Source organism: Xylophilus ampelinus (assembly GCF_003217575.1).
GTDB classification, from domain to species: Bacteria; Pseudomonadota; Gammaproteobacteria; order Burkholderiales; family Burkholderiaceae_C; genus Xylophilus; species Xylophilus ampelinus.
This window is the reverse complement of sequence record NZ_QJTC01000001.1, coordinates 57,472-168,275: the sequence shown is the minus strand read 5'-3', so window position 1 is coordinate 168,275 and position 110,804 is coordinate 57,472. Positions and strand designations below refer to the sequence as shown.

Here is a 110,804-nt window from a genome sequence, read left to right as displayed (position 1 = left end):
AAAGCCCGCACTGCGGCGGGCCATCTCCAGGGGTGATGAAGGAAGCGCGGCCGTCAGAGCGGCCGCTTGTAGCGATAGTCGATAGCCCAGCCACCGACGACGATGGCGCCGTCTATGTCGATGTCATCGACATGGAACTGCACGCCGGTTTCGGCCACTTTCTGCGCGTTGCCCGCAGTCTGCAGCGCCCGTAGCGCGTCGTAGGCGACCAGGTGCAGGTGGTGGTACACCGCATCGGCCTGCGCATCGGCGCCCAGTGCGCGACAGAGCACGCCCAGGGATACGGTGCGCTGGCGCATTTCTGCCACGCCGGCGGCACTTTGCAGGTTGTCGGTCTTTTCCGCCAGGATCAGCACCACGTCGCCCTTGTCCAGGTGCTGTGCCCGGCGCGGGTTGCGCACCAATGGCAGCGTGGACAGAAGCGCGTCGGCACCAATTGCCCCCAGCAACGCAGAGGTGATGGCCCAGCCCGGGCTTTGCGGCAGATCGGCGAGGGTCATGGGCGCACCTGGCTGAGCTGCACCACCAGTTCGCTGCCATCGTTCTGCGCCTCGGGCTCGCCGCGCACCCGGTAGCGCACCGCGCCCAGCAGCAGCTCGTCGCCGTCTACCAGGTCAGGCGAGCCGGCTGGGTAGCGCAGCTCCCGCTGCAGACCGATGGCAAAGCCCTGCACGCCCTCTTTCGACGCCGCGCCGGTGATCCCCACCAGCACATTCCCGGGCGGCGGCAAGCGCAGCACCACGAACGTGTCGGCGTTGTCGGCCGGGTCGAAAAAGACGCTCATGTCCTCGCCGTGCATGGTCAGGGGGCCTTGGGCGGCGTGCCCTTGTCTGCTGCGGCCTGCTGCTCTGCGGCCATGCGCTCGGCTTCGGCCTGATCGGCAGCAGCTTTGTCCGCCGCTGCTTGTTCGGCAGCAGCCTTGTCGGCTGCGGCTTTCTGGGCTGCGACGGCCTTTCGGCCCTCTGCCGCGTCATCCTCTACCGCGCCAGCGGCGAGCAGTGGCGCTGCCTGGCGGGCAGACAGATCCACCAGCTCGCCAGGCAGCACGCGCTTGCCGTCGTGCTTGACGGGCTGGATTGCGACGTACTTGCCCATTTCAGGCCACCGCGCCCTTGAACAGGAAGCCTGCCGATGGGCCGACCAGCACGGGCTGGTAGGCGTCAGACACCGGGTAGTACCAGGTCGAGGTGTTGTTGTCGAAGTAGGATTCTTCGACTTCGGGGCCTTCGTTGAGTTGGTAGGTGTAGCCGTAGCTGGGGGAGCCCATCTCCTGCATGCTGGCCGGCGTGGTGAAAGCCAGCACGGCATCCTTGCCCCACACATCGGCGAACGCGGTGCCGGTGTGGTAAACCGCCTCGCCCTTAACAATGGTCTGGATCTCGAACAACGCCGAGAGTTGGGCCAGGGTGGCCGGCGGGCGGTCGCTGGCGGTGCTCAGGCGGTCGAGCACCTTGGGGTGGGTGCGCAGCGCGGTCAGAGTTTTGGGGCCCAGCGCCAGCACGTTGGCCTCTTCGCCGGTCTGACCGCGGATGACTTCCTTGGCGTCGAGGATGTCGGTGAAGGGGTCGCTCGCAACGTTGCTCCACTGCGAGGTGCCGCTGAGCACTTCTTTGTTGCTGGCGGCGTAGCGGTTGGCGTCCAAGGCGATGGTGGCCGCCATGTTCTCGCGCTCCAGTGCCATCTGGTTCTGTACGCGGCGCACTGCGTTGGCGCCCAGGTCGATGCCCGGCACGGCCGCGGCTTCCTCTTGCAGCTCAGTCGGCACGCCGCCTTCCAGCCGGTGATCGACCAGCGAGAACCGGTCGCTGGCGAAGCCGAACTGCACGCGCTTGGTGTTGGAGCCGGGCGCGCGCGCGGTGACGATCAGCTTGAAGTCGTCGGGGCCGAACGACAGGATGCGACCCGCCCGGGTGCCCACGGGGACTGCCGGGAAAAGCACGTTGGCGACGGACGCCTTCGGGCTGCTGTAGCCGCGCGCGACGGCGGTCAGGATCGGGTCTTGAACCCGGGCCTGGCTGGTGGTTTGTTGAGCCATGAAAGTTGCTCCAAAAATAAGGGATGGGGGAAAGACCTGTTCGCCGACGGCGATCAGCTAGCGGCGGAAACCGCGCCGGTGTTGGGCACCAGCAGGATCTCGATCAGGTCGCCAGCGCCGGCGGCGGCGTCCATCGACCGGCCGACGGGCGCTTTGCCACCCACCGTGAGCGCCACCACGCGGCCGGTGGCGTCCACCTGCAGCGGCGTGTCTGCAGGGATGGCCGCGCCAGCCTCTGCGATGGCAGTGCCCATCACATCGACTGGCACCAGGTCGCCCGCGAATTCGGCGCTGGTGCGGGTGACGCCGAAGGCTGCAGCACCGGCGGCGGGATAGGCGCCCGCCTGGGTAACCAAGCGGTTTGCAGACAGTGCGCCGGCAGCCTTGATCGACAGCGTGAGGATGGAAATGTTTCCGGAAGCCATTGTTTTCTCCTGGAGTTGAGGGATGCTGCTGCCGCTCAGGTGGCGTAGCCGAGGTGCTTGAACGCCGCCACCAGATCGACGCCTTCAGACTTGGCGTAGGCCTGGGCCTCTGCCACCTTCTGGGCCTTGGTCTTGTCGCCAGCGCCTTGCGCGGGTGCGGCGCTGCCCTTGGCGGGCTGCGGCGCATCTTTGGCGTGGGCCTGAGCCGCCGCAACGCGGGTAGCGCCTTCGGCCTTCAGCACGGCCATCGACGCTTCGGGCGCGGTGGTCTTGCCGTCGAAGGCCAGGGCGGCCAGCAGCTTGTCGTGGCCCGGCACGTCAGCGCCGATGGCCATCACGGCCTGGATGCGCTCACGCTCTTGGGTGGCGGCCTTAGCCGAAAACTCAGTTTGAAGCTGGGCGAAGAGTGCGGCGTGTTCCTGCTCGAAAGACGCACGCGTGAGGGAGTCGGACATTGCTGTTCCTTTGATTTCACGGTTGGGAGATTTGTCTTTGGGCGCGACACCGGCACCTTTCGACTGGGGGCCCGCGGGCACAGCAAAAACCGCCTTGCGGCGGCCTGTGTGCTTCGCGGGGTTGGTGGCCAGGTCTTCCACCAATGCGTCGAGGGAGGAAACACCGTCCACCAACCCCGCATTGATGGCCTGCTGGCCGACGAACACCCGGCCATCGGCCATGTGTTCGAGAACTTGCTCCGCGCTGGCGTCGCGGTACTGCGCGACGGCATCGACGAAGACGCTGTAGATGTGATCGATCTGGGCCTGCATGTAGGCCCGGCCTTCTTCCGTCAACGGCTCATTGCCGCTGGCGATGCGCTTGTATTTGCCCGCCGAGATCTCTGTGACCTGCCGGCCGCCGGCACGGGGGTTGAACTCGTGGTTGGCCACGATGCCGATGGAGCCCACCAACACGGTCGGCCCGGTGATGTAGACGGCGTTCGCTGCGGCGCCGATCCAGTAGCCGGCGCTGGCCATGGTGGCGCTGGCCAGCGTGACGACGGGTTTGATGCCCGCGATCTCGCGGATGGTGGCGGCCAGCTCGGGCGTGCCGTGCACGCTGCCGCCGGGGGAGTCGATGGCCAGCACCAGGGCGCGTACGCGCGGATCTGCGCCAGCGCTCTCGATCTGCTGGCGCATCATCTGCATGGACATGCCGCCGCTGATCTCCATGAACAGGTTCATCTTGGGCGCCAGGACGCCGTCGATGCCGAACACGGCGACGCCACCGTCGCGCAGCTTGTACGCCTGCTGCTCATTGGCCAATGGGCGGCCCATGCGCGCCTCGATGGCGGCAATGTCGATCTTTTCGCCGCGCACATGCGTGGTGTAGATGCCCTGGATCTCCAGCAGCTGCTCGGGCGTTATGGCCCACGGGGATTGCAGAAGGGAAAGGAGGCTCATTGCTCTTTGCTTTCAGGAACGCGGGGCAGTTGTGGCGAGCGGCCGCCCACCAGAAATTCGAGAATCGCGATTCGGTTCTCGTGGCGGTTGTCTTGGGAGTACAGGCCGCGCAGCTCGCCGTAAGCCCAGCCGACCAGGCCGAGGGACGCCAGGGCGACGGTGCCGACCAGCTTCCAGGTCCAGCTGTGCACCTTCAGCTCGGCGTTGAGGCGGTCGATGCCCGCGCCATGTTCGTCGCTCATCTGGAACAGGCGGCGCTGCTTTTCGTCGTAGGCGAGCAGTCGCTCTTGCAGCACCGCCACGGTGCCGCTGACCTGGTTCTGCTGGCCGCTGATACCCATGATCAGCCCTTCGACCTTGGCTTGGTTGATTAGCATGGTGTCCACCCGCTCGGCCAGGATCGCCACCTGTTCGGCGGATATGGTCTTGTCGGTCATGCTTGCGCCCCGCTGTCGCCGTTGGCTGGTGCTGTTTCTGTGGGCTGCGCTGCCGCCGCTCCGGCTTTGGGCACGGGCAGCATGTCGGCGGCCTTGAGGCGCCGCTGCTCGGCCTCTTTCTGGTCGAACGTGTCGTTGAAGTCGGTGCCCCACAGTTCCCACTCGGCCCGCTCGCGGGTCATCAGCCGGGCGTCGATGGCGGCGACGTAGGCCGCTACCTCATCCTTGGGGTTGATGGAGCCCATGCTGTCGCCCGGCCAGGCGGCGCGGGTGTAGGCCCAGCGCACCAGCGGGTCGGCAAAGAAGCCGGGCGCCGGCACGCGGCCGATGGCCACCGCCTCGGCGAGCCAGGTCTCGAAAACGGGCTGGCAGAAGCTGAGCGACAGCCAGGTGCGCACGCTGCGGAAGTAGACCCAGGCATCCAGCAGTGCGGCCTTGCTGGCGCTGTAGCTGCTGTTGAACTGCTTGAGCAGCAGCTCATACGGCAGGCCCAGGCCCATGCCCATCTGCTTGATCACCGCCAGGATGAAGGGCTCGAAGTTGGGGTTGGGCCGGCCGGGGTTGACGATGTGCGGTTTCTCGCCCGGGGCAAGGTCCACGATGGCGCCAGGGGCCAGACCAATTTCGTTGCCCAGCGCTCCCTCGCCCTTCTCAGCACCGAAAACTGGCGCGCCGGCGGCATTTGGCGTCTCGATCAACACCGTAAGGTAGGCGGTGACGACCGCAGCCATGATCTCGCCCTCGGTGTAACGGGCAATCTGCTTGAGGCAGTCGATGATGGGTGCCAGGTACGGCACGCCGCGCGGCATTTCGGGGCGCAGCTTGCGATAGTGGTGCAGCATGCGGCGGCGGCCACTACTGCCCACCCGGTCGATCCACTGGCCGGCAAAGCGCGTGCCGCCCTGCCCCGGCAGCCAGCCGCCGGGATGCTGGTCATACAGGAAGTAGCGAGCGGGCGCGCCATGCTGGTCGGTTTCAACACCATCGGCGATGCGCGGGGTGTCGAGCTGCGAGAGCGGGTTGCCCACGCGGTCGGCCTCCAGCACCTGGATGCGCAGGGCATACGGCTGGGTGGGCGTGCGTTCGCCATCGGGCAGCAGCGTGAAGGCATCGCCGCTTTCCAGCACCGCGCGCAGCACCAGCGCTTGCTGCTGGTAGTAGTTGAGGGTCTGGGTGATGTCGGATTCGGTGCTGTCGGCAAACAGGCTGAATTCGCGCTGCACCAGGCCCTTCCACTCCAGCGCCTGCTCGACCGACCAGCCCAGCACTGCGCGGTTGGGCTGCGCGCTGAGCGCCAGGCCGGTGCCCACCACGCGGTCGATGTTGGTGTTGATGGCACCCACGGCAATGGGATTGGTGGCGGCCAGGTCGCGCGACTGGGCGCGCTGCGACGGAAGTTGGCGCAGCGTGTCGGCGCGGGCGCTGCGGGCCAGCGGATTCCACCAGCGGCGCGATGCCGGAGCGCCAAGAGTGCCGGATGCGCCCGGTGCGTTGTCGCCCGACAAGGCCGACAGCGCCGGCATACTGCCCAGCACCTCGATCCGCGCGCGGGCCTTGAGCCTTTCGGCCGCCCAGGCTGGCGCCACCGCACCGATGGCGCGGTCAATCATGTTCTGCTGCATCAGTAGGGCCGGATGTAGTTGATACGGCGCGCCGGCCGGCCCAGCGGGCCCAGCAGCGCGATCTCCGCACGGATGGCGGCAATGGTCTTGGTGACCTCTGCCAGGTCGGCCCGGGTCAGCCGGCGGGCGGTGGCGCCCTGCCCGATCACGTACTCTTGCGCGCGCAGGATCTGCGCCTCTGCGGCCAGGTAGCTGATCAGGCGGGCCTGCAGCTCTTCGCGGGTCATGGTCATGCCGGCTGCCTTTTGAGAACGATTTGGACCGATTCGTAGAACTCGTTCGCAAAGCGCTGGCTGACCGCCTTGGCAGCTACGGCACTGAAATCGAGCCTCTTGCGATACTGTGGAGCGCGGTTCGTGAAAATGAACAGAGGGGCAATGGATCGACCGGTACGCTGCCAGATTCCCTGAGCTCCGCTCCGTCCGGCCTTGCCTACAAAGAGACTGCTTCCAGCTTTGCGGCGGTCCAACTCTTGAACTACCCGGCGCACCGTACGCCCATCGACGTTGCCATTTGCATCGAGCTGGGTGGCGCGGCCAGGCATGACGTACCAGCCGGGCTTCAAGAAACCTGCAATTCGCAGCGCGACCTCAAACCGCTTGAAATTGCGTTGGCCGCCGTCGGTCTCTGGAAGCAGGTAATGCTCTGGCGTCACGCCGGCACCGGCTTGGTTCTTGACCGCTACCGTGGCCTCAAGGTTTTCCTTCGAGGCGCGCACGATGAACATGCTGTTCAACGTATACGCGGTTACCCCCGAGAACGCAGACCGCATCTCACGCTTTATCGCCTCCTGTGCGAGCACAGCGGTGCTGTTCAATGCGCGCGCCGCGGCATAGGGCACTACGCCCTGCGGCACGTCACGGATGAATGCCGCAACTTCCCCCAGACGGGGGCCCGAGCGGGTGATAGTCAGCATGTTTTGGAAGCCCCAATGAAAAACCCCGGCTCCTTTCGGAGGCCGGGGCTGTGCGCTGCAATGCAGCGATTTATGCGGTTTTTCAGGCTGGCGGAGTTTTGAGACCTACCTGAATTAATGCCAATTTTGGGGCAAAGTGTCTCCCCTTGGCGAGACCTATTTTGTCTCCTCTGGAGGTGACAAAAGAGCGGTTGACAAATGCATGTCGTTAGCCGTTATGCGGCGGGCCGCATGAGGCTTCAGCTAGCGCCCGTAGCCATGGTCATCGGGCACGGGCGGAGGCGGCGTTCCGCGTAATCCGAACCTCGTTATATAGGCATCCAGCATCTCCTCAAGGTCGGTCACATCAGCATCCTCCTCGTGATCAGCCGTCACAGCCAAAACCTGGATTCTGTCGATGATGGCCTTGAGAACATTGATCCTGAACTGAGTGGGCGGCATATTGCAGACCGCGGCGAACAGCGCACGCAAATCGTCGATTGAACTGCACAAGCCGATCCAAGGAAATATCTCGCCGGAGTCTTTCTCAACAAGCCCAAGCGCATGTTCTAACCAGTCTGACATTTTCAACCTTTCAAGTTTGTGTGCCTTCAACTCTCAGAGAGAGTGCGGCTCGATAGCGTCGCAGCCCCGTTCTGCGGGTGGCTAGCTGACCCGTAACCTGCGGCCGATGGGGCCGCGGGGCAGGTGCCGATGTTCGCTAGGCGGGCGCTCCGCTAATGCTACTTCGTGGCGAAGCTCTCGCGTCGCAGGGCGTGGCCCGCGCCAGCGTGTTTGGACCAAGCGATGTAGTGGACGTCGGCCTGGGTGTAGCCGTTACGATGCGCGCATTCAACCGATGGAGGAACACCGTGAACATTCGAACCTGGTGGGTGATCTTGTTCCTAGCGCCGTGCCTGACCGCGGGGGCACAAACCATGTACAAATGCGGCAACACCTATAGTCAGAACCCTTGCGACTCCGCAGCGCGCGAATACAAGCTGCCTGGCGCAAAAGCACCACCGGCGACAGCAAGCGCTATAGCCAGTGGTAAGCCACTGTCTCCAGCGGACGAAAGCAAGGTTGAAGCGCTGAAAGCCAGATGCGCCGACGCACTGCGTACCGTGCCAATGTGGAAAGACCGCGACACTATAAAAATGGGTTCGATCAATAGGGGGACAGAGACGAGAAGCGTCGTCTTGTCCAACGGCAGTTTCAGGCAAGTCGTGCCCTACTACACCATGATTAATGCCAAGAACAGCTATGGCGCATACGGCGGGGAAAAAGTTGCAGCGTGCTACTTCGACTTGGACGAAAAATCCCTTGTCGATGTTTATACGGCAAACTGACCAGCGCAACACGTCAACTCTCACCGATGCGGCAGCGCATCCCGCTGCTGCATGTTGTCCGCCTGTATGGCCCGGGCCGCAGCTGCCACCCGCTTGCGAAACTCTTCCAGCACCCGATAGAAGTGGGCGCGCGAGATGCCCAGCGCATCGGCCGCACGCTTGATAGGCTTGACCCGGACCACGTAGTAGGCATCGAACACCATCTTGTCGATGGCGGTAGGCTGGCAGGTATAGGCGATGTGAAAGGCCGACAGCTCTGCACTGCTGATGGCATCGGGGCCACCAGCTTTCATGGGGCGGCTGCTGGCGCCGCTGAGCTGCCCCAGCACAGAGCCCAGCAAGGGCGCGGGGCCGTAGAGGCGGCGGGTGCGGCACCAGCCTACCCAGCGCTCGCACAGCGCATCGAGGTCGCGCTGCTCATCGTCGAGGGCCGGGCCCAGATCATCGTCCAGGGTTCCAGGAGCGGCAGCGGCAAGGCGCAGGGCCTGGGCGTCAAAGTGAGGGTGTTGGGCGATCATTGGATTCCTTTCGACCGCATGCGGCGGTGGGTGGGTGCTGGTGGCGGCAGCGGGGCCGGTGACGCGGGTGGTGGGGGTGGCGGCGCCAAAGGCGCAGGGTGTTGCGGGTTTACGGACGTCTGTAAAGGTGCCGGCGCGGACAACGAGGGCGCGGCCGATCGCGCTGGGCCTAGGCTGTCACCCTGAGCCGCGGCGACCGCTTCGGCGTGCGCCGGTGCTGGCGCCAGCGGCGTGGGTCCAGGCAGCGCGAACAGGTCTGCGGTGCGCGGAATCAGCTTTTCGCGCAGGCGCCGCCAATCCAGGGCCGACCATTTGTGCAGGCCCAGCTGGTACGCGATGGCGAGGTTGTAGACAGACACGTCCCACGCCTCATTGCGGGCACCGTTGGGCTTGACCCATTCGCTGATGGCGCGGCCCTTGGTGTAGCGGGTGCGGCGCTGCTCGACCACCATCTGGTCGCACCACTCGGGCGGCAGCTGGTCATGGTGGTGCATGGCACCCGGGCCGGATTCGAGGTGCATGCGGCCCGCGATGTAGTCCTTGGCCACATCGGTGCCCACCTCCCAGCGCTCTACGCCGCCCGGGGTCTTGGTGCCATTCCAGTCGATATCGACCTTGGAGGGCATGCTGCTGATGATGGGTTTGTTTGGCCGCGTGGCACCCGCCAGCACGGTGCAGTTCATCGCCTTGCGGGCGGCGCCATAGTTGTAGACGTCTTGGGTGTTGGCGCCGCCAGCATCGACGCCGTAGGCGCTGATCATGATGGCGCGACCGCTGGCATGCAGCAGCGGGGTGCGGCGGATCTCATCGAGCCGGTACCAGACGCTGCCAGGCTGCTCTGGCGGCTCTGTGGGGGAGCCCACCAGGGTGATGTAGTCCAGCACCCAACGTTCCATGTCGGGGCCCCAACCCTCAATCTGCAACTCCAGCCGGTTGGGCTGTGTATCGACGGCCATGGTGGCGACCAAGGCAGCATCGGGCAGCACGCGCGGGGCGTAGGACTCTGCCCGGTCGCGCAGCTGCTTGGCGGTGGTAGTGGTTTCGCTGTTGCGGTAGCTCAGGGCCAGGCGGGTGTTGTAGAACGCCTGCATGAGGGTGTGGTCGCCACGCTTGAGGGCTTCTTTGGCCCGTTCGTACTGCCTGGCCAGCGAGAGCCAGCCGACCGCGCCGATGGGCATGTAGAACGCGGACATGGTGACGCTGATGGTCTCGCCATCCCCCCGGGTCTGGGCGTGCCAGTGGGCGGTGCCGCCTTCGGCCTCGTCCAGGAACATGGTGGTTTTGTAGCGTTCCTCGATCTCGCTGCCGCAATCGGGGCAGACAAACCAGGCGCCATCCATAAAACCGGTCTCAGGGTCGCGGCGGTAGCGGAAGTTGTCCAGCTCCAGCGGGTGGTGGTGGCCGCAGTGCGGACACGGCACCAGGTAGATCTCCTGCGTGCCCTGCAGGTACAGCTCATCGATGCGAGAAAAACCCTCGACGGTCGGGCTGCTGACCTCGTAAAACTTGCAATCGCGTTCGTGCTGGGTGGCGCGGGCCTCGGCGATCTCCACGCTGTCACCTTCGTCGAGCGGCGGCAGGCGGTCTACCTCGTCGATGAACAGATATCGGACGGTGATTTCGGCCAAGTTGGCCGCGGCGCCAGCGGTATTGATGTACAGCGTGGCGTCGCCCTTGAAATCCTTCGCCTGGGTGGTGTTGCGTTTGTCACGGCTCTTTTCGGCCGAAACGCACTCGCGCAGCACCTTGACGTTGCGGATGGCCTGGGCGACCCGTGCGCTGAACCGTTTTGCCAGGCCATCGGTCGGCTGCAGTGCCAGGATGTTGGCCGGCGCGCGATGGATGCAGGCACCGATCCAGTTGATCGCGGTCTGCGTTTTGAACATTTGCGACGCCACCTTGGCCACCACGCGCTTACACGGATGGCCCGGGCTGAGAACCTGGGCGATGCGGCGGGCGTAAGGCGTGCGCTCGAAGCGGAACGGGCCCGGGTGCGGCGCCGACTTCGGCAGCACCATGAATTCTTCGGACCATTCATCCACCCGCAGTTCGGGATCAGGCCGAGCTGCGGCTATCGCGGTTTGAATGACAAGGGCGTAGCCATCGAAGACCTTCACTTGCGGTGCCCCCTCTTTACGAACACACTCCCGCTCTTCCGATCGAGGGTACTGCCATGATTACTTCCCGCTTCAAACACACGAGAAGCTCCGGAAAGCGACTTACCTATGACGTCGAAGTTTCGGGATCTGCATGGACTATTTTCTTGAATGGCAAGGAACTCGCCAACTCTGGCAACCGCGTTGATGCCGGTGGGATAGGCGCGGTTACTGGCGACACAGCGGGTAGGGTTTGGGCAATATCCACCATTGAACAGTTGCTCGACATGCCCGAGGAATAGCGGGTAAGGGCGTTTTATTCCGGAGTCCAAGACGAAAAGCAGCGTGGTCATGCGTTCACCCCTGCGCGCTGAAGAACCACGACAACCGCAGCTGCAGCGCAGAGCGGTACGACGCCGTTGCCGATCTGGCGCAGCTGGTGAGCCCGGGATTCGTCCACCACGATGGCCAGCCCATCAGCCAGCATCCGAACGCCGGGTTTAGTCGCAGGCGCCCAAGGACATGCGCCGGCTTCGTCGTCGGCGACAGCTCGCTGCCATGAACCGACACGACTGGCACTGACGAGATCTGCCCAGACGGGATCTGCAGGCCCAGGGGCGAAAAGTGGTGCTCCACGAAGTTCGGCAATTGCTCCCCTCCCGAGTGGTTGCGACTCTCCTGGCTCTCTTGGCTGTTCGGGGTGCGGAAGTCGCGGCTGGCTGGCGTTGGCCAGTGCTGGGCCTGGCCCGTCAGCGTCAGCCGCTCCTCCCCCGCTTGGCCACGGTCCCGCGTGTATTCGTTGCCCTGGCTGTTCGAGACGCTGGGCGTCATCCACTGCGCCGACTGGCTCGGCAGCGGCAGGTCGCCCTTGCTGCCCCGCATATTCGGGCCACCCTTCTCGCCGTCCGATGCTTTCGGCGTTGACCAGTAGGCCGCCTCGGTCTGTAGAGGCAGGCCGCCCGAGCCGGCCGCCGAGCGGCGCGCTCGCACCTGCTCCGGCGGTTCCGTTCCACGGCGTGCCGTGTCCGGCGTACTCCAGAGCTTGGCCGCCAGCGCAATGGTCGGCCGCTCGGCCGCGCCAGCCGACGCTGATCGGTTGATCCGCTCGTGCCCCGTGTCCGGTGTCGGCCACGCGCCAGGCGTAGCAGAACCAGCGGAGCCGCCCGTGGTTGGCGCCCACGTCGGACGCGGAAAGAGGGAGCCACTCCGCATCCCACCCGCGGTCGGCCAGTTCTCCCAAGACTCTGGCGACCGCGCGCTCTTCGAGAGCCCCTTCGGCTTCGTCCACAACGGAGGCGGTGGCAGTAGCGATGCCTGCGACGTTCTCCAGAATGAGTTCGTCCGCACCGCAATCGTCGGCAATGTCGAGGACACGGAAGAACAGGCCTGAGCGTTTGCCGCCCAGGCCGGCGCGGCGGCCGGCAACCGATAGGTCCTGGCACGGGAAACCCGCAACGACGAGATCCACGCATCCGCGCCACGCTGCGCCGTCGAAGGTGAGCATGTCAGACCAGACAGGCGCCTGATCGAGGGCTCCCGCTTCCATAAGCGTGGCAAGTTGCGCGGCAGCAGCGGCTTCCCGCTCCACGTAGCAAACGGTTCGGTGGTGGATGCCGAGAAACTCGAATCCGGCTCGGACGCCTTCGCCGAGCATGCCGACGCCGGCGCAGAGTTCGAGGGCGTTGACGGTAGGTAGAGCCACATAAGGGTTTCCGAGGTTCATTCGCAAAGTCCAAAAGCCGAAGAGCACGTCAGGCCCTCATCGATCGACCCCAGCAGGTCGTACTGCTTGCCGCCGCGCGTGGTCTTGGCCCATTGCACGACCTGCCAGATGCCGCCGCGCTCTCGGGCGGTGTCGTTGTCGCCTGGGCTGGCGAAGAAAGTGGCATTAGCCCGCTTGCTCACCAGCGAGACGACCTCTTCCCATTCGTGCAGCCGCTCGATGTGGGCGTGGTCGCGCAGGCCCCATTGCCGCACTTCTTCCTTGCTGGAGTTGATGCACAGGCACCCGACCCGCGTGCGGCCCTGCAGGTACAGGGGATTGGGGGCAATGCCCTTGGCCGAGTGGGCTTCGAACACGTCTGCGGCCGACCACCGCAGGATGGGCCGGTGTATCGACAGGCCGCCGCCCAGCACTTCATAGCTCTTGACGCAGGCGCCGGTGCCGCCAAACCGCTTGCGGCGCGAGTCGGATTCATCCAGGCGAATGCCTTGCCAGGACATCACTGGCCCGCCGGTGCTGTCGATCATGGCCAGCGCATGCTCCGTGAGCGGCTGGGTCTTCAGGAACTGAGTGCAAAACTGCGCCATCCGGCTCGGGAAGCGGCCCTTGATGATGCAAAGATCGAGGAAGGGGTTGCCCGTAGGCCCCTTGTCGAAAACCGCCAGGGCGCGCGCCACGAAGTGCGCTGGAACGCCCTTCTCGGGCCACTTGTCGCGTACATAGTCCCGCCGCGGCCACCACATGTCGGTGAAATCTCGCCGCAGCCAGACGATCAGCACGCCGGTGGCCTGCTCCAGGTAGCGCACGTAGTCGTAGGTGGCCTCGTGCTCATTGCCGGTATCGGCGAACGCTGCGCGCACGGCGCCGTGGCCATGCAGCTCCAGCGCGGTGAGCAGGGTGGCGGTGATGTCCTTGCCGCCACTTACGGAGACGAGGTGGGTTGTAAGGCGGGTTCCAGGTGCCTCAGGAATCAGCGTGAAATCGTCGCGCTTCATGATCAGGAGCCCTTGAGGGTTGGTAGACGCTCCAGCAGCCGGCCCTCTGCGGCCTCGAATGCCTTGCGCAGTTGGTCGGCCATGACGTGCTCGATGTCGCGGGCGTCGGACATGCCGACGCACTTGGGTGCGGCACGCTGCGGGGTGGCCATCACGGCGTCGCGCAGTGCGCGGAAGGTGTCGTAGGTGGCGCGCTCGACCTGGGCGCGATCCACCAGGCGGCCGGCGTCGCGTTCGTTCTCGCGCTCGGCACGCTCGGCGTCGGCTTTCTCACGGCGGGTGCGGAAGTCCTGGTAGCCGGGTTCTTGCAAGGGCGCGCCGGCTGATGGGGCCGCTGGCGCATCGGGCGCGGCGCTGGCGCCCTGCCCTTCGGCCGGCCCGTTTGACGCGGCAGCGCGGCCACTGTCGGCGCGGGCGCGGCTGTTCTGCGCCCACTGGATATCGGCCACGGTCTGGTCGATCTTTCCATCGATCAGCGAAATGCGGCCCTCGGCCACAGCCTTCGCTACGGCCGACTTCGCCACGCCGCGCCGCCGGGCGTACTCCGACTGGGTGATCAGCTCGACGCGCTTGTTCACTTTTGCGCCCCGCGTTCACCGACTCGTTCACTTTTCGCGCAGCCAGCAACTGGCGCGGCCACGGGGGTCGAATTACCCCCGTGGGTTCGATGGCCGGGAGTACCTATAGGGGGGTGGGGGTGTGGCGCATATGCAACGGTGGCGGCAGACCGGCACACCGCCGCATGCCGACCACGCAAATGACCCCCGGCCGCCTCGCAACCGCCGTCGCCCCGCCTGCCACGCCGCCGTGCAGCAGCCGCGTGCTTGCCCGCTGCATCCTTTGAGCCACCAAGCTCCCCGCATGCATCACCCATATCCATTTCCTTTTTCCTTTTCTTGAAGACAACAAGGGAGAGAGAGGGCGCGCGCGTGCGTGTTACGTAACGCGTTACGCCGCAAACCCGCGCCGTTACGTGGGTTACGCCGTTACGCGCCCATGCCACGTATGCATGCGCACACCCACATGCACACGCCCCTGCGCACCACACGCACACATGCGCAGAAAACCGCGAAACAGGCGAAACACAAGTAACGGCGCGGGCTTCAGCCCGAAACGAGTTACGCATCTGGCGTAACAGGCGCAGGGCCTGAGTCCTCGAAGTGGGAGCGGCAGAAGGTGCGCAGTGGCTGCTCGAAATCGGCCACGGCCTCAGCCGCCCAGGCACCCTCTGTCACGCCGTCCCGCGGGCCAGTGCCGCGGGGAAGCCAGCAACGCGTGGCAGTGCGGCCGCTCTTGACGGATTCGTCTTTGAGTTGGACCACCTTGTAGGTCAGCTTGGGTTCTTTGCGCTTGCCATCGGCATCTCGCTCGATGCGCTCGAAAACCCAGCGCTCGGCCATGCGGGTGAACTGCGCCCGGGGAGGGGGGAACCTTTCGCCGGCCTGGTCACACCAGCGGCGGAAGGCCCGATACAGCTGCTCGGCCGAGCACACCCGCATCGGCAGGGGTAGGAAGCCGCCCACCCACTCGGACATGAAGCGCTCGGAAGGACGCAGGCTCAGCTCGATCAGGTCTGCCTTGGCGGCAGTCATCAGCGGCTTGGTGTGCTCGCCAAAGTCGCCGATGTCGTACTGCAGCAGGAAGTGCAGCAGCTTTGCAGATCCACCACATTTCAGGAACGCAGCCACCCGGGCATACAGGTTGCCGTCTTCAGCCGATGGCGTGTACACCACCAGATAGCGCCGGTCCCCTTCCTCCAACACCAGGGGTTGCTGCTCGTTTGAGAGAAATGCCACGTTCGCGTGGTTCCGCTCCCACCGCACGTCCAGGTGCATGGCCCGTATAGGGATCGTTTCTTCGGTGATCACCCACTTCAGCTTGTTTTTGTTGTGGTACAGCTCCTGCCGGGTCACCACCTCATTGCCGATCACCATCAGCTTCGCCGAGAGCCAGCTGTTGTACTTTTCTTCCAACTCGTTCTGGCCGACCATCACGCCGTAATTGCCGTAGATGACCCGCACCGCGTCAAAGAACAGGTTTTTGCCCGTGCCCTGTGGGCCGTGAAAAATCAGCGCAGTCTTCAGCTTGGCGCCTGGCCGCTGCAGGGGATAGGCAAGCCAGCAGAGCACCCAGTGCATCACCTGGTCGATGCTCACCCCCTCGTTTGAGCAGTTGCCACACAGGTGGCGCAGCAGCTCCAGCATCACCTCGACGTCGGCCTGTTCCGTTTCGTCGGGCTCCATGGCAAAGCCGTTGTAGAGGTTGATGCACTTCGTCAGGTCACAGGTCTCGGTGGGATCGAAAACCATGTCTTCCTGCATCACGGTGCGGCGCCGCTCCGATGCCTTCCACATCCGCACCATGTCGGCACCATGAGCGTGAGCCATGTTGCCGATCTTCATCGTCAGGCGCTTGACGCCATCCCACACCTGGTCTGTGCCGTAAATCAGCGCGAAATTCTCCAACAGGTAGTTGAACTTGCCCCAGTCAATAGTCGGCTCCGGCTTGCCCGGTTTGTGCTTGGCATCGGCCTTCTTTTTGGCATCGATTGCCCCCTCTCCCGAGACTTGTGCGCGCGCGCCCTTTTTGGGGGAGGGGGGAGGGGGGAGGGAGACGAGCGAAGACGAAGAAACAGCCAAAGACTGAGAAGACACAGCGCCGCCCTGCCCTCGCACCGCAGACTCGAAAGAGAGCACGTTGTCTGGCGGCGCTGACGCGCCGATGGCACCGATGGCAGTCCCCTCTGCGGGGGACTGCGGTGGCTGATCGACCGGAGCGCCCGGTAGCCCGCTATCCGGCGCGTCAGCCATATCGCCTCGCCATCGCCGTCACCACGCCGGACAGCTGCCGGCGCACCGCGTCCAGGCCCTCCCGCACGTGCAGGTCGTTGAAATCGGTGTCGCCCTTTTCGCGCGTGGCAGCCCGGAAGTGAGGCCAGAGGAAGTCGGCGTTGGCGACCAGCCGGGCGACGGCGCGGGCGGCGGTGCGGCCGGGGTTACTCAGCTCGCGCGTATCGCGGTCCCTGGTCTGCCAGTCGTCATCTGCGCAGATCAGGATGCGGTGCTGCGGGTAGCGGGCGGCCAGCAGAGGCACCACGTGCGCCAGGTTGCCGGCATCAAACGCCACAAACACCGCAAACTTGCCATCGACCGCCATGCGCAGGGACAAGCCCGTGGCGTAGCCCTCGCACACCAGCAGCAGCGTGCCCCACTCATCGTCCACCTCACCCAGGCGGGCCGCGCACCCTGGCTTGTCGAACCCGCGCAGATAGATCTTGGCGCCATCGGGGCGGATGAACTGCAGGCCCCGCAGCGCCTCGTGGCGTGGCAGGTCGTAGCGCAGCAGCGGCACCACCAGCGTGCCCGTGGGCAGGCGCACCACCGTATCGTCTTCATCCGGACGGCGCGCCGGCCAGCGCAGCACCATCGGCTGGTCGACAAACCGGCATGCCTCGGCCTGGACCTGTTTGAGGTCCAGGTAAGGGCTACCGCCCGTAGGCAACGCGCGGCGCCACAGGTCGATGGCCTCTGCCGCGGCATTGGCGATTTCCTCCTGCCGGGCACGGGCCGCAGCCTCGCGCTGCACTGCACGCTCGGCCGCCATGCGCGTTCTCTCGGCCTCAGACAGCGGCTGCCAGTCCACCGCCACCTTGCGGTAATCGCCACCATGCCGGTAGGTGCCGTAGCTGCCCGTCACATAGGCGCCGCCCGCGTCGGGCCGGAACAGGTACAGCCGGTACCAATCCTTGCCCTTGTCGCCGCACGTCACCCGCTTGGGTGTATCGAGTCGCAGCGGCACGTCCTTGTCGCGCAGCACAATCCCAAACTCCTCCATCTGGAGAAGCACTTGCTGGTAGTTGTCCATCAGCTGCCTGCGGGCACGCCGCGCAGGCGCTCCAGCCGGCCCACCATTAGCGATAGCCGGTCCATCGTCACGTCGATCTGCTGGGCCAGCACCATCGACTCTGCCTCGGCGTTGACCGGTACCGGCCGGCTGTAGCCCGCCTCGGCCATGAAGTATTCGGCCAGCCCGTGGAAACCCACCTGCCTCGCCATGCGCATGAGCAGTAGCACCTGCGAAGGACTCAGCCGCTCGGCGCGCTGGCCATTGAGGCAGTCGAGCAGATAGCGCGCGGCGTTGTCGGTTGTCTTGTCGGGCCAGAGCAAAGTGCCCACTTTCTTGGCACCGCCCAATGCCTTCACCGCATCGCGAGCAGCGTCCAGCTCATCTTCATATTGCGTCACGTCAGGCATGCGCATCACCTTGGGGGAAGGGGCGTTCCGAACGGTTCCGAATCATTCGGAACCGTTCGGAATGCCTTTTTTGGGCAAAAAAAAGAGACTGCAGTGCATGAGCACACGCACACAGTCCCCGCAAGAAAAAGCCGCCCGGCACGAACGCCCGGCGGAAGAGTTGCCGGCGAAGAACCCCCGCGAAGACCGGCAACTGCGAAACGGGCGGGCGCCCCAGGCCCCGCAACAATGGCGCTGTCTCACGGCCACCACCGCCACAGGAAAGGGCACCCATGGAAACCGAACGGATCGACCGACTGGAACAAGCTCTGACCACGGCGCTGGAGCGCCTTGCAGCGGTCGAGCAGGCTTTGGGCGTCATGGCCATGGCGCTCATGACCGAACTGCCGCCGACACAGCAGGCCGGCTTTGCGGAAACATTCGCCCGCATGGCGCAATTTGCGCAGCGGGGCGGGGAATTGGCATCGGAAACACTGCTCACCGAAATCCACCGCGCCGCCGTGATGGCTGCAGCACCTGGCGGGTAGCGCACCAGCGCGCCCAGCCCAGGGTCAGTGCCTGCATCTCTGCGCTGGCCGCCGGCAGCGCAGCAATCGCCTCACGTGCTGCAGCGGTAGCCGCACGGCGCGCGATGCGGGCCGAAGGCTTTTCAAGCAAGGGCGACAGCACAGGGCCAGTACCCACCAGCCGCCGCGTGATGCGCCGGGGCAGCGTGGATGCGCCGTGGGTGCAGATAACGCGCATGCCAGGCGCAGAGAACAAGCCGCGGGCATGTGTTGAACGGGTGAGCGCCATCTCAGCCACCCTCCCCGGCCGGAGCCATCATTACCGCAGCCAGCGGCTCGGCCGGTTCGCCATATCCAGCGACCAGCTCAGGCCAGATCTCCTGCCAGTCCTTTGGCCGCAGAACCTGCCGCGTGATCAATCCGCCCATCGCACGCTCAATCCGATAGCACTGATCGGCCGGAATACGGCGTTTGCCGTCACGCCAAAAGCACACCGCCTGGGTGGTGATGCCCAACGAACGGGCCAGCTTGCCAGGGCCGCCGAAGGTCTCCAACGCATCAGAAAAGGAGTTCATGCGTCGAATTCTACAACTGTAGAAAGACGTAGGTCTACAACTGTGTTTGTTCTTTTTTCAACATCTGTATAGCTTGCGGCTATGTCTCTAGGAACACAGATCAAAAAGTACCGTGATCTCCACGGCTGGACACTGGAAAAGCTGTCTGAACGGGCGTTGGTCGATGTCGGCACCATCAGCGCACTAGAAGTTCGGAAAAGCAAACGTTCAGAAAAGGCCTCTGCTATAGCCAAGGCGCTAGGACTCACCGTCGAGCAGCTGCTGGACGAAGAAAGCGACTACTCGTCACTGGCCGCAACGATGGTCGTCTCGGGCGAGGTGAAAGAGAGAGAAGCCGTCTACCGGCTCCACAACTCCCCATGGCCCTTCAAGCACATCTCCAACGACGAATGGGGCACGTTGAATGATCTAGAAAAGGGCATGGTCGAGGGATACGTCCGCCGAATCCTGGACGGTGACGGCTCGACACGAAAAGGGCCGAAGGACCCACAGCCAGAAGGCTACAGCGCTCGTCTTCACTTTCCCAAGCGGTAAGCCAATCGAGCGGCTGTAATTAATTTTCTACAGTTGTTGACACACATAATTCTACGTTTGTAGAATTCCTCCACGCCCACCCCGGGCGATTGGAGGCCCCATGTCATTCCCCACCGGCGATGCCCACGCCGCACAGTCAACGCGCAGCGCCCTAGACGCTCGCCTGCGCAGCCGCATTAAGCGCTTCAACAGCGCCACCCGCCCCACCTACACCGAGCACAACGCCGCCAAGCCCGCTGGCATCCTGGTCATCGATGCCACGCTGTCGGGCAACGGCCAGCCGGTGCGCAATCTCATCTGGGTGGGCATCAACGGCGTGCACGGCCGCTGGCTCAATGAGGGCCAGGCCCACGAGGTGAAGTGGGCGCTCTTACGCACGCTCAGCCTGCGCCAGGCGCGCATGCAGCGCGAACTTGACGGGTTGCGTGCATGAGCCGCGCCACCACATTCACTGCGGCCCAGGTAAACGCACTGGTCGAGCAAGCCCGCCAGGAAGCCGTCAAGGCCGCGGCCGAGATGCATGAGGAACTGCTGGCGCATCTGGAGCGGGTGCCGGCCAATGCGATCGTCCTACCGCTCCATCCCATGACCATGCACCTCGCGTCCGTGGCTTTTGGGGCTATTAATTTGGAGTCTCTGGACGGCAGCCACAGTGTGTGCATGTACCGCTACTACGGCGGAGCGCATGCAGGCTCTTGGTTAGCAGCGGAAAAAATCCAAATCGCAAATAGCCCCATCTGGGAGCGTTCGTGGGGAGCCATGCGCCCGGACGACTTCGGCACGCTATTCGAGGTGCGCCCATGAGTGCGCCAACCATCGTTATCCACGGACCGCAAGGCTCCGGCAAGACCCGCTATACCGAAGAATTTCGCCGGCACTACGGCTGCGCGCGAGTCTTCGAGTCCGACGTCGGCATGCAGCGGGCACGGTGCGGCGACCTGATTCTCACGAACGAGACGCCGCAGCAATCCTTCGGTGTCCAAGGGTTCCGGGTTGTCCATATCGATGACGCACTCCGCGCCATCGGGAGGCGCCGCCCATGAACGCTTACCGCATCACCGTCGCCGGCCTGCAGTACATCGCCATCGCCCCCAGCCAGGCCCAGGCCGCGCTGGACGCCGACCGCCTGCACCCCGGCGCATGGGCGGCCCAGGTCAAGCCGCTGCACCGCACAGGGGGCCGCCATGCGCGTTGACCTTCGCCCGCACCTCGATATCGACGGCCCGCACCTGTGCCGCCGCCGGCACCGCGTCGCCACGGCATGCCTGGGCTACGCGGTGGTCTTCGCCCTGCTGGCGCTGGCCGTGGTGGCCAGCATGGCCCAGCCCCTGCCGTTTTAAGGGGCCGTCATGCAACTGCACATCAAAGGCAAGGTGGCCCACGCCGAATGCCGATTCGGGGCCGGCGGCAAGCCCGTGGTCGTCGTCGAGATAGACGACGTGCCGACCGGCCAGAGCATCCGCGTCAGCCACCACTACCCCGACGCATCGCACGCCAGCGGCCACGCCGCCCGTGCCCTTGCGTCCCGTCTGCGCGGCCAAGTGGCCGAGCTGGACGCCATCAACCCACGTTTCAAGGCCAAGCGCATCGAGTGCGAGGCCGCGTTTATCCATGCCCCGGGCGCCATCACCCCCGGCGCCGACCGAAAGGACTTGTCGTGATCACAACCAATACCGGCCCCGAATTTTTCCTTAACCCTTCTGAGGTGGCACGCGCCGCAGAAATCCTGCAGCAGCAATGCCACGGCGCCTCGAAGGATGCGGGCTGGTGGGTCGATCCGCGCACTGGCCAACCTGTGCACTCCAACCCGATGTGTTTCGCCCAGAAGCTCTGCCTGGTGCACTCCGAACTGAGCGAGGCCATGGAGGGCGACCGCAAGGCGCTGCTCGACGACAAGCTGCCTCACCGCGAAATGCGCGAAGTAGAGCTGGCAGACGCGGTGATCCGCATATTCGATTTGGCCGGTGCCTATAACATAAACCTGGGCGGCGCCATCGCCGAGAAGATGGCCTACAACGCCCAGCGGCCAGACCACAAGCTGGAAGTTCGGCAGGCCACGGGCGGCAAGGTGTACTGACATGGCCACCATCACCCTGACCCTCACCGACACGCCCAACGGCGCGGTGGCCTTGCACAGCAGCTTCACCCCAGCCATCGGCGCAGCGCTGTCCCCCGCCCAGGCCCATGCGCTGGACCTGGTAAGCCGCACCCGCAAGCAGTGGGGCCTGCACATCGATGCGGCCCCCGGCACGATCACGATGGACGATATCCGCGCCCTGATCACACCGGCAGGCGGTGCCAAATGAGGGCCGCTGTCTGGAACCTGTTGGCCAAGATCATCGCCCTGCCGCCCGTGGCAGACCGGCTGATTGCTCGCGCCCAGCGCGCGCCGTACACCCACATCACCTCGGCCGATGGCAAGACCATCTACATGGGCCGCTGGTGGCTTTTTAACCCCTACGGGCGCGATGCAGACGACAACGCCACAGACGCCCGCTGGCGCTGGCTGCCCAGCATCCGCGTGCACCACATCATGCGGCCCGACCAAGACCGGGATCTGCATGACCACCCGTGGAACGCCCGCACGGTAGTACTGCATGGTTGGTACACAGAAGAGCGGCCATGGGGCGATCTGTCTGACCGCCGTGCAATGGCCGTCGATGGCCTGAGCGATGACCCAGATGGCGTGCTGCGCGGCCTATTCCACCGCCGTGCAGGCCACACCGGCCGCCTGCTGTTCGCCCAGTACCACCGCATCAGCCAGGTCTCGCCCGGCGGTGTGTGGACGTTGTTTTTTACATGGCGCCCTCGGGGCGAATGGGGATTTCTGGTCAACGGCAAAAAAGTGCCGTGGAAAACCTACCTGGCCGAGCGGGAGCAATCGCAATGAAAAACGAACGCACCCGCTTCGCCCAGCCCAAGCGCATCTGCGCCGCCAGTACGCCCAACGGCTACCGCGGCCTGGAGACATCGGCACCCGCCCTGCGCCCCGGCGCCAACGATGCCGGCCTGCTGCCCAGCCGCATGTATGACCGCCTGCACTACCGCGACGGCCGCGTGATCGACATCGCCGCCCCATCCACACCAGAGAGGGCCGCATGATGGCCAAGCAAAAACAAGAGCAGCTGGTCGGCCACCGCGTGCGCGTCAACGACGATGCATGCGACCGTGCCGGCGACCCCCACGCCGCCGCCGGCCTGCACGGCATCGTCTCCAGCCACGCACCCGGCAGCACCCACTACACCATCACGGTAGAGCGGCTGGGATCTGTGCAATTGCCGCTGGATGCGTTTACGGTGCTGGCCAGCGGTGACAGTGCTGCGCCCAGCGCAGGCGCCGCAAGCCCGGCCGCCACGCTGCCCCTGGCCCAGTTGGTGCCCAGCCTCACGCAGCCGCGCAAGCGCTTCGATGCCGACGCCCTGCAAGAGTTGGCCGAGACCATCAAGCTCTGGGGCGTGATGCAGCCGATCCTGGTGCGCAAACTGCCTGCCGCCCGGCTGGCCGATACCTTCGAGCAGCGCGGCGACCGCCGCAGGGGCGAGGCATTGCCCACGCATGAGATCGTGGCCGGCGAGCGCCGGTGGCGCGCCAGCCAACTCGCGGGCCTGCACAGCATCCCCGTGCTGGAGCGCGAGCTGACCGACGAGGCCGTGGCCGTCATGCAGCTGGTCGAGAACATCCAGCGCGAAAACCTCGACCCGCTGGACGAAGCCGAGAGCTTCGACCGCCTGATCCACGCGCACGGCTACACCGTGGAAGACATTGCCGCCACCGTCCGCAAAGGCCTTAGCCACGTCTACGAAACCGTGCGCCTGCTGACGCTTACGGGTGACGCCCGCAAGGCGCTGCAGAGCGGCGCGCTCAACCGCAGCAACGGCGTGCTGATCTCCCGCGTGCCGACAGAGCAGCTGCAGCTGGCCGCCTTCCGCGACATCTGCCCCAACGGCGAGCAGATCAGCCACCGCGCGGCCAGAGACCTGGTGCGCCGCAAATACATGCTGGACCTGGCCCAGGCACCATTCGACACCGCTGACGCCGAGTTGCTGCCCAAAGCCGGCGACTGCCTGGCATGCCCTAAACGCACCGGCGCCTCGCCCGAGCTTTTTGGCGACGTGAAGAATGCGGACGTCTGTACCGACACCCGCTGCTTCGGCGAAAAGAAGGCCGCCCACTTCGAGCGCATGCGGTTCAGCGCCGTAGCAGCCGGCCGCAAGGTCATCAGCGGCCACGAGGCCCGCGAGATCATGCCCACCGATGGTGGCACACCGGCCGGCTACATGCTGCTGGACAAGCCCCGCACCATCCCCGGCACCGGCAAACCCGCCGAGCCGTTGCGCCAGCTGCTGGGCCAGGACTTGCCGGCCGACAAGGTGGTGCTGATCGAGACCCCCAGCGGCGCCATGGTCGAAGCCATGCCCCTGCGCGCCGCCAGCGAAGCCATCGAGCAGCGCAACCCCGCCGCTGCACCAAAGCCCAAGAAACCCAGCGCCGCCGAGCAGAAGGCCGCGCTGCAGGCCGAATATGAACAGCGCTGGCGAGAGCGCGCCATCCACGACGTGATCAGCGCGGCCAAAACCATGCCAGACGATCAACCCCTGCCCACCACCCTCTGGCAGAGGTTGATCCGCCAGGAAGCCTGCGAGGGCAACGAAACATTGGTGGCTGCAGCCCTGAGCATGGCGCACCGCTGGACCGATGCCGACCTGGACACGGCCGTTGCCCGCGCCGCTGAGCATCCCAAGCGCGCCTTGCTGGTGCTGGCCGCCATATCCGACATCGAGCCCGGATTTGAGCGCCCGCCCGAGTACGCGCCCCAACTGGATGCCGCCGCACTCGCGCTCGATCTGGACCTGGCCGCCATCAAAGAGCAGATCCGAGCCGACATGAAGCGCGAAGCCGCCGACCGGGCCGAAGCCGCAAAGCCCACGCCCAAGCCCGCGGCAGGCAAGAAACCGCGCGCAGTCAAGCCCAAGGCGACCGGGGCCGAAGCCATGGCTGGTATCGCTGCTGCCATGCAAGCTGCCGAAGCGGGGACGGGGGGCGAAGCATGAAAGCCCTCTCCATCCGCCAACCCTGGGCATGGCTGATCGTCAACGGCCACAAGCCGGTCGAAAACCGTACGTGGGAAACGCTGCGCCGCGGCCCCATCCTCATCCACGCTGGCCAGGCCATGACGCGGGCTGACCACGACGACTGCATCCAGTTCCTGGCCAGCGATCCACGCATCGCCCACGTGATCGGCCTGCTACCCCACCGCGACGCCTACGAACGCGGCGGCATCGTTGGCCGTGCCCAGCTAGTGGGGTGCCAACGCACGCACGAATCACCCTACTTCTTCGGCCCCTTCGGCTTCGTGCTGACCGATGCCCAACCCTTGCCCTTCGCGCCCTACAAGGGGGCCCTGGGGTTCTTCAACGTGCCCGGGGTGCTCCCATGAACGGCCGCCGCAAACCCCGCGTCCCGCGCTGGATCTCGTCCAACCCCATCGAGACCGCCAAGGCCTACGCCGGCCGCCTGACGGCCGCCGAAATGCAGACCGCCATGACACCCGTGCGCGAAGCCTTCCGCGTCCTGCGTGAAGGCGTGGCCAGCGAGATGGATTGGGCCACCCTAGTCACCGCCACCAACGTGGGCGACGCCATCGAGCTGCAGGGTGTGGTGCGCGGCGTGCGCGCCCACATCCAGGCCGGCCAACACGCCCTGGCCGGCATCCAGCAGCGCGCCATGGCCAGCGGCGCCTGGCGCCCCACTGCCCTGTACTTTCAAGAACTCGACGCCATCAGCGCGGCCGTGGACATCCACGAATTCCAGCTGCGCCAGTTGAGCTTCGGCGAATACCGCCGCGCCGTCGCCCGCGCCATTGCCGAGGTGCGCAGCGCCGGCGGCAACGTCATCAAGTCAACCCACCCCGGCCAGCAACAACTGACGTTGATAGGAGCCTGCCCATGACCCGCAAAGCCACAGTTGATGCACAGCCTATGCTCTACCTCAAACCGCTGTACCTGGCGAAAACTGATGCCGCCAGCTTTCTGTCGGTCTCGGAAAGCACACTGGAGATGCTGGTGGCCAAAGGGGATGCACCCAAACCACGGAAGATCAGCAACGGCCGGGCAGGCTGGCTTGTCGAAGAGCTGGAGGCGTGGGGCAAGGCACGGCCCGTATCAGATCTGCTGCCACCGCCCAACAGCGGATACGGCAGACCGAGCAAACAGAACTAGGCACCTACGCCACCTAAGAAAGCGCCCCCGAGGCGCTTTTTTATTGGCTAACAGGCGTAGGTTTTGGCGTAGCTTCTGGCCGATTTGCAAGATTTACCTGTGGAGCAAGTTCTGCCATTGAACTACACCCGCATCGGGCACCGGAGCCGAAATTCTACCCACCCGCGCCAGCCCGGCCTTCGGACAGGCGGCATTGCTGTCGGGCCGCACCGACCGGCATCTACAACGCCGCAGACACCAGCGGTCGCCCCGCAAAGAACGCGGCGAGGTTGTCCTCCACCCGCTGCGCCATCGCGGCGCGGGTTTCCCGGGTGTTGCTGGCCAGATGGGGCAGCAGCACCACGTTATCGAGCGCCGCCAGGGCGGCGGGCACCTGCGGCTCGCGCGCGAAGACGTCCAGTCCGGCGCCGGCGATACGGTTGTGGGCGAGCGCATCGACCAGCGCGGCCTCGTCCACCACGGTGCCGCGCGAGATGTTGACCAGGTAGCCCTGCGGGCCCAGCGCGTCGAGGATTTCGGCGGAGACCAGGCCCTGCGTGTCGGCACCGCCGGCGCTGGCGATCACCAGGAAGTCGGCCCACTCGGCCAATTCCTTCAGCGACGCGGCATAGGGGTAGTCCACGTCGGTCAGCGCGTGGCGGTTGTGGTAGCGCACTTCCATGTCGAAGCCGCTGGCGCGGCGGGCGATCACGCGGCCGATGCGGCCCATGCCGAGGATGCCCAGGCGCTTGCCCGAAACCTTGGTCGCGGTAGGAAACTGTCCCCTCAGCCAATCGCCCCGACGCACGAAGCGGTCGGCCGCGCTGATGCGGCGGGCCACGTCCATCAGAAGCGCGAAAGCGGTGTCGGCCACGCAGTCGTTGAGCACGTCGGGCGTGTAGCCGACCGCGATGCCGCGCGCACGGGCCGCGTCCAGGTCGAGCGTGTCCAGGCCGACGCCGAAGCTGGAGATCACTTGGAGCTGCGGCAGCGCCGCGATGAGGGCGGCATCGGCGCCGAAACGAGCCGAGGTCGCCAGGCCTTCGATACCCGCCCCCTCGGCAGCCAGCACCGCCTCGCGCGAGGGAGAGGGGGGCGGCAGGAGCACGGTGTCGTACTGGGCGACCAGGCGGGCTTCGAGAGCAGGCATCAGCGCACCCTGGACGACGAGGAGTTTGTTTTTCATGACGATCAGGAGGAGCGGGAGAGAGTGGGTAAAGAGGCGGCGGCCGGATGCGCACCGGGCATTCGCGGGCGGTGGAGCATGGCGAAAAGGTCATCGGGCGGTGCGGCCCTGTCAGGCGCTGGCGCGCTCCACGACGGAAAAGCCGATGTCGACGATCTTGGGGCGATCGTCCGGCACGTGCCCGCCGTCGACGATGAAACGCGCTGCCTGCCGACCGATCGCATTGCCGTCGATATCGACCGTGGTGATAGGGGGATAGGTATGCCCGGCGAAGGCCATGTCGCCGAAACCCATCACGCCCAGCCGCCCGGGCACATCGATGCCGCGCACCTGCGCCTCGATGATCGCGCCGTGGGCCAGGGCGTCGGAACTGCAGGCGAGCGCGTCGATCCGCGGATGCGCCTGCAGCAGTCGGGCGAGCGCGTCGCGGCCACCGGCCAGGGTCGTCGGGGCCGGTACGGTGCAGACCGGTGCCTCGGCCACGCCCGCCGCGCGCAGGGTGCGCTGGAAGCTGTCGCACCGCCTGCGGGCGCGTTGGTCGTCGCCGGTGATCAGGGCCATCCGGCGGTGGCCCTTGCCGAGCAGGTAGTGCGCCATGGCCGCACCGACCCGCTCGTGCGAGAAGCCGACCAGCATGTCGATCGGCGTGGGCGTCAGGTCCCAGGTCTCCACCACCGGAATGCCCGAGGCGATCAGCCGCTGGCGGCCTGCGGCCGACCGCACGATGCCTGTCAGCACGATGCCGTCGGGCCTGCGGCCGACCATCGCATCGATCAACGCATCCTCGCGCGAATGGTCGTAGCCGCTCTGGCCCAGCAGCAGCTGGTAGCCCGAGGCCGCCAGGGTCTCGGTGAGCGACTGCACGGTCTCCAGGAATACCGGGCCGGCGATGGTGGGCACCATCGCCGCGACCAGCCGGCTGCGGTTGGAGGCCTGCCCGCTGGCCTGCAGATTGGGCACGTAGCCGGTGCACTCCACCGCCACATGCACCTTCTCGCGAGTGGCAGCGGAGACCAGTTGCGGCATGCTGAGCGCACGGGACACGGTAATCACCGACACACCCGCCAGCCGCGCCACGTCGGCCAGCGTGGTCGCCCCCACACCTTTGCGGGGCTGCCGTATCGTCGTCCGGGCTTTGGTCACTGCAGCGCTCCGAAAGCCCGGATATTAATACCGACTTGAAACACCGACGACTGCCCCGCGATGCACGGCGGCCGCGGCGCATGCCCCCTCTACGGTCGGCCCGGCACACCCGCGGCGCAGCGCGCGGCCAACCGGTCCAGCACCCAACCCGCGGCCACCATGCCGAAGGTGGCGGTGACGCTGACCACCGAGCCGTAGCCGTGGCAGTTGAGCGAGCCGTCGCCGTCGATCGCGCACGACGCGTCCGGCGGGGCTACCGCTTCGCGGCTGAAGACGCAGCGAATGCCGATCGGCTTGCCGTCATGGGGCGCGCCGTGCGCACGGCGCAGGCGGTAGCGCAACCGGGCCAGCAGCGGGTCGTGCGTGGTGGCACTGAGGTCGTCCAGGTCGACCAGGTGCGCCTGCCGCTTGCCGCCGGCCGCGCCCACCGACACGAATGGGAAATGCTTGCCCTGCCGCCGCGCCCAGTCGGCCATCGCCACCTTGGCCTGGACCTGGTCGCAGGCGTCGACGACTGCGTCCACCGCGCACGGCAGCAGGCCCGGCCAGTTGGCGAGCTCCACGAAATCGTCGACGCAGTGCACGATGCAGTCGGGGTTGATCAGCGCGATGCGGTCGCGCATCGCCAGGATCTTGGCCTGGCCCACGGTGGGCGTCAGCGCATGGATCTGGCGGTTGACGTTGGATTCGGAAATATGGTCGAGGTCGATGAGCACCAGTCCGGCCACACCGCTGCGGGCCAGCGCCTCGGCCGTCCAGGAGCCGACACCGCCAATGCCTACGACCGCGACGCGCGAGTGACGAATGCGCTGCGCACCGTCCACACCGTAGAGACGCTCCAGTCCCCCGAAGCGGCGCGCCGCGTCTGCGTCGTCCGGAAGCACCGGAGTCACAGGAGCGCCGCCGAGCGCGACCGATACGGTCATACCGGCGACCCCGCCGTCACTTCAGGCGCGACAGCCGTTCCTTGGCCGCGGCGGAGGCTTCGGACTGCGGATAGGCCTTGATCAGGTCTTCGAGCGTCTTGCGGGCGGCCTTCACGTCCTTCAGCTCGGCCTGACAGTTGGCGATCGCCAGCGCGGCCTCCGGAGCGCGCGCATGGTTCGGCGCCTGCGACAGAAGCGAGCGGAAGTTGACGATGGCCTCGCGGTAATTGCGGTTGGCGTACTGCGCGTTGCCCAGCCAGAACAACGCCTGCACCGTGTAGCCGCTCTTCGGGTAGCGCTTCACGAACGCATCGAACGCGTTCTGCGCGCCGGCGAAGTCGCCTTTCTGGAACACGGCCAGGGCCGCGTCGAAGTCGCGCTTCTCGTTAGGGTCGGCCGCGAACTCGACGCCGTCGAGGTTCACCTTGGCCGGCTCGAACTGCCGCAGACGGTCGTCCACGCCCTGCGCGATGTCCTTCTGCCGCTTCTGCAGTTCGGACACGTCGCGCACCAGCTGCTCGTTCTGGCCGCGCATCGTGGACTGGTCGGCCCGGAGGGTTTCGATCTGGCCCTGCAGCGTCAACAGGCTCCGGCGCAGCTGTGCGTTCTCTTCGTTGGATCGCTTGAGGTCGTCACCCACCCGGCCGATCTGCGCGCGGTTGTTGTCGATCTGCTGGCGAATCTCGAGGATCGCGCGGCGGGCTTCGTCGTCGTCGAACAGGCCCGCATGCGCAAAACCGCCGCTGCAAGCAGCGGCGGTTGCCCAGGCCACGGCCGCCCAGCGGCGGCAGGTCATTGCAGCACCGGTCATTGACGGTAGGAGATCTCGGCGCGGCGGTTCTGCGCGAACGCGGCTTCGTCGTTGCCCGAAACGGCCGGCTTTTCCTTGCCGAAGCTCACCGCCTCGACCTGGGTGTCCGTCACACCCAGCAGGCCGAAGGCGCGGCGCACCGCTTCGGCGCGCTTCTGGCCGAGGGCCAGGTTGTATTCGCGACCACCGCGCTCGTCGGTATGACCTTCGACCGACACGCGGCGCTGCGAGTTGGCGCGCAGGAAACGCGAGTGCGCTTCGATGACCGACTGGAACTCCGGCTTGATCGAGTAGCTGTCGTAGTCGAAGTAGATGATGCGCGCAACGCCCACCGGACCGGCCGCGTCGGCACCCGAGCGGCTCAGGTCCACCGGCGCCACGTTGCTGGCACCACGGTCGCCGTTGGCGCCGGCACCAGCGTTGTTGCCGCCGGTACCGAGATCGGTCACCGGAGTGTCGTCGAGCTTGACGGGCGAGCCGCAACCCGCGACCAGAGCGGTGACGGCGAGAGCCAGGGCGATTTTCTTGAACATGGAGACCTCCGGATGTGTATAGGTTTGTTTACTGCGAAAAACTGTCAGGGTTGCTTCTGGAACGGGCCCCAATCCGGCTCGCGGATGTCGCCGCCCTGCCCGGCCAGGCGGGCCTTGATTTTTCCGTCGAGCGTGGTGGTCATCAGAGCTTCGCGGCCTTGCAGCAACGTGGCGTAGACGATCAGGCGGCCGTTGGGCGCGAAGCTCGGATTCTCATCGGCCGACGAGTCGGTGATGGAGTTCACCGTACCGCTCGCCAGTTCCATGACCTGCAGCTTGAAGGCGCCGCCGATGCGCGAAATGTAGGCCAGATACCGCCCGTCCGGGCTCAGCGTCGGCGAAATGTTGTAGGACCCGGTGAAGGTCACACGCTCGGCGCTGCCCCCTGACGCACCGATGCGGTAGATCTGCGGCGCGCCGCCCCGGTCGCTGACGAAGTAGATCGTGCGGCCGTCGGCGGAGAAGACCGGCTCGGTGTCAATGCCGCTGCTTTGCATCAGCCGCTTCGGCTCGCCGCCGTTGGCGCTGATGGTGTAGAGCTGCGAGCCGCCGTCGCGGCTGAGCGTGACGGCCAGCGAAGCGCCGTCCGGCGACCATGCCGGCGCGCTGTTGGAACCGCGGAAGTTGGCGATAAGCCGGCGGCGGCCGCTGGCCACTTCGTGCACATAGACGACCGGCTTGCGCGACTCGAACGACACGTAGGCCAGCTGTCCTCCATTGGGCGACCACGCAGGCGAGATGATCGGCTCGGGGCTCGACAGCGCGGCCTGCGCGTTCTCGCCGTCGGCATCGGCCACCCACAGGGTGTACTTGGAGCCGGCCTTGGTGACATAGGCGATGCGGGTCGAGAACACGCCCTTCTCGCCGGTCAGCTTCTCGTAGATGTAGTCGGAGATGCGGTGCGCCGCCAAGCGCAGATCGCCCGCCGGCACCACGAAGCTCTGGCCGCCCAAGTCCTGGCCCTTGGCGGTGTCCCACAGCCGGAAGCGTACGTCGAAGCGGCCGTCGGACTGGCGGGAGACGCTGCCGCCGACGACGGCGTCGGTCGCCTTCTGCTTCCACACGCCCAAATCCGGGCGGCTGGTTTCGTCGAGCGTTTCGCCCGCGGCGTCGATGCTGGTGAATTGCCCGCTGCGCTCCAGATCGGCCAGCACGATGGCACCGATCTTCTGAGGCGACTGCGCATCGCCCTTGAACGGCACGACGGCGATGGGGATCTGGCGCAGGCCCACGCCGGTGATCTCGACGCGAAACTGGGCGAAGGCCGGCAGGACGGAGGCGCCTGCCAGCGAGGCCACGAACCCTCTGCGCCTGGCGGAAAAACGAAGGGAGTCAGGCGAAGGTACGGGACTGGGATATTTCATTGGCAGCAAAGGCTTGGTCGGCGCGTCGCAAAGGCGAGGCACACCACGGTGTTGCAGAGGTGCGATGTTACACAGTGGCGGACACCCGCTGTCACAAAAAGTTCAGCCCTCACGGCGATTTCACCACCCGTAGAATCCGCTGCCCATGCCAAGCACCGACGCCGGCCACGCGCACGCGCCCTCTTCTCCCGCCCCACACCCTTCCTCCGCCACGCCGTCGCTGACGACGCGTCTGAGGCGCCTGTCGGCCTACTTCGGCGGCCAGCGCGCGGCATGGAGCCTGGCGATCGTCGCCACCCTGGTGGCAGCCGTCACCGAGCCCCTGATCCCCGCCTTCATGCAACCGCTGCTCGACCGCGGCTTCGTGCAGGGACGGCTGCAGCTGTGGATGGTGCCGGTGGCGATCGTCGGCCTGTTCGCGGTGCGCGGCGCGGCGCAGTTCGTGTCGCAGTACGCCCTGGCCCGAATCGCCAACGAAGGGATGATGCGGCTGCGACATGCGATGTTCCAGCATCTGCTCTCGGCCGAGATGGGTCTTTTCTCGCGGCAGTCGGCCAGCGCGCTGTCGAACACGGTGGTGTACGAGGTGCAGACCGGCGCCACGCTGCTGGTGCAGGCGCTGCTGGGCCTGTCGCGCGACGGTTTCACCCTGGTGGCGCTGCTGGTGTACCTGCTGTACCTGAACTGGCAACTCACGCTGATCGTCGGCGTGCTGATCCCGGGCGTCGCCTGGATCATGAAGACGCTGTCGCGCCGGCTCTACCGCGTCACCAAGAGCGGCCAGCAGGCGACCGACGACCTGGCCTACGTGGTGGAGGAGAACGTACTGGCCCACCGCATGGTGCGGCTGCATGCTGCGCAAGGAGCGCAATCCACCCGCTTCACCGACCTGAGCCGCCGGCTGCGCGGGCTGGCGATCAAGTCGACGATCGCCTCGGCCTCGATGACGCCGCTCACCCAGTTGCTGGCGGCGGCCGCGCTGTCGGCGGTGATCGTCACCGCGCTCTGGCAGGACCGGACGGGTGTCACTTCGGCCGGTGTCAGCGTGGGCGGTTTCGTCGCCTTCATCACCGCGATGCTGATGCTGATCGCGCCGATCCGCCGGCTCGCCGAAGTGGCGGGGCCGATCACCCGGGGCGTGGCGGCGCTGGAGCGCGGCCTGCTGCTGATGGAGGAGGTGCGCACTGAAGACGGCGGCACCTGGCAGCCGGCGCCGGGCGACGCGGCGGCCACGCGCGGCGGCATCGAGCTGCGCGACGTGACGGTCGCCTACCGGGACGACGGCGCACCCGCGCTCGACCGGGTCAGCCTTCGGATCGCGCCGGGCGAGGTGGTCGCCTTCGTCGGGCCATCGGGCTCGGGCAAGACGACGCTGGCCAACCTGTTGCCGCGTTTCGTGTTGCCGACCGCGGGCAGCGTATCCCTGCAGGGCCACGACGTGGCCGACTGGCACCTGCCGGCGCTGCGCGCCCAGTTCGCGATGGTCAGCCAGGACGTCGTGATGCTCAACGACACGGTCGCCGCCAACGTGGCGATGGGCCAGCCGGTCGACCGCCAGCGGCTGCAGGACTGCCTGGAGGCCGCCAACCTGGCCGCGCATGTGGATGCGATGCCGCAGGGCATGGATTCGCAGGTCGGCCACAACGCGGCGCAGCTCTCGGGCGGCCAGCGCCAGCGGCTGGCGATCGCCCGGGCCCTGTATAAGGACGCGCCGATCCTGATCCTGGACGAGGCCACCTCGGCGCTCGACAACGCGTCGGAGCGGCTGGTGCAGGAAGCCCTGCAGCGGGTGATGCAGGGCCGCACCACCCTGGTCGTCGCCCACCGGCTGAGCACCATCGAGAACGCCGACCGGGTCGTGGTGATGCAGCAGGGCAGCATCGCCGAGCAGGGTACCCATGCGCAGCTGCTGGCGCTCGACGGGCTGTATGCCCGGCTGCATACGCCTGCGGCGCAACGGACGGCCGCGGCGGCGCCGGCGCCGGCGCTGGTGGACGGACCCGACACGCCGGCCTGACGGTCGCACAGCCCTGCAACGCCGGCTCCGCCCGGGATCAGCGTCCGGCTTTTGCTGCAAAATCTATAGCTATAGGTCGATATTGCACGCCGACCAGCGGCCTTTTCGGTTCGCAAACGGATTATTCTGGCCGATGGACCACGACCGGCTCCACAGTGCCTTATCGGGACGCCTCGATCGGCCCGGACAGGCGCGCCTCGGTGCCGCAAGGCGGGACGCCTATCACAGCAGCACGATGTCGTACTGCTCCTGCCCCATCGCCGTCTCGGCCTGCAGCGAGATCGGCTTGCCGATGAAATCCGACAGGCTGGCCAGGTGCTGGCTCTCCTCGTCGAGGAACAGCTCCACCACCTTCGGCGACGCCACCACCCGGAATTCGCGCGGATGGAACTGCCGCGCCTCGCGCAGGATCTCCCGCAGGATGTCGTAGGTCACGCTGCGCGCGGTTTTCACGCTGCCCTTGCCCTGGCAGACGGCACAGGGCTCGCAGAGCATGTGGGCCAGCGATTCGCGGGTGCGCTTGCGGGTCATCTCGACCAGACCCAGCGGCGAGAAGCCGCCCGCCGAGGTCTTGACCCGGTCGCGCGCCAGCTGCTTGCCGAACTCGGCCAGCACCGCCTGCTGGTGGTCGGTGCGCACCATGTCGATGAAATCGACGATGACGATGCCGCCCAGGTTGCGCAGCCGCAGCTGCCGCGCGATCGCCTGCGCCGCTTCCAGGTTGGTCTTGAAGATGGTGTCGTCGAAATTGCGGGCGCCGACGAAGCCGCCGGTGTTCACGTCCACCGTGGTCAGCGCCTCGGTCTGGTCGACGATCAGGTAGCCGCCCGACTTGAGGTCGACCCGCCGGCCCAGCGCGCGGGCGATCTCCTCGTCCACCGCGTACAGGTCGAAGATCGGCCGCTCGCCCTTGTAGTGCTGCAGCTTGGGCGTGGCCGCCGGCATGAATTCGCGGCCGAAGGCCAGCAGCCGCGCGTGCTGCTCCTGCGAGTCGATGCGGATGGTCTGCGTCTCCTCGCCCACCAGGTCGCGCAGCACCCGCTGCAGCAGGTCGAGGTCGTTGTGCAGCAGCGATTTCGGCGGCAGCTCCATCGACGCCTTGCGGATCCGCGCCCAGGTCTTGCGCAGGTAGGCGATGTCCTCGGCCAGTTCGGCATCGCTCGATTCCTCGCCGTTGGTGCGCAGGATGAAGCCGCCCTTGCCGGTGCCCGACAGCGCCTGCAGTCGCTTGCGCAGTGCGTCGCGCTGCACCGCCGGGATCTTCTGCGACACGCCGATGTGGTCGTCCTGCGGCAGGAACACCAACAGCCGCCCGGCGACGCTGATCTGGGTGGAGAGGCGCGCGCCCTTGGTGCCGATCGCGTCCTTGATCACCTGCACCAGCAGCGCCTGGCCTTCGAACACCTGCTTCTCGATCGGCACCACCGGCTGCGACTGGCGCGACTGGGTCAGCGATTCGCCTTCCGCCGGCGGATGCCACAGATCGGCCACGTGCAGGAAGGCCGCGCGCTCCAGGCCGATGTCGATGAAGGCCGACTGCATGCCCGGCAGCACCCGCGACACCTTGCCGAGGTAGACGTTACCGACCAGTCCGCGCTCCAGCGGGCGCTCGACGTGCAGCTCCTGCACCGCGCCGTGTTCGATCACGGCCACGCGCGTTTCCTGAGGCGACCAGTTGATCAGAATCTCTTGTTGCATGCATCTCCAGCAGCGGTCTTTCTTGTCAGGGCAGCACGCCCGCGGCACGCAGCAGCGCCGCCGTTTCGTACACCGGGAGGCCCATGATGCCCGAATAGCTGCCCGCGATGCGCGGGATGAACGCGGCGGCGCGGCCCTGCACGCCGTAGGCACCGGCCTTGCCGAACGGCTCGCCCGAGGCGATGTACGCATCGATCTGCGCATCGTCCAGCGGATCGAAACGCACCTGCGACACGCTGACCTCGATCTGGCGCTGCCCGCCGTGCTGCAGCGCGACCGCGGTGAGCACCCGGTGCGTCGAGCCCGACAGCCGCCGCAGGATCGCCGCCGCCTCGGCAGCGTCGGCCGGCTTGCCCAGGATGGCGCGGCCCAGGGCCACGGTGGTGTCGGAGCACAGCACCGGCGCGGGCGGCAGGCCGCGGCGCGCCAGCCGGGCCACGGCGGCATCGAGCTTGGCCAGGGTCACACGGCGCACGTAGGCGGCCGGCACCTCGCCCGGCCGCACTGCTTCGATCGCCTCGGCGTCCTCGGCGATGTCGCCATCGGCGTTCGGCACCAGCAGCCGGTGCGGCACGCCCATCTGCTCGAGCAATAGGGCACGCCGGGGGCTCTGGGAGGCGAGGTAGACGAAAGGGGTTTCGGTCATGACGGGCCAGGAAGAAAACACGCGACCGGCGCATCGGCAAGCCGGCCGGCCGGCTATTCGCGGTGGTACGGATGCGCCGCGTTGACCGACCAGGCGCGGTAGAGCTGTTCGATCAGCAGCACCCGGGCGAGGGCATGCGGCAGGGTCAGGTCGGAGAGGCGAATCGACTCGTGGGCGGCCCGGCGAAAGTCCGGATCGAGCCCGTCGGGGCCGCCGATCACCAGCGCCACGTCGTCACCACCCATCTGCCACTGCCGCAGCCGCGCGGCCAGGGCCACGGTGGTGAGCGCAGTGCCCCGCTCGTCCAGCACCACGGTACGGGTGCCGCGCGGGATGGCGGCCTCGATCCGGGCGCGCTCTGCGGCATAGAGCGTCGCGAGCGACTTGGAGCCGCGCGGTTCGGTCTTGACCGCTTTCAGCTCCACCTTGATCTCGGGCGGAAACCGCTTGGCGTAATCGTCGCAGGCCGTTTGCGCCCAGGCGGGCACGCGCTGGCCCACGGCCACGATGAAGACCTTCACCGCGGGCTACCAAGTCAGATGCGCGACCACTTCTTCGGCGCCGGCTTGCTAGACGTGGCCCGCGAAGGCTTCTTGGCGGCGGCGGTGGGCGACGCGGTCTTGGCGGCGGCGCGGCCGGCCGTCTTGGCGCTGGGGCGCGCGCGCGGCGCGGCCGCGGACTTCGAGGGCGGGCGCACGTTGGGCTTTACCACCAGCACTTGCATCGGCTTCGTGTCCTGGCCGGCCACCGACTTGGAGGGTGCCTTCTTGGCGGCGACCTTTTTGGCCGGCGTCTTCGCGGCAGCGGTCTTGGCGGCTGCCGTCCGGGAGGTGGGCGACTTCGTGGCGACGGCCTTGCCGGCGGTCGTCTTGCCGGCAGTTGTCTTGCCCGCGGCCGCTGGCTTCGTCTTGGCGGCCGGTGCCGCCTTCACCGACGGCTTGCCGGGCTTGCGGGCCGCGACTTCGGGCGCGGCGGCGGCCTTGCGGGTGCGCTTGGGCTTGGCATCGGCTTGTACCGGCTTGGCGGCGCCGAGCTTGATGCGCACCGGCGTCTCGCCCCACAGCTCTTCCAGGTGGTAGTAATGGCGGATCGCCGGCTGCATGATGTGCACCACGGCCGGACCGCAGTCCACGATGATCCATTCACCGTTGTCCTCGCCCTCGACGCGCGGCTTGTCGAAGCCGGCTTCGCGCACCGCGTCACGCACGCTGGCGGCCAGTGCCTTGGTCTGGCGGTTGGAGCTGCCCGAGGCCACGATCACCCGCTCGAACAGGGGCGAGAGGTTCTCGGTGTCGAACACCTGGATATCCTGCGCCTTGACGTCTTCGAGGCCATCGACGATGGCGCGCTGAAGTTTCTGTACGTCCTTTTTGGCGGTGGTTTCCGTTTTGGTGGTGCTCATCGGTTGGTTCGGTAAAGGTGATGTCGGTCAATATAGCCTGCAACGACAGGCGGGACCAGAAGGTCGATCCTGCGGCCCTCGGCTACGCGCTGGCGGATGTCGGTGGCGCTAATGTCCTGTGCGGGCAGTGCGATCTGCCGGATGCGGGCGCCAGGCAGGCGTTCCGCATGAAAAACATCGCTGGCGCTTGTAGAGCTAGGACGTCCAGCTATGGAAATAATAGCAATTCGGACGATTTCCTCCCAGGCGTGCCACGCGCCGAGCCGCGAGGCCTGGTCGGCGCCCATCACCAGGAACAGCGCGGCGCCCGGATGCTCGGCCGCCAATTCGTTGAGCGTGTCGGCCGTGTAGGTGGGGCCGGGCCGGCGCATCTCGCGGTCGTCGACGACCAGCTGCGGCTCGTCCGCGAAGGCCGCGCGCGCCATCGCCAGGCGGTCTTGGGCGGGGCTCAAAATGCGGGACTTGTGCCAGGCGTGGCCGGTCGGGAACACGTGCAGGCAGTCCAGACCGAGCTGCGACACAGCGGCCCGTGCGAGCGCGACGTGCGCCCGGTGCGGCGGGTCGAATGCGCCGCCGAACATGCCGATCCGGCGCCGGGCGGCAATGCTCACACCCAGTCCCGGGCAGGCAGGAAATGCGCGGCGAGCGCTGCTTCGGGCGACCCGGCCTCGGGCCGGTAGTCGTAGCGCCAGGTGGTCAGCGGCGGCATCGACAGCAGGATCGATTCGGTCCGGCCGCCCGACTGCAGGCCGAAGTGGGTACCCCGGTCCCAGACCAGATTGAACTCGACATAGCGGCCACGGCGGTAGAGCTGGAAGTCACGCTCGCGCTCGCCGTACGCAATGTCCTTGCGCCGCGCCACCAGCGGCAGGTAGGCGGGCAGGAAGGCATCACCCACCGCCTGCACCATCGCCTGGCTGCGCTCGGCGCCCAACTCGGCGAAATCGTCGAAAAAGATGCCGCCGATGCCGCGCGCCTCCTGCCGGTGCTTCAGGAAGAAATACCGGTCGCACCATTCCTTGAAGCGCGGGTACTTGTCTTCGCCGAAGGGCGCCAGCGCATCGCGGCAGGTGGCGTGGAAATGCCGCGCGTCGTCCGCGAAGCCGTAGCACGGCGTCAGGTCCATGCCGCCGCCGAACCAGCACACCGGCACGTCGCCGGGATGGCCTGCCGCGATCATCCGCACGTTCATGTGCACCGTCGGCACGTAGGGATTGCGCGGATGGAAGACCAGCGACACGCCCATCGCCTCGAACGGCGCGCCGGCCAGCTGCGGCCGGTGCTCGGTGGCCGAGGGCGGCAGCCGCAGGCCGCGCACGTGGGAGAAGCCGCAGCCGGCCCGCTCGAACACCGCGCCGCCTTCCAGGATGCGGGTGATGCCCTGGCCCTGCAGCGGCTCATCGGCCGCTTTCTGCCACGGATCGGTGACGAAGGCGGCGGTGCCGCCGGCCTCGGCCTCGATCGCCTCCAGTGCCGACACGATGCGCCCTTGCAGGCCCACCAGGTAGGCGCGCATCTGCCCCGCCGGGTCCGTGGCCGCCATCAACCGCGCAGGGCCCTGAAGCCGATGTCGCGGCGGTACTGCGCGCCGTCGAAGTGCACGCCGCGGGCCACGTCGTAGGCACGCTGCTGCGCCTGGCGCACGTTGTCGGCCAGCACGGTCACGCAGAGAACCCGGCCGCCCGAGGTCTTGACCACGCCGTCTTCCAGCACGGTGCCGGCATGGAACACCATCGCATCGTCCTCGTCGTCGGGCAGGCCGTGGATGGCGTCGCCCTTGCGCGGGTCGAGAGGGTAGCCGTGCGCGGCCATCACCACGCCCAGCGCCACGCGGCGGTCCCACTGCAGCTCGACCTGGTCGAGTCGCCCTTCGGCGGCCGCCAGCAGCACATCGGAGAGGTCGCTCTTGAGGCGCATCACGATCGGCTGGGTCTCGGGGTCGCCCATGCGGCAGTTGAATTCGAGCGTCTTGGGCCGGCCCTGGGCATCGATCATCAGGCCGGCGTACAGGAAGCCGGTGTAGGGGATTCCGTCCTTTTCCATGCCGCGGATCGTCGGCAGGATGATTTCGCGCATCGCCCGGGCGTGCACGTCGGCGGTGACCACCGGTGCCGGCGAATAGGCGCCCATGCCGCCGGTGTTGGGACCCTGGTCGCCGTCCTGCAGCCGCTTGTGGTCCTGGCTGGTGGCCAGGGCGGTGACGTTCCTGCCGTCGCACAGCACGATGAAGCTGGCTTCCTCGCCCTGCAGGAATTCCTCGATCACCACCCGGGCGCCGCCTGCGTTGTGCACTACGCCGAACTTGTTGTCGGCCAGCATGAAGTCGATCGCCTCGTGCGCTTCGACCAGGCTCGTCGCCACCACCACGCCCTTGCCGGCGGCCAGGCCGTCGGCCTTCACCACGATCGGCGCGCCCTTGGCGTCCACATAGGCATGGGCCGCGGCGGCGTCTGTGAAGGTGTCGTACTCCGCCGTCGGAATGCCGTGGCGCTGCATGAAGGCCTTGGAGAACGCCTTGGAGCTTTCCAACTGGGCGGCCGCCCGGGTCGGGCCGAAGACCTTCAGGCCGTGGGCCCGGAACTCGTCCACCACGCCGGCCGCCAGCGGTGCCTCGGGGCCGACGACGGTCAGGCCGATCTTCTCGGCCAGCGCCCAGGCGCGCAGGGCCCGCACGTCGGTGATCGCGATGTTCTCCAGCTGCGCATCGCGTACGGTGCCGCCGTTGCCCGGCGCCACGAAGACCATCTGCACCTTGGGCGACCGGGACAGCTTCCACGCCAGGGCGTGTTCGCGGCCGCCGCCGCCGATGACGAGAACCTTCATGCGGCACCTCCGGTCGCACAATTAGAACCGGCTTCACGCGAGGAGGGAAATGGCGCAGGTGCGCCACGGAAAAAGAAAGGGTTCATTCGGAAATCGCGGCGTTGTGGAATACGGCCTGCACATCGTCGATGTCTTCGAGGGCGTCGAGCAGCTTTTGCATCAGGGCGGCGTCTTCGCCGGCCAGGTCGATCGTGTTCTCGCCGCGCATGGTGACCTCCGCCATGTCGGCGGCGAGGCCGGCGGCCTCGAGCGCGTCCTTCACCGCTTCGAACTCGGCGGGCGGCGCCAGCACCTCGATCGCGCCGTCGTCGCCGGTCACCACATCGTCGGCACCGGCCTCCAGCGCGACTTCCATCACCTTGTCCTCGTCGGTGCCGGGCGCGAAGACCAGCTGGCCCACATGCCTGAACTGGAAGGCCACCGAGCCCTCGGCGCCCATGTTGCCGCCGTACTTGCTGAACGCATGGCGCACGTCGGCCACGGTGCGCACTCGGTTGTCGGTCATGGTGTCGACGATGATCGCGGCGCCGCCGATGCCGTAGCCCTCGTAGCGGATTTCCTCGTAGTTCACGCCTTCGAGGTTGCCGGTCGCCTTGTCGATGTTGCGCTTGATGGTATCGGCGGGCATGTTGACCGCCTTGGCCTTGTCGACCGCAAGCCGCAGCCGCGGGTTGATGCCCAGGTCACCGCCACCGGCGCGCGCGGCCACCATGATTTCCCGGATGACGCGTGTCCAGACCTTTCCGCGCTTCTCGTCCTGCCGCCCCTTGCGGTGCTGGATGTTCGCCCATTTACTGTGTCCGGCCATGCTTCGTATCTCTTCTCGTGATGCAGAGGATGGCCCGGGGTCCGGGCCATGCGCGATTTTACCTTTCGGACCGTCGCTGCCGGGCGGGCGGCGGCGGTGGCGACGGGCGCCCGCTGGCTACACTGGCGCGCCCTACCGTCTTTCGAGAGTGTCGATGTCCACTGCCTTCCCGTCCCTGACGATCGCGCGCAATTCCGACGCCACGTTCGACATGCTGCCCGCACTGGCCAACCGGCACGGACTGATCACCGGCGCCACCGGCACCGGCAAAACGGTCACGCTGCAGACGCTGGCCGAGCGGTTCTCATCGATCGGCGTGCCGGTCTTCCTGGCCGACGTGAAGGGCGACCTGGCCGGTATCGCCGAGCCGGGCCGCATCGGCGAGAAGCTGCGCGCGGTGCTGGAAAGCCGGGGGATCGTGCCGCCGGAACCCGCGGCCTGCCCGGTGACCTTCTGGGACGTGTTCGGCCAGAGCGGTCATCCGGTGCGCGCCACCGTGTCCGACCTGGGGCCGTTGCTGCTCGGCCGGATGCTCGACCTGAACGACACCCAGGCGGGCGTGCTGAACCTCGTCTTCCGGATCGCCGACGACCAGGGCCTGCTGCTGCTCGACCTGAAGGATCTGCGAGCGATGCTGCAGCACGTGGCCGACCGGGCTGCCGACTACAAGACCCGCTACGGCAACGTGAGCGCCGCCAGCGTCGGCGCGATCCAGCGCGGCCTGCTGCAGATCGAGAGCCAGGGCGGCGACCGCTTCTTCGGCGAGCCGATGCTCGACATCCAGGACCTGCTGCAGACCAGCGGCGGACGCGGCGTGGTCAACCTGCTGGCGGCCGACAGGCTTATGCAGTCGCCCCGGCTCTACGCCACCTTACTGTTATGGCTGCTGTCGGAGCTTTTCGAGCAGCTGCCCGAGATCGGCGACCCCGACAAGCCGAAGTTGGTCTTCTTCTTCGACGAGGCGCACCTGCTGTTCGACGGCGCGCCCAAGGTGCTGGTCGAGCGGATCGAGCTGGTGGTGCGCCTGGTGCGTTCCAAGGGGGTCGGCGTCTACTTCGTCACCCAGAACCCGCTGGACATTCCCGACAGCGTGCTGGCCCAGCTGGGCAACCGGGTGCAGCATGCCCTGCGCGCGTTCACCCCGCGCGACCAGAAGGCGGTGCGCGCCACCGCCCAGACGATGCGGCAGAAGCCCGGCCTGGACATCGAGGCGGCCATCACCGAACTGCAGGTGGGCGAGGCCTTGGTCAGCTTGCTCGACGCGCAGGGCCGCCCTTCGGTGACCGACCGCGCCTTCGTCCTGCCGCCGGCCAGCCTGCTCCGGCCGATCGCGCCGGAGCGGCGTGCCCAGCTGATGGCGCAGTCCCTGGTCGCCGATGTGTACGAGAAGACCGTCGACCGGGTCTCGGCCTACGAGATGCTGCGCGATCGCACCGCCACCGCGGCGCAGCCGATGCCCGGCACGACCGGCGCGGCCGGCAAGACCGAAGACGGCGGCTCGATGGGCGGCCTGCACGACGTGCTGTTCGGCAGCACCGGGCCGCGCGGCGGCAAGCGCGACGGGCTGGCGCAGTCGATGGTCAGGTCGGCCGTCCGCACCATGGGCACCACCGTCGGCCGCGAGATCATCCGCGGCGTGTTGGGCAGCCTGTTCGGCGGCCGCAAGCGATAAGGCGCCTTTCGCGGCGCCTGGGCACTGCAGCGCGCGGCGGTGTCCGTTGCCGCCGGACGACGCCGTCCTACATTAGCATGCTACCTCTGGTCCTTATCGTGAGCAAAGGGATTCATCCGAATCCTTCCCCACGATAAAAGACAGGATCACCATGGCTTCCTCGCTTCCAGCCGTAACGGTTCGCCGGCGTACGGTGCTGCAGTCGACCGTCTGTGCCAGTGCCGCTGGCGTGTTGGTCGGCACGGCCGACAGTGCCTCCGGCCAAACCGCCGCGGCGCCCGCTCCCGCCCCGGTCACGCCGGATGGTCCGACCCTGCCGGTGCGCCTCACCGTCAACGGCGAGGAGCATGCGCTCCAGCTCGACCCCCGCACTTCTCTGCTCGACACGCTGCGCGAGCACATCCACCTCACCGGCACCAAGAAGGGCTGCGACCACGGCCAATGCGGCGCCTGCACCGTGCTGGTCAACGGCGAGCGGATCAACTCCTGCCTGACCCTGGCCGTGATGCACGACGGCGACAAAGTCACCACCGTCGAAGGCCTGGTCACCGGCCAGCAACTGCATCCGATGCAGCAGGCCTTCATCGACAACGACGGCTTCCAGTGCGGCTACTGCACCCCCGGCCAGATCTGCTCGGCCGTCGGCATGCTCGACGAAGCCCGCCGCGGCATGCCGAGCAACGTGAGCGAGAGCCTCGAAGGCAACGCCGCCCTGTCCGACGCCGAAATCCGCGAGCGCATGAGCGGCAATCTCTGCCGCTGCTCGGCCTATCCGAACAATCGTCGCGGCCATCCGCGTCGTCGCGAAGGGCCAGGCATGAAACAGTTCAGCTACGACCGCGCCGACTCGATCGAGTCCGCCGCGCAGATGCTCGCATCCCGCCCCGATACCAAGCTGATCGCGGGCGGTACCAACCTGCTCGACCTGATGAAGCTGCAGATCGAGACGCCGGCCCACCTGGTCGACGTGAGCCGCCTTCCGCTGGCCGACATCGAGGCGACGGCCGAAGGGGGCGTGCGGATCGGCGCGATGGTGCGCAACTCGACCCTGGCGGCCGACCCGCGCATCCGGCGCGACTACCCGGTCTTGAGCCGGGCGCTGCTCTCGGGCGCCTCGGCCCAGTTGCGCAACAAGGCGACCACCGGCGGCAACCTGCTGCAGCGCACCCGGTGCCCCTACTTCTACGATACCCACCTGCCCTGCAACAAGCGCAAGCCCGGCAGCGGCTGCGCGGCCATCGGCGGCGTGAACCGGATCCACGCGATCCTGGGCGCGAGCGAGGCCTGCATCGCGGTTCATCCCTCGGACATGGCGGTGGCGATGCACGCGCTGGATGCGCAGGTCGAGACCCAGGGCCCCTCCGGCCGCCGCACCATCCCGATCGCCGACTTCCACCGCCTGCCTGGCAACGAGCCGGAGCGCGACAGCAACCTGGGGCCGCAGGACGTCATCACCGCCGTGGTGCTGCCCGCACCGGTGGGCGGACGCCAGATCTACCGCAAGGTGCGCGACCGCGCCTCCTACGCCTTCGCGCTGATTTCGGTCGCCGCCATCGTGCAGCCGCAGGGCAGCAAGACCGGCAGCGTGCTGGCGCTCGGCGGCGTGGCGCACAAGCCCTGGCGACAGCCGGCCGCAGAAGCGGCGATCCGCGACGGTTCAGCCGGCAAATGGACCGCCGCCACCGACGCATTGCTCGCCGGCGCCAAGGGCCAGGGCCACAACGATTTCAAGATTCCGCTCGTACGCCGCACCGTGACCGCCGTGCTCGAGGAAGCGACCCGCGCCTGAGCGCGACCGAAGGAACCCCATGGAAATCAGCCAACACATTCCGCGCAACGCGCTGGACGACAACGCCGCCGGCACCGTCGGCAAATCGATCAGTCGGGTCGACGGCCGGCTCAAGGTCACCGGCCAGGCCACCTATGCGGCCGAGTACCACGAGATCCGGGCGGCCTACGGCTTCATCGTCGGCTCCGCCATCGGAAAGGGCAGCATCGTGTCGATCGACACCGCAGCCGTCAGCAAGATGCCCGGCGTACTGTTGGTACTGACGCACGAAAACGTGGCCCGTCAGGGCAAGGGCAAGCGAACCAAGGCTCAGTTGGTGGGCAGGGACATTCACCACTACGGCCAGCCGGTCGCCCTGGTCGTCGCCCGCGGCTTCGAACAAGCGCGCGACGCCGCCGCGGCCCTGACCGTCAAATACGCCGACGACAGCAAGGCCACGGGCCGTTTCGACCGTGAGTCGATCGTCGACACCGCCAGCAAGCCCAAGGCCTCGGACCCGAGCCAGCCGGTAGATACCGCCGTCGGCAAGTTCGACCCGGCCTTCGACAAGGCCGAGGTCAAGACCGACGTGACCTACACCACGCCCGACCAGTCTCACGCCGCCATGGAGCCCCATGCGACGATCGCCGAGTGGAAGGACGGCGCTTTGACGGTGCACACCTCCAACCAGATGCCGAACTGGGCGGTCGAAGGTCTCTCCGGCGTGCTGAAGACAGGCAAGGACAAGGTCCGCGTGATCACCCCTTACATAGGCGGCGGCTTCGGCGGCAAGCTCGACGTGTGCAACGAAGCGGTGTTGGCCGCACTGGCCGCGCGCAAGCTCGACATGCCGGTGAAGGTGGTGCAGACGCGCCAGCAGGTCTTCTTCAACACCTCGCGCCGCAGCGAGACGGTGCAGCGCCTGCGCCTGGGCGCGCACCGCGACGGCACCCTGGTGGCGATCGGCCACAACACCTGGAGCGACAACCTGCCCGACGAGAGCACCTACGAGCCCGCCGGCCTGGGCACGCGAATGCTGTACGCCGCGCCTAACCGCGAGACGACCCACCGCCTGGCCGCGATGGACAAGGTGGCGGCCGCCTCGATGCGCGCGCCCGGCGAAGCTGTCGGCATGCTGGCGCTCGAGAACGCGATGGACGAACTGGCCGAGCGACTGGGCATGGACCCGGTCGCGCTGCGGATCAAGAACGAGCCGTCGCAGGACCCGGAGAAGAAGGTGCCCTTCTCCAGCCGCAGCCTGGTGGCCTGCCTGGAAGACGGTGCCCGCCGCTTCGGCTGGTCGCGCCGCAGCGCGCAGCCGCGCCGGCAGCAGGAAGGCCGCTGGTGGATCGGCATGGGCGTGGCCGCCGCGGTGCGGGCCAACCCGCTGGTGAAGTCGAAGGCCCGGGTGCAGCTGCAGGAATCGGGCAACGTGCTGGTACAAACCGCCATGACCGACATCGGCACCGGCACCTACACGATCCTGTCGCAGATCGCGGCCGACCTGCTCGGCGTGCCGCTCGACAAGGTCGAGGTCGAGCTGGGCGACACGCTCTACCCGGCCGGTGCCGGATCGGGCGGCTCCTGGGGCGCCGGCAGCTCGGGTAGTTCGGTGTACGACGCCTGCATGAAGATCCGGGCCCAGCTCGCCCAGCGCGCAGGCACGGTGCCCGACAAGGCGACCATCGCCAACGGCGCCCTCACCGACGGCGCGCAGACCGTGTCGGTCGCCGATCTGGCGAAGCGCGGCGCGGTGGAGGCCCTCGGCGAGGTGGCGCCCGGCCAGAACGAAAAGACCCACACCCAGGCCGGTTACGGCGCGCACTTCGTCGAGGTGGGCGTCAACATGGACACCTACGAAGTGCGGGTCCGCCGCATGCTGGGCGTCTTCGCCGCCGGCCGTATCCTGAACGAGAAGACGGCACGCTCCCAGTGCATCGGCGGGATGATCTTCGGCGTCGGCGCCGCGCTGCACGAGGAACTGGTGACGGACAAGCGCTACGGTTCTTTCATCAACCACGACCTGGCGGAATACCACGTGCCGGTGCATGCCGACATCCCCGACATCGAGGTGGTGTTCCTGCCCGAACTCGACGAATGGTCCAACCCGCTGAAGAGCAAGGGCATCGGCGAACTGGGGATCTCCGGCGCCGGCGCCGCGGTGACCAACGCGATCTACAACGCCTGTGGCATCCGGGTGCGGGACTACCCGGTCACGCTGGACAAGCTGCTGGAGCAGGCCGCGTAAAGTACGCACGCCCGCCCTCCCGGGAAGGCCGGCGTTCCGCGAGGGCGCCGGCCTTTTCTGCATCTGCGGCTCCCGTGTCGTCCGGTGCCGCCCCGAGTTCGCAGGCCGTTTCCGAACGAACGGTCCGCTCTGGCATGCAGCTTGCGTCGTCCCGCGCCATACGCCCTCGTCCGGTCCGACGGCCGGCCCGGCAATGCCCTCTCCCGCCGCGCATCCTCCCGGGACAATCCCCATGGCCACCACCAACCTCCATGTCATCTCGCATCCGCTGGTGCAGCACAAGCTGACCTTGATGCGCAAGAAGGACACCGGCACCCCCGGCTTTCGCCGGCTGGTCGGCGAGGTGAGCACGCTGATGGCCTACGAGGTGACCCGCGACATGGCCCTGCAGGACGTCGAGATCGAGACGCCGCTGGAGACGATGCTGGCGCCGATGATCCGCGGCAAGAAGCTGGTGCTCGTCTCGATCCTGCGGGCCGGCACCGGCATCCTCGACGGGATGATGTCGGTGTTGCCCGGTGCCCGCGTCGGCCACATCGGCATGTACCGAGATCCCGGCACGCTGCAGCCCGTCGAGTACTACTTCAAGATGCCCGCCGAAACCGAGGAGCGCGACCTGATCGTGGTCGATCCGATGCTCGCCACCGGCAACTCGGCGATCCTGGCCATCGACCGGTTGAAGAAGCTCAACCCCAAGTCGATCAAGTTCCTCTGCCTGCTCACCTGTCCCGAAGGCGTGGCCGCGCTGCAGGCCGCCCATCCCGACGTGCCGATCTACACCGCGGCGATCGACCGCCAGCTCGACAGCCACGGCTACATTTTGCCGGGACTGGGCGATGCCGGCGACCGTCTTTTTGGAACCAAATAGGGCGGCAGCCGTCGATGGTCCACGGCAGATAGCTATACTTTCGATAGCAAGCGCAGCGTTACGACAGAAGCGCCGCCGACGAGGCCTCGCCCGCCCGTGGTGCGGCCGATGGCGACGGGTCGGGCAAAACGAGCGAGCGGGTCGGAGTCCGAACGCCCGGCGTTACTGAGGCGCACCCCATCCCGCATCGCGCAGGGGAGCCGCGCCCTGCCCCTGGGGCAGCGACGTGCGCGGGCCGCGCGAGCCGATGCCCATCAAATCGAGCTCGAACACGCCGCCTCCCAACGCGCCCAGGTAGCTGGAGTAGCAGACGTCGGATTTCTCGATCTCGGTCCAGGCGCCGGTGCCCCCAGCGTCTTCCAGCATGACCCAGCAGAACACGCCCGGCCGTGGCTCGCTGACGCTCAAGGCGATATGCCGCAATTCGTCCCTCATTTCGAACTCCCATGGTTTCCCGTATTGCTCCGCGCATCTATGGAATAGGCCCGTACAACAGACATCGCGGGGCCAGCAGCCAGCGTCTGCGATCGCCGAGGAACCGGCAGCGGTGAGGACGAACCGCGGTGCCGAGTCCAACGACTAAAAACCTATTCAAACATTCTCCATAGTAATTTAATGCGACGTTCATGTTTATTGTGGTGTTGTCCTACAACATCACTCCGAATGCGCGATCGCGGTCCACCGTGCTCGCGTGTCGTGCGCACCGCCGCTTCCGGCTTTCTTGCCCGATCGCTCGGGCGATCACCTCCGCCGAAACCCGCCGACCCCTCCGCCAGCCGCCCGCCCCTATCCACCTACCGCCGCCCCGCCATGCTCCAACTGCTCGTCACCCACGCCACCCTGCCCGACGGCCGCGCCGACATGTCGATCGCGGTGCGGGACGGCCGCATCGTCGAGGTCGCAACCGGCCTGCAGGCACCCGCGGCCGAGACGCTAGATGCCCAGGGCCAGCTGCTCAGCCCGCCCTTCGTCGATGCGCATTTCCATCTCGACGCGACCCTGAGCTACGGCCTGCCCCGCATCAATGCCAGCGGCACGCTGCTCGAAGGTATCGCGCTGTGGGGCGAGCTGAAGCCGCAGCTGACGCATGCGGCGCTGGTGGAGCGCGCACTGGCCTACTGCGACTGGGCGGTGTCGCGCGGCCTGCTGGCGATCCGCAGCCATGTCGACACCAGCGACCCGCGGCTGGTCACGGTCGAGGCGCTGCTGGAGGTGCAGCAGCGGGTGGCGCCCTACCTGGACCTGCAGCTGGTCGCCTTTCCCCAGGACGGCGTGCTGCGCACCGCCGGCGGGCTGCGCAGCCTGAAGCGCGCGCTCGACATGGGCGTGCGGGTGGTCGGCGGCATTCCGCATTTCGAGCGGACGGCGGCGGCCGGTGCCGAGAGCGTGCGCCTGCTCTGCGAGCTGGCGGCCGAGCGCGGCCTGCCGGTCGACATGCACTGCGACGAGACCGACGACCCGCTGTCGCGCCATATCGAGACGCTGGCCGCCGAGGCGCTGCGGCTCGGCCTTCAGGGCCGGGTGACCGGATCGCACTGCACCTCGATGCATTCGATGGACAACTACTACGTCAGCAAGCTGCTGCCGTTGCTGGCCGGGAGCGGCGTGAACGTGATCGCCAACCCGCTGATCAACATCACCCTGCAGGGCCGGCACGACACCTACCCCAGGCGTCGCGGCATGACGCGGGTGCCCGAGCTTATGGCCCACGGCGTGCCGGTCGCCTTCGGCCAGGACTGCTGCATGGACCCGTGGTACAGCCTGGGCTCGGCCGACATGCTGGAGGTCGCCCACATGGGACTGCACGTCGCGCAGATGACCGGCCAGGCGGCGATGCGCCAGTGCTTCGATGCGGTGACCACCACGCCGGCGCGAATCATGGGGCTGGAGGGCTACGGGCTGGCGCCGGGCTGCCATGCCGACTTCGTGCTGCTGCAGGCCCGCGACCCGGTCGAGGCCCTGCGCCTGCGCGCCACTCGGCTCAAGGTGGTCCGCCGCGGCCGGCTGCTGGCCGAGAACCCGCCCGCGACGGCGGCGCTGCACCTGCCGGGCAGGCCGTCGCAGGTCGACCGGCTGCACCGCCCCGCAATCGCCTGATGCTATTATTTTTATAGCTAAAGGTCGGCGAACGGCGCCGACCGGGGGCGTATTTTGTTCGTCGTTCGGCGTGCGATCGGAAGAAGCCGACCGACACGCGGACGTGTCGCCCGGCCGACACCCCATCGCGCAGCGCCACCCGGACAATGGACGTTTATTCCCGCTGCCGAGAGCATCCGTATGACCACCACCCCACCCGCTGTTGCCCAAGCCGAAAAAGCCATCGGCGCCGTCCTGGAAGCGCTCGAGAACAAGACCGGCGGCGAGGTGAAAGACCTCGCGCTGGAAGACATGGTCGACATCGACCCGCAGACCGGCCAGCCCGCGGTGCAGAAGGCGGTGGAGATCACGCTGGAGCACAAGGTCGCCAAACGCTGGTCGCGCTGAGCGCCAGGGCGCCCCGGCCGCCGCCCGCGTCGTCCTCGCGGCTTACCGCAGGGCCTGCGCCAGATCGGCGCGCAGGTCGGCCTCGTCTTCCAGCCCTACCGACAGCCGCACCAGGCCGTCGGCGATCCCCATGTCGGCCCGCACCGCCGCGCCCGCTTCCCAGAAGATGGTGTTGGCCACCGGGATCACCAGGCTGCGGGTGTCGCCCAGGCCGGTCGCCGTGACCGGCAGCCGCAACCGGTCGATGAAGGGCAGGCAGTCCTCGGGGTTCTGCAGCTCGAACGCCATCAGCCACGAGCCCGCGCCGAAGAGCCGGCGCGCCAGCGCGTTCTGGGGGTGCGAGGCGAGCATCGGGTAGTGCACCCGCGCCACCGCCGGATGCGCCTCCAGGAACCCTGCCAGCGCCAGCGCCGTGGCGCTCACCTGCTTCAGCCGCAGGGTGAGCGTCTCGGCGCCGACCGCGATCGCATGGGCATGCTGCGACGAGAGCGAGGCCCCCATGTCGCGCAGGCCCTTCTTGCGCAGCTGGGTCAGGCCCCATTGCCGGGCGTCGCCCTTACGGTAGGGCGCCGCGACGTTGGGATACGCCGACCAGTCGAACAGCCCGGTATCGACCAGCGCGCCGCCCAGGGCGTTGCCGTGACCGGCGATGGTCTTGGTGAGCGAATGAAGCACCAGCCCGGCGCCGACCACGGCGGGCCTGAACAAGGCCGGCGACAGCACGGTGTTGTCGACCACGTAGAGAATGCCGCGCTCCTTGCAGAGCGCACCGATCGCTTCCAGGTCGGGAATCTGGGTGCCCGGGTTGGCGATGGTCTCGACGAAGACCATCCGTGTCTCGGGCCGCAAGGCCGCGGCGACATGCTCGACCGCGGTGGCATCGACCCGGCTCACCGCCACGCCCAGGCCGGCGATGGTGTCGAGCACGCTGTTGGTGTTGCCGAAGACGAAGCGGCTGGCCACCAGGTGGTCGCCGGCGCGCAGCAGGGTCAGGAACAGCGCCGCGACGGCCGCCATGCCGGTCGCGAAGCTCACCGCGCCGACGCCGCCCTCCAGCCGCGCGAGCTGCGCCTCCAGCGCAGCCGTGGTCGGCGTGCCCTGGCGGGCGTAGTTGTAGGCGCCCTTGAGCGTGCCCTGGAAGACGCCGATCAGATCGTCGACCTTGTCGAAGCCGTACTGGGTGGAGACGTGGATCGGCGGGTGCACGCCGCCGTGGTCGGTGCCGAAGGCCCGGACGGCGTGGACGATGTCGGTGGTGATGCCGCGAGAGGTCATGGTGCTGGGATCGAAGGCGGGTGCCCGGCGGCGGGACGCCGGCCGGTGCGGAATTTGCCGCCAAAGCCTGGCGGCACGGCAGGGATTGGCGACTCAGCCGGCCGGCACGACCGCCTCGGCATAGTCGTACAGGGCGCCGAGGATCGCCTCGCCCCGCGCATCGGCCGTTTCGCCCAGGGCGTCGATGCGGGCGAAGTATGCGTCCACCGAGAGGGCGCCGCCCGCGCCTTCGAGCAGTTTCTCGGTACGGTGCTGCTCCCAGCGCTGTTGTTCGGCCTCCGACAGGGTCTCCACGAAATTCCGCGCGCGGTAGCGAAACAGCAGCTCTTCCAGCCGCGGATCGTCGAAACCGGTGCGGGCGGCGGCCAGGGCCTCGGGCGCCAGGGCGCGCAGTCGGGTCAGCCGGCGCCGGTCGGCATTGCCGACGAAGCCGCCGTACAGGTCCTCGTCCACGTCGCGCGGGCCCTCTTCTCGCGGCCGGCGGTAGACCTCGGCCCAGATGGCCGACAGGTCGGGCAGCGCACGGGCGGCCTCGGCGTGCCGGCCCGCCTGCTCCAGATCGATCTGCCAGCGGGCCGCCATTTCGGGCGAGAGGGTGCGCAGCTTGCCGACCACCATCGGCGACTTGTTCAGGTGCACGCCCTTCAGCGGCAGCCGGACCACGCCCTCGGGCAGGTCCGCGGCGCGGCTGAAGACGCGCTGGCGGATCGCCTCGGCATCCAGGCCGGCCAGCACCGACGGATCGTGCGCCAGGTCCCAGGCCAGGATCTCGTTCTTGTTGGTGGGGTGCTGGGCCAGCGGCCACATCACCGCCAGGCAGCCGCGGTCGGCCGGGAACATGCCCGACACGTGCAGGAAGGGCCGGGCGGCCTGCGCGGTGGACGGCAGGCCCAACTCGGCCGCGACGCGGTCCTTGCGGTGCAGGCCGAAGGCGAAGTCGAACAGCTTGGGCTGCCGGTCGCGCACCAGCCGGGCCAGGGCGATGGTGGCCCGCACGTCGGAGAGCGCGTCGTGCGCCGCGTCGTGCAGCAGGCCGTTGGCGCGCGCCAGGTCTTCGAGCTTGAAGCTGGGGCTGCCGTCCTCCTTCCTGGGCCAGACGATGCCGTCGGGCCGCAGCGCGTAGGTGAGCCGCACCACGTCGAGCAGGTCCCAGCGGCCGCAGTCGTTCTGCCATTCGCGCGCATACGGGTCGGCCAGGTTGCGCCAGAGCATGAAGCGGGTGATCTCGTCGTCGAACCGGATGGTGTTGTAGCCGACGCCTACGGTGCCGGGGGTGGCGAAAGCGGCCTCGATCTGCGCGCAGAAGGCATGCTCGGGCACACCGCGCTCCAGGCAGGTCTGGGGGGTGATGCCGGTGATCAGGCAGGCCTCGGGTTCGGGCAGGAAATCGGGCGCGGGCTGGCAGTAGAGCATCAGCGGATCGCCGATCTCTCGCAGGTCGGCATCGGTGCGGATCGCGGCGAACTGGGCAGGACGGTCGCGGCGCACGTTGGCGCCGAAGGTTTCGTAGTCGTGCCAGAAAAAGGTGTGCATCGGCGGCAAGCGGAAATCTGGAAGCCCGCCAGTATGCCGCCCGCCTGCGGATAAGTCGTTTCAGGACACAGGCACCTACACCGCCTGTCCGCCCGGACGACGACCCCGCCTCTTCAGGACGCAGTGGAACCGGCTCCGCCGGGCCGCCAGCGTCGCCTCCGCGAGGGTGTGGGCGAAGACACGCAGTGCGCAGCCTGGGGGTGGTCTATAACAACGGCGAGAACAGGCGCGCGGTGGCGTCGAACAGCTTCTGCCAGGCGGGCAGCCGGCGGTCGGCCTCCACCCGCATCGACTTGCGCAGGTCGCGCTCGAACTGCGCGCCCAGCGGCACGGTCAGCGTCGGCCCGTAGACGAAGGCGCAGATCTCGTAGTTGAGCCGGAAGCTGCGGTTGTCGAAGTTGGCGGTACCGACCACGCCGCAGTTGTCGTCGAACACCATCGTTTTGGAGTGAAGCATCCGCGCCTCGTACTCCCAGACCTTGGCGCCGGCCTCGATCAGTTCGTCGAAATAGGAGCGCGCCGCGGCGCTGACGATGCGCGAATCGCTGCGCATCGGCACCATCACCCGCACATCGACCCCGCGCAACGCGGCGCTGGTCAGCGCCATCAGCGCGGGCGAGCCGGGCACGAAGTACGGCGTTGTGATCCACACCCGGCGCACCGCGCCGTGGATCGCCGCCAGCACCATCCGGTGGATCGCCTCGTAGGCGCTGTCGGGACCGGAGGCGACGATCTGCACCGCGTGCTCGCCCACCACCGTCGGCCGCAGCAGCCTGTCGAAGTCTTCCGCCGTGCGCCGCTTGCGCTCGCCGGTGGCGTAGACCCAGTCTTCCAGGAAGACCATCTGCAGCCAGCGCACCGCGTTGCCCTCCAGCCGCAGGTGCACGTCGTGGTAGGCGTCGGGGCGGGTGCGCTCGTCTTCCTCGTCGGTGATGTTGAGACCGCCGGTGAAGCCCACCTCGCCGTCGCACACCACGATCTTGCGGTGGGTACGGAAGTTGATCACCGGCCGCAGCCGCCGGCCGATGCGGCTGTCGTGGAACCGGCCCACGCCCGCGCCGGCAGCCTCCAGAGGCGCGAAGAAGCGCCTGCCGAGCCGCTTGGAGCCCAGCGCGTCGACCAACAGCCGCACCTTGACGCCCTGCCGCGCCTTCTCGACCAGCAGGTCGCGCAGCGCGGTACCGATCTTGTCGGGCTCGAAGATGTAGTACTCGAGGTGCACATGGTGGCGCGCCGCCCGGATCGCGTCGAACAAGGCCTTGTACGTCTGGGCGCCGCCCACCAGCAGCCGCACGTCGGACGCGGTCGAGACCGGGATGTCGCAGGTGGCTCGGCCCAGCAGGCCCATCTGCTGCAGGTGCTGCGGTGCGTGGTCGCTCAGGGCGCGCAGGTTGGCGAAATCGCTCTTCGCGTACAGGTTGGCATGGCTGCGGATCCGCTTGACCCGCTGGCGCCGCAGCCGCTGCGGGCCGAAGAAGTAGTACACACCGAAACCCAGCACCGGCAGCCAGGCCATCGACAGGATCCAGCCGAGGGTGGAGAGCGGTGAACGCTTCTGCAACACGATCCAGACCGCCAGGACGGCGATGTAGGCGGTCCAGGCGAAGGACAGCGTGGTCTTGACGGTGTCGGGCACGGCCGGAAGGTCGGGCAGATCGGAGAGCGAAAGCATGAGGCCCCAGGGGAACGCGGTGGCGGATTCTAGGTTTACCGCACGACCGGGCCGCTGCGGCCTCGCCGCTGAGGTAACCCGGTGTTGCGGCGCCCCGCGACGGGAAGGGACAATCGACCGACTCCTTCTGCCGCCGACGAGCCCGCCCATGCCCTTCTCCTCCGTGCCTGCCGTGTCCTCTTCCAGCGTCGCTGCGCCTGCGTTCGACACGGCCCGTTTCGCCGAACCGCCCGCGGCCCACCGTCGCCTCGCCGCCTGCGCATCGCTGGTGGCGGCGCTGGCGCTGGCCGGATGCGCCGGCCCACCGGCGGCGACGCCGGGCATACCGCCGGGCGGGACATCGACCGCACCGGCCGCGCCCGTGGCCGCACCGGCTGCGCCGGCGCCCTCTCCCGCGCCGGCCCCCGCCGCCACGGCCACGGCCACGGTGCACGACGCCGCCCAACAAGCCGCCTTCGCCCGCTGGATCGCCGATTTCTCCGCTTACGCCCGCACCCAGGGCATCCGCGAGGCGACCCTGCGCGACGCCTTCGACGGCGCGCAGTACCGGCCCCGCACCATCGACCTCGACCGGTCGCAGCCCGAGTTCGTCCGCCCGGTGTGGGAGTACCTGGCCAGCGCGGTGTCGGAGCAGCGCGTGGCCAACGGCCGCGCCAGGCTGGCGCAGGTGCGCACCGAGGCCGATGCGGCCCAGGCCCGTTACCGGGTGCCGGCCGCCACGATCGCCGCGATCTGGGGCATGGAGAGCAACTACGGCGCCAACTTCGGCGACTTCCCGACGGTCGATGCGCTGGCCACGCTGGGATTCGAGGGCCGCCGGCAGGACTGGGCGCGCAGCGAGCTGCTGGCCGCGCTGAAGATCATCGACAACGGCGACATAGACAGCCGCCACATGGTCGGCTCCTGGGCCGGCGCGATGGGCCACACCCAGTTCCTGCCGTCGAGCTTCCTGGCCTACGCGGTCGATGCCGACGGCGACGGCCGGCGCGACATCTGGGGCAGCATGGCCGACGTGATGGCCTCCACCGCCAATTACCTGGCCCGCGCCGGCTGGCGCCCGGGCGAGCCCTGGGGCGTGGAGGTGCAGCTGCCGCCCGGCTTCGACTACGCCCGCGCCGACATGGCCGTGCGCCAGGACGCCGCCGCCTGGGCCGCCGCCGGCCTGCGCCGCGCCGACGGCACCGCCCTGCCCGCCCTGACCGATGCGGCGGTGCTGCTGCCGGCCGGCGCGCGCGGCCCGGCCTTCTTGGTCGGCCCCAATTTCCGGGCGATCCTGCGCTACAACAATTCCGACAGCTATGCCCTGGCGGTCGGCATGCTGGCCGACCGGATCGACGGAGGCGGCCCGCTGGCCACGCAGTGGCCGGTGGATCTGCCGCCGCTCGGCCGCAGCGCGCTGCAGCAGATGCAGACAGCGCTCAACGCCAAGGGGTTCCCGGTCGGCACGCCGGACGGGCTGCTCGGGCCGGCGACGCGCGACGGCCTGCGGCACTACCAGCAGAGCGTCGGCCTGCCGGCGGATGGGTATCCGACGCCGGAAGTGCTGCAGCGTTTGCAGGCGCCCTGAGTCAATGGGCGCTGCCCGCTGACGATGTGTCCGCCCGACCGCTATCCGACCCGCCGCCGCGCCAGCAGCGCGCAGATCGCATCCGCCGTCCGGGCCGAGGCGCCGCTGTGCGAGGCCGCGAAGGTGGTCGATGCCGCGGCCGCCTTCCGCTGTGCGGCGGGATCGCCGACCAGCCGTACGGCCACCTCCATCGCCTGCGCCATGTCCGCCACCCGCATCGCCGCACCCGCCGCCGCGGCCTGCTCCGCCGCGTCGGCGAAGTTGAAGGTGTGCGGCCCCATCACCACCGGGCAGCCGCAGGCCGCCGCCTCGATCAGGTTCTGACCGCCCAGGGTCTCGAAGCTGCCGCCGAGCAAGGCGGCATGCGCCATGCCGTAGTACAGCGCCATCTCGCCGACCGAATCGCCTAGCCAGACGTCGGCTTCCGGCGGAGCGCCTTCACCGTCCGGCCACTGGCTGCGGCGGGCGACACGCAGCCCGGCGGCCTGCAGCAACTGCGCGACTTCGTCGAAACGGTTGGGATGCCGCGGTACCAGGAGCCACTGGACATCGGAAGCGCCAGACAACCCCTCTGCTATCATTTCTGTAGCTAGTGGTCGGCATTCTGCGCCGGCTGCGGGCACTTTTCGTTTGAATTCTTCTATCCACATCGCCTCTTCGCCCTCGCGCGAGCTGGCGAACAGCACCACCGGCCGCGCGCCTGCATCGCGCCAGTGCCGGCCGCGCGCCAGCAACGCCGCGTCGGGCGCGGCGTCGAACTTCAGGTTGCCGAAGACGCCCTGCACCGGCGCGCCCAGGCGGCGCAGCCGCGCGGCATCGTCGGCATGCTGGGCCCACACGGCGGTCAACCGCGCATACGCAGGTCGGGCCAGCAGGTGCAGGCGCTCCGACTTGACGAACGAGCCGGTGTTGAGCCGCGCATTGGTCACCACCAGCGGTACGCCCTGCTCCACGCAGCCGGCGACCAGGTTGGGCCAGACCTCCGTCTCCATGAGGATTCCGATGTCGGGCGCAAAGGCCCGCAGGAACCGGCGCACCGCCTGCGGCGTATCCCACGGCTGCCACACCTGCCGGTCGCCCGGCCGCAGCAGCGTGCGGCCCTCGGCCCGGCCGGTGGCGGTGCCGTTCGTCAACAGCAGCCGCATGCCGGGCAAGCGCGCACGCAGAGCCGCCACCAGCACCGCAGCGGCCCGCGTCTCGCCGAGCGACACCGCATGCAGCCACACCGTCGGCCCGGCGACTGCGGCTGCTTCCGCAGGCTGCGCCCAGCCCCCCGGTTCGTAATGCCCGAACCGCTCTTCCACCGCCTCCCCGTAACCTGCCTCCACCCGGGCCCGCCGACGCAGCTTGCGACGCAGCAACGGCTGCGCCACGGTCAGGGCGGCCGAATAGCCCATCAAAGCAAGGCGAGAGAGAAGGCGCATGGACGGAAATGAAAACGGAGCAGCAAAACCACTCCGTTAGAGAAATAAACCGCTACTCAGCGACGCGGCAGGTTAGACGCTCTCCCCTTCAGGGAGACCGCAGAACCGGCTCCGCCGGGCTGCCGGTCTCGCCCCCGGCGGGGGGTGGCGACGACACGCAGTGCGGAGCCTGGGGGACTGCTAAGAGCGGCTAACACAACCCTGCTGGCGTCGTTGCCGCACCTTGTCGTACTACTCGTACTGTCTGCGATGCGGCGCCTAGCCAGAACCGCTTCGCTGGGTTGTGTTAGCCGCTCTAAGTCTTCCCCGGCGAGGGGGGAGGCGCAGACACGAAGTGCGGAGCCTGGGGGTGAGCTCAGTGCGCCGCGGCGCCGATCTTCGCGTCCGGCTTCACCGTCTTCAGCAGCGCCGTCATCGCTTCCTCGATGCGGTGCAGCGCCTCGGGCGTGTGGCCTTCGAAGCGCAGCACCAGCACCGGCGTGGTGTTGGAGGCGCGCACCAGGCCGAAGCCGTCGGGCCAGTCGACCCGCACGCCGTCGATCGTCGAGACCTTGGCCGGCGCGTCGAACTTCGCCGTCTCGACCAGCTTCTGCACCAGGGTGTGCGGCTCGCCCTCGGCACAGGCCACGTTCAGCTCGGGCGTAGAGAAGCTGGTCGGCAGCGCATTGAGCACCGCGCTGGCGTCGGGGCTCTTGCTGACGATCTCCAGCAGGCGGCAGCCGGCGTAGGTGCCGTCGTCGAAGCCGTACCAGCGCTCCTTGAAGAAGATGTGGCCGCTCATCTCGCCGCCCAGGGGCGAATCGGTTTCGCGCATCTTGGCCTTGATCAGCGAGTGGCCGGTCTTGAACATGGTGGCCTTGCCGCCGGCCGCCTCGATCGCGGGCGCCAGGCGCTGGCTGCATTTCACGTCGAAGACGATTTCGCCGCCGGGTACGCGCCTCAGTACGTCCTGCGCGAACAGCATCATCTGGCGGTCGGGAAAGATGTTCTGGCCGTCCTTGGTGACGATGCCCAGGCGGTCGCCGTCGCCGTCGAAGGCCAGGCCCAGCTCGGCGTCGGTCTCCTGCAGCTTGGCGATCACGTCGCGCAGGTTCTCGGGCTTGCTCGGGTCGGGGTGGTGGTTGGGGAAGTTGCCGTCGACCTGGCTGAACAGCTCGATCACCTCGCAGCCGATGGCGCGGAACACGTCGGGCGCCGAGGCGCCGGCGATGCCGTTGCCCGAATCGACCACGATCTTGACCGGCCGGGCGAGCCGGATGTCGCCGGCGATGCGGGCGATGTAGTCGGCGGTGACGTCCACCGTGCGGACGCTGCCGCCATCCTTGCGCGGGGCGCTGTCGTCGTCCATCGTGCGGCGCAGGCCCTGGATTTCCTCGCCGTAGATCGCCTTGCCGGCCAGCACCATCTTGAAGCCGTTGTAGTCCTTCGGGTTGTGGCTGCCGGTGACCTGGATGCCGCTGTTGCAGAGCGTACTGGCCGCGAAATACAGCATCGGCGTGGTGACGGTGCCCACATCGATCACCTCCACGCCCGAAGCCACCAGGCCGTCGATCAAGGCCTTGCCGAGAGCCGGGCCGCTCAGCCGGCCGTCGCGGCCGACGGCGACGGCCCGCTCGCCGAGCGCCAGCGCGGCGGCGCCGAAGGCCCGGCCAAGCGCCTGCGCCACGCCCTCGTCGAGGGCGGCGGGGACGATGCCCCGGATGTCGTATGCCTTGAAGATGGACGGAGCGAATGCCATGGGAAGATCTTTCTGCTGGATGAAAAATGCCCGTCGATTCTAGGCATGCCACCCAGCCGGGCCTGTGGGACAGATGCGCGTGCTGGGCCGTCGGGGGCGCTACGGACAGACCCGAGGAGATGTCCGGAAACGGCGTGTGGCCGGCCGGTCCGTCCGTATCATCGACCGCATGGACCAGCCCGCTTCGCCCCCCGCCCGCCCTGCAGCGCCCGAGGAAGGCGACATGTCGGCCCCCGGCCCCGCCGCCACGCCCGACGGCGACGCCTGCTACCGCGCCCTGGCGGCGCACGATGCCCGCTTCGACGGCCGCTTCTTCACCGGCGTGACCTCTACCGGCATCTACTGCCGGCCGGTGTGCCGGGTGCGCATCCCGCGGCGCGAGAACTGCCGCTTCTTCACCCTGGCGGCCCAGGCCGAGCGCGCGGGCTTCCGCCCCTGCCTGCGATGCCGGCCCGAGCTGGCGCCGGGCACCGCCGGCACCGTCTGGTCGATGCACGACGCCGCTGCGGTACTGGCGCACGAGGCGGCGCGCCGGCTGGACGACCCGGCCCGCTGGCTCGCCGCCACCCGCGACAGCGCCGCCGCCCCGGTGCAGCGGCTGGCCGCGCGGATGGGCGTCAGCGACCGACACCTGCGCCGGGTGTTCGAAGGCGCCTTCGGCGTTTCGCCGCTGCAGTACCTGCAGACCCGCCGGCTGCTGGCCGCCAAGCAATTGCTGGCCGACACCGATCTGCCGGTAGCCGACGTGGCGCTGGCCGCCGGCTTCGCCAGCCTGCGGCGGTTCCAGGCGGCCTTCCTGGCGCACTACGGGCTGGCGCCGGTGGCGGTGCGTCGGGAGCAGGCACCGTCCGCGGACCGGTCCGGCACCGGCGCGCCGACGGCGCAGGCACGGCTGGCGTACCGGCCCCCGTACGCGGTCGCGGGCATGCTGGCGTTCCTGAAGCGCCACCTGGTGGCCGGCGTGGAGGCGATGGTCGACACGCCCGCCGGCCCCGCATTCCAGCGGGCGCTGGCGCCCCGCGGCGGCGCCGGACCGTCCGGCTGGCTGCAGCTGCGGTTCGACGAGGCGCGCAACCAGGTGCTGCTGCAGGTGAGCGACAGTCTTCTGCCGGTGCTGCCCACCGTGATCCGCCAGGTGCGCGCCCTGCTCGACCTGGATGCCGACCCGGCCGCGATCGACGCACTGCTCGGCGGGTACTTCCCCGGCATGGCCGGCTGGCGGGTGCCGGGCAGCTTCGACGGCTTCGAGCTGGCGGTGCGCGCCGTGCTGGGACAGCAGGTGACGGTGGCCGCCGCCTGCACCTTCGCCAACCGGCTGGCCGCCCGTTATGGCGCGCCGCTGGCCACGCCGCACGGCGGGCTGCTGCGGTTGTTCCCCACGCCGGCGGCGCTGGCCGCCGCCGATTCGGACACGCTGGGCGGCCTGGGCATCGTGCGCCAGCGCCAAGGCGCGATCCAGGCGCTGGCCCGGGCGGTGGCCGACGGCTCCCTGGTGCTGGAGCCCGGCTGCCCGCCGGCCCCGGCCATCGCCGCCCTGGTCGCCCTGCCCGGCATCGGCGACTGGACGGCCCACTACGTCGCGATGCGGGCGTTGGCCTGGCCCGACGCGTTTCCGGCCGGCGACGTGGCGCTGCAGGAGGCGATGGGCGTACGCGGACGGCCCCGGCCGGCCAAGGCGGCGGAAGAGGCGTCGCAGGTCTGGCGCCCCTGGCGGAGCTACGCCGTGCTGCGCGCCTGGCACGCGCTGGAGCCGCTGGCAACGCCCCGTCTGTCCGCTATCGAATAGATAGCTACTAACCTTCGCCCGACGCTGGCTACAGCACCAAAACACTAAAAATCCATGATTTACGCACCCGACACCGTCCTGCGCCGCTGGCCATCGCCTCTCGGCGCCATCGACCTCGCCGCCACGCCTCGCGGCCTGACGGGCCTGTGGTTCTTCGACCAGCGCCACCGGCCACCGCAGCTAGGAGTCTGCGCGGCAGAAGGTGTAGAAGCCGAGAAGCGACCCCAGCGAGGACAGTTTTTGCCGGCTTCCTCGCCACATGGCAGGGCTATGGGGCAAGAAGGCGTTGAAAAACGGAACGTTGCGGTCGCTTCGCAGCCGACGATCCTTCTGCCGCGCAGCCTCAGAGGCACGCCCGGCACCTGGCCGCTGCACGGCGGCGCCCACGCGGTGCTCGATCAGGCCGAGGCCGAGCTGGCCGCCTACTTCGCCGGTAGCCGCGCGCGCTTCGGCATCGCGCTGGACCTGCCGGGCGCGACCGATTTCCAGAAGGCGGTCTGGCGCGCGCTGGTCGCGCTGCCGCTCGGCACCACCGTGAGCTACGGCGCGCTGGCGGTGGCCGTCGGCCGGCCGACCGCCGTGCGGGCGGCGGCGGCGGCGGTGGGCCGCAACCCGGTCAGCATCATCGTGCCGTGCCATCGGGTGGTGGGCCGCACCGGGATGCTGACCGGCTATGCCGGCGGGCTGGAGCGCAAGGCGGCGCTGCTGGCGCTGGAGCGCGAGGAGGCCCCGGCCACCCGCGTTCAGCTCACCCTTTCCATCCCCCGCACCGCCTCCCTCTTCGGCACGCAAGCATGATCCCCTCGATTCCCACCCGCGTCCTGCTGGGCACGCCGGTGTCGACCGGCTCGCTGCGCCGGGGCCGAACCGCGGCCTCGGGCTGATGCTGCGCAGGCCTTCGAGGTGCGGGCGCTGCTGCGTGTCGCGCCCATGAAAAAGGCGACCGGGCCACGGGAGCACGGTCGCCTCTGTCTCTCTGGCCCGGCAGGGCCGGCGGGGGCTTATGCGAAGGCGCTGCTCATCACCAGCGTGCCGTTCAGGCCGTTCGGATAGAAGCCACCCTTGGTGACCGCACCCGGGTTCAGATAGACGATGTTGAGCACGTCGTCGTAGCTGCGGCTGTAGGCGATGCCGTTGGAATCGAGCGGCACGATGCCGGCGATCGGGGCGCTGCCGCCGGTGCCGGTCAGGCTGGCTTCGGCGGTCTTCGAGCTGTCGAGCGTGTCGCGGGCACGGGCGATCGCGTCGGCCGAGGTGCGCAGGGCCGGCGTGGTCAGGCCCTTCGAGTACAACACCGTGCGGACCAGGCCGGCGTGGTACGCCTCGGCCGCCAGGATGCCGGCAGCGGCTTCGAGGTAGGTCTTGTTGGTGATCAGCGGAGCGGCACCCTTGTAGGCGGTGACACCGACGTCTTCGAAGATGAAGGCGGCCAGCAGGAAGTTGGCATCGTTGGCGTAGGGATCGAACACCTGGCCCTTGCTGATCAGGCCGGCGGCAACGGCGGCCGTCGAGAACGCACCGTTCGGGTCGGTACCGCTGATGTCGAGCGCCGGCTGGGCGACGGCCGCGCTGCCGAGGGCGCTGCGCAGGAAGGCCACGTGCTGGGCCTCGTCGCGCGCGATCTCGCGGGCATAGGCCGCGACGACCGGGTCGCTGAACGGCACCGCACGTCCACCGCCGACGACCGCACCCTGCACGCCCACGCCGGTCTGCTGCGACGCGGCCAGGCTCGTGCCGAACACCGCGTTCTGGTAGAACTGGGCTTCGAGGTATTCCAGGTTCAACGCGAAGTTGAGGATTTCGACATCGCTCGGTGCGTCGGCCGCGACCGCGCCGCCGGAACCGCCACCGCAAGCGGTCAGGATCGCGCCACCGGCCATGCCAGCTGCGAAGCCGCCGGTCTTGCGGAAGAACTGACGGCGTTCTGCGAGCTTGTCGCTGCGACGCTGCAAAACGTCCATCATTGCGGGTTCTTGAATCATGCTCAACTCCTCGGTACACGTGGTAGGAATCGCTGGCCACAACGGCTATGCGATGAAAGAAACTGCCAGGGCACGTTTTTTAAGTATGCGCCACGGACAGTGCATCTTCGGGAGGCATTACGGCGCCGTCTACCCTCTGGATGCACCTTATGTGTAGGACGCTGCCTCGTCCTGCATGGTTTGCGGAACTTTTTCGGGTTTACCCGAGCATCGAAGCCGCGGCGTTCACGCCGAGGGCCAGCAGCACCACGTTGAAGACGAAGGCCATCAGCCCGTGCACCGTCACCAGCCGGCGCATGGCCGACGAGGTCACCTGCACGTCGGACACCTGCGAGGTCATGCCGATCACCAGCGCCTGGTAGAGGAAATCGAAGTAGTCAGGATCGCCCTCCCCCGGAAAATCCAGCCCGCCGCTGGCCGCCTTCTGCGCCTCGGCCGCTTCCGGGCCACCGTCTTCGCCCTGGTAGTAGCGGTGGGCATACCGAAACGCGAAGAGGGTGTGGATCCAGAGCCAGGAGGTCGCAACCGCCAGCATCGACAGCGCCACATGCGCACCACGCTGCGACTGCGGCAGGTCGCGCGTCTGCTGCAGCAGCACCACGATGGCGACCACGCTGGCGCAGAGCGCCACCACCATCGCGAGGAACAGCACCGCGGCCGATTCGTCCTGCGCTTTGGCGCGGCCGCGGATCCGCGGCGCCTCGAAGTGGCGCGCCAGCAGCCAGGCCAGGCAGAGATCGGTCGCCCCGGCGGCCACCCAGGCCAGCAACAATCGCACCGGCGGCGCCAGCGGCGTGGCGGCGGCGAACACCAACCCGCCGACCGCGGCGGCATAGCCCAGGCGCCGCAGGCCGGTGGTCTCGGTCAGGTGGCGTTTCACGTAGCGGCTCCTTTCGAGCATAGATCGTTTTGTGGCCACGTCGCCGATCAGCGGGCGCAGCGTCAGCGGACCAAGTCCTGGATCGCCTTGAAATCCGGGTGCTCGGCCGAGCCCAGCCATTCGAACAGCACCATCTCGGTCGTCACCAGCTCGGCGCCGCTGCCGGCCAGGCGGTCGAAGGCTGCGTCACGGTTGCGCTCGGTGCGTGACCCGCAGGCGTCGGTCACCACCCAGACCTCGAACTCGTCTTCCAGCAGATCCAGCGCCGTCTGCAGCAAGCAGATGTGCGCTTCGCAGCCGGCTATCACGATGGCGCCGGGCTCGGGCGCCTGGGCCGGCTTCTGCAGGTGCTTGGGCAGGCTGCGGGCGTTGCCGCCCTGCGGCCTGGGCGCCGGCCGCAGCCAGTCGCCCAGGCCTTCCTCGACCGCGCTGAACTGCATCTTGGCCAGGGTGCGGTGGCACAGCGCGCGCAGTGCGGGGTCGTTGGAGCCCAGGCCCGACGGGTTCTGCTCGGTGCCCCAGACCGGCACCTCCAGCAGCTGCGCCGCGCGGGCCAGCCGCAGCGCGTTGGCCAGCACCGCCGGGCCCTCGAAGATCGCGGGCATCAGGCGTTCCTGGTAGTCCACCAGGACGAGTTGGGATTCGGAGGCGTCGAGCAGCATGGCGGGGGTGCGCAGGGGCAGGAAATGGGAGATGGTGCGATTGTCGCAGCCCACCCCGCCCCGCACCGTCGCCGCCGGCTAGGGCTCCAGCCGCAGCAGCCGGCCCTGCGGGCCGTCGGTCAGCACATAGAGCCAGCCGTCCGGGCCCTGGCGCACGTCGCGGATGCGTTCGCGCAGGCTCTCCAGCAAAAACTCCTCGCGCGCCACCTTGCCGCCTTCTATCTGCAGCCGGTGCAGCCGGCCGAACTTCAGCGAGCCGACGAAGAGGCTGCCCTTCCAGGCCGGGCCGTAGCGGTCGCTGGTGAGGAAGGCCATGCCCGACGGCGCGATCGACGGCGCCCAGTAGTGCAGCGGCTGCTCCATGCCCTGCTGCCGGGTGATGCCGCGGCCGATCGGGCCGCCGCCGTAGTTCTCGCCGTAGGTGATCACCGGCCAGCCGTAGTTGCGGCCGGCCACCGGGAGGTTGAGTTCGTCGCCGCCCTGCGGGCCGTGCTCGTGCATCCACAGCCGGCCGTCGGGGCCGAGCGTGGCGCCCTGCGCGTTGCGGTGGCCGTAGCTCCAGATCTCGGGCAGCGCGTCGGCGCGGCCGACGAAGGGGTTGTCGGGCGGTACCGTGCCGTCCTTGGCGATGCGCACGATCTTGCCCAGGTGGCTCTTGAGGTTCTGCGCCTCTTCCTTCTTCGACGAGCGTTCGCCTAGCGCCAGCCACAGCGTACCGTCGGGCTTCTCCACGATGCGGCATCCGAAGTGCAGGCTGCCGGCGATCTTCGGCTGCTGGCGGAACAGCACCTTCACCTCTTCAAGCCGACGCTCGTCGGCCGACAGCACCGCGCGGGCCAGGGCGGTGCCGTTGGTGCCGTTCGCGCCCGCTTCCGAATAGCAGAAGAACAGCGCGCGGTTGGCGGCGAAGCCGCTGTCCAACACCACGTCGAGCAGGCCGCCCTGCCCCGCCGCGGCGACCACCGGCACGCCCTGCAGCGCAGATCGCACCTCGCCCGCCGCCGTGACGACACGCATCTGCCCCGGACGCTCGTTCACCAGAAACTTGCCGTTAGGCAAAAAGGCTACCGCCCAAGGCGACGACAGGCCCTGCGCCACCGGCACGGCCTTCACCGCATAGGCCGCGCCGGCAGGGCCCGCGATACCCGCGATGACCAGTGCCGCGCTGAAAAGAACGCCGACGGCGCGGCGGTGCAGTCTTACAGACATGGCGATCCTTTATTTGGCGTGCTGACCAACGGCAATACGACGGCAGGGGTCACTTGTACAGGAAGACATTGGTACTTCTGCTTAAAAATCAAGCACTTAGAGAATGTAACCGCGCTTGACGCTGGCGGCATGCCCCTTTAACCTCCGCGTCCATGTCCAGACTCCTGTGCGTCTTCCTACTTACCGCCGCGTCGGCCTCCTACGCAGCACCCTCTCAAAAAACGGATGACATGGACGCACTTCTGGCCGATCGCGGGTTGCTGTCGCATGTCGAGCATGTGCGGCAGTCGATCAAGAGCCAGACCTCCGAAGTCGTGATGAGCGCCATGGGCTTCCTGGGCGTGCCGTACCGCCGGGGCGGCAACAGCGCCGAATCGGGCTTCGACTGCAGCGGCTTCATCCGCGCCATCTACGGCCAGACCGTCGGCCTGCTGCTCCCCCGCCGTGCCGACGAGCAGGCAGCCGCCACCGAGAAGATCGACCGCAACGAACTCAAGCCCGGCGACCTGGTGTTCTTCAAGACTATGCGCAGCGCGTTCAGCCATGTCGGCATGTACGTCGGCGAGAACAAATTCATCCATGCCCCCAAGCCCGGCGCCGAAGTGCGGGTCGAGGACATGGACATCCGCTATTGGAAGACCCGCTTCACAGGCGCCCGCCGGGTGGTGCAGGACACCGGAGCCGACTGACCGGCCGGTCGCGAGCCCTTCGCGGCGCGACTACCCCCAAGCAAAACGCCCTGCACTGCAGGGCGTTTTGCTTGGTACGGTCAGGGACCGGACCCCCGGGCCCGTCGCGATGACGCGCCAGGCGTCCGGAAGACACCTGGCGGGCCCCGTCAGCGCTTGCGCGCCGGCGGCACGTCGGTGCAGCTGCCGTGCGCCACCTCGGCCGCCAGGCCGATGGTCTCGCCCAGCGTCGGGTGCGGTTGGATCGTCTTGCCGATGTCCACCGCGTCGGCGCCCATCTCGATGGCCAGGGCGATCTCGCCGATCATGTCGCCCGCATGGGTGCCGACGATGCCGCCGCCGACGATGCGGTGGGTCTCGGCGTCGAACAGCAGCTTGGTGAAGCCCTCGTCGCGGCCGTTGGCGATGGCGCGGCCCGACGCGTTCCACGGGAACAGCCCCTTCTCCACCTTGAGGCCCTGGGCCTTGGCCTGGTCCTCGGTGATGCCGACCCATGCCACCTCGGGGTCGGTGTAGGCCACGCTCGGGATCACCCGGGCGTTGAAGGCGGCGCTGGCCAGCTTCTCGTCGCCCTGCAGTTCGCCGGCGATGACTTCCGCCGCCACATGGCCCTCGTGCACCGCCTTGTGCGCCAGCATCGGCTGGCCGACCAGGTCGCCGATGGCGAAGATGTGCGGCACGTCGGTCCGCATCTGGATGTCGACGTCGATGAAGCCGCGGTCCGTCACCTTCACGCCCGCCTTGTCGGCACCCACCTTGCCGCCGTTGGGCGTGCGTCCGACGGCCTGCAGCACCAGGTCGTAGACCTGCGGCTCCTTGGGGGCGCCCTCGCCTTCGAACGTCACCTCGATGCCCGCCTCGGTGGCCTTGGCACCCACCGTCTTCGTCTTGAGCATGATGTTGTCGAAGCGCGGCGCGTTCATCTTCTGCCAGACCTTCACCAGGTCGCGGTCGGCGCCCTGCATCAGGCCGCCCTGCATCTCGACCACGTCGAGCCGCGCGCCCAGGCTGGAGTACACCGTGCCCATTTCCAGGCCGATGATCCCGCCGCCGACGATCAGCATCCGCTTGGGCACCGACTGCAGCGCCAGCGCGCCGGTGGAATCGACCACCCGCGGATCGTCGGGCAGGAACGGCAGGCGAACCGCCTGCGAGCCCGCCGCGATGATCGCGCGGCGGAACGTCACCGCCTGCGTCTTGCCGGTTTTTTCCTGCCCCGCGCCGCCGGTCTCGGCCACCTCCAGCGCATGGGCGCCGGTGAACGTGGCCAGGCCGCGCAGCACCGTCACCTTGCGCATCTTGGCCATCGCGGCCAGGCCGCCGGTCAGCTTGCCGATGACCTTTTCCTTGTGGGTGCGCAGCTTGCCGATGTCGAGCGACGGCTCGCCGTACGACACGCCCAGGTCGGCGAAGTGCTTCACCTCGTCCATGACGGCCGCCACATGCAGCAGCGCCTTCGACGGAATGCAGCCCACGTTGAGGCAGACGCCGCCGAGGGTGTGGTAGCGCTCGACCATCGCGACCTTCAACCCCAGGTCGGCCGCGCGGAAGGCCGCCGAGTAGCCGCCGGGGCCGCCGCCGATCACGACGAGGTCGTAGTCGGCGTCGGCGATGTCGGACGCTTTTGCTACGCTTTTGGTAGCATCTGGTCGGCCATCCGCGCCGGCTGCAGGCACTTTCGGTTCGGATTTCTCCACTACGGGCGCGGGGGCGGCCGCCGGAGCAGCGGCTGCCGGTGCCGGTGCCGGTGCCGGTGCCGGTGCCGGTGCCGGTCCGGCGGCAGGCGCCGCGGCGCCGGCTTCCGCCTCGATGCTGATCAGCACCGAGCCTTCGGCCACCTTGTCGCCGACCTTGACCTTCACCTCCTGGACCACGCCGCCGTGCGAGGACGGGATCTCCATCGAGGCCTTGTCGGACTCGACGGTGACCAGCGACTGCTCGGGCTCGACCGTGTCGCCGGCCTTCACCAGCACCTCGATCACCGCCACCTCGGCGAAGTCGCCGATATCGGGAACCTTGACGTCGATCCGGCTCATAGCAGCACCCGGCGGAAGTCGGCCAGCACCTGGCCCAGGAACGCGTTGAAGCGTGCAGCGGAAGCGCCGTCGATCACCCGGTGGTCGTAGGAGAGCGACAGCGGCAGCACCAGGCGCGGGACGAACTGCTTGCCGTCCCAGACCGGCTTCGTCTGGCCCTTCGACAGGCCCAGGATCGCCACTTCGGGCGCGTTGATGATGGGGGTGAAGTGGGTGCCGCCGATGCCGCCCAGCGAGCTGATCGAGAAGCAGCCGCCCTGCATGTCGCCGCCGCCCAGCTTGCCTTCGCGGGCCTTCTTGGCCAGCTCGCCCATCTCGGTGCTGATCTGCAGGATGCCCTTCTTGTCGGCATCCTTCAACACCGGCACGACCAGCCCGTTGGGCGTGTCGGCCGCGAAGCCGACGTGGAAGTACTGCTTGTAGACCAGGGTGTCGCCATCCAAGCTGGCGTTGAACTCGGGGAATTTCTTCAGCGCCGCGACGACCGCCTTGATCACGAAGGCCAGCATCGTCACCTTGACGCCCGATCTCTCGTTTTCCTTGTTGGTCGCCACGCGGAAGGCTTCCAGCTCGGTGATGTCGGCCTCGTCGTTGTTGGTGACGTGCGGGATCATCACCCAGTTGCGGTGCAGGTTGGCGCCGCTGAGCTTCTTGATCCGCGACAGCTCCTTGCGCTCGACCGCGCCGAACTTGGCGAAATCGACCTTCGGCCACGGGATCAGGCCCAGCGCGGCGCCGTCGCCGCCACCGGCCGTGGCCGGCTTGGCGCCCGCCGCCTTGGTGGACGCGGCACCCGACATCACCGCCTGGGTGAACTTCTGCACGTCTTCCTGGGTGATGCGGCCCTTGGCGCCGCTGCCCTTGACCTCGTCGAGCGGCACGCCCAGTTCGCGGGCGAACTTGCGGACCGAGGGCGACGCGTGGGGCAGTTTGCCGGTGGGGGCCGACGGCTGGTGCGCGGGCAGCGCGGCCGTCGGGTCGGTGCGCTCGACCGGCTGGCTGGCCAGCGCGGCGGGCGCAGCGGCACTCGCGGCGGGCGCGGGCGCCGGGCCGGCTGCGGGTGCCGGTGCGGCGGCCGCGCTGCCTTGCAGCACCGCGAGCAGGTCGCCGATGTTGACCACGTCGCCGACCTTGACCTTCAGCTCCTTGAGCACGCCGGCGGCCGACGACGGGATCTCCATCGACGCCTTGTCCGATTCGACCGTGACCAGCGACTGGTCGGCCGCGATCGTGTCGCCGGGCTTGACCAGGATCTCGATCACCGAGACGTCCTTGAAGTCGCCGATGTCGGGCACCTTGACCTCGACCGGGCCGGAGGCGGCCGGAGTGGGCGCCGGGGCGCTTGCTACCGATTTAGTAGCATCCGGTCGGCCTTGCGCTTCGGCTGGCGCGGTTTTATCTTCGGATTTCGCCGGTGCGGGGGCTGCGGCCTCGCCGGCGCTTTCGAGCACCAGCACCACCGAGCCCTCCTTGACCTTGTCGCCCATGCCGACCTTCAGCTCCTTGACGATGCCGGCGGCGGACGACGGGATCTCCATCGACGCCTTGTCGGATTCGACTGTGATCAGCGATTGCTCGGCCTTGACCGTGTCGCCCACCTTGACCAGCACCTCGATCACCGCGACCTCGTCGAAGTCGCCGATGTCGGGAACCTTGATTTCTACTTGTGCCATCGTGAATGTCTCCGGCCTTATGCGTAGAGCGGGTTGGTCTTGTCGGCGTCGATGCCGTACTTCCTGATCGCCTCGGCGACCTGCGCCGGCAAGACCCCGCCGTCGTCGGCCAGCGCCTTCAGCGCGGCGACCACGATGTAGTGGCGGTCGATCTCGAAGTGCTTGCGCAGCTCGCTGCGGAAATCGCTGCGGCCGTAGCCGTCGGTGCCCAGCACCCGGTAGGTGCGGCCCTTCGGCACGAACGGACGGATCTGCTCGGCGTAGGCCTTCATGTAGTCGGTCGAGGCGACCACCGGGCCTTCGCTCTTGGCGAGTTGTTGTTCGACGAAGGAGGCGCGCGGCGCATCGGTCGGGTGCAGCAGGTTCCAGCGGTCGGCGTCCTGGCCTTCGCGGGCCAGTTCGTTGAAGCTCGGGCAGCTCCAGACGTCGGCCGAGACGCCCCAGTCGGCGACCAGGATTTCCTGGGCGGCCAGGCTTTCGCGCAGGATGGTGCCGGAGCCGAGCAGCTGCACCTTGGCACCCGCGGCGTGTGTGCTGGGCTTGAGCAGGTACATGCCCTTGACGATCTGCTCTTCGGTGCCCTGCTGCAGGCCGGGCATCGCGTAGTTCTCGTTGAGCAGCGTGATGTAGAAGTAGACGTTCTCCTGCTGCTCCACCATCCGCACCAGACCGTGGTGCAGGATCACCGCGACTTCGTGCGCGAAGGTCGGGTCGTAGCTCACGCAGTTGGGGATCGTGCCGGCCAGGATGTGGCTGTGGCCGTCTTCGTGCTGCAGGCCTTCGCCGTTGAGCGTGGTGCGCCCCGAGGTGCCGCCCAGCAGGAAGCCGCGCGCCTGCATATCGCCGGCCGCCCAGGCCAGGTCGCCGATGCGCTGGAAGCCGAACATCGAGTAGTACACGTAGAACGGCACCATGATGCGGTTGTTGGTGCTGTACGAGGTGGCGGCGGCGATCCAGCTGGCCATGCCGCCGGCCTCGTTGATGCCTTCCTGCAGGATCTGGCCGCCCTTGTCTTCCTTGTAGTAGGAGACCTGGTCGCGGTCCTGCGGGGTGTACTTCTGGCCGTCCTGGCTGTAGATGCCGATCTGGCGGAACAGGCCTTCCATGCCGAAGGTGCGCGCCTCGTCGACCAGGATCGGCACCGCGCGGGGGCCCAGCGCCTTGTCGCGCAGCAGCGTCGTGAGGAAGCGCACGTAGGCCTGGGTGGTGGAGATCTCGCGGCCTTCGGCGGTGGGCTCCAGCACGGCCTTGAAGGTGTCGAGCGGCGGCACCGGGATCTGCTCGTCGGCCTTGACGCGGCGGTGCGGCAGGTAGCCGCCGAGGGCCTTGCGGCGGGCGTGCAGGTACTGCATCTCGGGCGTGTTGTCGGCCGGCTTGTAGAACGGGATGTCGGACAGCTGGTCGTCCGGGATCGGGATGTTGAAGCGGTCGCGGAAGGTCTTGACGTCCTCGTCGATCAGCTTCTTGGCCTGGTGGGCGGTATTCTTGCCCTCGCCCGCCTTGCCCATGCCGAAGCCCTTGACGGTCTTGATCAGCAGGATGGTGGGCTGGCCCTTGTGCTTGACGGCCGCGTCGTAGGCGGCGAACACCTTCTGCGGATCGTGGCCGCCGCGCTGCAGGCGCCAGATGTCCTCGTCGCTCATGTGCGAGACCATCTCGAGCGTCTTCGGGTCGCGGCCGAAGAAGTTCTTGCGGACGAAGGCGCCGTCGTTGGCCTTCATCGCCTGGTAGTCGCCGTCGAGCGTGTCCATCATGATCTTCTTGAGCGCGCCGTCCTTGTCGCGCGCCAGCAGCGGATCCCAGTAGCTGCCCCAGATGAGCTTGATGACGTTCCAGCCCGCGCCGCGGAACTCGCCCTCCAGCTCCTGGATGATCTTGCCGTTGCCGCGCACCGGGCCGTCGAGCCGCTGCAGGTTGCAGTTGACGACGAAGATCAGGTTGTCGAGCTTCTCGCGGGCGGCCACGCCGATCGCGCCGAGGGATTCGACCTCGTCCATCTCGCCGTCACCCAGGAACGCCCAGACCTTGCGGTTGGCGGTGTCGGCGATGCCGCGGGCATGCAGGTACTTGAGGAAGCGCGCCTGGTAGATCGCCATCAGCGGGCCGAGGCCCATCGACACGGTGGGGAACTGCCAGAACTCGGGCATCAGCTTGGGATGCGGATAGCTCGACAGGCCCTTGCCGGCCACTTCCTGGCGGAAATTGAGCAGCTGCTCCTCGGTCAGGCGGCCTTCGAGGAAGGCGCGGGCGTAGATCCCGGGCGAGCTGTGGCCCTGGATGTAGAGCAGGTCGCCGCCATGGCCTTCGCTCTCGGCATGCCAGAAGTGGTTGAAGCCCGCGCCGAACATGGTCGCGAGCGATGCGAAGGAGGAGATGTGGCCGCCCAGGTCGCCGCCGTCGGCCGGGTGCAGGCGGTTGGCCTTGACCACCATCGCCATCGCGTTCCAGCGCATGTAGGCGCGCAGGCGTTCTTCGATGTCGTTGTTGCCGGGGGTGCGGGCTTCCTTGTCGGGCTCAATCGTGTTGACGTAGCCGGTGTTGGCGGAGAACGGCATGTCGATGCTGTTCTGGCGCGCGGTTTCCAGCAGCTGTTCCAGCAGGAAGTGCGCGCGCTCGGGGCCTTCGGACTCGATCACGGCGGCCAGCGCATCGGTCCACTCGCGTGTTTCCTGGCGGTCGGAATCTTGGGGATCGCGCGCGGCGGCGCCGGACTGGTCGTCGGGTAGGGCTGACATGGCTTGTGTCTCCGTTGGGGGGCCGGGGCTCGGTCGAGCCGGTCGAGTTTCGCATACTTCCAGCGCATTTCAAATGGTGTTATGCCGTTTCATATAGCGGTAAATTGCTGCGGCTGCACATGCGCTGTCGAGGCGACACCTACACTCGGGGCATGCCCTACCTCAACGCTTCCCGACTGCCCGTCGGACGGGTGTCCCGCGTCGTCGCCCTGTGGCGCCTGTGGTGGCGCCGGCAGTCGCCGAGCCGTCAGGACCGCTTCGCGATGCTGGCGCCGATGGCCGCGGTGGTGCTGTTCCTGGCCGCGATCGTGTCGGCCTTCTGGTACTTGCGGGCCGAGGAGAGCGACCGCGAGCACGAGGCGGTGCGGCGCGACGTGGAGTACACCCAGCAGCGGGTGCGGCTGCGGCTGCTGGAGCGGCAGGAGCAGCTGATGCGCATCGCGCGCGACATCTCCAACGGCGAGGTGGACCGGCAGGAGTTCACCAGCCGCGCCGAATCCCTCATCAGCCAGTTCCCCGAGATGCAGGCCCTCACCTGGATCGACGAACGCCGCCGGGTGCAGGCGAGCCATGCGGCGCCCAGCCTGTCGGATGCGCAGCTGCGCATCGCCGGCGAGACGCTCCGGCCCGGCGGCGAGACCGAGGGCGTCTTCGGCCTGGCGCGCGACCTGCAGCAGCCGGTGTATTCCCAGCCGGCGGGCGGCGAGACGGTGTCGAGTCTGCTGCAGCTGCAGATTCCGCTGACGGTCCAGGGCCGCTTCGCCGGGGTGGTGCTGGGCGAATATTCGATCGACGGCTTGCTGCGCTACGGCGCGCCGACCGAGGTGCTGGCGCGCTACGCGGTGTCGCTGCGCGACGGCAGCAACCGGCTGCTGGCCGGCGTGGCGTTGCAGCCGCGCGAGGGCGCCAAGCGGCTGGTGCCGTGGTCGTCGCGCGCGGTCAGCTACGAGGTGCCGGTCTCGCCGGTGGGCAACGGGCTGGTGATCAAGGCCGAGGCCTACCGCGCGTCGCTCGGCGTGGTGGGCAACGGCTTCTTCTGGCTGGTGAGCACCCTGAGCGCGATGACCGCCTGGATGCTGATCGCCACCTGGCGCCACACCCGGCGCCGGGTGCAGGCCCAGAAGGCGCTGGTGGCCGAGACCAACTTCCGCCGCGCGATGGAGAACTCGATGCTGATCGGCATGCGGGCGCTCGACATGGACAGCCGCATCACCTACGTCAACGCCGCCTTCTGCCAGATGACGGGCTGGAGCGAGAGCGAGCTGGTCGGCCAGCGCCCGCCCTATTCCTACTGGCCGCCGGAGGACCACCACATCCTGACGGCGCGGCTGCGCGAAGAGCTGAGCGGCCACCACATTCCCGGCGGCTTCCAGGTACGGGTCAAGCGCAAGCGCGGCGGCATCTTCGATGCGCGGCTGTACGTGTCGCCGCTGATCGATCCGCGTGGACAGCAGACCGGCTGGATGACTTCGATGACCGATATCACCGAGCCCAACCGGATCCGCGGCCAGCTCTCGGCCTCGCACGAGCGCTTCACCGTGGTGCTGGAGGCGCTCGACGCGTCGGTGTCGGTGGCGCCGCTCGGCAGCCAGGAGCTGCTCTTCGCCAACAAGCTCTACCGCCAGTGGTTCGGCTCCGAAACCGGCGGCCACCTGCAGCTGGTGGCCCAGGCCGGCACCGTGCCGCGCGACGACCAGGAGCAGACGCTCGACGACGTCGACGGCCTGGCCGGCCTGCCGACCGAGACACTCACCGACGCGCAGACAGAGAACGCCGAGATCTTCGTGCCCGAACTCTCTAAGTGGCTGGAGGTGCGGTCGCGCTACCTCCACTGGACCGACGGCCGCCTGGCGCAGATGGTGATCGCCACCGACATCACCCCGCGCCGCCAGGCCGAGGAACAAGGCGCCCGGCAGGCCGAGCGGGCCCAGTCGATCAGCCGGCTGATCACGATGGGCGAGATGGCGTCGAGCGTGGCGCACGAACTCAACCAGCCGCTGACCGCCATCAACAACTACTGCAGCGGCATGCTCTCGCGGATCCGCGAGGGCAACATTTCCGAAGAGGCGCTGCTCGGCGCACTGGAAAAGACCTCGCGCCAGGCCCAGCGCGCCGGCCAGATCATCCAGCGCATCCGCGCCTTCGTGAAGAAGAGCGAGCCCAACCGCTCGCCCTCCGACGTCTCGGAGATGGTGACCGAGGCGGTGGAGCTGGCCGAGATCGAACTGCGCCGGCGCAACGTGCGGCTGTCGCACTACGTGGCCGCGCGGCTGCCGGCATTGATGGTCGACCCGATCCTGATCGAGCAGGTGCTGGTCAACCTGATGCGCAACGCCGCCGAGTCGATCGACTCGGCCCGGCGGCCGCCGGGCCGCCGCGCGGTGGAGCTGCGGGTGGTGCCCAAGCGGATCGAGAACCAGGACACGATCGAATTCGCGGTGCTCGATTCGGGCCAGGGCCTGGCACCCGAGGTGCTGGAGCGGCTCTACGAAGCCTTCTTCTCCACCAAGGCAGAGGGCATGGGCATCGGCCTCAACCTGTGCCGAAGCATCGTCGAGTCGCACCAGGGAAGGATGCTGGCGGAGAACATTTACAATGGTCCGGACGTTACGGGTTGTCGCTTCTCTTTCTGGATTCCCCTGGCGCAGCCCGCACAAGCCGCCGCGCTTTCGACCGCAACAACACGAAACCTGGGGGCAAATGCATGAGCTTGATTCCTAAACGCGGCACGGTGTATGTCGTGGACGACGACGAGGCCGTGCGCGACTCCCTCCAGTGGCTGCTGGAGGGCAAGGACTACCGGGTCCGCTGCTTCGATTCCGCCGAATCCTTCCTCTCGCGCTACGACCCCCGCGAGGTCGCCTGCCTGATCGTCGACATCCGCATGGGCGGCATGACCGGTCTCGAATTGCAAGACCGCCTGCTTGAGCGCAAATCCCCCCTGCCGATCGTCTTCATCACCGGACACGGCGACGTGCCGATGGCGGTCGACACGATGAAGAAGGGCGCGCTCGACTTCATCCAGAAGCCGTTCAACGAAGCCGAGCTGGTCGGGCTGGTCGAGCGGATGCTCGACCATGCCAAGGGCGTGTTCGCCGATTCGCAACAGGCCGCCAGCCGCGACGCCCTGCTCGGCAAGCTCACCTCGCGCGAAGCCCAGGTGCTGGAGCGCATCGTCGCCGGCCGGCTCAACAAACAGATCGCCGACGACCTGGGCATCAGCATCAAGACGGTGGAGGCGCACCGCGCCAACATCATGGAAAAGCTCAACGCCAACACCGTCGCCGATCTGCTGAAGATCGCCCTGGGCCAGAACGCGCCCAAGACCTGACACCCGTTGTCACCGCCACGAGCGCCCGTCTGGCATGCCCAACGGGCGTTTTCATTTGAAGAGCCCCAGCACCATGACCGCCCAGACCATCGACGGCAACGCCCTCTCCCGCCAACTCCGCGCCGACGTGGCACGCCGCGCAGACGCGCTCAAAGCCCGCGGCACCACGCCGGGCCTGGCCGTGGTGCTGGTGGGCGACAGCCCGGCCAGCCAGGTGTACGTACGCAACAAGGTCAAGGCCTGCGAAGACAACGGCCTGCACTCGGTGCTGGAGAAGTACGACGCCGACCTGTCGGAGGCCGACCTGCTCGCCCGCGTCGACGCGCTGAACGCCGACCCTGCGATCCACGGCATCCTGGTGCAACTGCCGCTGCCCCGCCACATCGACGCGCAGAAGGTGATCGAGGCGATCTCGCCAGAGAAGGACGTCGACGGCTTCCACGTCGCCAGCGCCGGCGCGCTGATGACCGGCACGTCCGGCTTCTGGCCCTGCACGCCCTACGGCTGCATGAAGATGCTCGAATCGATCGGCATGGTCGACATGCCCCCACGCCCCGGCTTGCCGGGGCCGCCCCCCGAGGGGGCTGCGGGCGCTCGCGAGCGGCCCGTCGTTGCCCGCGACCTGCGCGGCAAGCATGCGGTGGTGATCGGCCGCAGCAACATCGTCGGCAAGCCGATGGCGCTGATGCTGCTGGCGCAGAACGCGACCGTCACCGTCTGCCACAGCGCCACGCCCGACTTGGGCGCCTTCACCCGGCAGGCCGACGTGGTGGTGGCCGCCGTGGGCAAGCGCGACGTGCTGACCGCCGACATGGTCAAGCCCGGCGCGGTGGTGATCGACGTGGGAATGAACCGCACCGACGAAGGCAAGCTCTGCGGCGACGTGGACTTCGCGGGCGTGTCGGAGGTCGCCGGCTGGATCACTCCGGTGCCGGGCGGCGTCGGCCCGATGACGATCACCATGCTGCTCGTCAACACGCTGGAAGCGGCCGAGCGGGCGGCCGGCGCGTAGAAGAACAATGCATCACCGGTTGGTATCGCGAAGATAGCCAGCCCCATTCGCATACCGCCCCTTGAACCCTGGCGGTGTGCCGCAAAATCCCGGGGATGAGCAATCCCCTCCTCGACTTCACCGACCTCCCTCTTTTCGACCGCATCCGTCCCACCGACGTCGCGCCCGCGCTGGACCAGCTGCTGGCCGAGGCCGAGAAGGCGCTGGAGACGGTCACCGCGCCGGACTTCCCCGCCGAGTGGAATGCGATCGCCGCCGTTCTCGACGTGGCCACCGAGCGCCTGGGCACCGCCTGGGGCGCGGTGAGCCACCTCAACAGCGTGGCCGACACGCCCGAGCTGCGCGCCGCCTACAACGCCGAGCTGCCCCGCACCACCGAGTTCTGGACCCGCCTTGGCGCCGACGAGCGCCTGTATGCCAAGTACAAGGCGATCGACACCGCCACCCTCGGCACCGATCAGCGCCAGGCGCACCGCAACGCGATGCGCAACTTCGTGCTGTCGGGCGCCGACCTGCAGGGCGCGGCCAAGGAGCGTTTCGCCGAGATCCAGGAACGTCAGGCCGAGGTCAGCCAGAAGTTCAGCGAGAACGCGCTCGACGCGACCGAAGCCTTCGCCTATTACGCGACCGAGGCCGAGCTGGCCGGCGTGCCGCCCGATGTGGTGCAGTCGGCCCGCGCCGCGGCCGAAGCCGAAGGCCGCGAAGGCTACAAGATCACCCTGAAGATGCCGAGCTACCTGCCGGTGATGCAGTTCGCGGACGATGCTGCGCTGCGCCAGCGCGTCTACACCGCCTACTCCACCCGCGCCAGCGACCAGTCGGCTCCGGAATTCCACAAGTTCGACAACGGCCGCCTGATCGGCGAGATCCTCTCGCTGCGCAAAGAAGAATCCACCCTGCTCGGCTACCACAGCTTCGCCGACGTCTCGCTGGTGCCGAAGATGGCCGATTCGTCGGCCCAGGTGGTCGCCTTCCTGCGCGACCTGGCCGCCAAGGCCCGGCCCTACGCCCTGCAGGACGTGGACGACCTGCGCGCCTTCGCCGCAGAGCAGCTGGGCATCGCCGATCCGCAGCCCTGGGACTGGGCCTACATCGGCGAGAAGCTCAAGGAGCAGCGCTATTCCTTCAGCGAGCAGGAGGTCAAGCAGTACCTGCCGGCGCCCGAGGTGCTGGCCGGCCTGTTCAAGATCGTCGAGACGCTGTTCGACGTCTCGATCCGCCGCGACGACGCGCCGGTGTGGCACCCCTCGGTCGAGTTCTACCGGATCGAGCGTGCGGGCGTCGCCGGCGGCGCGCCGACCCTGGTCGGCCAGTTCTACCTCGACCCGTCGGCCCGCGCCGGCAAGCGCGGCGGCGCCTGGATGGACGACGTGCGCGCCCGCTGGCTGCGGCCCGACACCGGCCGGCTGCAGACGCCGGTGGCGCATCTGGTCTGCAACTTCTCCAGCGGCACCGGCGGCAAGCCGCCCCTGCTGACCCACGACGACGTGACCACCCTCTTCCACGAGTTCGGCCACGGTCTGCACCACATGCTGACCCAAGTGAACGAGCGCGACGTCTCGGGCATCAGCGGCGTCGAGTGGGACGCGGTGGAGCTGCCCAGCCAGTTCATGGAGAACTTCTGCTGGGAGTGGGACGTGCTGCGCCACATGACGGCGCACGTCGACACCGGCGCGCCGCTGCCGCGCGAGCTGTTCGACAAGATGCTGCGCGCCAAGAATTTCCAGAGCGGCCTGGCCACCCTGCGCCAGGTCGAGTTCGCGCTGTTCGACATGCTGCTGCACGCCGAACACGATCCTGCGCAGGACGTGATGCCGCTGCTGCAACAGGTGCGCGCCGAGGTGGCGGTGCTGCCCGCACCGACCTTCAGCCGGCCGGTCAACACCTTCAGCCACATCTTCGCCGGCGGTTACGCGGCGGGCTATTACAGCTACAAGTGGGCCGAGGTGCTCTCGGCCGACGCGTACGCCGCCTTCGAGGAAACCGCTACGCCGGACGGCCTGCCCAACCCCGAGACCGGCCGCCGCTACCGCGAGGCTATCCTGGAAGTCGGCGGCAGCCGCCCGGCAATGGAATCGTTCAAGGCCTTCCGGGGCCGCGAGCCGACGATCGACGCGCTGCTGCGCCACCAGGGCATGGCGGCCTGAGCGCTGCGGCAGACACCGCCCCGTATGGCTCCGGCCGAGCGGCGGCGGTTCTTCTTGCCGCACAGGGCCTGCGCCCCGCATCCGTCCGTGCACCGCGCACTTGCGACCGGGCCTGCCGACCTTGACGAACGGGGGCCGACGCGGGGCCCCATCGCCTACCATGCGGTTTTTCGCATAGCCTGCCCAGGAGAATCCATGTTCGCGACGCCCCGTTGCCTTGCCATACTGCTAGCGGCCCTGGCCGCCAGCGCACAGGCGCAAACCCTCTACCGCATCGTCGGGCCCGATGGCCGGGTGACGTACTCCGACCGGCCGCAGGCGGTCGAAGGGGCCCGGTCGGCGGCACCGGTCGCGACCGAGGTCAATCCGGTGCTCACCGCCTCCGCCCTGCCCTACGAGTTGCGCAACGTGGTGCAGAAATACCCGCTGACGCTCTACACCGGCAGCAACTGCGAGCCCTGTATCGCCGCGCGCAGCCTGCTGCAGACCCGGGGCGTGCCGTTCGCCGAACGCACGGTGAGTACACCGGAGGACATCGAGGCGCTCAACCGGCTCAGCGGCGACAGCAACCTGCCGTTCGCCACGCTCGGCGCCCAGCAGATCAGGGGTTTCGCGGAAATGGAATGGACCCGGTACCTCGACGCCGCGGGCTACCCCAAGCAGTCGCAGTTGCCGGCCAACTACAACCCGCCAGTGCCGACCGCGCTGGCCCCGCGCACCGCGCCGGCCCCGACCGGGCAGGCCGCCCCGGCACCGCGCGCGCCGGCACCGCCTCCTGCCCCGGCCGTCGCCGCCCCGGCGCCCAGCCCGTCCAATCCCGCCGGCATCCGGTTCTGAGCGGCTCCGTCGCGGCCCTCGCGGCCACCACGGCGAGCGCCGGTCAGTAGGTCAGCGTCTCGACGCCGCCAGGTGTGCCCAGCAGGCAGACATCGGCCTTCTGGTGCGCGAAGACGCCGACCGTCACCACGCCCGGCCACTGGCTCACCCGGTCCTCGAAGGCGAGCGGCTCTGCGATTTGAAGCCCACGCACGTCGAGGATGTGCTGGCCGTTGTCGGTCACCAGCGGCGCACCGTCCTTCAGCCGAAGCGACGCGGTGCCGCCGAGCGCGGCGAACTGGCGCACCAGCCGCCGCGCCGCCATGGGGATGATCTCGACCGGCAACGGAAACACGCCCAGCACCCGCACCCTCTTAGACGCGTCGGCGATGCAGACGAAACGCTCGGCCAGCGCCGCCACGATCTTCTCGCGGGTCAGCGCGGCGCCGCCGCCCTTGACCATGTGGCCGCGGCCGTCGATCTCGTCGGCACCGTCGATGTACACCGCCAGCGATTCGACCTCTTCCGCGTCCAGCACCGGAATGCCCAGCGCCTTCAGCCGCGCGGTGCTGGCGACCGAGCTGGACACCGCGCCCGGAATCCGGTCGCGCATCGTGGCGAGCGCGTCGATGAAATGGTTGACGGTCGATCCGGTGCCCACGCCCACCACCTGGCCGGGCACGACATAGTCGAGCGCCGCACGGCCGACCAGCGCCTTGAGCCGGTCCTGGGAGACCGAGGGTGAAGAGGAAGAGAAAGCGGCGGGGGTCATGGGCGAAAATCCGGGGGTTGACCCGGAATTATCCAATGCTGCTCCCCTACGCCCTCGCCCGCCCTTTCCTTTTCTGCGCGGATCCCGAATTTGTCCACGATGTCACGATGGACTGGCTCGCCCGCGGCCAGAACACGCCGCTGCAGGCCCTGTGGCAGCAGCCCCGGGTGCAGGACCCGGTGCAGCTCGCCGGCCTGTCGTTCCCCAACCGGGTGGGCCTGGCCGCCGGCCTGGACAAGAACGCACGCTGCATCGACGCGCTGGGCGCGATGGGCTTCGGCTTCGTCGAGGTGGGCACCGTCACCCCGCGCGGCCAGCCGGGCAACCCCAAGCCGCGGATGTTCCGCCTGCCCCGGGCCGACGCGCTGATCAACCGGCTCGGCTTCAACAACCTCGGCCTGGAGGCGTTCCTGGCCAACGTGCAGCGCTCCCGGCTGCGCAGCCCGGCCGGCCGGGGCAGCCTGCTGCTGGGCCTGAACATCGGCAAGAACGCCGACACCCCGATCGAGCGCGCCGCCGACGACTACCTGCTGTGCCTCGACGGCGTGTACCCGCATGCCGATTACGTCGTCGTCAACATCAGCTCGCCCAACACCCAGAACCTGCGCGCGTTGCAGTCCGACGACGCGCTCGACCAGCTGCTGTCCGCGGTGGTGGAGCGCGCCGCGCTGCTCGCCACCCGGCACGGCCGCAAGGTGCCGGTCTTCGTGAAGATCGCGCCCGACCTGGACGAGACCCAGGTGGAGGCGATCGCCCTCACCCTGCAGCGCCACGGCTTGGACGGCGTGGTGGCCACCAACACCACCATCGCCCGCGATGCGGTGGCCCACCTGCCCCACGGCGCCGAGGCGGGTGGCCTGAGCGGCGCCCCGGTGCGCGCGGCCAGCAATCGGGTGATCGCCCAGCTGCGCGCCCGCCTCGGCAGCGGCTTCCCGATCATCGGCGTCGGCGGCATCCTGTCGGCCCAGGACGCGGTCGACAAGATCGCAGCGGGAGCGGACGTGGTGCAGATCTACACCGGCCTGATTTACCGCGGGCCGGCGCTGGTGCGCGAGGCGGCGCAGGCGCTGGCCGCGCAGCCGCGGCGCTCATGAGCTACCCCAGCGCCCGCACCACCTCGTCCCCCAGCCCCAGCGCACTCGTCAGCCCCGGCGATTCGATGCCGAACAGGTGGACCAGCCCCGGCACCCCGTGCTGCGCCGGGCCCTGCACCACGAAATCGGCCGCCGCCGCGCCGGGCGGGGTGATCTTGGGCCGGATGCCGGCGTAGGCCGGCTGCAGCGCGCCGTCCTGCAGGGCGGGCCAGTAGCGGCGGATCTCGGCGTAGAAGGCTTCGCTGCGGCGCGGGTCCACCGCCAGATCGGTGGGCGCATCGACCCATTCCACGTCGGGGCCGAAGCGGGCTTGACCGCCCAGGTCCAGCGTCAGGTGCACGCCCAGGCCGGCGGCCTCGGGCACCGGGTAGACCAGCCGGTCGAACGGGGCGCGGCCCGCCAGCGAGAAGTAGTGGCCCTTGGCGTAGTAGGCCTGCGGCGCGTGGGCGGTGTCGTAGCCCCCCATCGCCTGCGCCAGCGGCGGTGCGGTCAGGCCGGTGGCGTTGACGAAGCTGCGTGCCCGCAGCGTCAGCCCGTCGTTTGCTACCAAATAGATAGCACCATGCCGATATGCAGCGCCGGCCAGGGGCGAATTCAGTGCCACGGTGCCGCCGGCATGCTCCAGGTCGCCCTGCAGGGCGAGCATGTACGCATGGCTGTCGACGATGCCGGTCGAGGGCGAGAGCAGCGCGCCGGCGCATTGCAGCTGCGGCTCCAGCGCCCGGGCCGCGGCGGCATCCAGCAGCACCAGATCGTCGACCCCGTTACGGGCGGCCTGCTGCCGGATGGCTTCCAGCCGCGGCAACTGGGCCGCGCCGGTGGCGACGATCAGCTTGCCGCAGCGGCGGTGGCCGATACCCCGCTCGTCGCAGTAGCGGTAGAGCTGGCGCTTGCCCTGCACGCAGAGCCGCGCCTTCAGGGAGCCCTGCGGGTAGTAGATGCCGGCGTGGACCACCTCGCTGTTGCGGGAGCTGGTGCCGGTGCCGATGGCGTCGGCCGCCTCCAGCACCAGCACCTCGCGGCCCTGCAGCGCCAGGGCCCGCGCCACCGCCAGGCCGACTACGCCGGCGCCGGCGACCACGCAATCGACGTCTTCGACCGCGCTGTCGTCGAACCGGATGGCCGGGGCGCTCATGACCGCTGCTCCGCAGGCAGCGAAAACAGGTCGCCATGGCCCGCGAGCGCAGCACGGTCGTGGAGGAAGAAGGTCGATGGATGCATCCGGGAATTGTGTCGCAGCCCGCCCGGCCCGCTGCCGGGGGGGCGCCCCAGGCAGGCGGAGTCTTCCCGGAGCGGAGCCAGGGCCGGATGGATAATCCGGACGCGGTTTTCGCCAGGCCGGGCCCGGTATGCCGGCTCCCGGTGCTCCTCGCACAGTGGCACCCCTGCGCGTCTCGCGCAGCTGCCCCCGCCGTCCGTTACCCGGTACGGCCCCTCACAGAACACAGGACCTCCCATGCGAACCTTCTCCACCACCCTCGCCCTCGCGCTGTCCCTCGTCGCCGGCGGTGCCGCCGCCCAGGCGCAGATCCAGGTGACCGACCCGTGGGTCCGGGCCACGGTACCGCAGCAGAAATCGACCGGCGCCTTCATGACCATCACCTCGCCCACCGACGCCCGGCTGGTCGAAGCCCGCTCGCCGGTCACCCCCTCGGTCGAAGTGCACGAGATGGCGATGGAGCAGGACGTGATGAAGATGCGCCAGGTCAACAGCGTGGCACTGCCCGCCGGCAAGCCGGTGGCGCTGACGCCCGGCGGCTTCCATATGATGCTGCTCGACCTGAAGCAGCAGGTGAAGGCCGGCGACACGGTGCCGCTGACCCTGGTGGTGGAAGGCGCCGACGGCAAGCGCCAGTCGGTGGAGGTGCAGGCCGCCGTGCGGCCGCTGAACGCGCGTGCCGCACCGGCGGCGGCCGCCGGCCACGGCGACCATGCGCATGGAGCCGACCACAAGCATTGATCGGGACTGCAGGAACGTGGGGCGTGGAGGCGGTTTGCAGACCTGGCCGCCCATGCCGCGGAAACGGGCGAACATCGGGATACCACATGCCGCCGCGACGGCCCATGACCAAAAATTCAAGTCGAATAGCCCAGTAGCCGTTGTTGTATAACGACCTATAGCTATAAGTTTAATAGCGACGGCTTTGGGGTGGCCGACAGCGGCAGTTGCGGCCACCCGATCGCCGATGGCGCGGGCCGGATGCGTGGCAGGTGGGGCGGCTGCTGGAGTCGCTGCCGCCGGGCCGCCCGCTGGGGCCGGGAGCGGGGTCTGCGCCTACGGGGATATCGGGCCATCGGCCTACAGCCGTGTCCTGGACCAAGCGCCCACTGTGGATCGACACCGAACCATGGAGAAACCAATGACTCGACCCACCCCGTCCCCCGACGTCGCTTCCAACTCCCCGTTTCCGACGTCCGTGCAGATGGACCGGATGAAGAAGGACGGCATCGCACCGACGAAGGCTTCGGTTCCTTCCCATGGCAAGGTGGCGGAAACGTCGATCGACAACGGGGTCGAGGAATCGTTTCCCGCGAGCGACCCGGTATCCGTGTCCATCACCAAGGTGGAAAAGGCGGCCGACTGACCGCGATGGGCGGGCCCCGCTGTCCGGTTACCGCTCACCGCCGCCGCCGTGTTGCAACCCCTTCCCCCCATCGAAAGACGAACCCATGCTGGCAATGGACTACCGCGGGCCTTACCGGGTCCGCACCGTGAACAAGGCGGAGCCCGAAATCGAGCATCCGAACGATGCGATCGTGCGCGTAACGAGGGCCTGCATCTGTGGCTCAGACCTGCACCTCTACCATGGGCTCGTACCGGACACCCGGGTCGGCTCGACCTTCGGCCACGAGTTCGTCGGCATCGTCGAGGAAGTCGGGCCGTCGGTGCAGAACCTGAAGAAGGGCGACCGGGTGCTGGTGCCGTTCAACATCTTCTGCGGCACCTGCTTCTTCTGCCGCCGCGAGCTGTTCAGCAATTGCCACAACGTCAATCCCCAGGCCACCGCCGTGGGTGCGATCTTCGGCTACTCGCACACCGCGGGCGGCTACGACGGCGGGCAGGCGGAATTCGTGCGGGTGCCTTTCGCGGACATCGGCCCCACCCTGTTGCCGCCCGACATGGACGAGGACGATGCGGTGCTGCTGACCGACGCCTTTCCCACCGGTTATCAGGCCGCCGAGATGGGCGGCATCCAGGAGGGCGACACGGTCGTTGTCTTCGGCGCGGGGCCGGTCGGTATCTTCGCGGCCAAGTCGGCATGGCTGCTTGGCGCGGGCCGGGTCATCGTGGTCGACCATGTGGAGTACCGGCTGGATTTCTTGCGCGAATTCGCCCAGTGCGAGACGGTCGACTTCAAGTCGGTCCAGGACATGGCGATCCATCTGAAGAAGATGACCGGCGGGCTGGGCCCCGACATCTGCATCGACTGCGTCGGCGCCGAGGCTGCGGGCAATTTCGCGCAGACGCTCACCGGGGTGAAGCTCAAGCTGCAGGGCGGTGCCGCCACCGCACTGCACTGGGCGATCAACTCGGTGCGCAAAGGCGGTACCGTGTCGGTGGTCGGCGTCTACGGGCCCACCTTCAACGCGGTGCCCTTCGGCAACGCGGTCAACAAGGGCCTGACGCTGCGGATGAACCAGGCGGCGGTCAAGCGGCACCTGCCCCGGCTGATCGAGCACATCCAGGCCGGACACATCGAACCGCGCAAGGTCATCACCCACCGTTTCCGGCTTGACGAAGTGGCGGACGCGTACCACATCTTCTCGAGCAAGCTCGACAACTGCATCAAGCCGGTGCTTTTGCCCGCCGGTGCCTGAACCCTCATTCGAAAGCGAAACCTCCATGGACAACCGCGAACGCTTCGCGCACATCAAGGGCTGGGGCGCCGACCTCGACCCGGCCGACCGCCCCGCCTATCCGAAGGAGCGCATGCCGGCACGGCTGCCCGGGCTGCACTGGGACGAGCCCGAGCAGCAGCCCGTCACGGTGAAGATCCTCGGCTCCACCGAGCGCGACGGCAAGCCCACGCCGGTCTTCGGCACCACCGTGCCGCCCGCGGGCCTGAGCGGCGTGATGCGGGGCGTGGCCTTCAGGTACAGCGAAAACGATTTGCGCCACTGGCTGATCCTCCTCGCAGCGGATCGCACGAACGTGGTCGAGGGACTGATCGACGACCTCCTGCACGGCCATGTGCCGAACGTTCTGGGCGAGATGGGGATCAGGGCCGCATGGAAGCACGACCGGGCCGCTGTCGTGCGCAAGGCGGCGGTCGGGGCGGCCGTCCTCGCCGCGCTGGTCGTGCTGGCGACACGGCGCAAGCATCAGCGTTGAACGCAAAAATGCCGCCACGGAGATCGGTTCGCTGCAGCAGCATTTTTTCAGTTCTTCCGCTTCCGCAGGCCGAGCGGCCTATTCGGGCATCTAGCCCAGCGGGTCGACCACGAAGGCCTGCATCGCGGTGCCGTCGGCGCGCGACCGCACGAAGCGATCGGCGACGTCGAGCTCCTCCGCGATCGTCACGTGCATGTCAATGTAGCGGTAGGTGCCCAGCCGGCCGACGAAGGTCACCTTCCGTTCCTCGCGGGCCCGGACCACGTAGCGGGTCAGCAGCGCCTTCTCCTCGGTCAGGCGGATGGGATAGTACGGCGTGTCCTGCGCGTCGCACAGCCGGCTGTACTCCTTGAACACGACCGTCTTCTCGTGCGTCTCCCACGGCGCGAAGTGCTTGTGCTCGGAAATGCGGGTCCACGGCACCGCCACGTCGCCGTAGTTGATCACGGCGTTGCCCTGGTAGTCGCCCTCGTGGTCCTCGCGCACGAAATCCAGGGTGCGGTAGCCGAGCCTGCCGTCGCTGTAGCCGAACCAGGCGTCGATCGGGCCGCTGAAGAAGACATGCTGGTAGTCGTCTAGCGCCGCGCGGTCGAGGCGGGTGCCGAGGAACACCGACACGCCCTCGTGGTCCAGCAGTTTCTCGACGATGGCGGTGTGGCCGTCGCGCGGAATGCCCTGGAAATGGCTGGCGTAGTAGTTGTCGTCGTAGTTGAAGCGCACCGGCAGACGCTTGAGGATGCTGGCCGGCAGCGCGGTGGGCGACACGCCCCACTGCTTGGTGGTGTAACCCTCGAAGAAAGCCTCGTACAGATCGCGGCCCATGAGACGCAACGCCTGTTCCTCGAAATTGGCCGGCGGCGCGTCGTCGCCCTCTCCGATCTCGGCGAAGAAGGCTTCGGCTTCGCGCGGCGAGAACGTGCGGCCGAAGAACTGGTTGATCGTCAGCAGGTTGAGCGGCAGCGAGAACACCCGGCCGCCGGTGATCGTCTTGACCCGGTTCACGAACGGCATGAAATCGCCGAAGCGGCGGATGTAGTCCCACACCCGCTGGTTGCTGGTATGGAAGATGTGCGGACCGTAGGTGTGCACCATCACGCCGGTCTTCTCGTCTCGCGCGGTGTGGCAGTTTCCGGCCACGTGCGGGCGGGTGTCGAACACATCCACCCGGTAGCCGGCCTCGGCCAGCTGGCGGGCCAGCACCGCGCCCGAGAAACCGGCACCGGCGATGGCGATGCGCTGTGCGCCGCCGGCCTTCACGCGACGGCCGCCGGTACGGTGCCCACGGCGCGCGCCGGGACGGACAGCGCCACCGGATCGGTCTCGACCTGGATGATGCGCTCGTCGAAACGCTTCAGCAGCGTCTGCATCGCGCCGGCCGTGCGGTCCCACGAGGTGGCGGACACGGCGTCCACCGCATCTTGTCGGAAACGGGCGACCTCGTCGGGCGAACGGGCCAGGATGGCTTCGCAGGCCGCGACGAAGGTGGCCGCATCGGTGGCGATCGGCACCACCTTGGCGTACTGCAGCGCCACGTCGCGGACCGCGGTGCTCACCACAGGCTTGCCGGCGGCGAGGTATTCGAGCGTCTTGGTAGGGCTGATGAAGCGGGTGGAGGCGTTGAGGGCGAAGGGCATCAGGCAGATGTTCCAGCCCGCCAGGAAGGACGGCAGCTCGTCGTAGCGGCGCTGGCCCATCCAGTGCAGGTTGGGGCGGCGCGGAAGGCTCTCGGGCGCGATCTTGGCGACCGGACCGACCATCACGATCTGCCATTCGGCATGCGCGTCGGCCAGCGCCGCGACCAGGTCGAGGTCGAGGCGCTCGTCGATCACGCCGTAATAGCCCAGGCGCGGCTGCGGCAGCGCCGCCTGATCGACATGGTCGGCCAGGCCGGCCTGGCCGAAGTGGGAATGGTCCACGCTGCTCGGGAAGCAGTGCACGTCCTCGTGGCGGTCGCGCTTGGATTCGTACAGGCTGCGGCCGCCGGTGAATACGAGGTCGACGGTGTCGAACAGGGCGTTCTCCCGTGCGATGAGTTCGGGCGGCGCGAAGTCGAACGCGGCCAGTTCGTCCATGCAGTCGTAGACCAGGCCGCGCGGCTCCAGCCGCTCGGCCAGCGGCAGCGCCATCGGCGTGTAGAACCACACCACGTACTCCTCTACATCGTGTGCCGTCAGCCACGTCTGCAACATGTCGCGCATGGCGGCCATATGCGCATCGTGGAAGCCGGCGCCGTGGCTCGTGACATGCATCCGCAGCACCGTCACGCCGCCGCAGGGGCGGTAGGCCTCGACACGCGCTTCTGCCGCGCCCGGAATCGGCTCTTCCACGAACACCACCGGCCGCGTGGCTGCCAGACGCGACAGCAGATGCTGGGGCCGCTGGTAAACGAAATCCCAACGGAGGTGGGAGAAAACGATGAGGTGCGTCATGTCATGGGTTCTTTTCGAGGAGGTGGTGGGAAAGCAAACCTGGTCGACGACACGCTGCCAGTGCCGCAATCGCTCCGCATAGGGAACGCACAGCTGTCGGCTGAAATCGCCGGTATCCGCGGCGGGTACATCCCACAGACCGCTGTGGTGCCAGTGGTCGGCGGTCTGCCAGTCGGGCCGGTCGATCACCGGGTAGAGGCACAGGCCTGCGATCGGCACGTGGCGCGCACGGCAGGCCAGGACTTCTTCCACCATGTGGTCGAGCCAGGCGTCGCGGCCTTCGCCGACATGACCGGTTTCGGCAATGAAGACGGGGCGTCGGTAGCGGGTCCAAACCGCCTCGGCCAGATCGACGAAGCGGCGGCGGCGGGGGTCGTTCAGGTGCCAGTCGAGCCGGATGTCGGAGCCGTCTTCCCACTGGTTGTTGTGGTAATAGTTGATGCCGAGGACGTCGAGGTAGCGCGCCGCGCCGCCCAGCTCCGGCGCGTGCCGGCCGGCCAGCATGTCCCAGGCCTGGAACTGGTGTTCGTGCGCCGCAGCGGCCGTGGCGCACGCCGCGGGTCCCGCACCGCGCGGCGGCTCAATGTGGACCAGCGGATCGGTGTGGACGAAGCGCGCATCCGGCTGCACCGCACGAATCTCGTCCATCGCCCGAAGAGCGGCCCGGACCAGTACGCACTTGAGCCGATAGCCGTTCTCGGGCTCCGACGGCAGATGCGGGTGGATCAGGCCGGTGCAGCTGGCGGCCCAGGACAGGAACGAAATTTCGTTGACGGGCTGCCACAACGGCACGGTGCCGCCAACCGCATGCACGATCTCCGCCACCTTGCGGCAATGGGTACCGAAGGCATCGACGAAATCGTCGGGGCGCAGGAAAGGGTCGAGATCGGCAGGCCAGCCGTAGTGCATCAACGACCAGATCACCTGCACGCCCTGCGCCGCAGCGGTGCGGGCGTGGTGCTGGATGCGCAGCCATCCGGCCGCGCCCCGCTCCGCCGTCAGCCGCCAGCCGCCAGCCGATACTTTCCCGCACCGTGCGCATGCCGAACTGTGCCAACGCCTGGTAGTCCTGGGCCAGCCTATCCGCATGGCCATTGCGTGCGTTGATGTCGAGCGGGATGCCGAAACCATTGACATGGTCCGCCCCCTCGAATCCTCCCATCCAGAAGCTTTGAAAGAGCGTCGGCGCCAGAGCATCGAGGTCGGAGGAAGATATGTGCACGACACCAGTCTGTTTCTCGCGCGGAGTCGCGCAGGACATTTGTGGCCTATACGAACGTAGGCCAAGGACCCGTGCCAGGCGGTCACCGGTGCGGTCGGGCACGAGCGCGACGCCCCCATCGACAACGCCCTGCTGCACCACGCGGTCGACTACACGCCCTATGCCGGCATGCGGCTCAAAGCCGGGCCGGGCACGACCATTTCACGCGGTGAGGTGGTGTGGGTCGGTCAGGCGTTCCAAGGCCGGGTCGGCCGCGACAGCTTCCTGGAATGCGACGCGCCGACCCTGCTGCCGCGCGAACGCACGGCCGGAGGTCGGGCATGAAACTGCTGATCCTGAACCTCAACATTTCCGACAGCGTGTCGGAGATAAATCTACCCCTGCAAAATTTCGATCCTGCTTGCCGATTTTGGATGAGGATGCATTGCTGGACCTGCTTTTTCGGCGGTGGTGGCGGTGAAGGCGGCGGTGGCACCTTCTACTGGTGCGTCACCAAACTTGCCTTGCAACCGGACATCGCGATAGGCCGCGATGTCGACTGACTGCAAGGCGAACCTGCGACAGGTCCTCCGTCGCGTCCTCCTCCGCATCGAAGGTTCTGACCTTTTCATCGCAGTCGTCGTGCGGGACGACATTCCACCGAACGCTTCTGACTTTTCGAATTGCCTCCATCTTGCTCTCCACGAACGGGCCCTTATCGTCGAGGGAGAGCCGCGTCGCAGAAAACGAGACGGGAAAACGAAAAAACCTCGTAAATCAAAGACTTACGAGGTTTCAAATGTGGTGGGTGATGCAGGGTTTGAACCTGCGACCCCTGCCGTGTGAAGGCAGTGCTCTACCGCTGAGCTAATCACCCTAACGCTGTATACGTCAGCCCACTATTATAGCATAGAACCTTCGGTCGCCTGGCCCAGGCGCGTCCAGATCGTCTTTCCGCCGCTCGGCTTGTCGAGCTGCTTCAGCACGCAGGCATGCGCCTCCAGCTCCTGCTCGCCCGCCAGGATGACCGGCAGAGTGAAGGCCCGCAGGTCCACCAGCACGACCTCGCTCTGCCCTTCTTCCGGCGCCGCATCGTCGATCAGCAGCGCGTCCTGGCCGCGGGTCAGGTTGATGTAGACGTCGGCCAGCAGTTCGGCATCCAGCAGCGCGCCGTGCAGCGTGCGGCTGGCGTTGTCGACGCCGAGGCGGTCGCACAGGGCGTCGAGCGAATTGCGCTTGCCCGGGAACATCTCCTTGGCCATCACCAGGGTGTCGGTCACGCTGCCGACGCCCTGCTTGAACGGCGGACGGCCGACCAGCTCCAGCTCCTTGTTCAGGAAGCCGACGTCGAACGCGGCGTTGTGGATGATGATCTCCGCACCCGCCAGGTACGCCATCAGCTCGTCGACCACCGCCTCGAACTTCGGCTTGTCGCGCAGGAACTCGTTGCTGATGCCGTGCACCCGCAGCGCGTCCTCATGGCTGTCGCGGCCCGGGTTCAGGTAGAAATGCTTGTTGTGGCCGGTGAGTTTGCGGCCCACCAGTTCCACGCAGCCGATCTCGATGATCCGGTCGCCCCCTTCGGCGGACAGGCCGGTGGTTTCCGTGTCCAGCACGATTTGGCGGACATTCGTCGCTGTCGCCATCAGTGGTTTTCCTTAGCGTGGTTGAGGGAGTACTTCGGAATCTCGATGACCAGGTCCTGCTGCGCCAGGATCGCCTGGCACGACAGGCGCGATTGCGGCTCCAGGCCCCAGGCGCGGTCGAGCAGGTCTTCCTCCGCCTCGTCGGGCTCGCCGAGCGACTGCAGGCCGGTGCGCACCACCACGTGGCAGGTGGTACAGGCGCAGCTCATGTCGCAGGCGTGCTCGATGTTGATCTTGTTGTCGAGCAGCGCTTCGCAGACCGAAGTGCCGGCGGGCGCAGTGATCTCGGCGCCTTGCGGACAGTATTCGGGATGGGGAAAGATCTTGATGACCGGCATGGGGCTTGGAATTTTTCGGGAGGTTGTCGAAGACGGGTGGACAGCGATCAGAGCGCGTCGACCTTGCGGCCGGCCAGCGCGCGGCGGATGCCGCGGTTCATCCGCTCGGCGGCGAAGGCTTCGGTCGCGTTGGCGAGCGCCTGCGTCGCGGCGACGATGGCAGCCGCATCGTCCGACTCGCGCGCCGCAGTTTCCAACGCGGAAATCAACGCGTCGATCCGGCCGCGCTCGGCGGCGTCCAGCAGGTCGCCGTCGGCGGCCAGCGCGGTGCGGGTGGCCAGCAGCATGCGGTCGGCATCGACCCGTGCCTCGGCCAGCGCGCGGGCGGCCATGTCTTCGCGGGCAGTGCTGAAGCTCTCCTGCAGCATGCGAGCGATCTCGTTGTCGGAGAGGCCGTACGACGGCTTCACGTCGATTCGCGCCTCGACACCGCTGCCCTGCTCGCGGGCCGACACGCTCAGCAGGCCGTCGGCATCGACGGTGAACGACACCCGGATGCGGGCCGCGCCGGCAGCCATCGGCGGTATGCCGCGCAACTCGAAGCGCGCCAGACTCCGGCAATCGGCGACCAGGTCGCGCTCGCCCTGCACCACGTGCAGCGCCAGGGCCGTCTGGCCGTCCTGGTAGGTGGTGAAGTCCTGCGCCTTGGCGGTCGGGATCGTCTCGTTGCGGGAGATGATGCGCTCGACCAGTCCGCCCATGGTCTCGATGCCGAGCGACAGGGGCACCACGTCGAGCAGCAACAGGTCTTCGGCGCCCGCATGGCCGGCGAGCTGGTTGGCCTGGATGGCGGCGCCGACGGCCACGACCTGGTCAGGATCGAGGTCGGTGAGCGGCTCGCGGCCGAAGTACGCGGCTACCGCGGCGCGGATCTGCGGCATACGGGTGGAGCCGCCGACCATCACCACGCCCTGCACCTCGTCGGGCTGCAACTCGGCATCGCGCAGCGTGCGGCGCACCGCGGCCATGGTGCGGACGGTGAGGGCCTGCGTCGCCCGGTCGAATTCGGCGCGCGTGATGTCGAAAGTGCCGCTAGCCGTTGCCAGTTGCAGGCTACCAGCTATCGATTCCGTAGCAGACAACTGCTCCTTGCAGGTACGGGCGGCCTGGCGCAACGCAGCCCGGTCGGCGGGCGTATCGGCGACCAGGCCGCTCCTGGCGAGCAGCAGGTCGGCCAGCAGCGCGTCGTAGTCGTCGCCGCCCAGGGCCGAATCGCCGCCGGTCGCGATCACCTCGAAGACGCCCGCGGTCAGCCGCAGCACCGAGATGTCGAAGGTGCCGCCACCCAAGTCGTAGATCGCGTAGACACCCTCGCTGCCGTTGTCGAGGCCGTAGGCGATCGCGGCGGCGGTGGGCTCGTTGATCAGGCGCAGCAGTTCGAGGCCGGCGAGGTGCGCCGCATCCTTGGTGGCCTGGCGCTGCGCGTCGTCGAAGTACGCCGGCACGGTGATGACGGCACCGTAGATGTCGTCGTCGAAGGTGTCCTCGGCGCGCTGGCGCAGGCTGGCGAGGATCTCGGCGCTGATCTCGACCGGCGACTTCACGCCCGCCACCGTCCGCACGCCGACCATGCCGCCCTCGCCTTCCGGCGCCACCAGCTGGTAGGCAAGCCTGTCGGGACGGACGATGTCGGCCAGGCCGCGGCCCATCAGCCGCTTGACCGAGACGATGGTGTTCTCCGGATCCTGCGTCTGGCTGTCGCGGGCGGCCTGGCCGATCTGCCGGCCCTGCGCCGAGAGGTAGCGCACGACCGACGGCAGCAGCCGGTTGCCGTCCGCATCGGGCAGGCATTCGGCCACGCCGCTGCGGACCGCGGCGACGAGAGAATGCGTGGTGCCGAGGTCGATGCCCACCGCGATGCGCCGCTGGTGCGGATCGGGGGCCTGGTGCGGTTCGGAGATCTGGAGTAGCGCCATGAAGAAAGAAATATCCTGGAGAGGGCCGCCGCGCGGGGCGGCGGCGAGGTGCGGCAGCCGGCTATTGTCCCAGTTGCTCCCGGCGGGCATCGACATCGTCGGCAAAGCGCGCAATGAACATGAGGGCTCTGACCTGCTTCGCGGCCGCCGCGTGGTCGTGCGCCTCGTCGATCAGCGCGGCGCAGCGTGCCAGCGTCTCCGTGCGCGCGGCCGTCGTCTCGGCCGACAGGGCCTCGATGGCGGCGGCATCGGCCGCCTCGTCGAGGGCTTCGCGCCACTCCATCTGCTGGACCAGGAAGGCGCCGGGCATCGCGGTGTTGTTCTCGGCCTCGATCGGCGCGCCGTTCAGCTCGCAGAGATAGGCCGCGCGCTTGAGCGGATTCTTCAGCCGACGGTAGGCCTCGTTGATCCGCACCGACCACTGCATCGCCGCGCGTCGCGCCGCGCCGCTGTCGGCTGCGAAGCGGTCGGGATGGGCGCTGCGCTGCAGTTCCTTCCAGCGGGCGTCTAGCACCGCCGCGTCCTGGCGGAAGGTGTGCGGTACGCCGAAGAGTTCGAAGTCGGTGGATTGCAGGTTCATTGCATAAAAAAACCGCCGGCACCGAGGTGGAGGCGGTCCTGGGCCGGCGAGCCGAAGAAGGTCAGATGCGGAAGCTTTCGCCGCAGCCGCAACGGTCGCGCTCGTTCGGGTTGTTGAACTTGAAGCCTTCGTTGAGGCCTTCGCGCACGAAGTCGAGCTGGGTGCCGTCGATGTAGGCCAGGCTCTTCGGGTCGATCATGACCTTCACACCGTGGTCCTCGAACAGCACGTCACCTTCTACCGGGTCGTCCACGTACTCGAGCTTGTAGGCCAAGCCCGAGCAGCCGGTGGTTTTGACCCCCAGGCGCACGCCCACGCCCTTACCACGCTTGGCCAGGTACCGACTCACATGCCGCGCGGCGGCTTCGGTCAGGGTGACGGACATGGATCAGGCCACCGCGGCGGCGAACGCCACATGCTTCTTGCGGTAGTCGTCGACCGCCGCCTTGATCGCGTCTTCGGCAAGGATCGAGCAGTGCACCTTCACCGGCGGCAAGGCCAGTTCCTCGGCGATGACGCTGTTCTTGAGCGCTGCCGCCTCGTCGAGCGTCTTGCCCTTGACCCATTCGGTCACCAGCGACGACGACGCGATGGCAGAACCGCAACCGTAGGTCTTGAAACGTGCGTCTTCGATCACGCCGGTGTCGGGATTGACCTTGATCTGCAGCTTCATCACGTCGCCGCAGGCGGGCGCGCCCACCATGCCGGTGCCCACGCTGTCGTCGCCCTTCTCGAAGGAGCCGACGTTGCGGGGATTTTCATAGTGGTCGATCACTTTTTCGGAGTAAGCCATGATGGATACCTTTTTCTATTCGTGGTGTGTGAGTCCCGGGGCGCGTGTCAGTGCGCGGCCCACTGGATGGTGCTGATGTCGATGCCGTCCTGGTACATCTCCCAGAGCGGGCTCAGTTCGCGCAGCTTGGCGACGTTCTGGCGGATGGTGGCGATCGCGTAGTCGATCTCTTCCTCGGTCGTGTAGCGGCCGATGGTCATGCGCAGGCTGCTGTGGGCCAGCTCGTCGCTGCGGCCCAGGGCGCGCAGCACGTAGCTGGGCTCCAGGCTGGCCGAGGTGCAGGCCGAGCCCGACGACACCGCCAGGCCCTTGATGCCCATGATCAGCGATTCGCCTTCGACGAAATTGAAGCTGATGTTGAGGTTCTGCGGCACCCGGCGCTCCATGCTGCCGTTGATGAACACCTGCTCGATGTCCTTCAGCCCGTCCAGCAGGCGCTGCTGCAGCGCCTTCGCCTTGGCGTTCACCTCGGCCATCTCCAGCTTGATGAGGCGGAAGGCCTCGCCCATGCCGACGATCTGGTGGGTCGGCAGCGTGCCCGACCGCATGCCGCGCTCGTGGCCACCGCCATGGATCTGCGCTTCGAGGCGCACCCGCGGCTTGCGGCGCACGAACAGCGCACCGACGCCCTTCGGGCCGTAGGTCTTGTGCGCGGTCATGCTCATCAGGTCGATCGGCAGCTTTTTCATGTCGATCTCGACACGGCCGGTTGCCTGCGCCGCGTCGACGTGGAACAGGATGCCCTTCTCGCGGCACATCGCGCCGATCGCGGGAATGTCCTGGATCACGCCGATCTCGTTGTTGACGAAGAGCACGCTGATGAGGATGGTGTCGGGCCGGATCGCCGCCTTCAGCTTGTCGAGATCGACCAGGCCGTCTTCCTCGACGTCGAGGTAGGTCACGTCGAAGCCCTGGCGCTCCAGCTCGCGCATCGTATCGAGCACGGCCTTGTGCTCGGTCTTGAGCGTGATCAGGTGCTTGCCCTTGGTCTTGTAGAACTGGGCGGCACCCTTAAGGGCCAGGTTGATCGATTCGGTCGCGCCGCTGGTCCACACGATCTCGCGCGGGTCGGCACCGATCAGGTCGGCGACGTAACCACGCGATTTCTCGACGATCTCTTCGGCTTCCCAGCCCCAGGCGTGGCTGCGCGAAGCCGGGTTGCCGAAGTGTTCGCGCAACCAGGGGATCATCGCGTCGACGACGCGCGGGTCTACCGGCGTGGTGGCACCATAATCAAGGTAAATGGGGAAATGCGGGGTCATGTCCATGGCTGGCTCGATCGATTGCTGGCTGTATGGCTGGCAAGAAGCACGCGGCCCGGCTGCGGTGGCAGCCGGGCGCTGCGGATGTCAGGATTTGGCGAAGACGTTGCCGAGGGCGAACACCGAATTCGGCGCGTTGACCCGGATCGGCTTGACCACCGGCGTGCTGGAGATCGCACGGCGCACGACGGGCCGGTCCTCGATCTGTACGCCCTTGGCGATCTGTTCGTCGACCAGCTTTTGCAGCGTGACCGAGTCCAGGAACTCCACCATGCGCTGGTTCAACGAGGCCCACAGCTCGTGGGTCATGCAGCGGCCCGCTTCGCCCAGGCAGTTTTCCTTGCCGCCGCAGTGGGTGGCGTCGATCGGCTCGTCGACCGAGACGATGATGTCGGCCACGGTGATGTCGGCCGCCTTGCGGCCGAGGGTGTAGCCGCCGCCGGGGCCGCGGGTCGATTCGACCAGTTCGTGGCGGCGCAGCTTACCGAACAGTTGTTCCAGGTACGACAGGGAAATTTGCTGGCGCTGGCTGATCGCGGCGAGCGTGACGGGGCCGTTATTCTGGCGCAGGGCCAGATCGATCATGGCGGTCACGGCGAAACGACCCTTGGTAGTGAGACGCATGGCAGCTCCTTGAAAGGCTGTAGCATTTTCAGAACAATCCGGGCATCTTCTGGACGCCTGGACACGGTCTCCACCCGTTTTACTTCAGCACAGAACGCTCTGTACGAAGCCCTTCATCGCGGGCTTTGTTGTTGTTGAGTATTTCCGTCAAGTATAGCACAAGACCCGCACTACCGGTCGGGTACCCCTTCCCTTTTGCCTAGCCACCGGCTACAGGGAAGATCGCGATGTTGTCGCTGCCCGGCGCGCCGAACGCGCGTTCCTTCAGCAACGCCAGCTGGTCGCGCAGCCGCGCGGCCTTCTCGAACTCGAGGTTGCGGGCGTGTTCCAGCATCTGCTTTTCGATGCGCTTGACTTCGCGGGCCACGTCCTTCTCGGACATGTCCTCCACCCGGGCCTTCTGCATGGCGCTCTGGTCGAGCGCAGCCTCGTCGCGGCCCGACTTCTCGCTGTAGACGCCGTCGATCAGGTCGCGCACCTGCTTGACGATGCTGCGCGGCGTGATGCCGTTGGCCTCGTTCCAGGCGATCTGCTTGGCGCGGCGCCGCTCGGTCTCGCCTATGGCCTTCTTCATCGAGTCGGTCATCTTGTCGGCGTAGAGGATCGCGCGGCCGTTGAGGTTGCGTGCCGCCCGGCCGATGGTCTGGATCAGCGAGCGCTCGGCGCGCAGGAAACCTTCCTTGTCGGCATCGAGGATCGCCACCAGCGACACTTCGGGGATGTCCAGGCCTTCGCGCAGCAGGTTGATGCCCACCAGCACGTCGAAGGTGCCCAGCCGCAGGTCGCGCAGGATCTCGACCCGCTCGACCGTGTCGATGTCGCTGTGCAGGTAGCGCACCTTGACGCCGTTGTCGCCCAGGTAGTCGGTCAGCTGCTCGGCCATCCGCTTGGTCAGGGTGGTGATCAGCACCCGCTCGTTCTTCTCGACGCGGATGCGGATCTCCTGCAGCACGTCGTCGACCTGGTGGGTGGCCGGGCGCACCTCGACGACCGGGTCGACCAGCCCGGTCGGCCGCACCACCTGCTCGACCACCTGGCCGGCGTTGTCCTGCTCGTACTGGGCGGGCGTGGCCGAAACGAACACGACCTGGTGCATCCGTGTCTCGAATTCGTCGAACTTGAGCGGCCGGTTGTCGAGGGCCGAGGGCAGCCGGAAGCCGTAGTCCACCAGGGTGCTCTTGCGCGCCCGGTCGCCGTTGTACATGCCGCCCAGCTGGCCGATCATGACGTGGCTCTCGTCCAGGAACATGACCGAGTCCTTCGGCAGGTAGTCGGTCAGCGTGGCGGGCGGCGCGCCCGGCGGCGCGCCGCTCAGGTGGCGCGAGTAGTTCTCGATGCCCTTGCAGTGGCCGATCTCGGCGAGCATTTCCAGGTCGAACCGGGTGCGCTGCTCCAGCCGCTGCGCCTCGACCAGCTTGCCTTCCGACACGAACTGCTTGAGGCGGTCGCTCAGCTCCAGCTTGATCGCCTCGACCGCCGACAGCACCTTCTCGCGCGGCGTGACGTAGTGGCTGGCCGGGTAGACCACGAAGCGCGGCACCTTCTGGCGAATGCGGCCGGTGAGCGGATCGAACAGCTGCAGCGACTCGACCTCGTCGTCGAACAGCTCGATGCGGATCGCCAGCTCGGAATGCTCGGCCGGAAAGACGTCGATCGTATCGCCCCGCACCCGGAAGGTGCCGCGCGAGAAATCCGCCTCGTTGCGGGTGTACTGCATCCGGATCAGCTGGGCGATCGCCTCGCGCTGGCTCTGCTTGCCGCCCACCTTGAGGATGAACCGCATCTGGGTGTAGTCCTCGGGTGCTCCGATGCCGTAGATCGCGCTCACCGAGGCGACGATCACCACGTCGCGCCGCTCCAGCACGCTCTTGGTGGCCGACAGCCGCATCTGCTCGATGTGCTCGTTGATCGCGCTGTCCTTCTCGATGAACAGGTCGCGCTGGGGCACATAGGCCTCGGGCTGGTAGTAGTCGTAGTAGCTGACGAAGTACTCGACCGCGTTCTTCGGGAAGAACTCGCGGAACTCGCTGTAGAGCTGCGCCGCCAGCGTCTTGTTGGGCGCGAAGACGATCGCCGGCCGGCCCAGCCGCGCGATCACGTTGGCCATGGTGAAGGTCTTGCCCGAGCCGGTCACGCCGAGCAGCGTCTGGAAAACTTCACCGTCCTGCACGCCCTCCACCAGCTTTTCGATGGCGGCGGGTTGGTCGCCGGCCGGCGGGTACGGCTGGAACAGCTCGAACGGCGAACCGGGGAAGGTGACGAAGGTGCCCTCGCGTTCGGCGGGGATCTCGGAGATGACTTCGGCTGGTTCGGGCATGGGTGCAGTCGTGGTGGCGCGGCGCAGACGCTGCGCCGACGGTGCATGGGTAGAATTCCAGATGGTCCCGCGGGGCGCCGATTCAAGGGTTGTGGCCCTGTCGGGCCGCCGCCCGGACCGCTTGCGCTACGGCGCGCCTCCCCGTCTCCAGCGTCCCAATTTCCCTGAGGATATTTTCCGATGTCTCTGTTTACCGCCGTCGAAATGGCCCCGCGCGATCCTATTCTGGGCCTGAACGAGCAATTCGCCGCCGACACCAACCCGAACAAGGTCAACCTGGGCGTAGGCGTCTACTACGACGACAACGGCAAGCTGCCCCTGTTGCAATGCGTACAGGCCGCCGAGAAGCGGATGATGGAGGCGCCCAAGGCGCGCGGCTACCTGCCGATCGACGGCATCGCAGCCTACGACGCCGCGGTCAAGGGCCTGGTCTTCGGCGTGGGCAGCGAGCCGGTCACCTCGGGCCGCGTGGCCACGGTGCAGGGCATCGGCGGCACCGGCGGCCTGAAGGTCGGTGCCGATTTCCTCAAGCGGCTGAATCCCGATGCCAAAGTGCTGATCAGCGACCCGAGCTGGGAGAACCACCGCGCGCTGTTCACCAACGCCGGTTTCGTGGTCGATACCTACCCCTACTACGACGCGGCCAAGCGCTGCGTCGATTTCGACGGCATGCTGGCCACGCTCAAGGCCGCTGCCGCCGGCACCGTCGTCGTGCTGCACGCCTGCTGCCACAACCCGACCGGCTACGACATCACCGCCGCACAGTGGGACGAGGTGGTCGCCGCCGTCAAGGCGCAGAACCTGGTCGCCTTCCTCGACATGGCCTACCAGGGCTTCGGACACGGCATCGCCGAGGACGGCGCGGTGATCGGCAAGTTCGTCGACGCGGGCCTGACCTTCTTCGTCTCGACCTCGTTCTCGAAGAGCTTCAGCCTCTACGGCGAGCGCGTGGGCGCCCTGTCGGTGCTGTGCGCCTCGAAGGAGGAAGCCTCCCGCGTGCTGAGCCAACTCAAGATCGTGATCCGTACCAACTACTCCAACCCGCCCACGCACGGCGGCGCGGTGGTGGCCGCGGTGCTCGATTCGCCCGAACTGCGCACCCTGTGGGAGAAGGAGCTGGGCGAGATGCGGGCGCGGATCAAGGCGATGCGCCAAAAGCTGGTAGACGGCCTGAAGGCCGCCGGCGTGCAGCAGGACATGTCCTTCATCACCCAGCAGATCGGCATGTTCAGCTACTCGGGCTTGAGCAAGGACCAGATGGTCCGCCTGCGCAGCGAGTTCGGCGTGTACGGCACCGACACCGGCCGCATGTGCGTGGCCGCGCTCAACGGCAAGAACATCGACTACGTCTGCGCATCGATCGCCCAGGTAATCTGAGCCGCTACTGGTTCGCCGGCACCGTGGCGAAAGCCGCCCTGGGGCGGCTTTATCGTTTGTGGGAATGAATGTGGCCCCAGCCGGCGCGGGACGCCGACATCTAGCTATCAATAATATAGCATCAGGTCTGGGTCTGTCGACGCTTCTGCAGCCGCCGGGATCACGCCGCACGTCGAACCGGTGCCCGGCCGGCGAAACGGCGGCCTACCGAAAGCCCTCGAACACCGCATCGAGCTGCGCCAGGTAGCGCTGCCGATCGGCAGGCGCGGCGAAGCTGCCTTCGAACGCGTTGCGTCCCAGCTGGTAGGCGTGCTGCGCGGTCAGGCCCGTCGCCTCGAACACCTGCAGGAAGTTGTCGGTCATGTAGCCGCCGAAGTAAGCCGGGTCGTCGGAGTTGACGGTGGCGACCAGGCCCGCATCCAGCAGCGCGCCCAGGTTGTGGTCGGCCAGGTCAGGGAAGACGCAGAGCTTCTGGTTCGACAGCGGGCACACCGTCAGCGCGATCCGGTCCTGCGCCAGCCGCCGCATCAGCGCCGGATCGTGGATCGCCTGCACGCCGTGGTCGATGCGCTCGGCCTTCAGCACGTCGAGCGCGCTCCAGATATAGGCCGGCGGCCCCTCTTCGCCCGCGTGGGCGACGATGTGCAGGCCCAGCTCGCGGCAGCGGGCGAAGACCCGGGCGAACTTCTCGGGCGGGTGGCCCAGCTCGCTGCTGTCGAGGCCCACGCCGATGAACCGGTCGCGCAACGGCAGCGCGGCCTCCAGCGTGGCGAAGGCGTCCTCTTCGCTAAGGTGGCGCAGGAAGCACAGGATCAACTCGGCGTCGATGCCGAAGCGGGCCTTGGCGTCGGTGCAGGCGCGGTGCAAGCCCTCGATCACGGTGGCCATCGGCACGCCGCGGGCAGTGTGGGTCTGCGGGTCGAAGAATATCTCGGCGCGCACCACATGGTCGGCCGCGGCGCGGGCGAAATAGGCCATCGCCGTGTCGTGGAAATCCTGCGCCTGCAGCAGCACGCTGGCCCCGGCGTAGTAGATGTCGAGGAAGCTCTGCAGGTCGGTGAAGGCGTAGGCGCTGCGCAGCGCCGCCACGTCGGCATAGGGCAGCGCCACGCCGTTGCGCTCGGCCAGCGCGAAGATCAGCTCAGGCTCCAGCGAGCCCTCGATGTGGATGTGCAGCTCGGCCTTGGGCATGGCACGCAGCAGGTCGGGGATGCGGTCGGCAGGAATAGCGGGAAGGTCGAAGGGTATGGTGCTCATGGAAGAAGACTCCGGGATATTCAGGTGCGTGCGGCGCGCCCGCCGGCCAGCGAGAACAGTGCCGCCCACGCGGCCGGCAGCGGCAGCCAGCCCGCATGCTCGCACAAGTAGCCGCCGGCATGGGCCACCACGCTGGAGCCGAGGCAGTGGGCGCTCGGGTCGGCATGCAGTATCCCGGCAGCGCACTCGGGGGCTCGCGCAAGGGGGCATCGGCCGACCGGTGCCGGTCGGGTGGCGGGCTTGCTCCCCCGACGGGGCGGATGGGCTTACCATCGCCGGCTTCGCCACCGTGCGAAGCGGCCGGACGTTTCCCCAGTGAAGCCCGTGCAGCCGCCGCGCCGGTGTGTACTGGCCGCCCCTGCCCCTGCCCCTGCCCCTGCCCCTGCCCCTGCCCCGTCTTCCGTCTCTTCCGTCTCGCTCCGATTCCCCCGTACCGTTGCAGCGCCATCTCTCCATGTCCCAGCCACACGCCCTCTCCCTGGCCCGCCTGCGCGCCGAATGGTGCCCCAGCCTGCCGCGCGAACTGCTGGCGGGCGCGGTGGCCACCTTCGCGCTGATACCGGAGGTGATCGCGTTCTCGTTCGTCGCGGGCGTAGATCCGGCGGTGGGCCTGTTCGCTTCTTTCGTCATCAGCATCGTGATCGCCTTCACCGGCGGCCGGCCGGCGATGGTGTCGGCGGCGGCCGGGTCGGTGGCGCTGGTCGCGGCGCCGCTGGTGCAGTCGCACGGACTGCCCTACCTATTGGCGGCCGGGTTGCTGGCGGGCGTGGTGCAGGTCGTCTTCGGAATGCTGCGGCTGGGCGTGCTGATGCGTTTCGTCTCCAGCTCGGTGCGCACCGGCTTCGTCAACGCGCTGGCGGTGCTGATCTTCGCGGCGCAGCTGCCGCACCTGCGCGGCACCACGCCCGCCACCTGGGCCTTGCTGGCGCTGGGCCTGGCATTGATCTACGGACTGCCGCGCTTGCGGCTGCGGGCGTTCACCGTCATCCCGTCGCCGCTGGTCTGCATCGTGGTGCTGAGCATCGTCGCGGCCGCGTGGCACCTGCGGGTCGCCACCGTGGCCGACCTGGGCCAACTGCCCGACAGCCTGCCCGCCTTCGGCTGGCCCGGCGTGCCGGTCTCGCTCGACACCCTGCGGCTGATCGCCCTGCCCGCCCTCGCGATCGCGATGGTCGGCTTGCTCGAATCGCTGATGACCGCCCGGGTGGTCGACGAACTGACCGACACCCCAAGCAGCAAGAACCGCGAATGCGCCGGCCTGGGTCTGGCCAACATCGCCGCCAGCCTGTTCGGGGGCATCGCCGGCTGCGGGATGATCGGCCAGACGGTGGGCAACGTGAAGTACGGCGGCCGGGGCCGGCTCTCCACCCTGTTCGCCGGCGTGTTTTTGCTGATCCTGATGGTGGCGTTGAAGCCCTGGGTGTCGCAGGTGCCGGTGGTCGCGCTGGTGGCGATCATGGTGATGGTGTCGGCCGAGACCTTCGACTGGAAATCGGCCGGCACCCTGGTGCGCCATCCGCGCAGCAGCAGCGCCGTGATGCTGGCCACCGTGGCCGTCACCCTGGCCACCCACAACCTGGCCGCCGGCGTGGCGGTGGGCGTGGTGATGAGCGGCGTGCTCTTCACCTTCAAGGTGGCGCGACTGCTGGAGGTGCGGGCGCACGACGAAGACGCCGGTGCCATAGGTGACAGCAGGGGCACCCGCCGCTGGCAGGTGCGCGGCCAGGTCTTCTTCGCCTCCGCCGACGCCTTCGTCGACGCATTCGACATCCTGGGCGCCGAGGGTCGCCCGGTGCGCATCGACGTATCGCAAGCCCATTTCTGGGACGTGACCGCGATCGCCGCGCTCGACAAGGTGGTGCAGCGGCTGGAGCACCACGGCTGCCGCGTGGAGGTGGTGGGGCTGAACCGGGCGAGCGAGGTGTTGATCGATCGGTTGTCGGTGCGCAATTCGTCAGCCTGCACATCGGTTCGTGCATGCGAGGTCGCGAACAGCCCCGACGGCTAATGTCGATTCACGTTTATCCAGAGGAGCATGCAATGCCCATCGATCCGGTCGGCCCGTCCCATTCCGTACACCCCTCGGACGACGATTACAGTTCATCCGAAGATTCGACGCGCCCTCCGAGAACTCAAGACAGGACCGATCGGTTGAACGCGCAAGCGAATGCAATTCTGGCCGACCTTTGCGCCAGGAGAAGAGACAACCCGGAAAGCCACGGCAATTTAACGACTCGCCGCGCTTCGACCTTACTCGGTATTTACGAAAACCGGGCAAATGCCGGACGAATGTCGCAAGTGCAGTACCTCCAGGCCGCAGATTATTTGAGGCGACTGACGTCGCCAGAAACCGAAGGCGAGGACCTGAGCAGTCCGCAGCCGATGCTCAGTCCTCAACAACGGGCTTTTCTTGAAGGCAGATTCCCCCCGAATCTTTTTAGCCGGCACACACGCATGGATGAGAACATCGAATTTATTTCCCTTACCGGCCAGGGATCCATGGTCTACGATCCGTACACGTCACGGCTGAGTCCCTTGCACGATGTAGACCAAGCCTTGCGTCCCCGCTAGACGCCGGATGCAGCGGACCGGCATAAGACCGACCCCAGCACGTGCAGCCTCAGTTCGGCACAGTCCCTTCCACACCCTTCACATAGAACTTCACCCCACCCAGGAACTCGTCGTCCGCCACCTTGTCGGCTGCCAGTTGTTCCTTGCCGGTGTTGTCGACCATCGGGCCTTTCCAGATCGAGAAGCTGCCGTCCTTCAGGCCGGCCTTGATCCGCTCGACCTTGGCCTTGGTTTCGGCGGGCACGTCCTCGGCGATGGAGACCATGTCGATCGCGCCCTCCTTCACGCCCCACCAGCTCTTGCCGGTCGTCCAGGTGCCTTGCAGCGCGTCTTTGGTGGCCTTGACGTAGTAAGGACCCCAGTTGATCACGGCCGAGCCCAGATGGGCCTTGGGACCGTAGGCGGTCATGTCGCTGTCCCAGCCGAAAGCGCGCTTGCCTTTTTCCTGGGCGGTCTTCAGCACGGCGGCCGAATCGGTGTTCTGGAACAGGATGTCGGCACCGCCGTTGATCAGCGAGGTGGCGGCTTCGGTTTCCTTGGGCGGGCTGAACCACTCGTTGACCCAGACCACCTTGGTGCTGATCTTCGGGTTGACCGACTGGGCGCCCAGCGTGAAGCTGTTGATGTTGCGGATCACCTCGGGGATCGGCACCGAGCCGACCACGCCCAGCACGTTGGACCTGGTCATGGCGCCGGCGATCACGCCGGCCATGTAGGCGCCTTCATAAGTGCGGCTGTCGTAGGTGCGGACGTTCTCGGCGGTCTTGTAGCCGGTCGCATGCTCGAACTTCACGTCCTTGAAATCGGGTGCGATCTTCCGGATCGTTTCCATGTAGCCGAAGGTGGTGCCGAAGATCAGCTTGTTGCCCTGGCTTGCCATGTCGCGCAGCACGCGCTCGGCATCGGCCGATTCGGGCACGTTTTCGACAAAACTGGTCACGACCTTGTCGCCGAATTCCTTCTCGATCGCCTTGCGGCCATTGTCGTGCGCGAAAGACCAGCCGCCGTCGCCCACCGGGCCGACGTACGCGAACGCGATCTTCAGAGGGCCGATGGCGGCGGGTGCGGGCGTGCCGGCGGCCACCGGCGCCGGCTCTTCCTTCTTGCCGCAGCCCACCAGGGCGGCGGAAGCCACGGCCGTCAGAGCGGCCACGCGCAGGAGGGATCGTTTGGTCAGGTCGGTCATGGCGTCTCGTCTCTTTCTCAGGTTGCTAAAAAAAGGGATGGGGCGGAAAGCGGGAGGCAGGTGGCGATGCGGCAGGGACCGGGCCACCCCGCATCATGACCCAGGATGGAAGGGTTTCCCCAGCGAGGCCGGCATGTTGATGCGGATCCAGGCCGGGTTGCGCGAAATCAGGGCCAGCACCAAGATGGTCGCCAGGTAGGGCAGCATGCTGAGCAGCTGGCTCGGCACCGCCACGCCGACCGCCTGCAGGTGGAACTGCAGCATCGTCACGCCGCCGAACAGGTAGGCACCCAGCAATACCCGGGCCGGCCGCCAGGTGGCGAAGGTGGTCAGCGCCAGCGCGATCCAGCCGCGGCCGGCGACCATGCCCTCGACCCAAAGCGGCGTGTAGACGGTCGAGATATACGCGCCGGCCAGCCCGCAGAGCGCGCCGCCCGCCACCGCCGCGGCCAGCCGTATGCGCCGCACCGGGTAGCCCAGCGCATGGGCCGATTCCGGCGATTCGCCGACCGAGCGCAGCACCAGCCCGGCGCGCGAGCGGTACAGGAACCAGACCAGCCCGGCGGTCAGCAGCATCGCGCCGTATACCAGCGGATGGTGGCGGAACAAGGCCGGCCCCAACACCGGGATGTCGCCCAGCAGCGGCACCACGAAGCGGGTGCTCTCGGGCAGCCTGGCCTGTACATACGAGATGCCGACGAAGGCCGAGAAGCCGGTGCCGAACAACGACAGCGCCAGCCCGGTCGCGTATTGGTTGGTGTTGAGCCAGATCACCAGCACGCCGAACACCGCAGCCAGCGCCGCGCCCGCCGCCATGCCGGCCACGAAGCCCAGCGCATGGCTGCCGGTGTGCACCGTGGTGGCGAAGCCGGCGATCGCGGCGCAAAGCATCGTTCCCTCGGCCCCCAGGTTGACGATGCCGGCCTTCTCGTTGATCAGCAGGCCCAGCGCGGCCAGCGCCAGCACGGTGCCGGCCGACAGCGTCGCCGCGAAAAGCAGTGCGTAGGATTCCATCTCAGCCCTTCACTTCCGCAGGGGGTTGCGCCAGCGGCCCCGCGGGGTCGGCTTCGCCGGACCGTTCGGGTGCCCCGGAAGGCGGTGGGCGAAGACGCGCGGCGCGCAGCCTGGGGGCGAAAGTGATCCTGTAGGCGATCAAGGTATCGCAGGCCAGGAGCGTGAAGAGCAGCAGGCCCTGGAACACGCCGGTCAAGGATTTCGGCAGGCCCAGGCGCGACTGCGCCAGCTCCCCGCCGATGTAGAACATGCTCATAAGCACGGCAGACAGCACCATGCCGACCGGATGCAGCCGCCCGACGAAGGCGACGATGATCGCGGCGAAGCCGTAGCCCGCCGGGATGTACGGCGTGAGCTGGCCCACCGGCCCGGCCACCTCCAGCGCACCGGCCAGGCCGGCCGCGCCGCCCGAGACCAGCAGCGCGATCCACAGCGCCTTGCGCGAGGAAAACCCCGCATACCGCGCCGCCGCCGGCGCCAGCCCGCCCACCTGCTGGGCGAAGCCGGCCTTGGTGCGGAACAGAAAGATCCACAGCGCCGCCGCCCCGGCCAGCGCGATCGGCAGTCCGATGCCCATGCGCGAGCCCTGCATCAGCCGCGGGATCTGCGTCACCGCGTCGAAGGTCCTGGTCTGCGGGAAGTTGTAGCCGGCCGGGTCCTTCCACGGCCCGTAGACCAGGTAGCCCAGCACCAGCACGCCGACGTAGACCAGCATCAGGCTGACCAGGATCTCGTTGGCATTGAACTTGTCGCGCAGCAGCGCCACCAGCGCCGCCCAAGCCATGCCGCCGGCCACGCCGGCCAGCAGGATCGCGGGCACGATCCAGGGCCCGGTGGTCTTGTCGGCCATCAGCGCCACGCCGCCGGCGGCCACCGCGCCGATCACGAACTGGCCCTCGGCACCGATGTTCCAGACGTTGGACCGAAAGCACACCGCCAGGCCCAGCGCGATCAGCAGCAGCGGTGTGGCCTTGACCATCAGCTCACCCAGCGCATAGATCGACTTGACAGGCTCCCAGAAGAAGACCTGCAGCCCGCGCACCGGGTCCTTGCCCAGGGCGCCGAACAGCAGCACGCCGATCACCACGGTGATGGCCAGCGCCAGCAGCGGCGACGCATGGCTCCAGTGCCTCGAAGGCTGCGGGCGGGGTTCGAGCTTCAGCATGCCGCGGCCTCCTGCGCGGCGACGGCGGCAGGCGCATCCCACAGCCCGCTCATCCAGGCGCCGATCTGCTCCACCGTGGCGTCGGCCCGAGCCATCGGGGGCGAGAGACGCCCCTCGGCCATGACGTGCAGCCGGTCGCTCAGCTCGAACAGCTCGTCCAGCTCTTCGCTGACCACCAGCACCGCGCAGCCGGCGTCGCGCAGCGCCAGGATCGCGCCGCGGATCTGGGCGGCGGCGCCCACGTCCACGCCCCAGGTGGGCTGGGAGACGATGAGCAGCCGGGGCTGGGCGTCGATCTCGCGGCCGACGATGAATTTCTGCAGATTGCCGCCCGAGAGCGACCGCGCCGCCGCATGCGGCCCGCCGGCCTTGACGTTGAAGCGGGCGATGATGTCTCGGGCCTGCTTCTCCAGCGCGCCCAGCTTCAGCCAGCCGCCCGCGCCCACCGCGTCGCGGCGGGTCAGCAGCAGGTTGTGGGCCAGGCCCAGCGTGGGAACCGCGCCGCGGCCCAGCCGCTCCTCCGGCACGAAATGCAGGCCCAGCCCCCGCCGCGCGCCGGGCGACAGCCGGCCCGCCGGCTGGCCGGACACCTCGACCGCGGCCGGCGCGGCGCGGGTGTCTTCGCCCGACAGCGTGTAGAGCAGCTCCCGCTGCCCGTTGCCCGAGACGCCGGCGATGCCGACCACCTCGCCCGCCCGCACCTCCAGCCGCACGTCGTCGAGGTCGGTGCCGAAGGGCGATTCGCGCTCCAGCGTCAGGCCCCGCACCCGCAACACCGCGGCGCCGACGGTCGAGGCACGGTGCTGCAGCGCGGGCGGCTCGGCGCCGATCATCAGCCGCGAGAGCGAGGCTTTGGTTTCTTCCGCCGGATTGCAGACGCCCGTCACCTTGCCGCCGCGCAGCACGGTGCAGGCGGTGCACAACGAGCGGATCTCGTGCAGCTTGTGGCTGATGTAGAGGATGCTGCAGCCCTCGCGGGCCAGCTGCTTGAGCACCACGAAGAGCTTCTCGACCGCCTGCGGCGTCAGCACCGAGGTGGGCTCGTCGAGGATCAGCAGCGTCGGGTCGGTCAGCAGCGCGCGGATGATTTCGACCCGCTGCATCTCGCCGACCGACAGGGTGTGCACCGGGCGGGTGGGGTCGATGTCCAGGCCGTACTCCGACGCCTTGGCCGTGATGCGGCGGGACACCTCGGCCAGCGTGAGGGATTTCTCCAACCCCAGCCAGACGTTCTCGGCCACCGTCAGCGTATCGAAGAGGCTGAAATGCTGGAACACCATCGCGATGCCCAGCGCCCGCGCCTCCTGCGGGTTCTTGACCTGCACCGGACGGCCGTCGAAGAGCACGCCGCCCTCGTCGGGCTTGACCGATCCGTAGATGACCTTCATCAGCGTGGACTTGCCGGCACCGTTCTCGCCCAGCACCGCATGGGTCTCGCCCGGCCGCACGAGCAGCGATACGCCGCTGTTGGCGACGACCGCCGGGTAGCGCTTGGTGATGCCGGTCAGCTGCAGGCGCGGCGGGGAGGCGCTGGGTGTCATGCCGGGATTGTCGCTTTTCGTGTCGCGGGGTGCACCGTCGGGGGAAAATCCGTCCTCGCGGATAAAAAGTGGCCAGGGCCGAATCCAGTCGCCGACCGGAAGCTATTCTTTTCGTAGCATCGTCGTGCCGATTTCGCCCGCCGCACGCCTCTGCCGCGCTGCGGGCGGCGTTCGGGCTGGAGTAATCGACCGCCGCGACATGCGGGCGCCGAATTCCTTCACTCGGCGAACTGCTCATGCAGCGCGACCAGCAAGCTCGCCAAGGTTTAGGCGGAAACGACACCCATCTTCCGGGCCCGCCGCGTCTTGTTTTCACCCGCCGGATGTCTGCGCGCTTCACCAGTCCAGCTCCCCGTCGTCCGTATTGCCGAATTCGCCCATGGCAGTGTGTCTCCGCCCCGACCTGCCCCCCCCGCCTTCGAGGGCTTGCTGGGGACGCTGGTGCCGTTCTCCACCGCGATGTGGGCGATGGACCGCTCTTCCAGCCCCGCCTCCGCCAGCAAGGGCTTCGGCAGCACTACGCCTCTGCCGTTGCCGATCTTCCGAATCGCGATTTCCATGGCCGCTCCAGTTGTATGCTGCGTCAGCCAGCCTCGCCTAACCTCGGCGCTGGCCTCCTTTTTGCTGCTTACCGCACCGCCCCCCGCGATGCACCCCCATGCACACCCAACCCCTGCGCTTCCTACGACGCGGCAAGACCGTGACGTTGGCCCACGTGCCGCCCGACCGCACATTGCTCGACCTGCTGCGCGAGGACCTGCACTGCACCGGCACCAAGGAAGGCTGCGGCGAGGGCGATTGCGGCGCCTGTACCGTGGTCGTCGGCGAGCGCCGCCTCGGCGACGACGGCGCCGCGTCGCTGGAAGTGCGGGCGGTCAACAGCTGCACCAAGCTGGCGCATTCGGTCGACGGCATGGCGCTCTGGACGGTGGAGGACCTGGCCGCGTCCGACGGCACCCTGCACCCGGCGCAGGAGGCGCTGGTGCAGTGCCACGGATCGCAGTGCGGCTTCTGCACCCCCGGCTTCGTGATGAGCCTGTTCGGCATGTACCAGAACCGGGTCTGCCGGGGCCAGACGATCACCCGGGCGGTGGCGCAGGAAGACCTGTCCGGCAACCTCTGCCGCTGCACCGGCTACCGGCCGATCCTGGAGGCGGCCGAGCGGATGGCCATGCTGCCCCCGGTGGCGCTCGACCACGGCGCCGTGCTATCGAAACTAGAGCATATGGTCGGCGTCCCGCGCTGGCCGGAGCCCGATTCGGTC

111 protein-coding genes, 1 tRNA gene and 2 pseudogenes (1 of these 114 running past the window's edge) are annotated in these 110,804 nt (G+C 67.9%); 46 read left to right on the top strand and 68 right to left on the bottom strand.

Going from position 1 to position 110,804, the window contains the following annotated elements:
- Positions 1-53: 53 nt before the first annotated feature.
- The 11 genes from DFQ15_RS00755 to DFQ15_RS00705 form a co-directional block, all read right to left on the bottom strand.
- Positions 54-500: a hypothetical protein gene (locus DFQ15_RS00755; RefSeq protein WP_146228611.1), complete on the bottom strand. Its 447-nt coding sequence runs from the start codon at positions 498-500 to the stop codon at positions 54-56.
- Positions 497-799, bottom strand: a complete 303-nt coding sequence (locus DFQ15_RS00750) for a hypothetical protein (RefSeq protein ID WP_110464125.1) — start codon at positions 797-799, stop codon at positions 497-499. The genes DFQ15_RS00755 and DFQ15_RS00750 overlap by 4 nt, the downstream gene beginning before the upstream one ends.
- A 2-nt stretch (positions 800-801) precedes the next feature.
- Positions 802-1,095 (bottom strand): DUF7210 family protein, encoded by a 294-nt coding sequence (locus DFQ15_RS17495; protein ID WP_199399787.1) that lies wholly within the window; start codon positions 1,093-1,095, stop codon positions 802-804.
- Position 1,096: 1 nt separating this feature from the next.
- Positions 1,097-2,035, bottom strand: a complete 939-nt coding sequence (locus DFQ15_RS00740) for a major capsid protein (RefSeq protein ID WP_110464124.1) — start codon at positions 2,033-2,035, stop codon at positions 1,097-1,099.
- Between the two features lie 53 nt (positions 2,036-2,088).
- Positions 2,089-2,460 (bottom strand): capsid cement protein, encoded by a 372-nt coding sequence (locus DFQ15_RS00735; RefSeq protein WP_110464123.1) that lies wholly within the window; start codon positions 2,458-2,460, stop codon positions 2,089-2,091.
- 35 nt (positions 2,461-2,495) lie between these two features.
- Positions 2,496-3,776: a S49 family peptidase gene (locus DFQ15_RS00730; RefSeq protein ID WP_233504202.1), complete on the bottom strand. Its 1,281-nt coding sequence runs from the start codon at positions 3,774-3,776 to the stop codon at positions 2,496-2,498.
- A gap of 80 nt (positions 3,777-3,856) precedes the next feature.
- The gene (locus DFQ15_RS00725) at positions 3,857-4,297 is read right to left on the bottom strand and encodes a hypothetical protein (protein WP_110464121.1); all 441 of its coding nucleotides are present in this window, start codon (positions 4,295-4,297) and stop codon (positions 3,857-3,859) included.
- Positions 4,294-5,907 carry a phage portal protein gene (locus tag DFQ15_RS00720; RefSeq protein WP_233504201.1) on the bottom strand — a complete coding sequence of 538 codons (1,614 nt, stop codon included), beginning with the start codon at positions 5,905-5,907 and terminating at the stop codon, positions 4,294-4,296. The genes DFQ15_RS00725 and DFQ15_RS00720 overlap by 4 nt, the downstream gene beginning before the upstream one ends.
- 11 nt (positions 5,908-5,918) lie before the next feature.
- Positions 5,919-6,152, bottom strand: a complete 234-nt coding sequence (locus tag DFQ15_RS00715) for a DUF6148 family protein (protein ID WP_110464119.1) — start codon at positions 6,150-6,152, stop codon at positions 5,919-5,921.
- Positions 6,149-6,835, bottom strand: coding sequence for a hypothetical protein (locus DFQ15_RS00710; RefSeq protein ID WP_110464118.1), 687 nt, complete (start codon positions 6,833-6,835; stop codon positions 6,149-6,151). The genes DFQ15_RS00715 and DFQ15_RS00710 overlap by 4 nt, the downstream gene beginning before the upstream one ends.
- Before the next feature lie 243 nt (positions 6,836-7,078).
- On the bottom strand, positions 7,079-7,399 hold the full coding sequence (locus DFQ15_RS00705) for a hypothetical protein (protein ID WP_146228610.1): 321 nt from the start codon (positions 7,397-7,399) through the stop codon (positions 7,079-7,081).
- 287 nt (positions 7,400-7,686) lie between these two features.
- Here DFQ15_RS00705 and DFQ15_RS16890 point away from each other — a divergent pair, with 287 nt between their 5' ends.
- Positions 7,687-8,163, top strand: a complete 477-nt coding sequence (locus DFQ15_RS16890) for a hypothetical protein (RefSeq protein WP_146228609.1) — start codon at positions 7,687-7,689, stop codon at positions 8,161-8,163.
- Positions 8,164-8,183: 20 nt separating this feature from the next.
- On the opposite strand, the gene DFQ15_RS00700 is transcribed toward DFQ15_RS16890, so the two are convergent.
- Together DFQ15_RS00700 and DFQ15_RS00695 are read right to left on the bottom strand one after the other, a co-directional pair.
- On the bottom strand, positions 8,184-8,681 hold the full coding sequence (locus DFQ15_RS00700; RefSeq protein ID WP_110464116.1) for a hypothetical protein: 498 nt from the start codon (positions 8,679-8,681) through the stop codon (positions 8,184-8,186).
- Positions 8,678-10,798 (bottom strand): phage terminase large subunit family protein, encoded by a 2,121-nt coding sequence (locus tag DFQ15_RS00695; RefSeq protein WP_146228608.1) that lies wholly within the window; start codon positions 10,796-10,798, stop codon positions 8,678-8,680. Before DFQ15_RS00695 ends, DFQ15_RS00700 begins: the two co-directional genes overlap by 4 nt.
- 56 nt (positions 10,799-10,854) lie before the next feature.
- Here DFQ15_RS00695 and DFQ15_RS16885 point away from each other — a divergent pair, with 56 nt between their 5' ends.
- Positions 10,855-11,079, top strand: coding sequence for a hypothetical protein (locus DFQ15_RS16885; RefSeq protein ID WP_146228607.1), 225 nt, complete (start codon positions 10,855-10,857; stop codon positions 11,077-11,079).
- 55 nt (positions 11,080-11,134) lie between these two features.
- Here the strand turns inward: DFQ15_RS16885 and DFQ15_RS17640 are convergent, their stop codons facing one another.
- From DFQ15_RS17640 to DFQ15_RS00665, 7 genes and pseudogenes are all read right to left on the bottom strand, one after another.
- Entirely contained in the window at positions 11,135-11,659 is a 525-nt protein-coding gene (locus DFQ15_RS17640) for a hypothetical protein (protein WP_233504221.1), read from the bottom strand.
- A gap of 310 nt (positions 11,660-11,969) precedes the next feature.
- Positions 11,970-12,431, bottom strand: a pseudogene (locus DFQ15_RS17635) (DNA cytosine methyltransferase); the annotation flags it as partial.
- A 65-nt stretch (positions 12,432-12,496) separates the two neighbouring features.
- Positions 12,497-13,495, bottom strand: coding sequence for a phosphoadenosine phosphosulfate reductase domain-containing protein (locus tag DFQ15_RS00685; protein ID WP_110464113.1), 999 nt, complete (start codon positions 13,493-13,495; stop codon positions 12,497-12,499).
- Between the two features lie 2 nt (positions 13,496-13,497).
- Positions 13,498-14,073: a hypothetical protein gene (locus DFQ15_RS00680; RefSeq protein ID WP_110464112.1), complete on the bottom strand. Its 576-nt coding sequence runs from the start codon at positions 14,071-14,073 to the stop codon at positions 13,498-13,500.
- Between the two features lie 540 nt (positions 14,074-14,613).
- Complete coding sequence (locus tag DFQ15_RS00675) at positions 14,614-16,305, bottom strand: primase-helicase family protein (RefSeq protein ID WP_146228606.1); 1,692 nt, start codon at positions 16,303-16,305, stop codon at positions 14,614-14,616.
- Positions 16,298-17,359 (bottom strand): toprim domain-containing protein, encoded by a 1,062-nt coding sequence (locus DFQ15_RS00670; RefSeq protein WP_110464110.1) that lies wholly within the window; start codon positions 17,357-17,359, stop codon positions 16,298-16,300. Before DFQ15_RS00670 ends, DFQ15_RS00675 begins: the two co-directional genes overlap by 8 nt.
- Positions 17,359-17,748, bottom strand: coding sequence for a hypothetical protein (locus DFQ15_RS00665; RefSeq protein ID WP_110464253.1), 390 nt, complete (start codon positions 17,746-17,748; stop codon positions 17,359-17,361). The genes DFQ15_RS00670 and DFQ15_RS00665 overlap by 1 nt, the downstream gene beginning before the upstream one ends.
- Positions 17,749-18,020: 272 nt before the next feature.
- Here DFQ15_RS00665 and DFQ15_RS00660 point away from each other — a divergent pair, with 272 nt between their 5' ends.
- Positions 18,021-18,275, top strand: a complete 255-nt coding sequence (locus DFQ15_RS00660) for a hypothetical protein (protein WP_110464109.1) — start codon at positions 18,021-18,023, stop codon at positions 18,273-18,275.
- Between the two features lie 269 nt (positions 18,276-18,544).
- On the opposite strand, the gene DFQ15_RS00655 is transcribed toward DFQ15_RS00660, so the two are convergent.
- Positions 18,545-18,829: a transcriptional regulator gene (locus DFQ15_RS00655; protein ID WP_110464108.1), complete on the bottom strand. Its 285-nt coding sequence runs from the start codon at positions 18,827-18,829 to the stop codon at positions 18,545-18,547.
- Between the two features lie 81 nt (positions 18,830-18,910).
- On the opposite strand from DFQ15_RS00655, the gene DFQ15_RS00650 reads away from it, so the two are divergent.
- From DFQ15_RS00650 to DFQ15_RS00590, 15 genes are all read left to right on the top strand, one after another.
- Positions 18,911-19,363 carry a helix-turn-helix domain-containing protein gene (locus tag DFQ15_RS00650; RefSeq protein ID WP_110464107.1) on the top strand — a complete coding sequence of 151 codons (453 nt, stop codon included), beginning with the start codon at positions 18,911-18,913 and terminating at the stop codon, positions 19,361-19,363.
- Between the two features lie 100 nt (positions 19,364-19,463).
- Positions 19,464-19,796 (top strand): hypothetical protein, encoded by a 333-nt coding sequence (locus DFQ15_RS00645; protein ID WP_110464106.1) that lies wholly within the window; start codon positions 19,464-19,466, stop codon positions 19,794-19,796.
- Positions 19,793-20,167, top strand: coding sequence for a hypothetical protein (locus DFQ15_RS00640; protein ID WP_110464105.1), 375 nt, complete (start codon positions 19,793-19,795; stop codon positions 20,165-20,167). Before DFQ15_RS00645 ends, DFQ15_RS00640 begins: the two co-directional genes overlap by 4 nt.
- Complete coding sequence (locus DFQ15_RS00635) at positions 20,164-20,406, top strand: hypothetical protein (protein ID WP_110464104.1); 243 nt, start codon at positions 20,164-20,166, stop codon at positions 20,404-20,406. The genes DFQ15_RS00640 and DFQ15_RS00635 overlap by 4 nt, the downstream gene beginning before the upstream one ends.
- Positions 20,403-20,558, top strand: a complete 156-nt coding sequence (locus DFQ15_RS17330; RefSeq protein ID WP_158528981.1) for a hypothetical protein — start codon at positions 20,403-20,405, stop codon at positions 20,556-20,558. Before DFQ15_RS00635 ends, DFQ15_RS17330 begins: the two co-directional genes overlap by 4 nt.
- Complete coding sequence (locus tag DFQ15_RS17325; protein WP_158528980.1) at positions 20,548-20,703, top strand: hypothetical protein; 156 nt, start codon at positions 20,548-20,550, stop codon at positions 20,701-20,703. The genes DFQ15_RS17330 and DFQ15_RS17325 overlap by 11 nt, the downstream gene beginning before the upstream one ends.
- A gap of 9 nt (positions 20,704-20,712) precedes the next feature.
- Positions 20,713-21,024, top strand: a complete 312-nt coding sequence (locus tag DFQ15_RS00630) for a hypothetical protein (RefSeq protein ID WP_110464103.1) — start codon at positions 20,713-20,715, stop codon at positions 21,022-21,024.
- Positions 21,021-21,440: a nucleoside triphosphate pyrophosphohydrolase family protein gene (locus tag DFQ15_RS00625; protein WP_199399786.1), complete on the top strand. Its 420-nt coding sequence runs from the start codon at positions 21,021-21,023 to the stop codon at positions 21,438-21,440. Before DFQ15_RS00630 ends, DFQ15_RS00625 begins: the two co-directional genes overlap by 4 nt.
- 1 nt (position 21,441) lies before the next feature.
- Complete coding sequence (locus DFQ15_RS00620; RefSeq protein ID WP_110464101.1) at positions 21,442-21,669, top strand: hypothetical protein; 228 nt, start codon at positions 21,442-21,444, stop codon at positions 21,667-21,669.
- A gap of 20 nt (positions 21,670-21,689) precedes the next feature.
- Positions 21,690-22,253 carry a hypothetical protein gene (locus DFQ15_RS00615; protein WP_199399785.1) on the top strand — a complete coding sequence of 188 codons (564 nt, stop codon included), beginning with the start codon at positions 21,690-21,692 and terminating at the stop codon, positions 22,251-22,253.
- Positions 22,250-22,465: a hypothetical protein gene (locus DFQ15_RS00610; RefSeq protein ID WP_110464099.1), complete on the top strand. Its 216-nt coding sequence runs from the start codon at positions 22,250-22,252 to the stop codon at positions 22,463-22,465. Before DFQ15_RS00615 ends, DFQ15_RS00610 begins: the two co-directional genes overlap by 4 nt.
- Positions 22,462-24,414: a ParB/RepB/Spo0J family partition protein gene (locus DFQ15_RS00605; RefSeq protein ID WP_110464098.1), complete on the top strand. Its 1,953-nt coding sequence runs from the start codon at positions 22,462-22,464 to the stop codon at positions 24,412-24,414. The genes DFQ15_RS00610 and DFQ15_RS00605 overlap by 4 nt, the downstream gene beginning before the upstream one ends.
- Positions 24,411-24,800, top strand: a complete 390-nt coding sequence (locus DFQ15_RS00600) for an ASCH domain-containing protein (RefSeq protein WP_110464097.1) — start codon at positions 24,411-24,413, stop codon at positions 24,798-24,800. The genes DFQ15_RS00605 and DFQ15_RS00600 overlap by 4 nt, the downstream gene beginning before the upstream one ends.
- Positions 24,797-25,312, top strand: coding sequence for a hypothetical protein (locus DFQ15_RS00595; RefSeq protein ID WP_110464096.1), 516 nt, complete (start codon positions 24,797-24,799; stop codon positions 25,310-25,312). The genes DFQ15_RS00600 and DFQ15_RS00595 overlap by 4 nt, the downstream gene beginning before the upstream one ends.
- Entirely contained in the window at positions 25,309-25,581 is a 273-nt protein-coding gene (locus tag DFQ15_RS00590; protein WP_146228605.1) for a helix-turn-helix transcriptional regulator, read from the top strand. The genes DFQ15_RS00595 and DFQ15_RS00590 overlap by 4 nt, the downstream gene beginning before the upstream one ends.
- A gap of 220 nt (positions 25,582-25,801) precedes the next feature.
- On the opposite strand, the gene DFQ15_RS00585 is transcribed toward DFQ15_RS00590, so the two are convergent.
- The 6 genes from DFQ15_RS00585 to tolB form a co-directional block, all read right to left on the bottom strand.
- A complete protein-coding gene (locus DFQ15_RS00585) occupies positions 25,802-26,746 on the bottom strand; it encodes a 2-hydroxyacid dehydrogenase (protein ID WP_110464094.1) in 945 nt (314 codons plus the stop codon).
- 111 nt (positions 26,747-26,857) lie between these two features.
- On the bottom strand, positions 26,858-27,889 hold the full coding sequence (locus DFQ15_RS00580) for a LacI family DNA-binding transcriptional regulator (RefSeq protein WP_110464093.1): 1,032 nt from the start codon (positions 27,887-27,889) through the stop codon (positions 26,858-26,860).
- A gap of 89 nt (positions 27,890-27,978) precedes the next feature.
- A complete protein-coding gene (locus tag DFQ15_RS00575) occupies positions 27,979-28,815 on the bottom strand; it encodes a tRNA threonylcarbamoyladenosine dehydratase (protein ID WP_110464092.1) in 837 nt (278 codons plus the stop codon).
- Between the two features lie 16 nt (positions 28,816-28,831).
- Positions 28,832-29,626, bottom strand: a complete 795-nt coding sequence (gene ybgF, locus DFQ15_RS00570; RefSeq protein ID WP_233504200.1) for a tol-pal system protein YbgF — start codon at positions 29,624-29,626, stop codon at positions 28,832-28,834.
- Entirely contained in the window at positions 29,623-30,159 is a 537-nt protein-coding gene (pal, locus tag DFQ15_RS00565; protein WP_110464090.1) for a peptidoglycan-associated lipoprotein Pal, read from the bottom strand. Before pal ends, ybgF begins: the two co-directional genes overlap by 4 nt.
- 44 nt (positions 30,160-30,203) lie before the next feature.
- Positions 30,204-31,523, bottom strand: coding sequence for a Tol-Pal system beta propeller repeat protein TolB (tolB, locus tag DFQ15_RS00560; protein WP_110464089.1), 1,320 nt, complete (start codon positions 31,521-31,523; stop codon positions 30,204-30,206).
- A 145-nt stretch (positions 31,524-31,668) separates the two neighbouring features.
- Here tolB and msbA point away from each other — a divergent pair, with 145 nt between their 5' ends.
- On the top strand, positions 31,669-33,540 hold the full coding sequence (msbA, locus tag DFQ15_RS00555) for a lipid A export permease/ATP-binding protein MsbA (protein WP_110464088.1): 1,872 nt from the start codon (positions 31,669-31,671) through the stop codon (positions 33,538-33,540).
- A 222-nt stretch (positions 33,541-33,762) separates the two neighbouring features.
- Here msbA and rng read toward each other — a convergent pair whose 3' ends face one another.
- From rng to DFQ15_RS00515, 8 genes are all read right to left on the bottom strand, one after another.
- On the bottom strand, positions 33,763-35,238 hold the full coding sequence (gene rng / locus DFQ15_RS00550) for a ribonuclease G (RefSeq protein WP_110464087.1): 1,476 nt from the start codon (positions 35,236-35,238) through the stop codon (positions 33,763-33,765).
- Positions 35,239-35,263: 25 nt separating this feature from the next.
- Positions 35,264-35,884, bottom strand: coding sequence for a Maf family protein (locus tag DFQ15_RS00545; protein WP_110464086.1), 621 nt, complete (start codon positions 35,882-35,884; stop codon positions 35,264-35,266).
- Between the two features lie 53 nt (positions 35,885-35,937).
- Complete coding sequence (gene rlmH, locus DFQ15_RS00540; protein ID WP_110464085.1) at positions 35,938-36,405, bottom strand: 23S rRNA (pseudouridine(1915)-N(3))-methyltransferase RlmH; 468 nt, start codon at positions 36,403-36,405, stop codon at positions 35,938-35,940.
- A gap of 14 nt (positions 36,406-36,419) precedes the next feature.
- On the bottom strand, positions 36,420-37,286 hold the full coding sequence (gene rsfS, locus DFQ15_RS00535; RefSeq protein ID WP_110464084.1) for a ribosome silencing factor: 867 nt from the start codon (positions 37,284-37,286) through the stop codon (positions 36,420-36,422).
- Positions 37,283-37,867 (bottom strand): nicotinate-nucleotide adenylyltransferase, encoded by a 585-nt coding sequence (gene nadD / locus DFQ15_RS00530; RefSeq protein WP_110464252.1) that lies wholly within the window; start codon positions 37,865-37,867, stop codon positions 37,283-37,285. The genes rsfS and nadD overlap by 4 nt, the downstream gene beginning before the upstream one ends.
- Positions 37,868-37,893: 26 nt before the next feature.
- Positions 37,894-38,829: an oxygen-dependent coproporphyrinogen oxidase gene (gene hemF, locus DFQ15_RS00525; protein ID WP_110464083.1), complete on the bottom strand. Its 936-nt coding sequence runs from the start codon at positions 38,827-38,829 to the stop codon at positions 37,894-37,896.
- Positions 38,829-40,109 carry a phosphoribosylamine--glycine ligase gene (gene purD, locus DFQ15_RS00520; RefSeq protein WP_110464082.1) on the bottom strand — a complete coding sequence of 427 codons (1,281 nt, stop codon included), beginning with the start codon at positions 40,107-40,109 and terminating at the stop codon, positions 38,829-38,831. The genes hemF and purD overlap by 1 nt, the downstream gene beginning before the upstream one ends.
- Positions 40,110-40,191: 82 nt before the next feature.
- Positions 40,192-40,917, bottom strand: coding sequence for a YebC/PmpR family DNA-binding transcriptional regulator (locus DFQ15_RS00515; protein ID WP_110464081.1), 726 nt, complete (start codon positions 40,915-40,917; stop codon positions 40,192-40,194).
- Between the two features lie 154 nt (positions 40,918-41,071).
- On the opposite strand from DFQ15_RS00515, the gene DFQ15_RS00510 reads away from it, so the two are divergent.
- From DFQ15_RS00510 to upp, 5 genes and pseudogenes are all read left to right on the top strand, one after another.
- Positions 41,072-42,589: a helicase HerA-like domain-containing protein gene (locus tag DFQ15_RS00510; RefSeq protein WP_110464080.1), complete on the top strand. Its 1,518-nt coding sequence runs from the start codon at positions 41,072-41,074 to the stop codon at positions 42,587-42,589.
- 151 nt (positions 42,590-42,740) lie between these two features.
- Positions 42,741-43,358 (top strand): annotated as a pseudogene (locus DFQ15_RS17630) (2Fe-2S iron-sulfur cluster-binding protein); the annotation flags it as partial.
- Between the two features lie 48 nt (positions 43,359-43,406).
- Positions 43,407-44,378, top strand: a complete 972-nt coding sequence (locus DFQ15_RS17625) for an FAD binding domain-containing protein (protein WP_233504216.1) — start codon at positions 43,407-43,409, stop codon at positions 44,376-44,378.
- A 19-nt stretch (positions 44,379-44,397) separates the two neighbouring features.
- Positions 44,398-46,605 (top strand): xanthine dehydrogenase family protein molybdopterin-binding subunit, encoded by a 2,208-nt coding sequence (locus DFQ15_RS00500; protein ID WP_110464078.1) that lies wholly within the window; start codon positions 44,398-44,400, stop codon positions 46,603-46,605.
- 232 nt (positions 46,606-46,837) lie between these two features.
- Positions 46,838-47,473: a uracil phosphoribosyltransferase gene (gene upp / locus DFQ15_RS00495; protein ID WP_110464077.1), complete on the top strand. Its 636-nt coding sequence runs from the start codon at positions 46,838-46,840 to the stop codon at positions 47,471-47,473.
- 162 nt (positions 47,474-47,635) lie between these two features.
- Here upp and DFQ15_RS00490 read toward each other — a convergent pair whose 3' ends face one another.
- Positions 47,636-47,908 (bottom strand): hypothetical protein, encoded by a 273-nt coding sequence (locus DFQ15_RS00490; protein ID WP_110464076.1) that lies wholly within the window; start codon positions 47,906-47,908, stop codon positions 47,636-47,638.
- A gap of 375 nt (positions 47,909-48,283) precedes the next feature.
- On the opposite strand from DFQ15_RS00490, the gene DFQ15_RS00485 reads away from it, so the two are divergent.
- Positions 48,284-49,570 (top strand): amidohydrolase family protein, encoded by a 1,287-nt coding sequence (locus DFQ15_RS00485; RefSeq protein ID WP_110464075.1) that lies wholly within the window; start codon positions 48,284-48,286, stop codon positions 49,568-49,570.
- A gap of 180 nt (positions 49,571-49,750) precedes the next feature.
- Positions 49,751-49,957: a hypothetical protein gene (locus DFQ15_RS00480; protein WP_110464074.1), complete on the top strand. Its 207-nt coding sequence runs from the start codon at positions 49,751-49,753 to the stop codon at positions 49,955-49,957.
- A gap of 42 nt (positions 49,958-49,999) precedes the next feature.
- Here the strand turns inward: DFQ15_RS00480 and DFQ15_RS00475 are convergent, their stop codons facing one another.
- The 3 genes from DFQ15_RS00475 to cls all read right to left on the bottom strand — a co-directional run bounded on the left by DFQ15_RS00475 (position 50,000) and on the right by cls (position 54,437).
- The gene (locus DFQ15_RS00475; protein WP_110464073.1) at positions 50,000-51,232 is read right to left on the bottom strand and encodes a cystathionine gamma-synthase family protein; all 1,233 of its coding nucleotides are present in this window, start codon (positions 51,230-51,232) and stop codon (positions 50,000-50,002) included.
- A 93-nt stretch (positions 51,233-51,325) separates the two neighbouring features.
- The gene (gene sbcB / locus DFQ15_RS00470; RefSeq protein WP_110464072.1) at positions 51,326-52,765 is read right to left on the bottom strand and encodes an exodeoxyribonuclease I; all 1,440 of its coding nucleotides are present in this window, start codon (positions 52,763-52,765) and stop codon (positions 51,326-51,328) included.
- 205 nt (positions 52,766-52,970) lie between these two features.
- Positions 52,971-54,437 (bottom strand): cardiolipin synthase, encoded by a 1,467-nt coding sequence (cls, locus tag DFQ15_RS00465; RefSeq protein ID WP_110464071.1) that lies wholly within the window; start codon positions 54,435-54,437, stop codon positions 52,971-52,973.
- Between the two features lie 148 nt (positions 54,438-54,585).
- On the opposite strand from cls, the gene DFQ15_RS00460 reads away from it, so the two are divergent.
- On the top strand, positions 54,586-56,004 hold the full coding sequence (locus DFQ15_RS00460) for a lytic murein transglycosylase (protein ID WP_110464070.1): 1,419 nt from the start codon (positions 54,586-54,588) through the stop codon (positions 56,002-56,004).
- Positions 56,005-56,045: 41 nt separating this feature from the next.
- On the opposite strand, the gene DFQ15_RS00455 is transcribed toward DFQ15_RS00460, so the two are convergent.
- A complete protein-coding gene (locus DFQ15_RS00455) occupies positions 56,046-57,428 on the bottom strand; it encodes a 3-deoxy-D-manno-octulosonic acid transferase (RefSeq protein WP_110464069.1) in 1,383 nt (460 codons plus the stop codon).
- A gap of 355 nt (positions 57,429-57,783) precedes the next feature.
- The gene (locus DFQ15_RS00450) at positions 57,784-59,166 is read right to left on the bottom strand and encodes a phosphomannomutase/phosphoglucomutase (protein ID WP_110464068.1); all 1,383 of its coding nucleotides are present in this window, start codon (positions 59,164-59,166) and stop codon (positions 57,784-57,786) included.
- A gap of 169 nt (positions 59,167-59,335) precedes the next feature.
- On the opposite strand from DFQ15_RS00450, the gene DFQ15_RS00445 reads away from it, so the two are divergent.
- Positions 59,336-60,952: a DNA-3-methyladenine glycosylase 2 family protein gene (locus DFQ15_RS00445; protein WP_110464251.1), complete on the top strand. Its 1,617-nt coding sequence runs from the start codon at positions 59,336-59,338 to the stop codon at positions 60,950-60,952.
- Positions 60,953-61,006: 54 nt separating this feature from the next.
- Complete coding sequence (locus tag DFQ15_RS00440; protein WP_233504199.1) at positions 61,007-61,750, top strand: methylated-DNA--[protein]-cysteine S-methyltransferase; 744 nt, start codon at positions 61,007-61,009, stop codon at positions 61,748-61,750.
- A gap of 203 nt (positions 61,751-61,953) precedes the next feature.
- On the opposite strand, the gene DFQ15_RS00435 is transcribed toward DFQ15_RS00440, so the two are convergent.
- The 4 genes from DFQ15_RS00435 to DFQ15_RS00420 form a co-directional block, all read right to left on the bottom strand.
- Entirely contained in the window at positions 61,954-62,934 is a 981-nt protein-coding gene (locus DFQ15_RS00435; RefSeq protein ID WP_110464066.1) for a ferritin-like domain-containing protein, read from the bottom strand.
- 199 nt (positions 62,935-63,133) lie between these two features.
- Positions 63,134-63,814, bottom strand: coding sequence for a DUF1345 domain-containing protein (locus DFQ15_RS00430; protein ID WP_110464250.1), 681 nt, complete (start codon positions 63,812-63,814; stop codon positions 63,134-63,136).
- Positions 63,815-63,876: 62 nt separating this feature from the next.
- Positions 63,877-64,476, bottom strand: coding sequence for an isochorismatase family protein (locus tag DFQ15_RS00425; protein ID WP_110464249.1), 600 nt, complete (start codon positions 64,474-64,476; stop codon positions 63,877-63,879).
- Between the two features lie 78 nt (positions 64,477-64,554).
- A complete protein-coding gene (locus DFQ15_RS00420) occupies positions 64,555-65,685 on the bottom strand; it encodes a PQQ-dependent sugar dehydrogenase (RefSeq protein WP_110464065.1) in 1,131 nt (376 codons plus the stop codon).
- A 152-nt stretch (positions 65,686-65,837) separates the two neighbouring features.
- Between DFQ15_RS00420 and DFQ15_RS00415 the strand changes: the two genes are divergently transcribed.
- The gene (locus DFQ15_RS00415) at positions 65,838-66,374 is read left to right on the top strand and encodes a C40 family peptidase (protein ID WP_110464064.1); all 537 of its coding nucleotides are present in this window, start codon (positions 65,838-65,840) and stop codon (positions 66,372-66,374) included.
- A gap of 149 nt (positions 66,375-66,523) precedes the next feature.
- Here DFQ15_RS00415 and lpdA read toward each other — a convergent pair whose 3' ends face one another.
- From lpdA to aceE, 3 genes are read right to left on the bottom strand one after another with little or no spacing between them, the layout of a single operon-like run.
- Complete coding sequence (gene lpdA / locus DFQ15_RS00410; protein ID WP_110464063.1) at positions 66,524-68,410, bottom strand: dihydrolipoyl dehydrogenase; 1,887 nt, start codon at positions 68,408-68,410, stop codon at positions 66,524-66,526.
- Positions 68,407-70,083 carry a dihydrolipoyllysine-residue acetyltransferase gene (gene aceF, locus DFQ15_RS00405; protein WP_110464062.1) on the bottom strand — a complete coding sequence of 559 codons (1,677 nt, stop codon included), beginning with the start codon at positions 70,081-70,083 and terminating at the stop codon, positions 68,407-68,409. Before aceF ends, lpdA begins: the two co-directional genes overlap by 4 nt.
- 17 nt (positions 70,084-70,100) lie before the next feature.
- Positions 70,101-72,818: a pyruvate dehydrogenase (acetyl-transferring), homodimeric type gene (gene aceE / locus DFQ15_RS00400; protein WP_110464061.1), complete on the bottom strand. Its 2,718-nt coding sequence runs from the start codon at positions 72,816-72,818 to the stop codon at positions 70,101-70,103.
- 152 nt (positions 72,819-72,970) lie between these two features.
- On the opposite strand from aceE, the gene DFQ15_RS00395 reads away from it, so the two are divergent.
- The 5 genes from DFQ15_RS00395 to DFQ15_RS00375 all read left to right on the top strand — a co-directional run bounded on the left by DFQ15_RS00395 (position 72,971) and on the right by DFQ15_RS00375 (position 80,145).
- Entirely contained in the window at positions 72,971-75,526 is a 2,556-nt protein-coding gene (locus DFQ15_RS00395) for a PAS domain S-box protein (RefSeq protein WP_110464060.1), read from the top strand.
- A complete protein-coding gene (locus DFQ15_RS00390) occupies positions 75,523-76,149 on the top strand; it encodes a response regulator transcription factor (RefSeq protein WP_110464059.1) in 627 nt (208 codons plus the stop codon). The genes DFQ15_RS00395 and DFQ15_RS00390 overlap by 4 nt, the downstream gene beginning before the upstream one ends.
- A 73-nt stretch (positions 76,150-76,222) precedes the next feature.
- A complete protein-coding gene (locus tag DFQ15_RS00385) occupies positions 76,223-77,161 on the top strand; it encodes a bifunctional methylenetetrahydrofolate dehydrogenase/methenyltetrahydrofolate cyclohydrolase (RefSeq protein WP_110464058.1) in 939 nt (312 codons plus the stop codon).
- 95 nt (positions 77,162-77,256) lie between these two features.
- Positions 77,257-79,308, top strand: coding sequence for a M3 family metallopeptidase (locus DFQ15_RS00380; RefSeq protein ID WP_110464057.1), 2,052 nt, complete (start codon positions 77,257-77,259; stop codon positions 79,306-79,308).
- 195 nt (positions 79,309-79,503) lie between these two features.
- A complete protein-coding gene (locus DFQ15_RS00375) occupies positions 79,504-80,145 on the top strand; it encodes a glutaredoxin family protein (RefSeq protein ID WP_110464056.1) in 642 nt (213 codons plus the stop codon).
- A gap of 43 nt (positions 80,146-80,188) precedes the next feature.
- Here DFQ15_RS00375 and rpiA read toward each other — a convergent pair whose 3' ends face one another.
- Complete coding sequence (rpiA, locus tag DFQ15_RS00370; RefSeq protein WP_110464055.1) at positions 80,189-80,896, bottom strand: ribose-5-phosphate isomerase RpiA; 708 nt, start codon at positions 80,894-80,896, stop codon at positions 80,189-80,191.
- 35 nt (positions 80,897-80,931) lie between these two features.
- Between rpiA and DFQ15_RS00365 the strand changes: the two genes are divergently transcribed.
- Positions 80,932-81,990 carry a quinone-dependent dihydroorotate dehydrogenase gene (locus DFQ15_RS00365; protein ID WP_110464054.1) on the top strand — a complete coding sequence of 353 codons (1,059 nt, stop codon included), beginning with the start codon at positions 80,932-80,934 and terminating at the stop codon, positions 81,988-81,990.
- Position 81,991: 1 nt separating this feature from the next.
- Here DFQ15_RS00365 and DFQ15_RS00360 read toward each other — a convergent pair whose 3' ends face one another.
- The gene (locus DFQ15_RS00360; protein ID WP_110464053.1) at positions 81,992-83,125 is read right to left on the bottom strand and encodes an NAD(P)/FAD-dependent oxidoreductase; all 1,134 of its coding nucleotides are present in this window, start codon (positions 83,123-83,125) and stop codon (positions 81,992-81,994) included.
- A 321-nt stretch (positions 83,126-83,446) separates the two neighbouring features.
- Here DFQ15_RS00360 and DFQ15_RS00355 point away from each other — a divergent pair, with 321 nt between their 5' ends.
- The 4 genes from DFQ15_RS00355 (at position 83,447) to DFQ15_RS00345 (ending at position 86,323) form a co-directional block, all read left to right on the top strand.
- Positions 83,447-83,950 (top strand): copper chaperone PCu(A)C, encoded by a 504-nt coding sequence (locus DFQ15_RS00355; protein ID WP_110464052.1) that lies wholly within the window; start codon positions 83,447-83,449, stop codon positions 83,948-83,950.
- A gap of 400 nt (positions 83,951-84,350) precedes the next feature.
- Entirely contained in the window at positions 84,351-84,575 is a 225-nt protein-coding gene (locus DFQ15_RS16880; RefSeq protein ID WP_146228604.1) for a hypothetical protein, read from the top strand.
- Positions 84,576-84,660: 85 nt separating this feature from the next.
- The gene (locus DFQ15_RS00350) at positions 84,661-85,809 is read left to right on the top strand and encodes a zinc-dependent alcohol dehydrogenase (protein ID WP_110464051.1); all 1,149 of its coding nucleotides are present in this window, start codon (positions 84,661-84,663) and stop codon (positions 85,807-85,809) included.
- A gap of 25 nt (positions 85,810-85,834) precedes the next feature.
- Positions 85,835-86,323, top strand: coding sequence for a hypothetical protein (locus tag DFQ15_RS00345; RefSeq protein WP_110464050.1), 489 nt, complete (start codon positions 85,835-85,837; stop codon positions 86,321-86,323).
- Between the two features lie 90 nt (positions 86,324-86,413).
- On the opposite strand, the gene DFQ15_RS00340 is transcribed toward DFQ15_RS00345, so the two are convergent.
- Both DFQ15_RS00340 and DFQ15_RS00335 read right to left on the bottom strand, forming a co-directional pair.
- The gene (locus DFQ15_RS00340) at positions 86,414-87,580 is read right to left on the bottom strand and encodes a UDP-galactopyranose/dTDP-fucopyranose mutase family protein (RefSeq protein ID WP_110464049.1); all 1,167 of its coding nucleotides are present in this window, start codon (positions 87,578-87,580) and stop codon (positions 86,414-86,416) included.
- A complete protein-coding gene (locus tag DFQ15_RS00335) occupies positions 87,577-89,682 on the bottom strand; it encodes a glycosyltransferase (RefSeq protein WP_158528979.1) in 2,106 nt (701 codons plus the stop codon). The genes DFQ15_RS00340 and DFQ15_RS00335 overlap by 4 nt, the downstream gene beginning before the upstream one ends.
- Positions 89,683-90,142: 460 nt before the next feature.
- Between DFQ15_RS00335 and DFQ15_RS17320 the strand changes: the two genes are divergently transcribed.
- Together DFQ15_RS17320 and DFQ15_RS16875 are read left to right on the top strand one after the other, a co-directional pair.
- Positions 90,143-90,298, top strand: coding sequence for a hypothetical protein (locus tag DFQ15_RS17320; RefSeq protein WP_158528978.1), 156 nt, complete (start codon positions 90,143-90,145; stop codon positions 90,296-90,298).
- The gene (locus tag DFQ15_RS16875; protein ID WP_146228603.1) at positions 90,295-90,516 is read left to right on the top strand and encodes a hypothetical protein; all 222 of its coding nucleotides are present in this window, start codon (positions 90,295-90,297) and stop codon (positions 90,514-90,516) included. Before DFQ15_RS17320 ends, DFQ15_RS16875 begins: the two co-directional genes overlap by 4 nt.
- Before the next feature lie 239 nt (positions 90,517-90,755).
- Here the strand turns inward: DFQ15_RS16875 and DFQ15_RS00330 are convergent.
- The 10 genes from DFQ15_RS00330 to uvrB all read right to left on the bottom strand — a co-directional run bounded on the left by DFQ15_RS00330 (position 90,756) and on the right by uvrB (position 99,429).
- A tRNA-Val gene (locus DFQ15_RS00330) sits at positions 90,756-90,830 on the bottom strand.
- A 25-nt stretch (positions 90,831-90,855) separates the two neighbouring features.
- Positions 90,856-91,599, bottom strand: a complete 744-nt coding sequence (dnaQ, locus tag DFQ15_RS00325) for a DNA polymerase III subunit epsilon (RefSeq protein WP_110464047.1) — start codon at positions 91,597-91,599, stop codon at positions 90,856-90,858.
- A complete protein-coding gene (fdx, locus tag DFQ15_RS00320) occupies positions 91,599-91,937 on the bottom strand; it encodes an ISC system 2Fe-2S type ferredoxin (RefSeq protein ID WP_110464046.1) in 339 nt (112 codons plus the stop codon). Before fdx ends, dnaQ begins: the two co-directional genes overlap by 1 nt.
- 47 nt (positions 91,938-91,984) lie before the next feature.
- A complete protein-coding gene (gene hscA / locus DFQ15_RS00315; protein ID WP_110464248.1) occupies positions 91,985-93,853 on the bottom strand; it encodes a Fe-S protein assembly chaperone HscA in 1,869 nt (622 codons plus the stop codon).
- Between the two features lie 61 nt (positions 93,854-93,914).
- Positions 93,915-94,433: a Fe-S protein assembly co-chaperone HscB gene (hscB, locus tag DFQ15_RS00310; RefSeq protein WP_110464045.1), complete on the bottom strand. Its 519-nt coding sequence runs from the start codon at positions 94,431-94,433 to the stop codon at positions 93,915-93,917.
- A gap of 61 nt (positions 94,434-94,494) precedes the next feature.
- On the bottom strand, positions 94,495-94,818 hold the full coding sequence (gene iscA / locus DFQ15_RS00305) for an iron-sulfur cluster assembly protein IscA (RefSeq protein WP_110464044.1): 324 nt from the start codon (positions 94,816-94,818) through the stop codon (positions 94,495-94,497).
- 3 nt (positions 94,819-94,821) lie between these two features.
- Entirely contained in the window at positions 94,822-95,226 is a 405-nt protein-coding gene (iscU, locus tag DFQ15_RS00300; RefSeq protein WP_110464043.1) for a Fe-S cluster assembly scaffold IscU, read from the bottom strand.
- 47 nt (positions 95,227-95,273) lie between these two features.
- Positions 95,274-96,494 (bottom strand): IscS subfamily cysteine desulfurase, encoded by a 1,221-nt coding sequence (locus tag DFQ15_RS00295; protein WP_110464042.1) that lies wholly within the window; start codon positions 96,492-96,494, stop codon positions 95,274-95,276.
- A gap of 81 nt (positions 96,495-96,575) precedes the next feature.
- Positions 96,576-97,112: a Fe-S cluster assembly transcriptional regulator IscR gene (gene iscR, locus DFQ15_RS00290; RefSeq protein ID WP_055837945.1), complete on the bottom strand. Its 537-nt coding sequence runs from the start codon at positions 97,110-97,112 to the stop codon at positions 96,576-96,578.
- Between the two features lie 199 nt (positions 97,113-97,311).
- Positions 97,312-99,429 carry an excinuclease ABC subunit UvrB gene (gene uvrB, locus DFQ15_RS00285; RefSeq protein WP_110464041.1) on the bottom strand — a complete coding sequence of 706 codons (2,118 nt, stop codon included), beginning with the start codon at positions 99,427-99,429 and terminating at the stop codon, positions 97,312-97,314.
- A gap of 180 nt (positions 99,430-99,609) precedes the next feature.
- On the opposite strand from uvrB, the gene DFQ15_RS00280 reads away from it, so the two are divergent.
- Entirely contained in the window at positions 99,610-100,806 is a 1,197-nt protein-coding gene (locus tag DFQ15_RS00280; protein WP_110464040.1) for an amino acid aminotransferase, read from the top strand.
- 204 nt (positions 100,807-101,010) lie between these two features.
- Here the strand turns inward: DFQ15_RS00280 and DFQ15_RS00275 are convergent, their stop codons facing one another.
- On the bottom strand, positions 101,011-102,063 hold the full coding sequence (locus tag DFQ15_RS00275; RefSeq protein WP_110464039.1) for an adenosine deaminase: 1,053 nt from the start codon (positions 102,061-102,063) through the stop codon (positions 101,011-101,013).
- A gap of 454 nt (positions 102,064-102,517) precedes the next feature.
- Between DFQ15_RS00275 and DFQ15_RS00270 the strand changes: the two genes are divergently transcribed.
- Together DFQ15_RS00270 and DFQ15_RS16870 are read left to right on the top strand one after the other, a co-directional pair.
- Entirely contained in the window at positions 102,518-104,071 is a 1,554-nt protein-coding gene (locus DFQ15_RS00270) for a SulP family inorganic anion transporter (RefSeq protein ID WP_110464038.1), read from the top strand.
- Positions 104,072-104,103: 32 nt separating this feature from the next.
- The gene (locus DFQ15_RS16870) at positions 104,104-104,634 is read left to right on the top strand and encodes a hypothetical protein (protein WP_146228602.1); all 531 of its coding nucleotides are present in this window, start codon (positions 104,104-104,106) and stop codon (positions 104,632-104,634) included.
- 49 nt (positions 104,635-104,683) lie between these two features.
- Here DFQ15_RS16870 and DFQ15_RS00265 read toward each other — a convergent pair whose 3' ends face one another.
- The 5 genes from DFQ15_RS00265 to DFQ15_RS00245 all read right to left on the bottom strand — a co-directional run bounded on the left by DFQ15_RS00265 (position 104,684) and on the right by DFQ15_RS00245 (position 110,100).
- A complete protein-coding gene (locus DFQ15_RS00265; RefSeq protein ID WP_110464037.1) occupies positions 104,684-105,820 on the bottom strand; it encodes a BMP family ABC transporter substrate-binding protein in 1,137 nt (378 codons plus the stop codon).
- Positions 105,821-105,913: 93 nt separating this feature from the next.
- Positions 105,914-106,834 carry an ABC transporter permease gene (locus DFQ15_RS00260; protein WP_110464036.1) on the bottom strand — a complete coding sequence of 307 codons (921 nt, stop codon included), beginning with the start codon at positions 106,832-106,834 and terminating at the stop codon, positions 105,914-105,916.
- A 1-nt stretch (position 106,835) separates the two neighbouring features.
- Complete coding sequence (locus tag DFQ15_RS00255; protein ID WP_110464035.1) at positions 106,836-107,999, bottom strand: ABC transporter permease; 1,164 nt, start codon at positions 107,997-107,999, stop codon at positions 106,836-106,838.
- Positions 107,993-109,540: an ABC transporter ATP-binding protein gene (locus tag DFQ15_RS00250; RefSeq protein WP_110464034.1), complete on the bottom strand. Its 1,548-nt coding sequence runs from the start codon at positions 109,538-109,540 to the stop codon at positions 107,993-107,995. Before DFQ15_RS00250 ends, DFQ15_RS00255 begins: the two co-directional genes overlap by 7 nt.
- A 266-nt stretch (positions 109,541-109,806) precedes the next feature.
- Positions 109,807-110,100 carry an AbrB/MazE/SpoVT family DNA-binding domain-containing protein gene (locus tag DFQ15_RS00245; RefSeq protein ID WP_233504198.1) on the bottom strand — a complete coding sequence of 98 codons (294 nt, stop codon included), beginning with the start codon at positions 110,098-110,100 and terminating at the stop codon, positions 109,807-109,809.
- A gap of 98 nt (positions 110,101-110,198) precedes the next feature.
- Between DFQ15_RS00245 and DFQ15_RS00240 the strand changes: the two genes are divergently transcribed.
- Positions 110,199-110,804, top strand: the beginning of a protein-coding gene (locus tag DFQ15_RS00240; RefSeq protein WP_110464033.1) for a xanthine dehydrogenase small subunit. Its footprint extends 1,038 nt past the window's final position; only the first 606 of its 1,644 coding nucleotides appear in the window; it begins with the start codon at positions 110,199-110,201; the stop codon falls past the right edge of the window.

Bases quoted from the DNA above. Each gene is read 5' to 3' on its own strand.
- aceF (WP_110464062.1), bottom strand. From the start codon at position 70,083: ATGGCACAAGTAGAAATCAAGGTTCCCGACATCGGCGACTTCGACGAG.
- DFQ15_RS00740 (WP_110464124.1), bottom strand. From the start codon at position 2,035: ATGGCTCAACAAACCACCAGCCAGGCCCGGGTTCAAGACCCGATCCTG.
- DFQ15_RS00705 (WP_146228610.1), bottom strand. From the start codon at position 7,399: ATGTCAGACTGGTTAGAACATGCGCTTGGGCTTGTTGAGAAAGACTCC.
- DFQ15_RS00545 (WP_110464086.1), bottom strand. From the start codon at position 35,884: ATGACCGAAACCCCTTTCGTCTACCTCGCCTCCCAGAGCCCCCGGCGT.
- DFQ15_RS00360 (WP_110464053.1), bottom strand. From the start codon at position 83,125: ATGAGCGCCCCGGCCATCCGGTTCGACGACAGCGCGGTCGAAGACGTC.
- DFQ15_RS00590 (WP_146228605.1), top strand. From the start codon at position 25,309: ATGACCCGCAAAGCCACAGTTGATGCACAGCCTATGCTCTACCTCAAA.
- DFQ15_RS00645 (WP_110464106.1), top strand. From the start codon at position 19,464: ATGTCATTCCCCACCGGCGATGCCCACGCCGCACAGTCAACGCGCAGC.
- DFQ15_RS00700 (WP_110464116.1), bottom strand. From the start codon at position 8,681: ATGATCGCCCAACACCCTCACTTTGACGCCCAGGCCCTGCGCCTTGCC.
- DFQ15_RS00295 (WP_110464042.1), bottom strand. From the start codon at position 96,494: ATGGACATGACCCCGCATTTCCCCATTTACCTTGATTATGGTGCCACC.
- uvrB (WP_110464041.1), bottom strand. From the start codon at position 99,429: ATGCCCGAACCAGCCGAAGTCATCTCCGAGATCCCCGCCGAACGCGAG.
- DFQ15_RS00665 (WP_110464253.1), bottom strand. From the start codon at position 17,748: ATGCCTGACGTGACGCAATATGAAGATGAGCTGGACGCTGCTCGCGAT.
- DFQ15_RS00245 (WP_233504198.1), bottom strand. From the start codon at position 110,100: ATGGAAATCGCGATTCGGAAGATCGGCAACGGCAGAGGCGTAGTGCTG.
- DFQ15_RS00630 (WP_110464103.1), top strand. From the start codon at position 20,713: ATGCAACTGCACATCAAAGGCAAGGTGGCCCACGCCGAATGCCGATTC.
- DFQ15_RS17325 (WP_158528980.1), top strand. From the start codon at position 20,548: ATGCGCGTTGACCTTCGCCCGCACCTCGATATCGACGGCCCGCACCTG.
- DFQ15_RS00755 (WP_146228611.1), bottom strand. From the start codon at position 500: ATGACCCTCGCCGATCTGCCGCAAAGCCCGGGCTGGGCCATCACCTCT.
- DFQ15_RS00390 (WP_110464059.1), top strand. From the start codon at position 75,523: ATGAGCTTGATTCCTAAACGCGGCACGGTGTATGTCGTGGACGACGAC.
- DFQ15_RS00255 (WP_110464035.1), bottom strand. From the start codon at position 107,999: ATGCTGAAGCTCGAACCCCGCCCGCAGCCTTCGAGGCACTGGAGCCAT.
- DFQ15_RS00720 (WP_233504201.1), bottom strand. From the start codon at position 5,907: ATGATTGACCGCGCCATCGGTGCGGTGGCGCCAGCCTGGGCGGCCGAA.
- DFQ15_RS00480 (WP_110464074.1), top strand. From the start codon at position 49,751: ATGACCACCACCCCACCCGCTGTTGCCCAAGCCGAAAAAGCCATCGGC.
- DFQ15_RS00735 (WP_110464123.1), bottom strand. From the start codon at position 2,460: ATGGCTTCCGGAAACATTTCCATCCTCACGCTGTCGATCAAGGCTGCC.
- DFQ15_RS00660 (WP_110464109.1), top strand. From the start codon at position 18,021: ATGGAAACCGAACGGATCGACCGACTGGAACAAGCTCTGACCACGGCG.
- DFQ15_RS00635 (WP_110464104.1), top strand. From the start codon at position 20,164: ATGAGTGCGCCAACCATCGTTATCCACGGACCGCAAGGCTCCGGCAAG.
- hscB (WP_110464045.1), bottom strand. From the start codon at position 94,433: ATGAACCTGCAATCCACCGACTTCGAACTCTTCGGCGTACCGCACACC.
- msbA (WP_110464088.1), top strand. From the start codon at position 31,669: ATGCCAAGCACCGACGCCGGCCACGCGCACGCGCCCTCTTCTCCCGCC.
- DFQ15_RS16870 (WP_146228602.1), top strand. From the start codon at position 104,104: ATGCCCATCGATCCGGTCGGCCCGTCCCATTCCGTACACCCCTCGGAC.
- DFQ15_RS00650 (WP_110464107.1), top strand. From the start codon at position 18,911: ATGTCTCTAGGAACACAGATCAAAAAGTACCGTGATCTCCACGGCTGG.
- DFQ15_RS00515 (WP_110464081.1), bottom strand. From the start codon at position 40,917: ATGGCCGGACACAGTAAATGGGCGAACATCCAGCACCGCAAGGGGCGG.
- DFQ15_RS00575 (WP_110464092.1), bottom strand. From the start codon at position 28,815: ATGACCGTATCGGTCGCGCTCGGCGGCGCTCCTGTGACTCCGGTGCTT.
- DFQ15_RS00490 (WP_110464076.1), bottom strand. From the start codon at position 47,908: ATGAGGGACGAATTGCGGCATATCGCCTTGAGCGTCAGCGAGCCACGG.
- DFQ15_RS00510 (WP_110464080.1), top strand. From the start codon at position 41,072: ATGTCCACTGCCTTCCCGTCCCTGACGATCGCGCGCAATTCCGACGCC.
- DFQ15_RS00380 (WP_110464057.1), top strand. From the start codon at position 77,257: ATGAGCAATCCCCTCCTCGACTTCACCGACCTCCCTCTTTTCGACCGC.
- tolB (WP_110464089.1), bottom strand. From the start codon at position 31,523: ATGAAATATCCCAGTCCCGTACCTTCGCCTGACTCCCTTCGTTTTTCC.
- DFQ15_RS00280 (WP_110464040.1), top strand. From the start codon at position 99,610: ATGTCTCTGTTTACCGCCGTCGAAATGGCCCCGCGCGATCCTATTCTG.
- hscA (WP_110464248.1), bottom strand. From the start codon at position 93,853: ATGGCGCTACTCCAGATCTCCGAACCGCACCAGGCCCCCGATCCGCAC.
- DFQ15_RS00485 (WP_110464075.1), top strand. From the start codon at position 48,284: ATGCTCCAACTGCTCGTCACCCACGCCACCCTGCCCGACGGCCGCGCC.
- DFQ15_RS16875 (WP_146228603.1), top strand. From the start codon at position 90,295: ATGAAACTGCTGATCCTGAACCTCAACATTTCCGACAGCGTGTCGGAG.
- DFQ15_RS00265 (WP_110464037.1), bottom strand. From the start codon at position 105,820: ATGACCGACCTGACCAAACGATCCCTCCTGCGCGTGGCCGCTCTGACG.
- DFQ15_RS00385 (WP_110464058.1), top strand. From the start codon at position 76,223: ATGACCGCCCAGACCATCGACGGCAACGCCCTCTCCCGCCAACTCCGC.
- iscU (WP_110464043.1), bottom strand. From the start codon at position 95,226: ATGGCTTACTCCGAAAAAGTGATCGACCACTATGAAAATCCCCGCAAC.
- DFQ15_RS17625 (WP_233504216.1), top strand. From the start codon at position 43,407: ATGAAACAGTTCAGCTACGACCGCGCCGACTCGATCGAGTCCGCCGCG.
- DFQ15_RS00260 (WP_110464036.1), bottom strand. From the start codon at position 106,834: ATGGAATCCTACGCACTGCTTTTCGCGGCGACGCTGTCGGCCGGCACC.
- DFQ15_RS17330 (WP_158528981.1), top strand. From the start codon at position 20,403: ATGAACGCTTACCGCATCACCGTCGCCGGCCTGCAGTACATCGCCATC.
- DFQ15_RS00275 (WP_110464039.1), bottom strand. From the start codon at position 102,063: ATGAGCACCATACCCTTCGACCTTCCCGCTATTCCTGCCGACCGCATC.
- DFQ15_RS00250 (WP_110464034.1), bottom strand. From the start codon at position 109,540: ATGACACCCAGCGCCTCCCCGCCGCGCCTGCAGCTGACCGGCATCACC.
- nadD (WP_110464252.1), bottom strand. From the start codon at position 37,867: ATGTTCGGCGGCGCATTCGACCCGCCGCACCGGGCGCACGTCGCGCTC.
- rpiA (WP_110464055.1), bottom strand. From the start codon at position 80,896: ATGACCCCCGCCGCTTTCTCTTCCTCTTCACCCTCGGTCTCCCAGGAC.
- DFQ15_RS17640 (WP_233504221.1), bottom strand. From the start codon at position 11,659: ATGCGGGGCAGCAAGGGCGACCTGCCGCTGCCGAGCCAGTCGGCGCAG.
- lpdA (WP_110464063.1), bottom strand. From the start codon at position 68,410: ATGAGCCGGATCGACGTCAAGGTTCCCGATATCGGCGACTTCGCCGAG.
- DFQ15_RS00455 (WP_110464069.1), bottom strand. From the start codon at position 57,428: ATGCGCCTTCTCTCTCGCCTTGCTTTGATGGGCTATTCGGCCGCCCTG.
- hemF (WP_110464083.1), bottom strand. From the start codon at position 38,829: ATGGCGGCCACGGACCCGGCGGGGCAGATGCGCGCCTACCTGGTGGGC.
- DFQ15_RS00435 (WP_110464066.1), bottom strand. From the start codon at position 62,934: ATGATTCAAGAACCCGCAATGATGGACGTTTTGCAGCGTCGCAGCGAC.
- dnaQ (WP_110464047.1), bottom strand. From the start codon at position 91,599: ATGGCGACAGCGACGAATGTCCGCCAAATCGTGCTGGACACGGAAACC.
- DFQ15_RS00585 (WP_110464094.1), bottom strand. From the start codon at position 26,746: ATGAAAAACAAACTCCTCGTCGTCCAGGGTGCGCTGATGCCTGCTCTC.
- pal (WP_110464090.1), bottom strand. From the start codon at position 30,159: ATGTTCAAGAAAATCGCCCTGGCTCTCGCCGTCACCGCTCTGGTCGCG.
- DFQ15_RS00415 (WP_110464064.1), top strand. From the start codon at position 65,838: ATGTCCAGACTCCTGTGCGTCTTCCTACTTACCGCCGCGTCGGCCTCC.
- DFQ15_RS00595 (WP_110464096.1), top strand. From the start codon at position 24,797: ATGAACGGCCGCCGCAAACCCCGCGTCCCGCGCTGGATCTCGTCCAAC.
- DFQ15_RS00425 (WP_110464249.1), bottom strand. From the start codon at position 64,476: ATGCTGCTCGACGCCTCCGAATCCCAACTCGTCCTGGTGGACTACCAG.
- upp (WP_110464077.1), top strand. From the start codon at position 46,838: ATGGCCACCACCAACCTCCATGTCATCTCGCATCCGCTGGTGCAGCAC.
- DFQ15_RS00365 (WP_110464054.1), top strand. From the start codon at position 80,932: ATGCTGCTCCCCTACGCCCTCGCCCGCCCTTTCCTTTTCTGCGCGGAT.
- iscA (WP_110464044.1), bottom strand. From the start codon at position 94,818: ATGTCCGTCACCCTGACCGAAGCCGCCGCGCGGCATGTGAGTCGGTAC.
- DFQ15_RS00440 (WP_233504199.1), top strand. From the start codon at position 61,007: ATGATTTACGCACCCGACACCGTCCTGCGCCGCTGGCCATCGCCTCTC.
- rng (WP_110464087.1), bottom strand. From the start codon at position 35,238: ATGCAACAAGAGATTCTGATCAACTGGTCGCCTCAGGAAACGCGCGTG.
- DFQ15_RS00345 (WP_110464050.1), top strand. From the start codon at position 85,835: ATGGACAACCGCGAACGCTTCGCGCACATCAAGGGCTGGGGCGCCGAC.
- DFQ15_RS00685 (WP_110464113.1), bottom strand. From the start codon at position 13,495: ATGAAGCGCGACGATTTCACGCTGATTCCTGAGGCACCTGGAACCCGC.
- DFQ15_RS00715 (WP_110464119.1), bottom strand. From the start codon at position 6,152: ATGACCATGACCCGCGAAGAGCTGCAGGCCCGCCTGATCAGCTACCTG.
- DFQ15_RS00475 (WP_110464073.1), bottom strand. From the start codon at position 51,232: ATGACCTCTCGCGGCATCACCACCGACATCGTCCACGCCGTCCGGGCC.
- purD (WP_110464082.1), bottom strand. From the start codon at position 40,109: ATGAAGGTTCTCGTCATCGGCGGCGGCGGCCGCGAACACGCCCTGGCG.
- DFQ15_RS17495 (WP_199399787.1), bottom strand. From the start codon at position 1,095: ATGGGCAAGTACGTCGCAATCCAGCCCGTCAAGCACGACGGCAAGCGC.
- DFQ15_RS00600 (WP_110464097.1), top strand. From the start codon at position 24,411: ATGAAAGCCCTCTCCATCCGCCAACCCTGGGCATGGCTGATCGTCAAC.
- DFQ15_RS00450 (WP_110464068.1), bottom strand. From the start codon at position 59,166: ATGGCATTCGCTCCGTCCATCTTCAAGGCATACGACATCCGGGGCATC.
- ybgF (WP_233504200.1), bottom strand. From the start codon at position 29,626: ATGACCGGTGCTGCAATGACCTGCCGCCGCTGGGCGGCCGTGGCCTGG.
- DFQ15_RS00375 (WP_110464056.1), top strand. From the start codon at position 79,504: ATGTTCGCGACGCCCCGTTGCCTTGCCATACTGCTAGCGGCCCTGGCC.
- aceE (WP_110464061.1), bottom strand. From the start codon at position 72,818: ATGTCAGCCCTACCCGACGACCAGTCCGGCGCCGCCGCGCGCGATCCC.
- DFQ15_RS00605 (WP_110464098.1), top strand. From the start codon at position 22,462: ATGATGGCCAAGCAAAAACAAGAGCAGCTGGTCGGCCACCGCGTGCGC.
- DFQ15_RS00500 (WP_110464078.1), top strand. From the start codon at position 44,398: ATGGAAATCAGCCAACACATTCCGCGCAACGCGCTGGACGACAACGCC.
- DFQ15_RS16885 (WP_146228607.1), top strand. From the start codon at position 10,855: ATGATTACTTCCCGCTTCAAACACACGAGAAGCTCCGGAAAGCGACTT.
- sbcB (WP_110464072.1), bottom strand. From the start codon at position 52,765: ATGCACACCTTTTTCTGGCACGACTACGAAACCTTCGGCGCCAACGTG.
- DFQ15_RS00395 (WP_110464060.1), top strand. From the start codon at position 72,971: ATGCCCTACCTCAACGCTTCCCGACTGCCCGTCGGACGGGTGTCCCGC.
- DFQ15_RS00620 (WP_110464101.1), top strand. From the start codon at position 21,442: ATGGCCACCATCACCCTGACCCTCACCGACACGCCCAACGGCGCGGTG.
- DFQ15_RS00670 (WP_110464110.1), bottom strand. From the start codon at position 17,359: ATGGACAACTACCAGCAAGTGCTTCTCCAGATGGAGGAGTTTGGGATT.
- DFQ15_RS16880 (WP_146228604.1), top strand. From the start codon at position 84,351: ATGACTCGACCCACCCCGTCCCCCGACGTCGCTTCCAACTCCCCGTTT.
- DFQ15_RS00355 (WP_110464052.1), top strand. From the start codon at position 83,447: ATGCGAACCTTCTCCACCACCCTCGCCCTCGCGCTGTCCCTCGTCGCC.
- DFQ15_RS00350 (WP_110464051.1), top strand. From the start codon at position 84,661: ATGCTGGCAATGGACTACCGCGGGCCTTACCGGGTCCGCACCGTGAAC.
- DFQ15_RS00725 (WP_110464121.1), bottom strand. From the start codon at position 4,297: ATGACCGACAAGACCATATCCGCCGAACAGGTGGCGATCCTGGCCGAG.
- fdx (WP_110464046.1), bottom strand. From the start codon at position 91,937: ATGCCGGTCATCAAGATCTTTCCCCATCCCGAATACTGTCCGCAAGGC.
- DFQ15_RS00445 (WP_110464251.1), top strand. From the start codon at position 59,336: ATGGACCAGCCCGCTTCGCCCCCCGCCCGCCCTGCAGCGCCCGAGGAA.
- DFQ15_RS00655 (WP_110464108.1), bottom strand. From the start codon at position 18,829: ATGAACTCCTTTTCTGATGCGTTGGAGACCTTCGGCGGCCCTGGCAAG.
- DFQ15_RS00675 (WP_146228606.1), bottom strand. From the start codon at position 16,305: ATGGCTGACGCGCCGGATAGCGGGCTACCGGGCGCTCCGGTCGATCAG.
- iscR (WP_055837945.1), bottom strand. From the start codon at position 97,112: ATGCGTCTCACTACCAAGGGTCGTTTCGCCGTGACCGCCATGATCGAT.
- DFQ15_RS00460 (WP_110464070.1), top strand. From the start codon at position 54,586: ATGCCCTTCTCCTCCGTGCCTGCCGTGTCCTCTTCCAGCGTCGCTGCG.
- DFQ15_RS00640 (WP_110464105.1), top strand. From the start codon at position 19,793: ATGAGCCGCGCCACCACATTCACTGCGGCCCAGGTAAACGCACTGGTC.
- DFQ15_RS00750 (WP_110464125.1), bottom strand. From the start codon at position 799: ATGCACGGCGAGGACATGAGCGTCTTTTTCGACCCGGCCGACAACGCC.
- DFQ15_RS00420 (WP_110464065.1), bottom strand. From the start codon at position 65,685: ATGTCTGTAAGACTGCACCGCCGCGCCGTCGGCGTTCTTTTCAGCGCG.
- DFQ15_RS00270 (WP_110464038.1), top strand. From the start codon at position 102,518: ATGTCCCAGCCACACGCCCTCTCCCTGGCCCGCCTGCGCGCCGAATGG.
- DFQ15_RS17320 (WP_158528978.1), top strand. From the start codon at position 90,143: ATGCGGCTCAAAGCCGGGCCGGGCACGACCATTTCACGCGGTGAGGTG.
- DFQ15_RS00710 (WP_110464118.1), bottom strand. From the start codon at position 6,835: ATGCTGACTATCACCCGCTCGGGCCCCCGTCTGGGGGAAGTTGCGGCA.
- cls (WP_110464071.1), bottom strand. From the start codon at position 54,437: ATGCTTTCGCTCTCCGATCTGCCCGACCTTCCGGCCGTGCCCGACACC.
- DFQ15_RS00610 (WP_110464099.1), top strand. From the start codon at position 22,250: ATGAAAAACGAACGCACCCGCTTCGCCCAGCCCAAGCGCATCTGCGCC.
- rsfS (WP_110464084.1), bottom strand. From the start codon at position 37,286: ATGAGCACCACCAAAACGGAAACCACCGCCAAAAAGGACGTACAGAAA.